Annotated in this window: 94 protein-coding genes, 1 tRNA gene and 1 pseudogene (1 of these 96 running past the window's edge); 70 read left to right on the forward strand and 26 right to left on the reverse strand. The window is 62.5% G+C overall.

Annotation, left to right across the window (positions count from 1 at the left end; genetic code table 11):
- Window positions 1-445 (reverse strand): annotated as a pseudogene (locus I6F24_RS26760) (DUF2147 domain-containing protein); the annotation flags it as partial.
- 304 nt (window positions 446-749) lie between these two features.
- On the opposite strand from I6F24_RS26760, the gene I6F24_RS26765 reads away from it, so the two are divergent.
- Entirely contained in the window at window positions 750-1,247 is a 498-nt protein-coding gene (locus tag I6F24_RS26765; RefSeq protein ID WP_225152676.1) for a DUF1993 domain-containing protein, read from the forward strand.
- A gap of 4 nt (window positions 1,248-1,251) precedes the next feature.
- Here the strand turns inward: I6F24_RS26765 and I6F24_RS26770 are convergent, their stop codons facing one another.
- The 6 genes from I6F24_RS26770 to I6F24_RS26795 all read right to left on the reverse strand — a co-directional run bounded on the left by I6F24_RS26770 (window position 1,252) and on the right by I6F24_RS26795 (window position 7,382).
- Window positions 1,252-1,743: a hypothetical protein gene (locus I6F24_RS26770; RefSeq protein WP_036012421.1), complete on the reverse strand. Its 492-nt coding sequence runs from the start codon at window positions 1,741-1,743 to the stop codon at window positions 1,252-1,254.
- Window positions 1,744-1,910: 167 nt separating this feature from the next.
- On the reverse strand, window positions 1,911-2,900 hold the full coding sequence (locus tag I6F24_RS26775; RefSeq protein WP_036028080.1) for a hydroxyacid dehydrogenase: 990 nt from the start codon (window positions 2,898-2,900) through the stop codon (window positions 1,911-1,913).
- 36 nt (window positions 2,901-2,936) lie between these two features.
- Window positions 2,937-4,037, reverse strand: coding sequence for a sn-glycerol-3-phosphate ABC transporter ATP-binding protein UgpC (gene ugpC, locus I6F24_RS26780; protein ID WP_036028079.1), 1,101 nt, complete (start codon window positions 4,035-4,037; stop codon window positions 2,937-2,939).
- A 20-nt stretch (window positions 4,038-4,057) separates the two neighbouring features.
- Window positions 4,058-4,969, reverse strand: a complete 912-nt coding sequence (locus tag I6F24_RS26785) for a carbohydrate ABC transporter permease (protein WP_225152665.1) — start codon at window positions 4,967-4,969, stop codon at window positions 4,058-4,060.
- A complete protein-coding gene (locus I6F24_RS26790; protein ID WP_225152666.1) occupies window positions 4,969-5,907 on the reverse strand; it encodes a sugar ABC transporter permease in 939 nt (312 codons plus the stop codon). Before I6F24_RS26790 ends, I6F24_RS26785 begins: the two co-directional genes overlap by 1 nt.
- Window positions 5,908-6,041: 134 nt before the next feature.
- Window positions 6,042-7,382, reverse strand: a complete 1,341-nt coding sequence (locus I6F24_RS26795) for an extracellular solute-binding protein (protein ID WP_225152678.1) — start codon at window positions 7,380-7,382, stop codon at window positions 6,042-6,044.
- A 492-nt stretch (window positions 7,383-7,874) separates the two neighbouring features.
- Between I6F24_RS26795 and I6F24_RS26800 the strand changes: the two genes are divergently transcribed.
- Both I6F24_RS26800 and I6F24_RS26805 read left to right on the forward strand, forming a co-directional pair.
- Window positions 7,875-8,678, forward strand: a complete 804-nt coding sequence (locus I6F24_RS26800; RefSeq protein WP_225152668.1) for a Spy/CpxP family protein refolding chaperone — start codon at window positions 7,875-7,877, stop codon at window positions 8,676-8,678.
- Between the two features lie 112 nt (window positions 8,679-8,790).
- Entirely contained in the window at window positions 8,791-9,168 is a 378-nt protein-coding gene (locus tag I6F24_RS26805) for a response regulator (RefSeq protein WP_036012398.1), read from the forward strand.
- Between the two features lie 33 nt (window positions 9,169-9,201).
- Here I6F24_RS26805 and I6F24_RS26810 read toward each other — a convergent pair whose 3' ends face one another.
- Window positions 9,202-9,414 carry a hypothetical protein gene (locus tag I6F24_RS26810; RefSeq protein ID WP_036012396.1) on the reverse strand — a complete coding sequence of 71 codons (213 nt, stop codon included), beginning with the start codon at window positions 9,412-9,414 and terminating at the stop codon, window positions 9,202-9,204.
- Window positions 9,415-9,553: 139 nt separating this feature from the next.
- Window positions 9,554-10,525: a glucokinase gene (gene glk / locus I6F24_RS26815; RefSeq protein ID WP_225152670.1), complete on the reverse strand. Its 972-nt coding sequence runs from the start codon at window positions 10,523-10,525 to the stop codon at window positions 9,554-9,556.
- Between the two features lie 266 nt (window positions 10,526-10,791).
- Here glk and pncA point away from each other — a divergent pair, with 266 nt between their 5' ends.
- From pncA to I6F24_RS26905, 18 genes are all read left to right on the forward strand, one after another.
- Entirely contained in the window at window positions 10,792-11,418 is a 627-nt protein-coding gene (gene pncA, locus I6F24_RS26820; RefSeq protein WP_036028076.1) for a bifunctional nicotinamidase/pyrazinamidase, read from the forward strand.
- A 16-nt stretch (window positions 11,419-11,434) separates the two neighbouring features.
- The gene (locus I6F24_RS26825; RefSeq protein WP_225152672.1) at window positions 11,435-12,550 is read left to right on the forward strand and encodes an alpha/beta fold hydrolase; all 1,116 of its coding nucleotides are present in this window, start codon (window positions 11,435-11,437) and stop codon (window positions 12,548-12,550) included.
- A gap of 142 nt (window positions 12,551-12,692) precedes the next feature.
- Window positions 12,693-14,726 (forward strand): NAD(+) synthase, encoded by a 2,034-nt coding sequence (locus I6F24_RS26830; RefSeq protein ID WP_109143718.1) that lies wholly within the window; start codon window positions 12,693-12,695, stop codon window positions 14,724-14,726.
- A gap of 30 nt (window positions 14,727-14,756) precedes the next feature.
- Window positions 14,757-15,140 (forward strand): GrlR family regulatory protein, encoded by a 384-nt coding sequence (locus I6F24_RS26835; protein WP_036012369.1) that lies wholly within the window; start codon window positions 14,757-14,759, stop codon window positions 15,138-15,140.
- Between the two features lie 104 nt (window positions 15,141-15,244).
- The gene (locus I6F24_RS26840) at window positions 15,245-16,540 is read left to right on the forward strand and encodes a DUF1236 domain-containing protein (RefSeq protein ID WP_225152674.1); all 1,296 of its coding nucleotides are present in this window, start codon (window positions 15,245-15,247) and stop codon (window positions 16,538-16,540) included.
- 455 nt (window positions 16,541-16,995) lie between these two features.
- Complete coding sequence (locus I6F24_RS26845) at window positions 16,996-17,811, forward strand: sugar phosphate isomerase/epimerase family protein (RefSeq protein WP_057029215.1); 816 nt, start codon at window positions 16,996-16,998, stop codon at window positions 17,809-17,811.
- A gap of 28 nt (window positions 17,812-17,839) precedes the next feature.
- Complete coding sequence (locus I6F24_RS26850) at window positions 17,840-19,477, forward strand: ABC transporter substrate-binding protein (RefSeq protein WP_036012375.1); 1,638 nt, start codon at window positions 17,840-17,842, stop codon at window positions 19,475-19,477.
- 2 nt (window positions 19,478-19,479) lie between these two features.
- The gene (locus I6F24_RS26855) at window positions 19,480-20,463 is read left to right on the forward strand and encodes an ABC transporter ATP-binding protein (protein WP_036028067.1); all 984 of its coding nucleotides are present in this window, start codon (window positions 19,480-19,482) and stop codon (window positions 20,461-20,463) included.
- On the forward strand, window positions 20,460-21,446 hold the full coding sequence (locus tag I6F24_RS26860) for an ABC transporter ATP-binding protein (RefSeq protein WP_074447958.1): 987 nt from the start codon (window positions 20,460-20,462) through the stop codon (window positions 21,444-21,446). Before I6F24_RS26855 ends, I6F24_RS26860 begins: the two co-directional genes overlap by 4 nt.
- Window positions 21,446-22,375 (forward strand): ABC transporter permease, encoded by a 930-nt coding sequence (locus I6F24_RS26865; RefSeq protein ID WP_225149727.1) that lies wholly within the window; start codon window positions 21,446-21,448, stop codon window positions 22,373-22,375. The genes I6F24_RS26860 and I6F24_RS26865 overlap by 1 nt, the downstream gene beginning before the upstream one ends.
- A complete protein-coding gene (locus I6F24_RS26870; protein WP_225112901.1) occupies window positions 22,372-23,229 on the forward strand; it encodes an ABC transporter permease in 858 nt (285 codons plus the stop codon). Before I6F24_RS26865 ends, I6F24_RS26870 begins: the two co-directional genes overlap by 4 nt.
- A gap of 289 nt (window positions 23,230-23,518) precedes the next feature.
- Window positions 23,519-25,369 carry a dihydroxy-acid dehydratase gene (gene ilvD, locus I6F24_RS26875; protein ID WP_109143722.1) on the forward strand — a complete coding sequence of 617 codons (1,851 nt, stop codon included), beginning with the start codon at window positions 23,519-23,521 and terminating at the stop codon, window positions 25,367-25,369.
- A 448-nt stretch (window positions 25,370-25,817) separates the two neighbouring features.
- Window positions 25,818-26,078, forward strand: a complete 261-nt coding sequence (locus tag I6F24_RS26880) for a hypothetical protein (protein WP_225137321.1) — start codon at window positions 25,818-25,820, stop codon at window positions 26,076-26,078.
- Between the two features lie 315 nt (window positions 26,079-26,393).
- Window positions 26,394-26,717 carry a hypothetical protein gene (locus tag I6F24_RS26885; RefSeq protein ID WP_036028057.1) on the forward strand — a complete coding sequence of 108 codons (324 nt, stop codon included), beginning with the start codon at window positions 26,394-26,396 and terminating at the stop codon, window positions 26,715-26,717.
- A 108-nt stretch (window positions 26,718-26,825) separates the two neighbouring features.
- On the forward strand, window positions 26,826-27,170 hold the full coding sequence (locus I6F24_RS26890; protein WP_036012306.1) for a hypothetical protein: 345 nt from the start codon (window positions 26,826-26,828) through the stop codon (window positions 27,168-27,170).
- Window positions 27,171-27,289: 119 nt separating this feature from the next.
- Window positions 27,290-27,379, forward strand: a tRNA-Ser gene (locus I6F24_RS26895).
- A gap of 161 nt (window positions 27,380-27,540) precedes the next feature.
- A complete protein-coding gene (locus tag I6F24_RS26900) occupies window positions 27,541-28,770 on the forward strand; it encodes an integrase arm-type DNA-binding domain-containing protein (RefSeq protein WP_225149726.1) in 1,230 nt (409 codons plus the stop codon).
- 180 nt (window positions 28,771-28,950) lie between these two features.
- Window positions 28,951-29,370, forward strand: a complete 420-nt coding sequence (locus tag I6F24_RS26905) for a hypothetical protein (protein WP_225149725.1) — start codon at window positions 28,951-28,953, stop codon at window positions 29,368-29,370.
- 339 nt (window positions 29,371-29,709) lie between these two features.
- Here the strand turns inward: I6F24_RS26905 and I6F24_RS26910 are convergent, their stop codons facing one another.
- Window positions 29,710-30,084 carry a hypothetical protein gene (locus I6F24_RS26910; RefSeq protein WP_225149724.1) on the reverse strand — a complete coding sequence of 125 codons (375 nt, stop codon included), beginning with the start codon at window positions 30,082-30,084 and terminating at the stop codon, window positions 29,710-29,712.
- Between the two features lie 68 nt (window positions 30,085-30,152).
- Here I6F24_RS26910 and I6F24_RS26915 point away from each other — a divergent pair, with 68 nt between their 5' ends.
- The 6 genes from I6F24_RS26915 (at window position 30,153) to I6F24_RS26945 (ending at window position 35,874) form a co-directional block, all read left to right on the forward strand.
- Window positions 30,153-31,742, forward strand: coding sequence for a recombinase family protein (locus I6F24_RS26915; RefSeq protein ID WP_225149752.1), 1,590 nt, complete (start codon window positions 30,153-30,155; stop codon window positions 31,740-31,742).
- Window positions 31,720-32,598, forward strand: coding sequence for a plasmid partitioning protein RepB C-terminal domain-containing protein (locus I6F24_RS26920; protein ID WP_225149723.1), 879 nt, complete (start codon window positions 31,720-31,722; stop codon window positions 32,596-32,598). Before I6F24_RS26915 ends, I6F24_RS26920 begins: the two co-directional genes overlap by 23 nt.
- Window positions 32,599-32,601: 3 nt before the next feature.
- Window positions 32,602-33,498 carry a plasmid partitioning protein RepB C-terminal domain-containing protein gene (locus tag I6F24_RS26925; protein WP_225149722.1) on the forward strand — a complete coding sequence of 299 codons (897 nt, stop codon included), beginning with the start codon at window positions 32,602-32,604 and terminating at the stop codon, window positions 33,496-33,498.
- 517 nt (window positions 33,499-34,015) lie between these two features.
- Complete coding sequence (locus I6F24_RS26930) at window positions 34,016-34,237, forward strand: helix-turn-helix domain-containing protein (RefSeq protein ID WP_225149721.1); 222 nt, start codon at window positions 34,016-34,018, stop codon at window positions 34,235-34,237.
- A gap of 612 nt (window positions 34,238-34,849) precedes the next feature.
- Window positions 34,850-35,338, forward strand: a complete 489-nt coding sequence (locus I6F24_RS26940) for a hypothetical protein (protein ID WP_225149719.1) — start codon at window positions 34,850-34,852, stop codon at window positions 35,336-35,338.
- A gap of 383 nt (window positions 35,339-35,721) precedes the next feature.
- Window positions 35,722-35,874: a hypothetical protein gene (locus tag I6F24_RS26945; RefSeq protein WP_225149718.1), complete on the forward strand. Its 153-nt coding sequence runs from the start codon at window positions 35,722-35,724 to the stop codon at window positions 35,872-35,874.
- Window positions 35,875-36,621: 747 nt separating this feature from the next.
- Here the strand turns inward: I6F24_RS26945 and I6F24_RS26950 are convergent.
- Window positions 36,622-37,077 carry a hypothetical protein gene (locus I6F24_RS26950; protein WP_225149717.1) on the reverse strand — a complete coding sequence of 152 codons (456 nt, stop codon included), beginning with the start codon at window positions 37,075-37,077 and terminating at the stop codon, window positions 36,622-36,624.
- 570 nt (window positions 37,078-37,647) lie between these two features.
- Here I6F24_RS26950 and I6F24_RS26955 point away from each other — a divergent pair.
- The 7 genes from I6F24_RS26955 to I6F24_RS26985 all read left to right on the forward strand — a co-directional run bounded on the left by I6F24_RS26955 (window position 37,648) and on the right by I6F24_RS26985 (window position 48,625).
- The gene (locus I6F24_RS26955) at window positions 37,648-37,827 is read left to right on the forward strand and encodes a helix-turn-helix transcriptional regulator (protein ID WP_225149716.1); all 180 of its coding nucleotides are present in this window, start codon (window positions 37,648-37,650) and stop codon (window positions 37,825-37,827) included.
- A gap of 1,033 nt (window positions 37,828-38,860) precedes the next feature.
- Window positions 38,861-40,468 carry a class I SAM-dependent DNA methyltransferase gene (locus I6F24_RS26960; protein ID WP_225149715.1) on the forward strand — a complete coding sequence of 536 codons (1,608 nt, stop codon included), beginning with the start codon at window positions 38,861-38,863 and terminating at the stop codon, window positions 40,466-40,468.
- Window positions 40,461-41,666: a restriction endonuclease subunit S gene (locus I6F24_RS26965; RefSeq protein WP_225149714.1), complete on the forward strand. Its 1,206-nt coding sequence runs from the start codon at window positions 40,461-40,463 to the stop codon at window positions 41,664-41,666. Before I6F24_RS26960 ends, I6F24_RS26965 begins: the two co-directional genes overlap by 8 nt.
- A gap of 149 nt (window positions 41,667-41,815) precedes the next feature.
- Window positions 41,816-42,517 (forward strand): abortive infection family protein, encoded by a 702-nt coding sequence (locus I6F24_RS26970; protein WP_225149713.1) that lies wholly within the window; start codon window positions 41,816-41,818, stop codon window positions 42,515-42,517.
- On the forward strand, window positions 42,501-45,641 hold the full coding sequence (locus I6F24_RS26975; protein WP_225149712.1) for a type I restriction endonuclease subunit R: 3,141 nt from the start codon (window positions 42,501-42,503) through the stop codon (window positions 45,639-45,641). Before I6F24_RS26970 ends, I6F24_RS26975 begins: the two co-directional genes overlap by 17 nt.
- A gap of 720 nt (window positions 45,642-46,361) precedes the next feature.
- A complete protein-coding gene (locus I6F24_RS26980) occupies window positions 46,362-47,744 on the forward strand; it encodes an AAA family ATPase (RefSeq protein ID WP_225149711.1) in 1,383 nt (460 codons plus the stop codon).
- Window positions 47,745-47,761: 17 nt separating this feature from the next.
- Window positions 47,762-48,625 carry a DUF4435 domain-containing protein gene (locus I6F24_RS26985; protein ID WP_225149710.1) on the forward strand — a complete coding sequence of 288 codons (864 nt, stop codon included), beginning with the start codon at window positions 47,762-47,764 and terminating at the stop codon, window positions 48,623-48,625.
- On the opposite strand, the gene I6F24_RS26990 is transcribed toward I6F24_RS26985, so the two are convergent.
- Window positions 48,626-48,925 (reverse strand): 4-fold beta flower protein, encoded by a 300-nt coding sequence (locus tag I6F24_RS26990; protein WP_225149709.1) that lies wholly within the window; start codon window positions 48,923-48,925, stop codon window positions 48,626-48,628.
- Window positions 48,926-49,965: 1,040 nt separating this feature from the next.
- Between I6F24_RS26990 and I6F24_RS26995 the strand changes: the two genes are divergently transcribed.
- Window positions 49,966-50,796, forward strand: coding sequence for a hypothetical protein (locus tag I6F24_RS26995; RefSeq protein ID WP_225149708.1), 831 nt, complete (start codon window positions 49,966-49,968; stop codon window positions 50,794-50,796).
- A 246-nt stretch (window positions 50,797-51,042) separates the two neighbouring features.
- On the forward strand, window positions 51,043-52,080 hold the full coding sequence (locus I6F24_RS27000) for a hypothetical protein (protein ID WP_225149707.1): 1,038 nt from the start codon (window positions 51,043-51,045) through the stop codon (window positions 52,078-52,080).
- A 750-nt stretch (window positions 52,081-52,830) separates the two neighbouring features.
- Here the strand turns inward: I6F24_RS27000 and I6F24_RS27005 are convergent.
- Entirely contained in the window at window positions 52,831-54,075 is a 1,245-nt protein-coding gene (locus I6F24_RS27005; RefSeq protein ID WP_225149706.1) for an endonuclease/exonuclease/phosphatase family protein, read from the reverse strand.
- A 217-nt stretch (window positions 54,076-54,292) separates the two neighbouring features.
- Between I6F24_RS27005 and I6F24_RS27010 the strand changes: the two genes are divergently transcribed.
- From I6F24_RS27010 to I6F24_RS27060, 11 genes are all read left to right on the forward strand, one after another.
- Window positions 54,293-56,116 carry a hypothetical protein gene (locus I6F24_RS27010; RefSeq protein ID WP_225149705.1) on the forward strand — a complete coding sequence of 608 codons (1,824 nt, stop codon included), beginning with the start codon at window positions 54,293-54,295 and terminating at the stop codon, window positions 56,114-56,116.
- Window positions 56,113-57,231 (forward strand): hypothetical protein, encoded by a 1,119-nt coding sequence (locus tag I6F24_RS27015; RefSeq protein WP_225149704.1) that lies wholly within the window; start codon window positions 56,113-56,115, stop codon window positions 57,229-57,231. The genes I6F24_RS27010 and I6F24_RS27015 overlap by 4 nt, the downstream gene beginning before the upstream one ends.
- Window positions 57,224-57,907: a ribose-5-phosphate isomerase RpiA gene (gene rpiA, locus I6F24_RS27020; RefSeq protein WP_225149703.1), complete on the forward strand. Its 684-nt coding sequence runs from the start codon at window positions 57,224-57,226 to the stop codon at window positions 57,905-57,907. Before I6F24_RS27015 ends, rpiA begins: the two co-directional genes overlap by 8 nt.
- A gap of 10 nt (window positions 57,908-57,917) precedes the next feature.
- Window positions 57,918-58,982, forward strand: coding sequence for a hypothetical protein (locus tag I6F24_RS27025; protein WP_225149702.1), 1,065 nt, complete (start codon window positions 57,918-57,920; stop codon window positions 58,980-58,982).
- Between the two features lie 121 nt (window positions 58,983-59,103).
- Window positions 59,104-59,997, forward strand: a complete 894-nt coding sequence (locus I6F24_RS27030) for a hypothetical protein (protein WP_225156523.1) — start codon at window positions 59,104-59,106, stop codon at window positions 59,995-59,997.
- Between the two features lie 926 nt (window positions 59,998-60,923).
- Window positions 60,924-61,220 carry a hypothetical protein gene (locus I6F24_RS27035; protein WP_035999192.1) on the forward strand — a complete coding sequence of 99 codons (297 nt, stop codon included), beginning with the start codon at window positions 60,924-60,926 and terminating at the stop codon, window positions 61,218-61,220.
- A gap of 67 nt (window positions 61,221-61,287) precedes the next feature.
- A complete protein-coding gene (locus I6F24_RS27040) occupies window positions 61,288-63,444 on the forward strand; it encodes a VTT domain-containing protein (protein WP_225149700.1) in 2,157 nt (718 codons plus the stop codon).
- Window positions 63,444-64,118: an endonuclease/exonuclease/phosphatase family protein gene (locus tag I6F24_RS27045; protein ID WP_057029206.1), complete on the forward strand. Its 675-nt coding sequence runs from the start codon at window positions 63,444-63,446 to the stop codon at window positions 64,116-64,118. The genes I6F24_RS27040 and I6F24_RS27045 overlap by 1 nt, the downstream gene beginning before the upstream one ends.
- 167 nt (window positions 64,119-64,285) lie before the next feature.
- Window positions 64,286-64,477, forward strand: a complete 192-nt coding sequence (locus tag I6F24_RS27050; protein WP_035999201.1) for a hypothetical protein — start codon at window positions 64,286-64,288, stop codon at window positions 64,475-64,477.
- Between the two features lie 212 nt (window positions 64,478-64,689).
- Window positions 64,690-65,010, forward strand: coding sequence for a DUF1476 domain-containing protein (locus I6F24_RS27055; protein ID WP_225149699.1), 321 nt, complete (start codon window positions 64,690-64,692; stop codon window positions 65,008-65,010).
- A gap of 106 nt (window positions 65,011-65,116) precedes the next feature.
- Complete coding sequence (locus tag I6F24_RS27060) at window positions 65,117-65,407, forward strand: hypothetical protein (RefSeq protein ID WP_128261651.1); 291 nt, start codon at window positions 65,117-65,119, stop codon at window positions 65,405-65,407.
- Between the two features lie 33 nt (window positions 65,408-65,440).
- On the opposite strand, the gene I6F24_RS37655 is transcribed toward I6F24_RS27060, so the two are convergent.
- Window positions 65,441-65,569, reverse strand: coding sequence for a hypothetical protein (locus I6F24_RS37655; RefSeq protein ID WP_260347296.1), 129 nt, complete (start codon window positions 65,567-65,569; stop codon window positions 65,441-65,443).
- Between the two features lie 786 nt (window positions 65,570-66,355).
- Here I6F24_RS37655 and I6F24_RS27065 point away from each other — a divergent pair.
- Window positions 66,356-67,282 (forward strand): septal ring lytic transglycosylase RlpA family protein, encoded by a 927-nt coding sequence (locus I6F24_RS27065; RefSeq protein ID WP_225149698.1) that lies wholly within the window; start codon window positions 66,356-66,358, stop codon window positions 67,280-67,282.
- Here the strand turns inward: I6F24_RS27065 and I6F24_RS27070 are convergent.
- Entirely contained in the window at window positions 67,276-68,232 is a 957-nt protein-coding gene (locus I6F24_RS27070; protein WP_225149697.1) for an alpha/beta hydrolase, read from the reverse strand. The two genes, I6F24_RS27065 and I6F24_RS27070, sit on opposite strands and share 7 nt — an antisense overlap.
- Window positions 68,233-68,386: 154 nt before the next feature.
- On the opposite strand from I6F24_RS27070, the gene I6F24_RS27075 reads away from it, so the two are divergent.
- From I6F24_RS27075 to I6F24_RS27115, 9 genes are all read left to right on the forward strand, one after another.
- Entirely contained in the window at window positions 68,387-69,649 is a 1,263-nt protein-coding gene (locus I6F24_RS27075) for a D-alanyl-D-alanine carboxypeptidase family protein (RefSeq protein ID WP_035999217.1), read from the forward strand.
- 2 nt (window positions 69,650-69,651) lie between these two features.
- Window positions 69,652-70,338, forward strand: a complete 687-nt coding sequence (gene tmk / locus I6F24_RS27080; RefSeq protein WP_225149696.1) for a dTMP kinase — start codon at window positions 69,652-69,654, stop codon at window positions 70,336-70,338.
- Window positions 70,335-71,381, forward strand: a complete 1,047-nt coding sequence (locus tag I6F24_RS27085; protein WP_225140893.1) for a DNA polymerase III subunit delta' — start codon at window positions 70,335-70,337, stop codon at window positions 71,379-71,381. The genes tmk and I6F24_RS27085 overlap by 4 nt, the downstream gene beginning before the upstream one ends.
- 108 nt (window positions 71,382-71,489) lie before the next feature.
- Window positions 71,490-73,436: a methionine--tRNA ligase gene (metG, locus tag I6F24_RS27090; protein WP_225149695.1), complete on the forward strand. Its 1,947-nt coding sequence runs from the start codon at window positions 71,490-71,492 to the stop codon at window positions 73,434-73,436.
- 13 nt (window positions 73,437-73,449) lie between these two features.
- On the forward strand, window positions 73,450-74,226 hold the full coding sequence (locus I6F24_RS27095; protein WP_225149694.1) for a TatD family hydrolase: 777 nt from the start codon (window positions 73,450-73,452) through the stop codon (window positions 74,224-74,226).
- A gap of 13 nt (window positions 74,227-74,239) precedes the next feature.
- Window positions 74,240-75,037, forward strand: a complete 798-nt coding sequence (locus I6F24_RS27100; RefSeq protein ID WP_225149693.1) for an MBL fold metallo-hydrolase — start codon at window positions 74,240-74,242, stop codon at window positions 75,035-75,037.
- Window positions 75,038-75,195: 158 nt separating this feature from the next.
- Window positions 75,196-75,789, forward strand: a complete 594-nt coding sequence (locus I6F24_RS27105; RefSeq protein ID WP_225149692.1) for a TRAP transporter small permease — start codon at window positions 75,196-75,198, stop codon at window positions 75,787-75,789.
- A 2-nt stretch (window positions 75,790-75,791) separates the two neighbouring features.
- Window positions 75,792-77,105 carry a TRAP transporter large permease subunit gene (locus I6F24_RS27110; protein WP_035999234.1) on the forward strand — a complete coding sequence of 438 codons (1,314 nt, stop codon included), beginning with the start codon at window positions 75,792-75,794 and terminating at the stop codon, window positions 77,103-77,105.
- A 39-nt stretch (window positions 77,106-77,144) separates the two neighbouring features.
- Window positions 77,145-78,122 carry a TRAP transporter substrate-binding protein gene (locus I6F24_RS27115; protein ID WP_225149691.1) on the forward strand — a complete coding sequence of 326 codons (978 nt, stop codon included), beginning with the start codon at window positions 77,145-77,147 and terminating at the stop codon, window positions 78,120-78,122.
- A 54-nt stretch (window positions 78,123-78,176) separates the two neighbouring features.
- Here I6F24_RS27115 and I6F24_RS27120 read toward each other — a convergent pair whose 3' ends face one another.
- From I6F24_RS27120 to I6F24_RS27135, 4 genes are all read right to left on the reverse strand, one after another.
- A complete protein-coding gene (locus I6F24_RS27120) occupies window positions 78,177-79,826 on the reverse strand; it encodes an acyl-CoA synthetase (RefSeq protein WP_225149690.1) in 1,650 nt (549 codons plus the stop codon).
- Window positions 79,827-79,847: 21 nt separating this feature from the next.
- Entirely contained in the window at window positions 79,848-81,737 is a 1,890-nt protein-coding gene (locus I6F24_RS27125; protein WP_225149689.1) for a TRAP transporter large permease subunit, read from the reverse strand.
- A gap of 30 nt (window positions 81,738-81,767) precedes the next feature.
- On the reverse strand, window positions 81,768-82,799 hold the full coding sequence (locus tag I6F24_RS27130) for a TRAP transporter substrate-binding protein (RefSeq protein WP_225137299.1): 1,032 nt from the start codon (window positions 82,797-82,799) through the stop codon (window positions 81,768-81,770).
- A gap of 479 nt (window positions 82,800-83,278) precedes the next feature.
- Window positions 83,279-84,157 (reverse strand): ferritin family protein, encoded by an 879-nt coding sequence (locus tag I6F24_RS27135; RefSeq protein WP_225140884.1) that lies wholly within the window; start codon window positions 84,155-84,157, stop codon window positions 83,279-83,281.
- Between the two features lie 199 nt (window positions 84,158-84,356).
- On the opposite strand from I6F24_RS27135, the gene I6F24_RS27140 reads away from it, so the two are divergent.
- From I6F24_RS27140 to I6F24_RS27175, 8 genes are all read left to right on the forward strand, one after another.
- Window positions 84,357-86,651: a NosR/NirI family protein gene (locus I6F24_RS27140; protein ID WP_225149688.1), complete on the forward strand. Its 2,295-nt coding sequence runs from the start codon at window positions 84,357-84,359 to the stop codon at window positions 86,649-86,651.
- A gap of 22 nt (window positions 86,652-86,673) precedes the next feature.
- Entirely contained in the window at window positions 86,674-88,620 is a 1,947-nt protein-coding gene (nosZ, locus tag I6F24_RS27145) for a TAT-dependent nitrous-oxide reductase (RefSeq protein WP_128261662.1), read from the forward strand.
- A 13-nt stretch (window positions 88,621-88,633) separates the two neighbouring features.
- Window positions 88,634-89,995 carry a nitrous oxide reductase family maturation protein NosD gene (locus I6F24_RS27150; RefSeq protein ID WP_225149687.1) on the forward strand — a complete coding sequence of 454 codons (1,362 nt, stop codon included), beginning with the start codon at window positions 88,634-88,636 and terminating at the stop codon, window positions 89,993-89,995.
- Complete coding sequence (locus I6F24_RS27155) at window positions 89,992-90,909, forward strand: ABC transporter ATP-binding protein (RefSeq protein WP_225140878.1); 918 nt, start codon at window positions 89,992-89,994, stop codon at window positions 90,907-90,909. The genes I6F24_RS27150 and I6F24_RS27155 overlap by 4 nt, the downstream gene beginning before the upstream one ends.
- On the forward strand, window positions 90,906-91,733 hold the full coding sequence (locus I6F24_RS27160) for an ABC transporter permease subunit (RefSeq protein ID WP_225140876.1): 828 nt from the start codon (window positions 90,906-90,908) through the stop codon (window positions 91,731-91,733). The genes I6F24_RS27155 and I6F24_RS27160 overlap by 4 nt, the downstream gene beginning before the upstream one ends.
- The gene (locus I6F24_RS27165; protein ID WP_225140874.1) at window positions 91,730-92,299 is read left to right on the forward strand and encodes a nitrous oxide reductase accessory protein NosL; all 570 of its coding nucleotides are present in this window, start codon (window positions 91,730-91,732) and stop codon (window positions 92,297-92,299) included. Before I6F24_RS27160 ends, I6F24_RS27165 begins: the two co-directional genes overlap by 4 nt.
- Window positions 92,296-93,291 carry an FAD:protein FMN transferase gene (locus tag I6F24_RS27170; RefSeq protein ID WP_225149686.1) on the forward strand — a complete coding sequence of 332 codons (996 nt, stop codon included), beginning with the start codon at window positions 92,296-92,298 and terminating at the stop codon, window positions 93,289-93,291. Before I6F24_RS27165 ends, I6F24_RS27170 begins: the two co-directional genes overlap by 4 nt.
- A 291-nt stretch (window positions 93,292-93,582) precedes the next feature.
- Complete coding sequence (locus tag I6F24_RS27175; protein WP_225149685.1) at window positions 93,583-97,401, forward strand: Dyp-type peroxidase; 3,819 nt, start codon at window positions 93,583-93,585, stop codon at window positions 97,399-97,401.
- Between the two features lie 27 nt (window positions 97,402-97,428).
- Here I6F24_RS27175 and I6F24_RS27180 read toward each other — a convergent pair whose 3' ends face one another.
- The 4 genes from I6F24_RS27180 to I6F24_RS27195 all read right to left on the reverse strand — a co-directional run bounded on the left by I6F24_RS27180 (window position 97,429) and on the right by I6F24_RS27195 (window position 104,116).
- The gene (locus tag I6F24_RS27180; RefSeq protein WP_346656938.1) at window positions 97,429-100,470 is read right to left on the reverse strand and encodes an AAA family ATPase; all 3,042 of its coding nucleotides are present in this window, start codon (window positions 100,468-100,470) and stop codon (window positions 97,429-97,431) included.
- A 350-nt stretch (window positions 100,471-100,820) separates the two neighbouring features.
- Window positions 100,821-101,648 carry a hypothetical protein gene (locus I6F24_RS27185; protein WP_036028051.1) on the reverse strand — a complete coding sequence of 276 codons (828 nt, stop codon included), beginning with the start codon at window positions 101,646-101,648 and terminating at the stop codon, window positions 100,821-100,823.
- An 87-nt stretch (window positions 101,649-101,735) separates the two neighbouring features.
- On the reverse strand, window positions 101,736-103,028 hold the full coding sequence (fsrB, locus tag I6F24_RS27190; protein ID WP_036028050.1) for a siderophore utilization protein FsrB: 1,293 nt from the start codon (window positions 103,026-103,028) through the stop codon (window positions 101,736-101,738).
- Window positions 103,029-103,240: 212 nt separating this feature from the next.
- A complete protein-coding gene (locus tag I6F24_RS27195; protein ID WP_225149684.1) occupies window positions 103,241-104,116 on the reverse strand; it encodes a helix-turn-helix domain-containing protein in 876 nt (291 codons plus the stop codon).
- A 256-nt stretch (window positions 104,117-104,372) separates the two neighbouring features.
- On the opposite strand from I6F24_RS27195, the gene I6F24_RS27200 reads away from it, so the two are divergent.
- From I6F24_RS27200 to I6F24_RS27220, 5 genes are all read left to right on the forward strand, one after another.
- Entirely contained in the window at window positions 104,373-105,593 is a 1,221-nt protein-coding gene (locus I6F24_RS27200; protein WP_225149683.1) for an amino acid ABC transporter substrate-binding protein, read from the forward strand.
- 64 nt (window positions 105,594-105,657) lie between these two features.
- A complete protein-coding gene (locus I6F24_RS27205; protein ID WP_225149682.1) occupies window positions 105,658-106,533 on the forward strand; it encodes a branched-chain amino acid ABC transporter permease in 876 nt (291 codons plus the stop codon).
- Window positions 106,530-108,200, forward strand: coding sequence for a branched-chain amino acid ABC transporter ATP-binding protein/permease (locus tag I6F24_RS27210; protein ID WP_050996039.1), 1,671 nt, complete (start codon window positions 106,530-106,532; stop codon window positions 108,198-108,200). The genes I6F24_RS27205 and I6F24_RS27210 overlap by 4 nt, the downstream gene beginning before the upstream one ends.
- Window positions 108,193-108,924, forward strand: a complete 732-nt coding sequence (locus I6F24_RS27215) for an ABC transporter ATP-binding protein (RefSeq protein ID WP_225149681.1) — start codon at window positions 108,193-108,195, stop codon at window positions 108,922-108,924. The genes I6F24_RS27210 and I6F24_RS27215 overlap by 8 nt, the downstream gene beginning before the upstream one ends.
- 35 nt (window positions 108,925-108,959) lie before the next feature.
- Entirely contained in the window at window positions 108,960-110,411 is a 1,452-nt protein-coding gene (locus tag I6F24_RS27220; RefSeq protein WP_036028045.1) for an aldehyde dehydrogenase, read from the forward strand.
- 51 nt (window positions 110,412-110,462) lie between these two features.
- Here I6F24_RS27220 and I6F24_RS27225 read toward each other — a convergent pair whose 3' ends face one another.
- The 3 genes from I6F24_RS27225 to I6F24_RS27235 all read right to left on the reverse strand — a co-directional run.
- Complete coding sequence (locus I6F24_RS27225; RefSeq protein WP_225149680.1) at window positions 110,463-112,703, reverse strand: TonB-dependent siderophore receptor; 2,241 nt, start codon at window positions 112,701-112,703, stop codon at window positions 110,463-110,465.
- Between the two features lie 326 nt (window positions 112,704-113,029).
- Window positions 113,030-115,018 (reverse strand): primary-amine oxidase, encoded by a 1,989-nt coding sequence (locus I6F24_RS27230; protein WP_225149679.1) that lies wholly within the window; start codon window positions 115,016-115,018, stop codon window positions 113,030-113,032.
- Window positions 115,019-115,033: 15 nt separating this feature from the next.
- Window positions 115,034-115,343, reverse strand: partial view of a serine hydrolase gene (locus tag I6F24_RS27235; RefSeq protein WP_225149678.1) — the 3' end only. It continues 881 nt past the right edge of the window; 310 of the gene's 1,191 nt are visible here — the last part of the coding sequence; its start codon lies off the right edge, out of view; its stop codon occupies window positions 115,034-115,036.

Below are 115,343 nucleotides of genomic sequence, written 5' to 3' on the forward strand. Positions count from 1 at the left end.
GGGCCATGGCGGGCGCGGCTTGCTGCTCGACCGGCGCAGGAGCCGGAGGTGGTGCAGGTGGCGGCGCAACCGCCGTTTGGGCCGGTGTATTGGCCGCGGTCGCGGCCGTCGGCGGAGCCGGCGGCGCAGGAGGCGGCGCGACGGCGGCCGCGGGCGCTTGTACGGCCGCGGGCGCCTGCACGGCTGCGGGCGGCGCAGCAGGAGCGGGGGCTGGGGCCGGAGCAGCCGGCGCTTGCGGGTCGACCGTAGCCTGCTGCGGCGCCGTCTCGTTCTTCTTGGCCTTCTTGGGCTTATTCTGGCCTGTGTTGTCGTAGACGCCGGGGATCTGCACCGTGCCGCGGTCCGGATCGATGCGGATGGTGCGCCCGCCATATTCAAACGTGTACTGCGCCTGCGCGGCAGTGCTCGCCAAAAGGAATGCGGCCGTGGCCAACAGCTTCCTCATTTCCGTCTCCTGAACAGGTGGTCCCCGCACCGACGCTTACGCGCCGGCTCGCTTGCAAAAAGTGATCTAGATCACTGTCGTTGGTGTGAGTCGTCTCCCGGCGGTTCCGGGTTCAATAGGCCCGGAGCCGGTCCAAAGTTTGGCGAGGCAAAGCGACGGAAGGACACGGCCTTATCGAACCAGGCCGGGTAGATCTTCTTGCAGGCGCCGTCTTCCATGGCAATGTGCAGCCACTGGTCGACCGAAAAGCGGACAACTTTTCGGAAGGCAGAAATCGAAGGGAATCCTTGAAGTGACGATCTCGATCTACGAGGCCTCGGTCGGCCTGTTCGTGCCCTATTTGCGTAACCTGTCGGCGCTGCTCGACAAGGGCGTCGCTTATGCCGAGGCCCGGAAGTTTGATCCGGCGATTCTGCTCGGCATGCGCCTTGCGCCGAACATGTATGACCTCGCCCAGCAGGTCGGCGAGGCCTGCCGCCATGCCACGGTCGCGCCGGCCCTGCTGGCGCAGTGCGAGCCGGTGACGCTGCCGGCGCTGGAGCACGACATGGCCGGGCTGCAGGCGCGCATCGCAACGTCCATCGAGTTCATCGAGAGCCTGTCGCGCGCGGAGATCGATGCGGCGGCGGAACGGAGTATCTTCTTCAGATTGAAGAACGGCACCGAGCTGCCCTTTACCGGGCGAACGCTGCTGCTGACGTTCAGCGTCCCGCAATTCTTCTTTCACGTCACCACCGCCTACGACCTGCTCCGCCACGCCGGCGTCGAGCTGGTGAAGAAGGATTATCTCGGCAGGAAGTGAGGTCTTACGCTTCGCCCTTGCGCTCGTAGTCGGCGAGCGAGCTGCGGCCGGCGATTTCGCTGCGCAGCAGCTCGAAGCGCCTGTTCGCCTCATCTTGTTGGGTGTCGACGAAGCGCACCGCGGCCTCGCTCGTCATGGGACCACTGACCACGGGGGCGGATTGCTCGCCGATGGTCTCGTGGACATAGTACTGGCCGTCATCGCCGCGATGAACCGTCCATTTCAGACGGATCGCGACCATGGGTCCCGGACCAACCTTGCTGTAGCCATCGGCATCGGTGTGCTCCGGCGCCAGCGGCTGCTCCTCGACCACGGGATGCTCGTCGATCACCGGATGCTCATCCACGATCGGCGGCTCGTCCGACGCGATGTGCTCACGCTCTCCGGCGACCACGATTTCGGTCTCGGTCTGGCGAATGACGAGAACGGGCTCGGGGTGCTCCAGGATGCTGGCGATGGTCGCCAGCGCGTGGTCGGTCGGGTCGATCTCTGACAAGGGTCCATCCTCCAGCTCGCCGCGCCGGCCAGTCTGTCCCACCGCCGCCGCGTTTCAAGCCCATTACGCGCGTTTGATTAAGGCTGAGTTGGGGCCCGATCTGCACCAAAATGGGACGCTTTCTGGCCTTCCGAAGGCGGGCGAGCGCGCCGCCGACCTTCATAATCTCAGCCCAGCACGTCCTGGTTGATGACGTTTTGCCTGATGGGATCGCCGTCCAGCACGCTCAAAATATTGCGCGCGGTCTGCTCGCTCATGCGGCTCACCGCCTCGACCGTGACGCCGGCGACGTGCGGGGCCATGATGACGTTGGGTAGCGCGAACAGCGCGTTGCTGACCGGCGGCGGCTCCACCTCGAACACGTCGATGCCAGCGCCGGCGAGCTTTCCGGACGTCAGTGCGTCATAGAGCGCCGCTTCCTTCACGATGCCGCCGCGCGCGGTATTGATGAGGTAGGATCTATCCTTCATGCGGCCGATCCTGTCGGCATCGAATAGGCCGACGGTCTCCGGCGTCTTCGGGCAGTGGATGGTGACAAAGTCGGCGTGAGGCAGCGCGGCATCGAGGTCGGTGACCGGCTCGCATCCGGCCGCCTTGATGTCGGCGGCGTCCTTGTAGGGATCGTAGACCTGCACCTTCATCTCGAACGCCAGGCAGCGCTTCGCTGTGCGGCTGCCGATGCGGCCGAAGCCGATGATCAGCACGGTCTTGCCGTAGAGGTCGAACGGCAGCATGCCGAGCCGGTCGGCCCAGGTGCCCTCCTTGACGCAGGAATGCAGCTCCTGCGCGCGCTTGGCCAGCGTCAGCATCATGAACAGCGCCGCCTCCGCAACCGAGGGCGAATTGGCGCTGCCGGCGACCATCAGCGGCACCTTGCGGCGGGAGAGGGCGGGCACGTCGACGGCGTCGTAGCCGACGCCGATGCGGGTTACCACCTTCATGTCGCGCGCGGCCTCGAGCTCGGTCTCGCCGAAAGCGGTGGCGCCGAGGGCCACGCCGTGGACGGGGGCATGGCTCTTCAACAAGGCCTCGAAATCCTTCGCCGAGATCAGGTTCGGAAACTCGACGAGCTCGATATCGTCCCGCTGGGTGAGGAGGGCGCGAGCCCCTTGCGACAAAGTTTGCGTAACGAAAATTTTCTTCTTGTTGGTCGCCATCGCTCCCCTACCTGCTCGCTTTCTTGGATCGCGGCGTCACAACACGACGCCGGTCTCCTCATTTAGCAGGTGCATGTTGTTGAGGTCCATCGCCAGGCGCATGGGTGCCCCGTCCTTGGCGCCGGCATTGGGATCGACGCGGCCGCAGACCGGCGTGCCCTCGAGTCCGAAATAGACCAGCGTCTCCATCCCCATCGGTTCGGTGACGTCGAGCACGGTGTCGAAAGTCTCGACGCCGGGCGCCAGATGCGCATGCCACTCGGTGAGATGCTCGGGACGGAGGCCGAGCAGCAGCTTGTCGGTGCGTGGCAGCGCGTTGTAGCGCGCGGCGCGGGCCGGCGGCAGCGGAAAGGCAAGACGATCGGTGAGGCGGATCTGAAGCGTGCCGCCGACGTCCTCGAGCCGGCACGGGATGAAGTTCATCGCGGGCGAGCCGATGAAGCCGGCAACGAAGCGCGTCGCCGGCTTGTGGTAGAGCTCGTTCGGCGTGCCGATCTGCTCGATCTTGCCCTTGTTCATGACAACGACGCGATCGGCCAGCGTCATCGCCTCGACCTGGTCGTGGGTGACGTAGACGGTGGTGGTGCGCACCTTCTGGTGCACCTTCTTGATCTCGATCCGCATCTGCACGCGGAGCTTCGCGTCGAGATTGGACAGCGGCTCGTCGAACAGGAAGACCTTGGGATTGCGCACGATGGCCCGGCCCATGGCGACGCGCTGGCGCTGGCCGCCGGAGAGCTGCTTCGGCTTGCGGTCGATCAGGTCGGTGATGTCGAGGAGGCGGGCGGCTTCGGTCACCCGCGCCTTGATCTCGGCCTTGGGATAGTGCTTCAGGCGCAGCCCGAACGACATGTTCTCCGCGACCGTCATATGCGGGTACAGCGCGTAGTTCTGGAACACCATGGCGATGTCGCGGTCCTTCGGAGGCACGTCGTTGACGATGTCGCCGCCGATCATGATGTCGCCGTCGCTGATGTCCTCGAGGCCTGCGATCATGCGCAGCGTGGTCGACTTGCCGCAGCCGGAGGGGCCGACCAGCACGATGAACTCATGGTCGGCGATGTCGAGGTCGATGCCGCGCACGGCTTCGACATCGTCGTAACGCTTGACCACCTTACGCAAGGAAACGTCGGCCATTTCAGTTCAACCCCTCGCTTTCAACCCTTTGTCGCACCGGCAGTCAGGCCGGCAATGTAGTAGTCCATCAGGAAGGCGTAGATGATGAGCGGCGGCGCGGCGCCGAGCAGCGCGCCGGTCATGATCTGTCCCCAGTTGAAGACGTCGCCCTTGATCAGCGTGGTGATGATGCCGACGGGCAGAACGAGCTGGTCCGTTGAGGTCGTGAACACGAGTGGATAGAGGAATTGCGCCCAGGACACGGTGAAGGCGAAGATGGTCGCGGCGATCAGCCCGGGCAGCGCGACCGGAATGAAGATCCGGGTCAGGGTCTGGAACCAGGACGCTCCATCGATGATGGCGGCCTCGTCGAGCTCCTTCGGGATCGAGGCGAAATAGCCGATCATGATCCAGGTGCAGAACGGGACCGTCAGCGTCGGATAGATGAAGAGCAGCACGTACCAGCGGTTGATGAGCTGGATGCCGGTCCAGTCCCCGAACAGGGCGAACACCTTGAACAGCGGAATGAACAACAGGCTGTCCGGAATGAGGTAGGTCAGGAACACACCGGTCGCCAGCGTCGCCGAACCCCAGAACCGCATCCGGGCAAGGGCGAACGCCGCGGGCACGCTGATCAGCATCGTGATGGTGACCACGAAAATCGAGACTAGCGCCGAATTCCAGAAGAACCGCAGGAACTGGTTCGACGTCAGCAGGCCGATATAGTTCTCGAGAGTCGGGTGAAAGACCCACCAGGGATTGGTCGCCGCCGAGATTTCGGCGCTGCTCTTGAGCGAGGTGATCAGCATGTAGATGGGCGGCAGCAGCGAGAAGATCGCAAACAGCGTCAGGAAGAAATACGACCATCTCAGCGCCCATTTGCGGTCGCGGCTCATGCTGCCATATTTGACCGTGCGTGTCGGCGCGGCCTTGTCGATCGTGACTGAGCTCATCAGGCTTCATTCCCGCGCTTGTTGACGTCCCGCAGGATGAAGATCGCTGCGATCGCCAGGATTGGCACCATGAACAGGGAGACGCTGGCACCGAGCGGAATGTCGCTTCCTTCGATGCCGATCCTGAACGCCCAGGTGGCGAAGATGTGGGTGTGGTCCAGCGGGCCGCCGGCCGTCAGGATTCGCACGATGTCGAAATTGGCGAAGGTGACGATCAGCGAAAACAGCGTCGTGATCGCGATGATGTTGCGCATCATCGGCAGCGTCACGTACCAGATCCGCTGCCACCAATTGGCGCCGTCGATTGCCGCGGCTTCATAGAGCTGGTCGGGCACCGATTTGAGGGACGCCAGATACATGATCATGAAGAACGGCGCGCCGTACCAGACATTGACCAGAATGACGGAGAAGCGCGCCCAGGCTGCGTCGCCGGTCCACGGGATCGGGCCTATCCCGAAGAACGACAGCGTATAATTGAATGCACTGTAGGAGGGATCGAACAGCCAGAGCCATGCCAGTGTGCTCATGGCGGGCGGGATCACCCATGGCACCAGCAGCATGCCGCGCCATTTGCGCTGGCCCTTGGCCGGAATGTTGTGGACGAAATGTGCGACGATGAACCCGATCAGCGCCTTGAAGACCACGGCGGTGATGGCAAAGATGCAGGATTGCTTGACGACCAGCCAGAAAGTGTCTCGCCTGAACAGGAACTCAAAGTTGCCGAGGCCGACGAATTTCTGCATCGACTTGTTGAGGGTCGCCAGATGAAGCGAATAGAACGCCGGATAAATCACCAGAAGCGCGATGAGGATGATCAGCGGTAGCGTCATCAGGAACGCTGCGGTCGATCTGCGTTTGAGCGCCTTTTGCAAACCGGAGCGTTTTCGCGCCGGTCGCGTGGCGCCAATCCTGTCCGGCCGCAATGCCACATCCGCCATGATGCATATTCCTCGCGCGGTTTAGTACAAAGAGCTCGATATCGGAACGAGAACCGAACTGCTCGCGGCTCGTGCCGAGGCGAGGGGTCGCCGCAAGACGACTTGCGGCCGCTTGCGGCGACACCTTGGCCGTCTCAGCTCCGCATGAAGCCTTCACACTCGCCTTCGGCCCAGGCAAGCGTCTTTTCCATCGCTTCACCTTGATGATAACGCAAACACATCTTGGTCAGCGTGGCCTGCGCGTAGATTTGCTGTGCAATCTTCGGCGGCGCGGGAGAGGCTGCAATCGACAGCGTCTGATGCTTGTAGGGGTTGGGATAGTGATAGAGCGTACCCTTCGGCGGCCCTTCCTCCTGCCACACCTTCAACGTCGTCAGCTTCTCGTAGGCCGGTAGATCGTAGCCGCCGCTTGCGACCACCATCTTTTCGATGGACGCCGGCTTCGAGAGTTGGACCAGGAGGCTCTTCGCCGCGTCCTTGTTCTTCGAGAAATTCCAGATGCTCCAGAAGTACGGCAGGTAGGGGGCAAAACGCCCCTTGGGTCCGGCCGGGAAGCCGTGGGTCCAGCATTGCTCCGCAACCTGGGGCGCGTCGCGTTTGGCAACGGCCCAGGCGCTCGGCGGGTTCATGATCATCGCACCCCTGCCGGAGACCAGCCATTTATTGTTGGATGCGTCATCCCAGGCTGCGGCGTCGGGCGGCAGGAAGCTGATCAGCTTCTTATAGAATTCGAGTGCCTGACGAACCGCATCGGTCTTGACGGTGAGATTGCCCTTGGCGTCAACGAGCTGGGCTCCGAACGACAGGAAGATCGCGCCCGCCGTATCGACGTTGTCGGTGGTCTCGCCGAGGCCGATGCCGAACGGGACGCCAGCCTTGTGACAGGCTTCGGCAGCCTTCAGGAATGTTTCCAGCGTCCAGTTATCAGCTTTTGGTTCAGAACCGACCGGATACATCGCCTGCACGTCGATGCCAGCATGCTTTTTCATCAGGTCGATGCGGGAGCAGGGACCCTTGATCTGGCTGCCGACGGAGGCCGGAACTCCAAGCCATTTGCTCCCGGCCGTGCCCAGATACTTGGCCGTGCCGTTCACCTCGCCATTCTCGGCGATGATTGGCCCCATGATGTCGCTGACGTTCTCCAATTGGTCGGCATTAGCGTGGGCCCACCACGTCGGCATCGCGAAAATATCGTGGCCCGACTTCGCCTGCGCTTCGGCAGCAATGGTGAGCAGGTTCTTGTTGCCCTGGCTGGGGATGTAGTCGATCGTGACTTCGACCTTTTCCTTCGCCGCCCATTCGTTGACGAGCTCGGTCGAGGCCTTGTTGGCACCCGGCACCCAATGGTCCCAGAAGCCGATCGAGAGCTTGCCGGCGGCGTAAGCGCCCCGGACATAGGGCGCTGAGATCAGCGCCGCGGAGGACATTGCAGTGGCAGCCACAAATTGACGTCGCGTCAGTTTCTTGCGTGACATCTCGTTTCCTCGCTTGGGTGTTGTTGTTGGAGTTTCCTCTGAGACTTCTTTCTTGAATTCTTGTTTCTTGAGTTGTTGTTGGTCGATTTTCTTGTTGGTGCCGTCGGCCTGCGTGGGCAAGTCACGCCTGTCGCAGCAAATTGGTAGCGCGATCAGATCATGATTGATCGCATCTGTCGAGAAAGCCAAACGGCTCAGCGTCCAAAACTCATGGTGTGCCCGGAAACGCCGCAACGTGCGGCAAGGCGATGCGGCCGCAGGCGCGGCGCACGGTGTTTTTTTGCGACGCACACTTCGCGCGAAACGGCCTCAAACGCTTCCGTGCGCATTTACGCCTCAGTTTCGCAAGAGCCTGGATAAGCGCTTCGCGTGAAAGACTTTTCGGGCGTGGACAGCAATCGGCCGCGTCTGGACCTCGAAGTGGCGGAAACGATAGAGTTGCGCCTGGCGGCTGATCCTCGCTGACAGGCCAGATCGATGATGGAGACGAGAATGATCAAACCGGCGGCACCAGCGCGGCTTCACCTGCGGCGATGCCTTGTGCTGGGGTCTGTGCTCGCGCTGTTGCTCGGGGCCGCCGCGGTGGCGAATGCCCAAGGTCTGGTCAAGGGCGTTCAGGAAGGCGCCGCGGCCGGCAACAAGGCGGCAGGTCCGGTCGGTGGTGTGCTCGGTGGTGCCATCGGCGGCGTGGTTGGCGTTTTCACCGGCGTGCTCGGTGTCGGCAACACCAACACCGGCAATCAGGCGCCGCCGCCCAGGGAGGCCGGTAAGGACGCGGCGAAGGATTCCAAGCAGCAGGGCGGGGCCAAAGACAAGGATGCCAAGAGCGCCAAGGGCAAGAGCGCCAAGGCGACCAAGGAGGCGAAGAACGCGCCGCAGGACAACAAGGGTAAAGACAACAAGGAAGTCACGGTTCTGACCCAGCCCGGTGCGCCGCAGCTCACCGCCGAGCAGATCGTCGCCAACAGCGATTCCTACATCGAGCGGATCAAGAGCGAGCTGAATCTCACGCCGGATCAGGAGAAGCACTGGTACGGATTCTCGAGCGCGATGCACTACCTCGGGCATAATGGCGCAGAGCGGCTCAACCTGCGGATTGCGCGCGCCAAGCGCGATCCGCCCGACGACATCATCGAGCAGATGCGCAACGAGGCTCAGTTCCTGATCGATCGCGCCGGCGATCAGCGCAACGTCGCCGATGCCGCCGAGCCGCTCTTTTCCAGCCTCGACGACAAGCAGAAGCAGGTGTTCATCCAGGCAATGGTGCGCCTCAGCCACGAGCGCGGACTGGATTGATCAAGTTGAATCGGTTCGGGCGCGTGTGAATTAACGGCGCCCGCCACGAATTCGTGTATCTACAGCGCAATTCGGTTATGCTTAGCTTCGCACGGCTGATTGCGGGGTTGATATGGCGGACGGACTCTCCGTTTTCCTGGTCGAAGACGAGGCGTTGATCCGGATGATGATCGCCGACATGGTGGAGGAACTCGGCCACCACGTCGTTGCCGAGGCAGACAATGTGCGCGACGCCAGCGCCTTTGCCATGACCGCGCAGTACGATCTGGCCATCCTCGACATCAATCTGATGGGCGTCTATGTCGACCCCGTCGCCGATTTGATCGAACGTCGTGGAAAACCGTTTCTGTTCGCCACAGGCTACGGTCCGGAACTGCTGCCGTCCTTGCTCCGGCGCAGGCCGATCCTGCGCAAGCCGATCGCGATGGATCAGCTCAAGGCGATGATCGATTCGATGTTTCCCGAGCCGTCAGCCACTATCCCGAGCTGACCGACCGCGCTTTTGCCGCCTGGCGGGAAGAACTCAACCGCCAGGGCTGCGGCCGTTCCTCAGCACCCTGGCAATGGTATGAGCCGTCATGGCCGCGCGGTCCGAAGCGCGCTGGGCAGCCAGCTGGTCGCGGGCCTTTTCCTCGATCAGGAGCTCGATGAGCGCCAGCCGCTTGTCTTCGCTGTCCGCTTCGCGCAACAGGCGGTGATAGCGGTGATAGTCGAAACCCGAATCCTGCTTACGCATGTCACGCCCCCGCAACTACGCCACACACGGGTAGATTGTTTCTCATCGGGAACACACAGGCAACCAGAACCTGCGTGGAACCGCAGGTGCGCCGCAAATCAGCTGTGCATGACGGGAACTCGCCGCCTGAGACCGCTACTCAGCCGGAATTGTGCTCGGCAAACGTCGTCAGGCCGAGGAAGCTCGCATCGGGCTTGATCACGAGCCTGGTCGGGATGTTGCGCAAATAATCCTGGAACCGTCCCTTGGCTTCGAAGCGTGCCCGGAACGCAGAGGCGGCGAGGAACTCGCGGAAGCGCGGCACGATTCCGCCGGCGACATAGACGCCGCCGCGGGCGCCGAAGGTCACCGCGAGATTGCCGGCGACCGAGCCGAGGATGGCGCAAAACATCTCGAGCGTCGCGCGGCTGACGAGACAGCTGTTCTCCAGGGCCGCCTTGGTGATCCCGGCGGCATCGCGATGCGGCACCTGAACGCCGTCGATCTCAGCCAACGCTTCATACAGGTTTTGCAGCCCGGAGCCCGAGAGGGCGCCGCGCTCGATCGAGACATGGCCGAGGCGCCGGCGCAAGCAGGCGATCACGCGCTCCTCGCGCTCGTTCTCCGCCGGCAGGGTCGCATGTCCAGCCTCGGTGACGACGGCCAGTCGCGAACCATGGCGGTCGACCAGGCAGGACACACCAAATCCGGTTCCAGGCCCCACGACCAGCAACGGCTCGCCGGCCAAGCCGTCGCCGCCGCCGAGTGGGACCAGGTCTGAAGGCTCCAAGGCAGGCAGGGACCAGGCCACCACCTCGAAATCGTTCAGCACATGGACGCTGTCGAAGCCGAGCGCGGACTGCAGCTCATTGCCGTCGATGACCCAAGGACTGTTGGTCATGACGCAGCGATTGTTGGTGACGGGACCCGCCACGGCCAGCACCGCGCGATGGGGCTGCTCGCCGTTGGACCGGCGCGCCAAAACGTCCGCGATGGCTTCGCGCACGGTCGGGAAGTCGGCGACCTTGACATAGTCGATCGGTCCGGTCTGACCGCTCGGGCTCAGCGCGAAGCGCGCATTGGTGCCGCCGATATCGGCGAGAAGAATTTTTCCGGTCTTGCCGATATTCATGGCCTCATCGCCGCCACGACCTTCAGGCCCTGGCAGCCCTGTCCTCCGCTGCTTCGACCCGATCCGCCTGGCGCGGGCGGTGCGAGAATCTGCCCTTGGGTGCGCCTAGTCAACACGGACGAGGTCAAACCGTTGCATCGTGGCGGCCACGGTGACCAATTCGCGCAGCTGCCGCGCGTGCCAGTGGTTGCGAAGCCGCGCGGGAAGGCCGACACTGAGGTGGTCGCCCGGCGCCGTCGCGCCCGGCAGATCGAAATGGGACGGCGATGAAGATTTCCGACCGCGACGTGTTGCTGGTGATCGACGTGCAGAACGACTTCTGCACCGGCGGGGCGCTCGCCGTTCCCGGTGGCGAGAAGGTCGTGCCCGCCATCAACAGGATCGCCCAAAAATTCGCCAATCTGGTGCTGACCCAGGACTGGCATCCGAGCGACCACGTCTCGTTCGCGCCGAACCATGCCGGCAAGCAGCCGTTCGAGACCATCGAGCTCGACTATGGCCGGCAGGTGCTGTGGCCGACGCATTGCGTGCAAGGCACGGCCGGCGCGGAATTTCATCGCGATCTCCACGTGACACGGGCAAGCCTCGTGGTGCGCAAGGGCTTTCGCCGCGGCATCGATTCCTATTCGGCGTTGTTCGAGAACGACCATCGGACACCGACCGGATTGCTTGGTTATTTGCGCGAACGCGAGCTGAAGACCGTCTTTGTCGCAGGTCTGGCGCTGGACTTCTGCGTCCGCTTCTCGGCGGAAGATGCGCGCAAGGCAGGGTTGGAGGTGGCCGTCATCGAGGATGCCTGTCGCGGCATCGATCTCGACGGCTCGGTCGCGGCGACCCATCGGAGTTTTCGGGACCTCGGCATTGCCGTCGTGAGCCTCGAGGCGTTTCTGTGAGGATGTCGAGGTAGCCATGGTGGACAAGACCTCCAAACCGCCACGCAGGTCAGCCCAGGCTCATGATGATCCACGGCTCTGGCCGTTTGCGGCAGCGCAGCTCGCCATGGATGCCTGCTTCTGGTGGCTGGAGCGGGCACCCGAGCAACAGGATGACAGCAGCCTGCCATGGACGACGCCGAGCCGCGTTGCGTTGGAGCTCCCGACGATGGACTTGCGCGATTGCTCGCAGACCCGGTCCGGCCAGCCGGCGCTGGTCTGCGCGCCCTATGCGCTGCACCGGGCCCTGATCGCCGATTTCGCCCCAGGCCACAGCGTGGTGCAGTCGCTGCAAAACGGCGGCATCGACCGGATCTATCTCACCGACTGGCGGTCAGCGACGCCGGACATGCGCTATCTCTCGATCGACAGCTATCTCGGCGATCTCAACGTCGCCATCGACGAGATCGGCGCGCCGGTCGATCTCGTCGGGCTGTGCCAGGGCGGGTGGCTGTCGCTGCTCTATGCCGCGCGCTTTCCAGGCAAGGTGCGGCGGCTGGTTCTGGTCGGTGCTCCCGTGGACCTGTCGATCGAGTCCTCGCTGGCCCGGCTCGCCCGCAACGCGCCCGAGCTGGTCTATGACCAGCTCGTCGCGCGCGGCGGCGGCAATGTCAGCGGCGAGGAGATGCTGCGCTTCTGGTCCAAAACCCCTGACAACGACGATATCAGGACGGCATTGCAGCGGGATCTCTCGGACGAGCAGGGCTCCGAGCTGCTGGCGCGGTTCGACCGCTGGAACGCCGAGACGCTCAACCTGCCGGGCACTTATTATCTCGAGATCGTCAACGCGATCTTCCGGGAGAACCGCATCGCCGAGGGCCGTTTCGTCGCGCTCGGCCGCCCGATCGACCTGAAGGACGTCAAGGCGCCGATCTTCCTGCTCGCCGGCCTCGACGACGACGTAGTGCCGGCGACGCAAGCGCTGGCCACCGCGGGGCTCGTCGGTACGCCACCTGCCTTCGTTGCAGCGGCATCCGAGCCCAGCAACCACCTCGGCCTGTTCATGGGCGCGCGCACCCATGCGCATGCCTGGCCCCGGATCGCCGGGTGGCTGCGCGGCGATCTGCCCGGCGTGCTGGCCCGCAGCGCCTGACCTCGCCGGCACTGGACCGGATGGGGCGCAAATCCGTTATGCATGACGGCGGATGGCCTGCACGGGGCCAGATCGATGGGCTAAATATGACCGGAGCTGACGGCGGTGGCCGCCGGCGAGAGATTTGAGGGTACTGCGCTCGATGACTTTCCACTCGATTTACGCCCACGGATTTGCGCGCGTGGCAGCCTGCGTGACCACCTCCCACGTCGCCGATCCCAGCGCCAACGTGAAGGCCGTGTTGGCGGCGGCCAATGCCTGCCATGAGCAGTCGGTCGCGGTCGCGGTGTTTCCCGAGCTGTGCCTGTCCGGTTATGCGATCGAGGACCTGGTAAAGCAGGATCCGCTGCTTGATGCGGTCGAGCGCGGGCTTGCAAGCGTCGTTGCGGCCTCGGCGGGGCTGATGACGGTCCTGATCGTCGGGGCGCCGCTGCGCTTCGGCAATCGCATCTACAACTGCGCCGTCGTCATTCATCGCGGGAACGTCCTCGGCGTCGTGCCGAAATCTTACTTGCCGACCTATCGCGAGTTCTACGAGGGACGGCATTTCGCCTCCGGCGCCGGCATCGCCGGTGAGACCATCGCCTTTGGCGGCCTGCATGCGCCGTTCGGCGTTGATCTCCTGTTCGCGGCCGAGGACGTTCCGGGCCTCACCATTGGCGTCGAGATCTGCGAGGACATGTGGATCCCGGTGACGCCGGCCTCGGAGCTCGCGCTTGCGGGCGCGAGCGTGCTGATCAACCTCTCGGGCAGCCCGATCACGATCGGCCGGGCGCGCTCGCGCGCGTTGCTGTGCCAATCGACCTCGGCGCGCTGCCTCGCGGCTTACGTTTATTCCGCGGCCGGGGCCGGAGAATCCACCACCGATCTTGCTTGGGATGGCCAGACCTCGATCTACGAGAACGGCGTGCTGCTGGCTGAGGGTGAGCGGTTCCGCCAGGGCGGCCAGATCACGCTGGCTGACGTCGATCTCGACCTGCTTAGGCAGGAGCGCGCGCTGATGGGAACGTTCGACGACAACCGGCGGCAGCGCGAGGCGTTTTTCCGCAAGGTGACATTTGCCCTGAAGCCGCCGGCCGCCGATATCGGCTTCCTGCGCAAGGTCGAGCGCTTTCCATTCGTGCCGAGCGATGAGAGCCTGCTCGAGCAGGACTGCTACGAGGCCTACAACATCCAGGTCGCCGGGCTGGTGCAGCGCATGCGCGCCACCGGTACCAAGCGCGTGGTGATCGGCGTGTCGGGCGGCCTCGATTCCACCCACGCCCTGATCGTCGCCGCCAAGGCGGTCGACCTGCTCGGCCTGCCGCGCGAGAACATCCTGGCCTACACCATGCCGGGCTTTGCCACCGGCAGCGAGAGCAAGACCAACGCGCTCGCGCTGATGAAGGCGTTGCAGACGAGCTGGCAGGAGCTCGACATCCGCACCACGGCGACGCAGATGCTGAAGGATATCGGCCATCCCTTCGGCAAGGGCGAGAAGGTCTACGACGTCACCTTCGAGAACGTGCAGGCCGGCCTGCGCACGGATTATTTGTTTCGGCTAGCCAACCATCACGGCGGCATCGTGATTGGAACCGGCGATCTCTCCGAGCTCGCGCTCGGCTGGTGCACCTATGGTGTCGGCGACCAGATGGCGCATTATAACGTCAACGCGGGCGTGCCGAAGACGCTGATCCAGCATCTGATCCGCTGGGTGATCTCCTCCAAGCAGTTCAGCGACGACGTCAACCGGACGCTCGGCTCGATCCTTGTGGCCGAGATCTCGCCGGAACTCGTGCCCGTCGAGGCCGGCCAGAAGCCGCAGAGCACGGAAGCGTCCGTCGGGCCTTACGAACTGCAGGACTTCAACCTGTTTTATACGCTGCGCTTCGGCATGCGGCCGTCCAAGATCGCCTTCATGGCGCTTCAGGCATGGAAGGACGTTGCCAAGGGCGAATGGCCACCGGCCTTCCCGAGCGATCGGCGCCGGGCCTATGATCTGCCGGAGATCCGCCGCTGGCTCGAAGTGTTCCTGCGCCGCTTCTTCGCCTTCAGCCAGTTCAAGCGCTCGGCCATGCCGAACGGGCCGAAGGTCTCGGCCGGCGGTTCATTGTCGCCGCGTGGCGATTGGCGCGCGCCCTCCGATTCGAGTGCAGCGGCATGGCTCGAGGATCTCGAGCGGAACGTGCCGAACTGATCGGGGCAGCGGATCGGTGGGGATGATCGGATGTCAGCTGGCGATGAAGCGGAAGCGGGTGAGGAGGCCAGGGTCGTCAACGGCCTCTACATCTTCGACATCGAGATGCGGGACGGCAAGCGTGGGCAGGCCAGGGGCGTGGTCGTGCTCAGCGACGGCCGCATCATGGGCGGCGACAGCTACTTCTACTACACCGGCAGCTACACCTTCCGGAACGGCAAGTGGCGGGGCGACATGATCGTCAATCAGCACACCGAGGCGGTCGGCAGGACGCTCGCATTCGGCGGCAGGGAGGTCACCTGCGGCTTTTCCGGCGACTATTTCCCCGGCGGTGCGGAAGTCGAAGGCATGGCGCTGGTCGGCAAGACCAGCGTGACGTTCACGGCGCGGCTGACGCTGAAGGATGCGATGTAATGGCGACTTGATTGGCTCACCTCCACGACTGCGTTCCTGCTCAGGAACCTTCGTACGAACAGAACGTTCGCGTTTATTGTTGCGAATTGTCGAGGAGAGGGACCATGCGTCAACATTTGATGTTATCGACTGCGGCCGTCGGGCTCATGCTCGCATCCGGCCTTGCCTATGCCCAGGCGCCCGGTGAGCGCAGGGACGAGCCGAAACGGACCGAGGAGCCGGCCAAGGGCGCTGCGCCGCAGCGCGGTGGTGCGGCTCAAGAACGCGTTCAAGAGCGCGCGCAAGGCGCCCAAGAGCGGCTTCAGGGCGCAGGCCGCGAGGATCGAGGCGGCGCTGCCAAGAGCGAGGCAAGTGACGACAAGCGTCAGCCGGCGACGGCCTCGGAGCGCAATCAACCGAAGGCGAGGGACCAGGCGCAAGACTCTCGCGAGCCTTCGCGCGATCGCAACCGGGAGGCCGAGAGCGCCAAGCCCGGACGCGATGCGGGCAAGAGCAGTGCGGAAACCAAGCAGGACAAGGCTGCGCAGGACAAGGCTGCGCCGCAGAAATCGACCGCCGAATCCGACAAGTCCAAGACTGGCCCGACGACTGGCCCGGCTGGCCAGCAGAACGAGCGCACGGGAGCTACGGCCAACCAGAACGAGCGCAACCAGGCCCAGCCGCCGCGCAGTGCCGCCGAGCAGCAGCCGCCGGCGCAACAGAGCAACCAGCCGGCCACTGCGACGGATACCAGCCGCCCGGCTCCGACCAACAACGCACAGACCGCGCCTGGCTCCACGGGCACGCAGACCAACCAGGCCAATCAGACCACGCAGACCAACACGCAGGTCAACCAGCAGGCCCAAGTGACCACCGAGAGGCAGGTGCGGATCTCCGAAACGGTGAGCCGCGCACGCCTGGCGCAGCCGGAGCGCAATCTGAACATCTCGATCCGGGTTGGCGAGACCATTCCATCGCGCGTGCGTCTGCATCGGCTTCCGCCCGAGATCGTCTCGATCGAGCCTGCATATCGGGGCTACGAATATTTCACGACGGAAGACGAGGTCATTATCGTGGAGCCGCGCTCGCATCGCATCGTCAGCCAGGTACCCCGCGATCCGTCGCGGGCCCGGGCCCAAATGGGTGGCAGCACCTCCTCGTCGTCAGGCATGGCGGCGGCCGGCGGAAACACCATGGTGAACTGCCAGATCATGCGACGTGATGCCTCCGGCAACGTCGCTCAGGCCGAGCCGACCACCGTGGGCTCGACTGCGCGCACCGATTCCCTGAGCGTGATCGTCCAGATGCCTGGCGGCGGCTCGTCCACGCCGATCGCTCTCGGCGCTCCCGCGGGCAACATCGTGGTCGCGACGCAAGGGCAGGGCGATTGCACGGTGACGCTGGAGCCGCAGACACGCTAAGCGCCGAAACAAAGAGGCTCTGAAACGACAACGCGCCGCCCGGATGCCCCACCGGACGGCGCGTTGCTGCGTTCAATCTAAAAAGTTTCGAGGTCCGGAGTGCCTAGGAGTCCGGACCTCGTCACCTTGCCCCAGCCTTCAATCCCCCGCCCCATGTGGTCCCCCAACCCCATGTAGCGCGATCAGAGGGTGATGCCCGTGGAAGTGGCCGCCGATCGATGTCCCGCGATGTACGCGAAGGACGGCTAGGATTCCATTCCGGATCACTACGGACACGATGGCGCTTGCCATGTGCCCATTCGGCATCGCTCGGAGCGATCGCTTTTGCTTGAACCGCAGCACGCGCGGGCAGGATGTCCACATCTCGTCCACGCTGCGGAAGGCGCATTTCACGGGCCTGTCATTGAACTGGTCTAGCGCTGCTCCCGTCATCGCTGACGACGAAGGAGCATGCCATGTCGAAGCCGGTGCTGGGCGCCGCATTGTCCATCAAATCGATCCCCGCGCATCGTGACTGGCTTCTCGAAAAGCAGCGCGATCTGGAAATCCAGGACTTCTTCCGCGCCGATCTGCTCGATAGCGACTGGCGCGCAACTGCCGGCGAGATCAAGCAGATGCTCACCGGTCACACCGGCCGGCTCGGCATCCACGGCCCGTTCTGGGGCTTCAAGATCGACAGCCACGATCCGATGATCCGCCAGGCCGTAACTAAGCGCCTGCTGCAGGGCCTTGAGGCCGCCGAGTTCCTCGGCGCGACGCAGATGGTGATCCACTCGCCCTTCACGACCTGGGACCACAACAATCTCGATCTCTATCCCGACAACCGCGCCAATATCGTCGAGCGAGTCAAGGCGACGCTCGCCGAGGTGATTGCGCGTGCCGAGACGATCGGCTGCGAGATCGTCATCGAGAACATCGAGGACAAGGATCCACGCGACCGCGTGCGCCTCGCCAAGGCGTTGGAAAGCAGCAAGGTCCGCGTCTCGCTCGACACCGGGCACGCCAATTATGCGCACATCTCCACCGGCGCGCCGCCGGTCGACTATTACGTCGAGACCGCCGGCGACATGCTGACGCATGTGCACCTGCAGGACACCGACGGCTTTGCCGACCGGCACTGGGCGCCGGGCGAGGGCAACATTCCCTGGGTCGCCGTATTCCGCGCGCTAGGACGGCTGACGTCGAATCCGCGGCTGATCCTCGAACTCCGCAACCACGACGATGTCCGCAAGGGCGCGGCGCATCTCGCCGCGCTCGGTCTCGCCGAATAACCGCAATCACAAAGGGCAGGGTCACATCATGAGCAAGCTCACCCGTCGCACCATCCTGAAATCCGGCGGCGCCGCCGCAAGCACCTTGCTGCTGCCGCGTTTTGCCATCGCGCAAGCCGACAACCGTCCGTCGGTGACGGTCGCCGTGCAGAAGGTCACGAATGCGAACGTGCTCGACGTGCTGCGTGAGCAGTCCAATGTCGGCGAGCGCGTGTTCTTCTCCTCGATCTGGGAAGGCCTGATCTCCAAGAACTGGCGCGGCAAGCTCGAAGCTGTGCCGGGCCTTGCCACCGAATGGCGCCGCATCGACGACCAGACCGTCGAGGTGAAGCTGCGCCAGGGCGTCAAGTTCCACAATGGCGACGAGCTCACGGCGGAAGACGTCGTCTTCACCTTCAGCCGCGAGCGCATGTTCGGCGAGACCGAGGCCAAAAACCGCTCCACCATCAAGGCGTTCGAGAAGATCCCGACGCCGCGCCCGGGCAAGGAGCTGCCGCCGGACGTCCCCGCGGTCGCCCGCCGCATCTGGCCGGACCTGGTGCGCGTCGATGCCGTCGACAAGTACACGGTGCGCTTCTACAACGCGACACCCGACGTCACGATCGAAGGCCGGCTGTCGCGCTACGGCTCCGACATCATGAACCGCCGCGCCTGGGAAGAGGCGGCGAGCTATCTCGACTGGGCCCGCAAGCCGGTGACGACCGGCCCCTACAGGGTCGTCGAGCTCAAGCCCGACGTCTCGCTGACGCTGGAAGCCCACGACGAATATTGGGGCGGCCGGCCGCCGCTCAAGCGCATCCGCTTCCTCGAAGTGCCTGAGGTCGCCAGCCGCATCAACGGACTGCTCTCGGGCGAATACCAGTTCGCCTGCGACATCCCGCCGGACCAGATTGCCGGCATCGAGAAGAATTCCGCGTTCGAAGTGCAGGGCGGCACGATTCAGAATCATCGCCTTACCGTGTTCGACAAGAACCACGCCGTGCTCGCCAATCCGCTGGTGCGGCGCGCCTTCACCCATGCGATCGATCGCCAGGCGATCGTCGACAGCCTGTGGGCCGGCCGCACCCGTGTGCCGAAGGGTCTGCAATGGGAATTCTACGGCGACATGTTCAACGCCGATTGGAACGTGCCGGCCTACGATCCCAAGCTTGCGCAGGATCTGCTCAAGCAGGCCAATTATAAGGGCGACCCGATCCCGTACCGCCTGCTCAACAACTACTACACCAACCAGGTCGCGACCGCGCAGATACTGGTCGAGATGTGGAAATCGGTCGGGCTCAACGTGCAGATCGAGACCAAGGAGAACTGGTCGCAGATCATGGAGCGCGGGCCGGCACGCGCCGTGCGCGACTGGTCGAACTCGGCCGCCTTCAACGATCCGGTGTCGTCGCTGGTCGCCCAGCACGGGCCGAACGGCCAGCAGCAGCAGATCGGCGAATGGACCAATGCCGAGCTGAACACGCTCTCCGAATTCCTGGAGACCTCGACCGACCGGGCCGCGCGCAAGAAGGCGTTCCGCCGCATGCTCGAGATCGCCGAGCGCGAAGATCCCGCCTACACGGTGCTGCACCAGAACGCGACCTTCACGGCCAAGCCGAAATCGATCAAGTGGAAGGCAGCGCCCGCCTTCGCGATGGATTTCCGCGCCGGTAATTTCGAGGTCTGAAGGTGAAGCCGCTGGTCAGCATCGAGGACTTGCGCGTCGGCTTCAATGGCGTGCCGGTCCTGCGCGGCATCGACATTGCCTTGCAGAAGGGCGAGGCCGTCGGCCTCGTCGGCGAGTCCGGCTCCGGCAAATCGGTGACCTGGCTCGCCGCGCTGGGGCTGTTGCCGCGCCATGCGCAAGTCTCTGGCTCGGTGCGGCTCGACGGGCGCCAGATTCTCGGCGCGCCGGCCGCCGAGCTCGATCAGGTCAGGGGCGGGCGCATCGCCATGATCTTCCAGGATCCGGCGAGCGCGCTCAACCCGGTGCTGACCATCCGCAGGCAGCTTTGCGAAGCGCTGGCGCTGCATCGCGATCTCCAAGGCAACGCCGTGAAGGCGGAGGCGCGGCGGCTGCTTGATCTCGTCGGCATTCCCGACGCTGGCCGCCGGCTCGAGGCCTATCCGCACGAATTCTCCGGCGGCCAGGTCCAGCGCATCATGATCGCGATGGCGCTGGCCGGGAATCCCGATCTCTTGATCGCGGACGAGCCGACCACTGCGCTCGATGCCACCATTCAGGCACAGATCCTGGAGCTGCTCTCCACGGTCCGCCGCGAGCTCGGCATGGCCATGGTGCTGATCAGCCACGACCTCGGCGTCGTCGCGGAGAATTGCGACCGCGTCGCGGTGATGTATGCCGGCCGCATCGTCGAGCAGGCGCCGAGCAACCAGCTGTTCGCCGATCCCGTGCATCCCTATGCACAAGGGTTGATCGGCGCGCTGCCGCCGCTCGATGGTCCGCGGCGGCGCCTCACCGCCATTCCCGGCACGGTGCCCGATCCCGCGCACATGCCCGGGGGGTGCGCCTTCGCGCCGCGCTGCGCGCTGGTCGCGGAAGCATGCGGCCTTGCGGCGCCGACGCTGGCGCCGATCGCGGATGACCGCAGCGTGGCCTGCGTCCGCGCCGAGACCTCGCGCCGCGCGCTGCTCGGGATGGCCGCCGAATGAGTCCGCCGCTGGTCGAGGTCTCCGCGATCTCGCGCACCTATGCGATGCGCTCCGGAATGTTCGGGAGAGCTGCGGCCGTGCATGCCGTCGATGGCGTGTCGCTGACGATTCCAAGGGGCCAGACGCTCGGTCTCGTCGGCGAATCCGGTTCGGGCAAATCCACCACGGGACGCATCGTGCTCGGCCTCGAGCCGCCTGATAGCGGCGAGGTACGGTTCGACGGCAAGCCGATGGCCGCGCTTGGGACAACGGCGTGGCGTGCGCAGCGCGCGCGGATGCAGATGATCTTCCAGGATCCGCTCGGTGCACTCGACCGGCGGCTGCCGGTCGCCACGCAGATTCGCGAGCCGCTCGACATTCACGGCCTCGGCACGCCTGCGATGCGCGACGAGCGCGTCCGCGAGCTCTTGCACGCCGTCGAACTGACGCCGGCGCATGGTGCGCGCTATCCCGGCGCGCTCTCCGGCGGGCAGCGTCAGCGCATCGTGCTGGCGCGGGCGCTGGCCACCAAGCCGGATTTCCTGGTCTGCGACGAGCCGGTCAGCGCGCTCGACGTTTCGATCCAGGCCCAGGTGGTGAACCTGCTCTGCGATCTGCAGGCGCAGCTGTCGCTGACGCTGCTCTTCATCAGCCACGATCTGCGCGTCGTCAGGCAGATCAGCAACGTCGTCGCCGTGATGTATCTCGGCCGCATCGTCGAGATCGGCAGCGCGGACGATCTGTTCGCGCGGCCCGAGCATCCTTACACCCAGGCGCTGGTCTCGGCCTCGCCCGCGCCGGGCCGCCGCAGTGCGGGCCGGATCGTGCTGTCGGGCGATCCGCCGAATCCGGCCGCGCGCCCCACGGGCTGCGCCTTCCATCCGCGCTGTCCGCGCGCCGTCGCGCGCTGCGCGAGCGAGGTGCCGGCGCTGTCCGCCGTCGGCGGCGACCGGCAGGTCGCCTGCCATCTCGTCACCGGCGCTGCGACACGGGACGCCGCCTGATGGGACGTTATTTCGCTTTTCGGATCGGACGCGCCGCGCTCACGATCGTGCTCGTCGTGACCTTCGCCTTCATCGTGTTGCGGCTGTCAGGCGATCCCGCACTGATGATCCTGGGACCGGAGGCGCCGCCGGAGGTGCTCGCGGCATTCCGCAAGGCTTGGGGCCTCGATGACCCGATCTGGGCTCAATATTTCGATTATTTCGGCGCCATCGCCAAGGGCGAGCTCGGCCGCTCCATGCGCGACGGCCGGCCCGCGATAGAGCTGGTGCTGGAACGCATCCCGGCAACGCTGGCGCTGACCCTGCCGGCGTTCTTCTTCAAGGTGGCGCTCGGCATTTCCGCCGGCATCTACGCCGCGCTGCATCGCGGCTCGGGAATCGACCGCGCCGTGATGATGACGGCGGTCGCCGGCTTTACCGTCCCGAGCTTCGTGCTGGCGCTGCTGCTGGTGCTGATCTTCGCCGTGCAGCTTGGCTGGCTCCCTTCGGGCGGGCAGGACAGCTGGCGCCACGCCATCCTGCCGATCGCAACGCTCAGCCTCGGCGGCGCGGCGGTGCTGGCGCGCTTCACCCGCAGCGCCATGCTGGAGGTGCTGGGCCAGCCCTATATCCGCACCGCATCCGCAAAAGGCGTGCCGTGGCGCAAGGTGGTGACCTCGCATGCGCTGCCGAACGCGGCGATCCCGACCGTGACCATCCTTGGCTTCATGGTCGGCACGCTGATCGCAGGCGCGGTCGTGGTCGAGAGCGTGTTCGCCTGGCCGGGAGTAGGGCGGCTTCTTGTCGTGGCGGTTGCCAACCGCGATCTCGCGGTCGTGCAATGCATATTGCTGCTGGTTGCGATGACCATGGTGACGTCCAATTTGATCGTCGACTTCCTCTACGGCTTCCTCGACCCGCGCCTGCGCAGCAAGGGAGCGCATGCATGACCGACGCGACGTTGAAGGACACCGCCACACGTCGCCGCATCAGCCTTCCGGCAATCCCGCTGTCGGTCGCGCTGGCGGTCACCTGGATCGTCGCGATGCTGCTGATCGCGGCCTTCGCCGAGACGATCGCCCCCTACGGCTTCACCCAGCTCGACCTGCGCAACCGGCTCGCGGCGCCCGGCAATGCCGCGCACTGGCTTGGCACCGACGAGCTTGGCCGGGACGTGCTGTCGCGGCTGCTCGTCTCGATCCGCATCTCGCTGCTGATCGCGTTCGGCGCGACTGCAATCTCGGCCGTGGTCGGGACCACCCTCGGCTTCCTCGCCGCGCATTTTCGTGGGTTCGTCGAGCAGCTCGTGCTGATGCTGACCGACTTCCAGGCCAGCATGCCCTTCCTGATCATGGCGCTGGCCGTGCTGGCCTTCTTCGGCAACTCGTTGCCGCTCTTGGTCGGGCTGATGGGCCTGTTCGGCTGGGAGCGCTACGCCCGCATCGCGCGGGGCCTTGCCATCTCCGCCAATGCGCAGGGCTACGCCGCTGCCGTCCGCCAGCTAGGGGCGACGCCGTCGCGGATCTACCTCCGGCACATCCTGCCCAACATCGCCTCGACCTTGATCGTCTCGACCACGCTCGTGTTCCCCGAGGTGATCCTGATGGAGTCAGGCCTGTCCTTCCTCGGCCTCGGCGTGCAGCCGCCGATGACCAGCCTCGGCAACATGGTCGGCTACGGCCGGGAATATCTGACCCGGGCGCCCTGGATCATGCTGGCGCCGGCGACGACCATCGTAGTGACCACGCTGGCCGTGTCGGTGATCGGCGACTGGCTGCGCGATCGGCTCGATCCGACGCTGTAATAGGGGCTCCGACGCCCTCCGCCGTCATTCCGGGGCGCGCCGAAAGGCGCGAACCCGGAATCATTGTCCCGCGGGTGCTGCCGCCCGATGGATTCCGGGTTCGATGCTGCGCATCGCCCCGGAAGGACAGAGAGTGAGCGACGAGCCCCCGCGCCGGGAGCAGGGGAGCCCTGTCCAACCCAAGTTCCCGTTGCGCCCGCCGGGTCCGTGCGCTATCCGGCCGGAAAGGCCTGAGGTGGCTCCACATTTTCCCGCCCCGGCCGACGCAAACCCGAGGACGGAAACCGCCATGCCAGCCTATCGCTCCCGCACCACCACCCACGGCCGCAACATGGCGGGCGCCCGCGGCCTCTGGCGCGCGACGGGCATGAAGGACGCCGATTTCGGCAAGCCGATCATCGCGGTGGTCAACTCCTTCACCCAGTTCGTGCCGGGCCACGTGCATCTGAAGGACCTCGGCCAGCTCGTGGCACGCGAGATCGAGCAGGCCGGCGGCGTCGCCAAGGAATTCAACACCATCGCGGTCGACGACGGCATCGCCATGGGCCATGACGGCATGCTCTACAGCCTGCCGTCGCGCGAGTTGATCGCAGACAGCGTCGAGTACATGGCCAACGCGCATTGCGCCGACGGCCTCGTCTGCATCTCCAATTGCGACAAGATCACGCCCGGCATGCTGATGGCCGCGCTCAGGCTCAACATCCCCGCCGTGTTCGTCTCGGGCGGGCCGATGGAGGCCGGCAAGGTCAAGCTGGCCGGCAAGACCAAGGCGGTCGACCTCATCGACGCCATGGTGGCCGCGGCCGATAGCAAGGTCAGCGACGAGGACGTCAAGGTGATCGAGCGGTCGGCGTGCCCGACCTGCGGCTCCTGCTCGGGCATGTTCACCGCCAATTCGATGAACTGCCTCACCGAGGCGCTCGGCCTCGCGCTGCCCGGCAACGGCTCGGTGGTCGCAACCCATGCCGACCGCAAGCGCCTGTTCGTCGAGGCCGGCCACACCATCGTCGATCTGGTCCGCCGTTATTACGAGCAGGACGATGCCTCCGTGCTGCCGCGCAACATCGCGAATTTCAAGGCGTTCGAAAACGCGATGACGCTCGATATCGCGATGGGCGGCTCGACCAACACCGTGCTGCATCTCTTGGCTGCCGCCCATGAGGGGCAGGTCGCCTTCACCATGAAGGACATCGACCGTCTGTCGCGCCGCGTGCCCGTGCTCTGCAAGGTCGCGCCTTCCGTCGCCGACGTGCATGTCGAGGACGTGCACCGTGCCGGCGGCATCATGGGCATCCTCGGCGAGCTCGACCGCGCCGGGCTGATCGACACCTCTGTTACGACCGTGCACGCGCCGACCATGAACGAGGCGCTGGAGCGCTGGGACATCAAGCGCACCAAGAGTGAGACGGTCCGGACCTTCTATCGCGCTTCGCCCGGCGGCATCCCCACGCAAGTCGCCTTCAGCCAGGAGCGCCGCTACGACGAGCTCGACGCCGACCGCGAGAAGGGCGTCGTGCGCGATCTCGCGCACGCCTTCAGCAAGGACGGCGGTCTCGCCGTGCTCTACGGCAATCTCGCGCAGGACGGCTGCATCGTGAAGACCGCCGGCGTCGATGCCTCGATCCTGAAATTCTCCGGCCCAGCGCGCGTGTTCGAAAGCCAGGACGCGGCGGTCGAAGGCATCCTGGGCGGCAAGGTCGTCGCCGGCGAGGTCGTGGTCATCATCTATGAAGGCCCTCGCGGCGGCCCCGGCATGCAGGAGATGCTGTATCCGACCAGCTATCTGAAATCGATGGGCCTCGGCAAAGCCTGTGCGCTCGTCACCGACGGCCGCTTCTCCGGCGGCTCCTCCGGCCTGTCGATCGGCCATCTGTCGCCGGAGGCCGCCGAAGGCGGCAATATCGGTCTGGTGCGGACGGGCGACATCATCGCCATCGACATCCCGAACCGCAGCATCAGCCTCGAGGTCTCCGACGAGGAGCTCGCCAAGCGCCGCGCCGCGGAGGAGGCGAAGGGCGATGCCGCCTGGCAGGCGCAAGGCCGCAAGCGCAACGTCTCGACCGCGCTGCAGGCTTACGCCGCGCTCACCACCAGTGCCGCGCGCGGTGCGGTGCGCGAGGTCAAGCGGCGTCCGAAGTAGGCGGCATCGGCGCCACTGGCCTGGATCGGCGATCTTCGGAACGCCTCGCGGCTCCGTGCGACCACCCGGATGCGCCGTTGCAGGAAGTAGCCGGAACGGGGATCGGGAAAGAACGGCCCCCGCCTCCCTAGGGCGTGGGGCTGGTTGGGGTGGGAGCGGGAGCCGTTTGCTCAGTGGGCACCCGACGTGCGGGCTCGCCCGCCAGGCATCATCAACTTAGTGCATTGTCCACATTTTGCTATTTAATTTTTATTAATTTTGTTTTTATTTTTATTTAATCGTGCCATCCTAAGAAAAATCGTCGAAATCCATTTTTTCCGAATCCAGCCGAGGCGGTCGCCGTATCGAGGTTCGTCCGCAAAGGTTCGGATTGCCAGTAGCGGAGTTAGCCATGAGTCATTCTCCATCACTCGTGCCGCAAATCACGACAGACCGGGACGTCTATCTTGTGCTCGATGATTTCGGCCGCCGCCTGGGCCGGGCTTGGTGCGAGACGGCCGAGGAGGACGCCAATCGCGCGACCCTGCTCAGACATCTCGCCGAAGGGCAATATCTCCATCCCGCACGTATCGTGGCCTTCAATACCGCGGAGGGATGGTCGCGCGATGCCACCGCTGAAATCGCCGATGAGCTGCGCCGTCGCTTCGTCGAACTGGAGGAGACCGATCCCTCGCTGTTGGAGTTTCTGGAAAGAGCAGCGAGGCGTTGAAAGCTCGAACATGGAACGAGGATGAACTGCAAATTATGCTCGAACGAGTGCCGCGGCGATCTCCGATCGCGGACTCGCTATCATGCGCACCCCCGCGCAAACATCCCGCGCGTTAATGCGCGTGGTCAATGAGTTCTTACCGCTCCGCCGCGATCGATCGTTCGCATTAAGGATGCCTCGACGAAGTTCGGCAAGGCAAGGTTTTGCGCCGTATACTCCCGCGACCTTCGCAGATCCGTTTCGGGCAACTGGGGCACCACCGCAATGTCTCGTACTCTCGCTGTCGTTTTCTCAACGGCCGTCGCCGGCATTTCCATGACGGGCGCGGCCTCCGCCGGCTGCTACAATTGCTACACGCCGCCGCCGTGCACGACCTGCTACCAGCAACAATATGTGCCGCCGCAATACCGCACCGTCGACGAGACCGTGATGGTCTCGCCCGGCTCCGTGGTCGCGCACCGCACGCCGGCGCAGTACCGCACCGTGATGGTGCCGCAGACCGTGATGGTCGCGCCGCCCAGCGTCCAGTACGAGCGCATCCCGCCGCAATACGCCACCCGGCAGCGCGTCGAGATGGTCTCGCCGGGTTATTCCTATTACGCCCCGGTGCAGATGAACTGCGCGTCCTGCGGCTACTGAGCTAGACGCAAACAACAAAGAATTTCAGGACGGCGCTCTTCCTTTCTGTTGCGCGCGCAAAGGTGAGGGAGCCTTTGAACCGCAAGGCCCGGAACGACACGAAACGGCATGAGCTCGTTTCTGGACTCCGTCGAGCGACCGCAACTCGGGCTGGTCGCTGCTTTCGCCGTTTCACTGATGTGCGCAGTTGCGGTGGTCTGGTCGGTCGGCTCGACCGATCGCGTTACCTATCTCGGCCCGGACCACGGCCAGGAGCAGACCATCACACAGGTCCGCCTCAAGACGCTCCCACAAGGGAGTTACGTGATCGAACGGGGCGCGATCTACAAGGCAATGCAGGCAGGGTGCCGCTACGACTTGAACTACAGCCCTCAATTCGGGCGCAACGTCAGCGACCGGCAGAGGACCAAGTACATCCGGAGTGCCGTCCTGGTTGATTGCCCGAAGAGCTAGACAGGTTGTGCAGGAAAAGGAACGCGCCGCGCTCCGGCCGGCAAAGGTTTGAGCACTTGCGCCAACTTGGCGTTGCCTTGCGCGGTCGACTACGTTAAGCGACACCCATTCCCGGGACTGGAAGGGTGGCCGAGTGGTTTAAGGCACCGGTCTTGAAAACCGGCGTGCCCGCAAGGGTACCGTGGGTTCGAATCCCACCCCTTCCGCCAGTATATTGTTCTCCACTGTTCGCAGTCGTTCGAACTCCACAGCAAAATCAGTATCTTGCGCCGAAGATCTGTACTTCCCAGTTCGTCGGTGTTCTCCCTAATCGGGATGCTGACCGTAGCTTTAGACCGTGGGTTCGGAGGACGGTTTTCCCGGAGGAACAATGGCTGGAAGGCTGAAACCACTTGACGTAGAGCGCCAAAACAAGCCCGGCAAATATGCCGACGGCGGGGGTCTCTACTTGATCGTCAACGGACCGACATCGAAGAGCTGGTCCTACCGATATTGGAAAGACGGCAAGGAGCGATGGCACGGCCTCGGCTCCTTCAAGGATGTGTCGCTAAAGGATGCGCGGCTCGCGAGGGATGCAGCCCGGATCCGCGTGAAAGGCGATCGAAGCACCGCTGGCGTGGACATCGTTCAGGAGAGGCGAAAGGAACGCGAAAAGACAAAGGCCGTCGAAGCCAAGGTGGTGTTGTCGACGTTCGAAGAATGTGCGGAAGCGTACATCCGGACGAACTGGTCGACCTGGAGCGAGAAGCATCGCAATCAGTGGCCATCCTCTCTCAAGCGCTACGCCTATCCGATCATCGGCAAGCTGACGATTCCGGAGATCAAGCCGAGTCACATCCATGATCTTTTGCAGCCGATCTGGGTGGAGAAGCGCGAGACTGCGAACCGCGTCCGCGGCCGGATTGAAACTATCATTGCGAAGAACGTCGATATCGACGATCCAGACTTTCGCAACCCGGCCGAACTGACGAGGCAAATGCGTGAGAAGCTGCCAAAGCGCCCCAAACGGGTGGTTCGCCATCATCCAGCCTTGCCATATAGCGAGGCTCCGGCGTTCATGAAGGTCCTTGCGGGCGCCTCTGGAACGGCCGCCGCCATGCTGCGCTTCCTGATCTTCACGGCCTGCCGCACGAACGAGGCCGTAGAAGGGCGTTGGTGTGAAATCGATAGTCCGGCCGCGATCTGGAAAATCCCTGGCGAGCGGATGAAGATGGATCAGGACCATCACGTTCCCTTAACGGGTCCCGCCCTTGCGGTGCTCGACGAGATGCGCAATGGCAGCCAAGGTGAGCTGATCTTTAGCAATCCCGATGGCGGAGCATTCTCTGAAAATGCGATGCTGGCGGTACTTGATCGTCTCGGCTACGGACACGTTACGGTGCATGGCTTCCGATCTACCTTCGCCACCTGGGCTGAGGAATGCACCGACTATCCTGATGGAGTTCGCGAGGCTGCGCTTGCCCATAAGTACAAGAGCGAGACTACTGCGGCCTATCAACGTGGCCAGAAGCTGGAAAAGCGACGAGCTCTGATGAACGATTGGGCTGCATTCCTATCCGGTAGCAATGTGATTCAATTGGCTGATCGGAGGGCAGGGTAGGGTGCGCCCCGTTCTGGCCGCAGATGAAGAGACTCTTGGTGACCGAGGAAGTCCAACCGAAGTCTGTGCTCCCCCTAAGACGTCCCTAAGACGGGGTGACGGCCCGCGTTCGGCGCACGGATAGCGGAAGTCTCAATGGCTTCCGCCTTGTTCGCCTGACAGCAATGCGGGAGTTATGAGATGGAGAGACCGAGGACGACCAAGAAGAAACAAGAACGCAAGCGCAGACCGCCGCCGGACCCAGAGCACACGCTACTCGCGACTGTGAGATCGGTGACGGTAAGTTACTACGTGGGAAACTTCGGCGATGGTCTCTCCGACGAAGCCATCACCGATGTGCTTTGCGAAATCGTTGCGCTGACGCCTGACATGCCCGAGTATCTCGGCAAGGAAGTGACCTGCTCGCTCATGTGCTCGCGCCAGTATGGTCGCGTCGATGATCCTGACGAAAAGGGATGGCCGCGCATCGGTAAGGGGAGGACTGTCCCGGAAAGGCCCTTCTTACTCAACATGCGGCTAGGCAGCGATGGAGGCTTGTTTTCCGCCTACCTGCCGGAGGCTGCATACTGTTGCAAGCCGACCTTAAGATCGGCAGGTTGAAGTTCATCGAGGTGAAATTCATCAGGTCGCGGCACGGGCATGGTGATTTGACCAGTATCTACTTATCGGAAACACTGCCGGAGAAACCGTGAAAAGTATCCGCAATCATGGTCCGTGCATCTGGTGCGCCGAGTGCCAGCCCTTCGCCGTTTGCTGTGGGTCCAAAGCGGCGATCCAGCCAATCGACCCGGCGTCCGGTCTGCGGCCTTCGCAGATTTTGAACTGAGGTTCGCTCTCCTGTAACGCGACGGTCCGGAGACCTGCGATTCCACCTCTAGCTGGTTTCAAGGAGTGTTGCATTTCAAGCCACCTCGCTCGGCCTGCTGGCTGGCTAGACTGCTATTTCGGTGAGCCTTGTCCGTCCTGGATCTCGATTACTTTCGAGAGCAGATCGGCCGTCACTTGTAAGCTATTCCGCACCTCCGCGAGCCGTTGATTGGATAGCAGTGGCGGTCGATGCGACAGTTCTAGGATGAACTCGAAGACCCGATCCGAATTGCGCATGAGTTGCAACAAATGCTCTCCGCTAGGGCCGTTCGTCCCAGAGAGCCAATTCTTAGCGGTTCTTTCATTCGCCCCCGTCCATCGCATCAAGGTCTTCTGAGCTTGATGGCTGTTGCCAAGCTCGGCCTTGAGAACATCTGCGATCAGGCTTGCGTAAGTCGGCGGCGCCTTTCCGCCATTCGGAAACGTCCTGCCCGTTTTCGGAAACATGTTTCCCCCCGAGCTACGTTATAGTTTCAAATACTCGATCATTCATTTTTGACGCTAGTAGGGCGATGATGTTGGAGGAAACGTCTCATTCACGCGCTGAACCGGAGAGCCAGGCTGCTCAACCCGCCGCTGAGTACGTGCGTATGTCTACCGACCACCAGCAATACTCAACGGCGAACCAGTCACAGGCCATTCGCGAGTACGCTGCTCGTCACGGCTTTCGGATTGAGAAAACGTACGAAGATAGTGGCAAGAGCGGCCTCAATCTCGATGACCGACAGGCGCTAAAACAGCTCATAGAGGATGTTCAGAACGGGGCGGCCGATTTCTCAACCATCCTAGTCTACGACGTCAGTCGCTGGGGGCGCTTTCAGGATGCCGACGAAAGCGCCTATTACGAGTACATCTGCAAGCGTGCAGGCATATCGGTTCGCTACTGCGCCGAGCAATTCGAGAATGACGGCAGCCCCGTCTCAACCATCGTCAAGGGCGTCAAGCGCGCGATGGCTGGGGAGTATAGCCGAGAACTGTCAGTCAAGGTTTTCGCCGGGCAGCGGCGTTTGATCGAACTCGGCTACCGCCAAGGCGGCCCCGCTGGATATGGATTGAGGCGGCAGTTGATCGATCAGGACGGTACCGCCAAAGCGAAGCTGGCTCGCGGCGAGCATAAGAGCATCCAAACAGACCGGATCGTTCTGATTCCTGGTCCGGAGCAAGAAATCGAGACTATTCGGTTCATTTACGACGCCTTTGTCGCTCAAGGCAAAAGCGAGCGAGAAATTGCAGACGGCCTCAATGCCAGGGGGATCACGACCGATCTGGGGCGCTCCTGGACCAGGGCGACGGTGCATCAAATCCTCATCAACGAGAAGTACATCGGCAACAATGTTTGGAATAGATGCTCATGCAAGCTCAAGGGGCGACGAATTCACAATCCTCCTGAACGCTGGATTCGTCGCGACCAAGCCTTTGAACCGGTTGTCGATGAAGATACTTTTAGATCTGCCCAAGCAATCATCTCCGAACGTTGCAGGCGCTACTCCGATGAAGAGCTCCTAGATGTGCTCCGCGGCCTGTTGGAGCAGCACGGTTATCTCTCTGGCATCATCATCGACGAACTTGAGGTCGGTCCGTCCAGTAGCATCTATCGCACGCGCTTTGGTAGTTTGATCCGCGCCTATCAGCTCATCGGCTTCAGTCCAGAACGCGACTATCGTTATATCGAGATCAATCGCGCGTTGCGCCGAATGTATCCCGACTTTATTGCCGCGACGGTGCACGGAATTGAAGAGATCGGAGGAGCGGTCCGCGCGAACCCGGAAACGGACCTTCTCACAGTCAACGACGAATTCACCGCTTCGCTCTGCTTGGTCCGATCGCAGGAGACCATAACTGGTTCTCACCGATGGAAGATCCGCTTTGACGCGGGCCTGCGACCGGACATTACGGTGGCGATTCGAATGAACCAGATGAACAGCGCCGTGCTCGACTACTATCTGCTGCCCCGCTTCGAGATGGAGGCTGAGCAGGTCGCCTTGGCCGAATATAACGGGCTGGCGCTCGATGCCTATCGCTTTGACACCCTTGACATGCTGTTCGAACTGGCTGCTCGCTCGCAGTTGATGGAGGTCAGCTATGGGATCGGCCCAATGCATTGAGATCATTCCGGTCGGAGCTATCGACGTGGTCAACCCGCGCGCACGAAACCGACGGATTTTTAAGGAGATCGTCACGAGCGTCGCGGAGCTCGGACTGAAACGGCCGATCACGGTCAAACGGAAAGCTTGCGAGGGCGAGCCGCGCTACGATCTTGTGTGCGGTCAGGGCCGGTTGGAAGCGTACCAGGCACTTGGGCAGCGCGAAATTCCCGCTGTCGTCGTGGACGCCACGAACGAAGACAGCGCCATTATGAGCTTGGTCGAGAATTGCGCCCGCCGGCAGCACCGCGCAATCGACCTTTTACATGATATCGAGGGGCTGCGAGGGCGTGGCTATGAGTTCGATGACATCGCCCGCAAGACCGGATTGAGCATCGAGTATGTCAAGGGCGTGAGTAGCCTGTTGGAGAACGGGGAGCACCGGCTGCTCCGTGCCGTTGAGGCCGGACAGATGCCGGTCAGTATTGCCGTCATGATTTCCCAAGCTCAGGACGCCGACATCCAGTCCGTGCTGCAGCAAGCTTACGAAGAGAAGCTCCTGAGGGGCCAACGGCTCCTCGCAGCCAAGAAGCTGATTGAGCAGCGGCGGCGTCGGGGCAAGGGGTATAAGACCGGTCCAAGACGGACGGATGGGGCGCCGATGAGCTCCAATGCGCTTTTGCGAGCCTACCGGCAGGACGTCGACCGCAAGCGGGTGCTGATCCGCAAGTCGAATAGCACCAAGGCCCGGCTGATCTTCATCCTTGAAGCCTTGCGAAAGCTTCTGGTCGAGCCAGAATTTCTGGCCATTCTGGAGGACGAAAGGCTCGATACCTTGCCTAAAAACCTTGCATTACGGCTGCACGGGCAGGGATAGACTATGGCACGTCGGCCTCACATTTCGGTTCGCATGGGCTTCGAAGAACGCACGGCGGTGGTGAGGTTGGCCGACATCCAGCCGTTAAAGCTGGTGTCCGAGGAGGTGAAGCGCTCGCCGAAATATCGCCAAATCGCGGCATCGGTTGCCGAGATCGGGCTGGTCGAGCCGCCCGTAGTGGCGCGAAGCCGCGACGGCCAGAGTAAGTTCCTTCTACTCGACGGCCATTTGCGCTTCGAGGTTTTGCGAGACCGCGGCCTCTTGGAAGTGGAGTGCCTGATCTCAACCGAGGACGAGGCGTTCACTTACAACAAACGCGTCAACCGCATTGCCATCATTCAAGAGCACCGCATGATCTTGAAGGCGATTGAGAACGGCGTGTCGGAAGCCAGGATCGCCAAGGCGTTGAATGTCGACGTTGCGAGCATTCGCAGGCGACGCAAGTTGCTGGATGGCATCTGCGTCGAGGCGGTTGACTTGCTCAAAGAGAAGCACCTGACCCTCAACTCGTTCTCGGAGCTGCGTAAACTTGCGCCGCTGCGCCAAATCGAGGCGGCGGAGCTGATGATCGCGATGAACAATTTTTCTAACAGCTACGTGCGCTCGCTGGTGGCGGCGACGCCGCGCAGCCAGTTAGCTGCCGGCTACACGCCTCGGGCGCCTAAGGGATTGTCGGACGAGCAGCTCGCGTTGATGGAGCGGGAGTCAGCTTCCCTGGCCCGCGAATTCAAGGTGGCCGAACAGACATATGGAACCGATCATCTCGATTTGGTGCTGGCGGTCGGCTACCTGTCAAAATTGCTCCGCAACGGCAAAGTGGTTGGTTATCTCGCCAAGCACTTTCAAGAATTGCTGTTTGAATTCCAACGGATCACCGAGTCCGAAGCCACCGCCGCTTAGGTGCTCGACGACAACTCAATCGGTTTGGCCACATCAGCGCGTGCGTTGTTATGAAAGAAACGCCGGATGCTTTGTAGGCCGCGCAAATGAACGCATTGGCTCAATAGTTGGCCGGGGCCGCCTAGTCGCGCATTCAAGTGCGGTGTCTTGGGACCCATATCGTGGATAGCGGCCGTGGCTTTGGACGAACGCGCCGAATAACGCTGATCTACCAAGGGAATGTGGAGGAGGGAGTATCCTCCGGGAGCGCGAAAAGCGTGGAGTTACCCGCGTAACGACGGTTGGAAATGTTCAAACAAGCTCAAAGGTTTGCAACGACAGTAAAAATTCTATTTTCTCGAAATGCCAAATAGCGAGTATTTTCAGCAGCTTGTTGCGCGAAGATTTCGCTCTTAAGTCGCGCTCTGATAGAGGGCCTGTTACCAAGCCGAATAACGTTGAGTTCGCTAGAAAGGAGCTGCGCCCAGCATCCTCAGAATGTTCACTCGCGAGAAGCTGAACATCTAGGAACAGGGCGATGATTTCTACGAAAGGTGAGGGCGAGCGCGGCGTTGTCGCGACCGTGAACGAGACGATGTTTGCGCTGAAAGTCGGTCGCGCGAAGCTCTATGAACTGCTGCGTTCGAAAGCGTTGGACAGTTACCGCGAAGGTGCTTCTCGAAAGATTACCTGGAGCAGCATCGACGCTTATGTCCAACGTCGTCTGGCAGAGGAATCTAAGCGGCGGGGCAGCGAGTAGGCCATGCAGCCCGCAACCGAAGTTCCAGCAGCAATAGTGTCCTCGAAGGATCGTAAAAGCGGTGCGAGGAGGCAGGTGCCATTCGCTAGCGAAGTGCGCGTTTCATTTCTAATCAAAGACTTGGAGGCTTGTTTGGGAAAGAGTTGTCCCATTGAATTGCAAGGCTTTTCAGGATTCATACCCAAACTCCCAATCTCGGCAACTGACCAACCGCTTAGCCTGCTCAGTCTCGATGGACGAGGTGCGTTCGTTCGGCTCGGCTTAGGGGAAGCCCTTGCGATGGCCGCACCGTGCAGCCAGTGCACCAGCCGTAACCGGTCTGCCGCGGATAGGAATAGCCATGGTTGAGCGGAAGCCATGCGACGGGTTCTCGCTCGGGCGGCTGGTCATTTTTCCATCAGTTCACCGGCGAGGAATGATCCAGCGTACAGCTTCGGCTGCCGCGGGCGCAAAAAATCCTGAGAAGATCATCCGAGCGACTGTTGACCGGGCCCGAGCCTCTCTTTCTCGAAAGGGATTCCCGTACTCGGAAATCGAGCGGGATTTGCGGGATCTTGAGACAGCCATCCGATCGCGGGTGAACTTCATTCTCGCGCACCAGGGAGCAGCCCAATGAGCGGGACAAATCGGCGCAAGTACCACCAGAATGGAGAGAACCGGGGCCGCTATGTGATGGTCACCGAGTTCATGATGTCGTCCGCCGCATGGCAGTCGCTGGATGGAAATTGCAGGGCCCTCTACATCGAAGTGGCTAGGCGATACAGGGGGCCGAACTCGAACAACGGCAAAATCCCCTACAGCGTGCGCGAAGCCGCCGCAGCGCTTCATATTGGTCGCACAACAGCGCAACGCTGCTTCGAAAAACTGCTCGACCGCGGCTTCCTGAAGATCGGAAAGCGGTCAGGGTTCAACATGAAAGGTCGGGTAGCTACCGAATGGTTGCTCACCGAATACCCTGATCAGCGAACAGCCGGCACGTTTGTCGCAAGCAAGGAATTTATGAGTTGGAAGCCGGGAATTTCATTTCACAGTCCTGTTTTAAACATTCAAAGTCCCACGTCAGAGCCACCACTGGTGCTGAGGCGGGACCGTGTTGCGTGAATACAACATTTATGGCTCTCACGTGGGACTGTGGGGGCTTGTTTCTCACCTCATCAGTCCCGTCAGAAGGACACTACTTACTTTACCAAGTGGGTGATCTAGGCGCTGGACGCCACGGCGCCACCGGACTGGCTGGACCAGCGATGGCGCGTCCGCGAAGTGTGACGCTCTGCGGGCGTCGGGAGCTCCTTAGCGGGACCATTCTGATCGGCGCCCGCTGGCAGCTCAGCGCCCATGGCGGTCGTGGCCGCGGCGCGCGAGACATCGCCGCCCTGATTCACGAGATGAGACAGGGCACGGTGAGACACCCGAGCGGTGGGACTGCGGCGACATCTGATACGACGCGCATGCGAAACGGATACGAACCGCAACGGGAGGAGACAATGGTTCACACGAGAGGCGGCGGCATCGGCAACATGGCCGGCAGCTACGACCACGCCCGTGCCGAGGTGATCGAGGAGTTGGCCAGCGCATCATCCAGGGAGGCGGCTATGGCGATATCACCCGAGGACGGGCTTGGACCGGCGGATTGGTAAGACCAACTTCCCGTGTGGGAGCGGGACGCTCGGTCATCATGGGGGTGGCTGGAGTGGTTAGCCAAGGCGAAGCCGGGCGATGACTGGGCGCCGGAGATGGGGAGCGCGACGCTGAGTAGCGGCTGGGGCTGCCCGTGTCCGAAGCTGCCCATGTCCGAAATGGCTCAGGCCGCGCTCGACCTGATCGCCGCCGGAACATCAGCTTCAACGTGCCCTGCGAACCCGGGATGCGTGCCGTCAAGCACTGGCTGGAAGTCCGGGTTGCGAACGCGGGCCGAAGTGGCCCAAGCCAGACCGCCTCTGCCTTTGCGGAGCTTAGGGGGTATTCCCTACGTGCAAGCCGCTCGTCGAAGTTCGCGAGCGCCATGGAGGAACCATGGCTGGTAGGCTCAATGGCGCCTTCAGGCAGGCGAGGAACACTTGAACGCGGTGAGACAGTTTGTGAGACACTTACGTGGTATCTCATGCTGGGGATCGTGGAAGCGTGGAAAAACGTGCGCGCTTTTAGCCCTGACGAGGCAATGATGGACTTAGACACGCAAAAAGGGGTGTTTTGCACTGAATTCGGCTGGTGAGACACCCCGAGTCAGCGCGCACGGTGAGATGAGACAGGTGCCTCAGGCGCCGCCCGGGTGGAAACGCAATTTTGAGAAACACTTAGCGTGAGACACCCCGCGGCCTGGCAGGTGAGACACCCGGGGCAATGATGCAATCCAATACGCAGCTCAGCCACTGGGCAGCCCCAGCTCAACCCATCCACGTTCCGGGCGGGTGCCGCTCGTCACGCGCTCTCCTTGCCTCAACCATCGCATCATAAGTACGCCTTAGCTCGGATCCTGGGGGCGCCTCCGCCCCCTGCTGATCCAGTTCGGGTAAAAAGGCGAAACCGAACGCCCGATTAAGCTCGCGCTCGTATGCTTGAACGGCCAAATTGTAATCAGCGAAATAGTCGCGGCCCCCCCTGCGATCAGTCAAGCGGCTTCCCTCATTCGCATGCGCGGCCACTTTGTCATTCTGCTGTATCGAGACATCCTGAGTAGGAGCGATATCAGCGACTGATCGTTTGCCGGCTCTCTCCGCCAGCCGCCGGAAAACGTTCGCCATACGCGCCTGCTTCTCGGCCTTCTTTGGGTCGAGTTCAGTTTCGCATCGCGCCTGAAGGCGCCTGGCCATTTCTAGATGTTGTTCGGGCGTGAATCGCATCGCCAGATTACTCCCGGTTCCCGCGTGTTAGATATTGTTCATCTACTCGGTGGGGGGGCTTCTCTGATCGAGAGCGGTTGCTCATGTTTTGCGGTTCGCGCGTACTCACGCCGTGTTCTGAGATCGGTCGTAACAACACATGTCGCTATCGGCACGTCGTAACGCTATCGCCGTCACCCAAACCGATTGTGGTGCACATAATTCCTCCGTTTCCTACGGAAGCTTTCTCGGAATCAGCCGGCACTGCGAATGGCGAAAAGTCCAGCGCGCGTTCCTCTTTCTCTCGGCGGATTTGGCGGGCTCGTTGCCGATGGTAATCCTCCGTCACCGATCTCGCTAAATTTGACGTAGCTGCTCGGGGATCAAAATCGAAGCCTTGGGCATCCACTGAAGAAGCGGCACAAAGCACGACCGCTACCGACAAGGCCAAACTTTCAAAGCGCATGAATTATCTCCCCGCAGCTATCGAATGTAACTTAAAAGCGGTCGCCTTAAAAGCGGTATTCCGCCGAAATTGCAGGGGTGAAACGAACCCACAAAGGCCCACTTCGGGACGTCTTGGCGAAGAACATGCGTCGCCTTCGCGCAAAGCGAGGGCTCAGCCAAGAAGCTTTGGCCTATGAATGCGGTATCAATCGGACTTACCTGAGTGGCGTTGAACGATCTGAGCGGAACGTCTCAATTGACAACATCGCTCGCATAGCCCGCGGCCTGAAGATCGAGCCGTATATCCTCTTGAAGGATGATTGATCTAATTTCAGACTCCGGCTTGGCGGAACGGGGCTCCTCCAGACTGGTTTGACAAGACGTTGAACTCGCACGGATTCGGATCGCCCATCGAGAACCGCGCTAAGTTTCTACGGATGCTATCTACAAACGCCATGGGCTACATCCGTCGCAACAAATGGAGTGCCAAGTCGCTGTCATCTGAGCACAATAGCTGAGCCTTCGCATTTCCAATGTGAGGCGAGGGCGGGCGTCTAGCCCAGATAAGGTGTCACATCGGGGATCACGCTCCCAAGCGGTCATTGGCAAAGCGGAACAAACCATCCTACCAGGTACCGTGCCACCGCTGTAAGGACCATTTCCATTTGAAGCACATCAACCTGACGCGCACCCCTCTTCGAGACAGCCGGGAAGTAATCACGTCGGTCGAAGATTCCGTGCGCACTTCTTCGCGGTTGGACCGGGAGCCCTCGACATCGCGGCGGACTACATCGCTGCACTCAAAGCCGTGAGCTTCGGCCGCACCTATCCGATCCTCCAGCGACACGATTGGGCGACCCGCCGACCTGAATTTTTCCGCTGCCGGCTTGACGCGCAGCCGGTGGAGGACGACCGACCTATCGGCCAAGTGTCCGAGACGCCATGAAGATCGCCGGGCCGGCTATGTCGAGCCCCACGCTTCCGAAACCTTCTACGGCTCGGGAGACACCTTTGCCGGCCCACTGAGTCATGACAAGGTGTCGAGTCAAAATCTCGGACGCTAGAGAGGACGACCTTTGTCGGATATCGCGAGGTCGCCCGGGGCGCCAGTCCGTGATTTTGTTGCAATGCGCAGCCCGAAGTCGCAACCGAGTACGACCAAATTCTTGGTGCAATCGAAACCGTTGATTGCTAAGTGGCGCTACGATCTCGTAAAAATTGAGGTCGAGCGCGATTCGAGATAAACATTGGCGTTGGCACAACCTGCGGTGCTGGCATTATGCCAACGCTTCGCGGTCTCAACCGGCTTAATGTCCGATACTCGAACCGCTACCATTGAACCACTTGAGCAAACGGAATGGCAGATCAGGATTCGAACGCGGCGCCCAACAAGAGCAAGCGGTCCAATGGCAAGAGCGGTGATCTTGGCTTCGAGGCGGAACTGTTTAAGGCCGCCGACAAGCTGCGCGGCAACATGGAGCCATCCGATTACAAGCATGTCGCCCTGGGCCTGATTTTCCTCAAGCACATTTCCGACTCATTCGAGGCCAAGCGCGCCGAGCTTCTGGCCGACTACCCCGATGGTGCAGAAGATCGCGACGAATACGCGGCCGAAAACGTCTTCTGGGTGCCGCCCACGGCACGCTGGTCCCATCTTCGGGCGAATGCGAAACAGCCCTCGATCGGTAAGATGATCGACGAGGCGATGATCGCCATCGAAAAGGAGAACGAGAACCTCAAGGGCGTGCTGCCCAAGGACTACGCCCGTCCCGCGCTCAACGCGGTGATGCTTGGCGAACTGGTCGACCTCATCTCGGGCATTGCGCTCGGCCAGAATAAAGGCGAAGCGCGCGACGTGCTTGGCCGCGTCTATGAATATTTCCTCGGCCAATTCGCGGGGTCGGAAGGCAAGCGCGGCGGCGAGTTCTATACGCCGCGCTCGGTAGTACGTGTGATGGTCGAGATGATCGAGCCCTACAAAGGCCGCGTCTATGACCCGTGCTGCGGCTCGGGCGGCATGTTCGTGCAATCAGAAAAATTTGTCGAACTCCACGGCGGCCGCATCGGCGATATCGCCGTCTATGGGCAGGAGTCGAACTACACCACTTGGCGGCTGTGCAAGATGAACCTGGCCGTACGCGGCATCGACGCGGACATCAAATGGAACAGCGAGGGCAGCTTCCACAAAGACGAGCTGCGGGACCTGAAGGCGGCTTTCATCCTCGCCAATCCGCCCTTTAACATTTCCGATTGGGGCGGCGAGCGACTGCGCGAGGATGTGCGCTGGCGCTACGGCGTGCCGCCCGCCGGAAACGCCAACTTTGCTTGGGTGCAGCATATCGTGCACCATTTGTCTCCATCAGGAGTGGCTGGCGTGGTGCTGGCCAACGGTTCGATGTCGTCGACGCAGAACGGGGAAGACGCCATCCGCCGCGCGCTGATCGAGGGTGTGGGCGATGCCCCGGGGGTCGTCGATTGCATGGTCGCGCTGCCGGGCCAGCTTTTCTATTCGACGCAGATCCCGGTCTGTCTTTGGTTTCTGGCCCGCGACAAATCTAACGGCATCGCGCGTACCGCCAAGCTGCGGGATCGGCGCGGTGAAATCCTGTTCATCGACGCCCGCAAGCTCGGCCACATGGTGGATCGGACACGCAAGGAATTCTCCGACGCTGACATCGCGAAGGTCACGCGCGCCTATCATGCTTGGCGCGGCGAAGGCGAAGCCGGCGCCTATGAAGACATGCCCGGCTTCTGCAAGTCGGCCACGCTGCAGGAGATCAAAGCGCACGGCTACGTTCTGACGCCCGGGCGTTATGTGGGCGCGGCAGATGTTGAAGATGACGACACATCCTTTTCAGAACGGTTCAGCGCGTTGCAGTCCAAGCTAGAGGGAGATTTCGAAGCTAGCAGTAAGCTGACGGCCACCATTCGGCAGAAACTTTCGGGACTCGCGCCCAATGGGTGAATGGCACACCAAGACCATTGGTGATCTTGTCCTTCTACAGCGTGGCATCGATCTTCCGGATGCCGAACGAAAGAAAGGCCAAGTGCCTATAATGGGCTCGTTCGGTATTACCGGATGGCACAATGAGGCGGCTTGCAAAGGTCCAGGAGTCACGGTTGGTCGAAGCGGAGCCTCTGCCGGCGTCGTATGCTATATTGACCAGGACTACTGGCCACTCAACACTTGCCTTTACGTAAGAGATTTCAAGGGTAACCACCCGAGGTTTGCATATTACCTGTTGAAGACGTTTGATCTGGCAAGCCTCAATTCTGGAAGCGCGCAGCCGTCACTCAATCGCAATTTTGTTCACCCTGTCCCAGCGACTTTTCCAGATCCACCGGAACAAGAGGCGATCGCCTCCGTCCTCGGCGCTCTCGACGACAAGATCGAGCTGAACCGGCAGATGAACGCGACGCTTGAGGCGATCGCGCGGGTGATCTTCAAGGATTGGTTCGTCGATTTCGGCCCGACCAGGGCGAAGATGGAAGGCCGCGCGCACTACCTTGCGCCGGACATCTGGTCCCTCTTCCCCGAGCGCCTCGACGATGAAGGCAATCCGGAGGGATGGAGAGCAGGAATTTTGGGCGATTTAGCATGCCAAGTGGGCGAATCGGTCAGTCCTGAGACTCTTGATCCGAAAACACCCTATATCGGCCTCGAACACATGCCGCGCCGATCAATCGCTCTGGCGGAATGGGAAGGAGCCGGGAAGGTAACGAGTGGCAAGTTGGCTTTTCGAAAGGGTGACTTCCTCTTCGGAAAGTTAAGGCCATACTTTCACAAGGTCGGCATAGCTCCCGTCGACGGCATATGCTCAACCGATATCGTAGTCCTAAATGCCCGCGAAAAAGCTTCGAGTGCATTCGTGCTGACTTGCATTTCACAGGATGAATTCGTCGCGTTCACCGACCGAACCTCCGATGGCACAAAGATGCCAAGAACAAGCTGGAGCCGGATGGAACGATACGAGCTTTGCCGGCCAAGCGGAGGCGTACTCGAAGCCTTCAACGTATGCGTAAAGCCAATGCTTGAGCGCATTGTTTCAAACATTCACGAATCCCGCTCTCTTGCGGCCACCCGCGATCTATTGCTCCCGAAGCTGATGTCAGGGGAGGTTCGCGTCAAAGATGCCGAAAAAAACGTCGGGGAGGTCACATGACGTTCTGGCTCACCCAGTCAGAAGCCGCCGCGCTCTTTACGATAAAGCAGCACCGCCAGCGGCTCGCGACGTAGGGAGAGGTGGTCGCGATGTCAGCAGATTGGTATCCCGGCATTCGCTCCTTCTGTGGGCATTGGAGTCACGCGCCAATGCTTCAACATACGTTCAAATCTTTAGAGCGGGAGTTCTCTGAGAACAGCGACGGCTGCATAGATGCCGCAAAGGCTATCGTTGAATGTGCATGTCGCGTGATAGTAGATAATCTCGACAATCCGACCAGTCCGGTAAAGCCCGCCGAAGAAAATCCGGCATTCGGCGCATGGGTAAGCGCAGCGGTCAGGGTACTTGAGCTAAGCGAAGTCCGCGACGAAGCATTCAAGAAGCTCATATCCCAACACCACAAACTCACGACCACGTTAGGCGATCTGCGGAACAAGGCCGGGACGATGAGCCACGGCAAAGATGGTTTTATAGCGAAGCTATCGACCCATCATCGGCGTGCTGCGCTCTTGGCTGCCGACGCGATCGTCACGTTTCTTCACGAAGCCTATCTGGAACGGGAATTGGACGCGGTTTCGAGCAAGGAACCATACGAACGCTTCAAGACCACAAACGAGATCATCGATTCGTTAGCAGGGCTTCGAGGCGAGATGGATGAAGACGGCGTACCGCATCTCTACATTGTCTTGCCCGGGCCGCATCCGCGTGAAGAAATAGAACTTGCCGCGCCAGTCTCGCAGTTGCTTTTCGAGTTGGATCGCGAGGCTTACAAATTGGTGTTGAACGCTTGCCAAGAAGCGAAGGCCGCTGCGCCTCAAGACGCGGAGGTCGAAAATGGCTTATCTTTCTGAAGCCGCCCTGGAGCAGGTGCTGCTCGATCAACTAGCCGGCCTCGGCTACGCGATCGCCGCGGACGGCGAAATCGGCCCCGACGGAAAGGCGCCTGAACGGGAAGCCTACGCCGACGTGGTTCTTATCAAGCGCCTGAACGCCGCTATCGAAAGACTCAACCCAGCGATTCCGCCAGAGGCGCGCGGAGATGCCTTACGGAAGGTCCTGGCGACAGAGAGGCCGTCGCTCGTCGAAGAGAACCGCCGCCTACACAAGCTGATGGTCGAGGGGGTCGATGTCGAGTTCTACAGCGAGGACGGCACGATCCGGGGGGACAAGGTCCGTCTGATCGATTTCGATGATCTCGCCGCAAATAACTGGCTGGCTACCGGTCAGTTCACAGTGGTTGAAGGCAACGTCAACCGCCGGCCGGATATCGTCGTCTTCATCAACGGCCTGCCGCTAGGCGTAATAGAGCTTAAGGCGCCTGGCGGCGGGGACGCCGCGCTTAGCGGCGCATACAACCAGCTTCAGACCTACAAGGCGCAAATTCCTTCGCTTTTTAGAACGAACGCCGTTCTTGTCACTTCGGATGGCGTCACGGCGCGAGTGGGCTCGCTGACTGCCGATCAGGAGCGGTTTATGCCCTGGCGCACCACCGACGGCAAACTCAGCGCCACGAAGGGCCAGCCCGAACTCAACATCCTGATTGAAGGCGTGTTTGACCGTCGCCGCCTGCTCGATCTGCTGCACGATTTCACGGTGTTCGGCGAAACGGGATCTGGCCTCGCGAAGATCATCGCGGGCTATCACCAGTTCCACGCCGTGCGGCACGCCGTGGATAAGACAGTCGAAGCTTCGGCGCCGCAGGGTGATCGAAAGGTCGGCGTGATCTGGCACACGCAAGGTTCGGGCAAGAGCCTTTTGATGGCGTTCTATGCCGGGCAGCTCGTGCGCCGTCCCGAGCTTGAAAATCCGACAATCGTGGTCATCACCGACCGCAACGATCTCGACGATCAACTATTCGGCACGTTTTCAATGTGCCGCGATCTGATCCGGCAAACACCTATCCAAGCCGACAGCCGCGATGATTTGCAATCAGCGCTAAGCCGCGCCTCAGGCGGCGTGATTTTCACGACGATTCAGAAGTTTTCGCCCGCAACCGGCGAGTCGGTCTATCCGATCTTGTCTGAGCGACGAAACATCGTCGTGATTGCCGACGAAGCGCATCGGAGCCAATATGGCTTTCGAGCCCGGATCGAGCAGAAGACGGGCGAAATCGCCTATGGTTTCGCAAAATATTTGCGCGACGGGCTTCCCAATGCATCCTTCATCGGGTTCACCGGAACGCCCATCGAGAAGGACGATGTGAACACGCCTGCAGTGTTCGGCGAATACATCGACGTTTACGACATCAGCCGGGCGGTGGAAGACGGCGCCACCGTTCCAATCTACTACGAGAGTCGCCTTGCGCGTATTGAGATTCCAGACGAGGAGAAGCCAAAGATCGATGCTGAAATCGAGGAGCTGACCGAAGACGAAGCTATAGCCGAACAAGAGCGAATCAAGCGCAGGTGGGCGACGGTTGAAGCGCTGGTAGGCTCGGAGAAACGGCTTGCCATGGTCGCGGCCGATCTAGTGCGACACTTTGAAGATCGCGTCGCCGCTATGGACGGCAAGGCCATGGTGGTTTGCATGAGCCGCCGCATTTGTGTCGCGCTCTACAGCCAAATTATCGCGCTTCGGCCCGATTGGCACAGCGATGACGATCCTGCGGGTGCGGTCAAAGTCGTGATGACCGGGTCAGCGGCCGACCCGCAAAGCTGGCAACCGCATATCGGAACCAAAGCGCGGCGCGATCTCTTGGCGAAGCGAGCGAAAGACCCGAAGGACACGCTCAAGCTCGTGATCGTCCGCGACATGTGGCTGACCGGCTTCGATTCGCCGTCGATGCACACGATGTATATCGACAAGCCAATGAAGGGCCACGGGCTTATGCAGGCGATCGCCCGTGTGAACCGCGTGTTCCGCGACAAGCCGGCCGGCCTAGTCGTCGACTACATTGGGATCGCCCAGAATCTCAAAAACGCTCTTGGCCAGTATTCCGGTTCAGACCAGCGTCAGGCCGGGATCGACGAAGCCGAGGCAGTTGCCATGCTGCTTGAGAAGTTCGAAGTCGTGAAGTCGATATATCACGGCTTCGACTACGCGCGCGGCTTGGCGGGCACACCTCACGAGCGGCTTATTGTGCTTGCCGAGGCAATTGAGTGGATACTTACCCGCCAGCACGAAGCCGCAGCCAAGGAAGCCACTGTAGAAGGCAAGCGGCGCGAGGGGCGTCGGTATCAAGATGCCGTGCTCGCGCTCTCCAAGGCTTTCGCGTTGGCGTCTGCCAGCGATGAGGCCCGAGCCATCCGTGATGACGTCGGCTTCTTCCAAACCGTTCGCGCCGCGCTTGTGAAATCGGCAGACGGGGTCGGGAAGAGCACAGCCGATCGAGAGTTTGCGATTCAACAGATATTGGATCGCGCGGTTGCCTCAACGGAGATCGTCGATATTCTCACTGCCGCCGGCATCAAGACGCCCGACATTTCGATCCTGTCCGATGAGTTCCTTGCCGAGGTTCAACAACTCGAAAAGAAGAACCTCGCCCTTGAGGCGCTGCGTAAGCTGCTGAATGATGAAATCCGCTCGCGCAGCAAAACGAATGTCGTCGAAACCAAGCGCTTTTCAGAACGCCTAGAATCTGCCATCGCCCGCTACCACATGAACGCGATCAGCACCGTCGAGGTATTGCAAGAACTGATCGATCTTGCGAAGGAGGTTCGCGCCGCCCGCAGGCGCGGTGAAGAAGAAGGTTTATCGCAAGATGAAATAGCATTCTATGATGCCCTGGCTGAAAGCGAAAGCGCCGTCGAACTCATGGGGAACGATTCGCTCAAACTAATCGCCCACGAACTTCTCATCAGCCTCAAGGGCAGCGTTTCGGTGGACTGGTCACGCCGTGAAAGTGCGCGAGCCCGGATGCGCCTCTTAGTAAAACGAATACTGCGCAAACACGGCTACCCACCCGATCTTCAGGACGGAGCTGTACAGACTGTACTTCGGCAGGCGGAAGCTTTGTCTGCGAGCTGGGCGATTTAGACGAGCAGGGACGACCTACCCTCGGGGGCGGATCACCGCTCCGTCACACCGGGAGAGCAAGCTCTTGTAAAGACGTCATATTCGGGCAGGCCGATGAAGGCGGGGGAAGAATCTACGGTGACAAGCTACTAATTGTAGAGCGGGCAACATTCGCGCATAGATGATAGAACTTTCTGCCGTAGTGCTGCAGCTGACTGCGCACGCTAGTGTGCTTCTTAGTCGTAGGCAGGGCCGGAAGAGAATCGGGCGCTCTGTTGCGGGAGGCTAACGCCGCGGCTGATCATTGCTCGCCGGAGTGGACTGACGCAACTCCTGCCGCAGCCATGCAAGACGGCGCTGTAGCCAGGAGCGATGGCTGTAAAGTTGAGCAATGACCCGAGCGCGTTGTCTGGATAGGCAAGGCATTAGCCTCCCGTATAATTCTCTCGAGCTGCCTTCTGCCTCCCTAGCATTAGGCATGTACCTATGCCCTGATCGGACGGCCCAAATCGGTGCATAAGCTGGCGATAAACACTGCTTTCCGTCGAAGGTTTCAATGCAGGCCGCTCTGAGCCGAGGCAACGTGCCTCGGCCGACCATTTGTGGGTCGCAAACGTTGCTGGTGACATCTCTTGGACCGGAAGCTCTGGCCAGCATCAAGTCAGGCAGCCTAAAGCGAAGGTAATTTCAGGTTGACTCTCTTTGCTTCGTTTCGTCAACTAGTGGTTGGGGGAGGACAGCATGGCTCAGCCAACGGTTAGCACGTCAAGGTCGGCCGCGCACGATAGATTGGCCTATTTCGAGGTCCGCGGTCTTTTCAGCGCGTTCACATATCGCATCCCGCTCAACCTCAACCAGCGCGTCACAGCAATCATTGCGCCAAATGGCAGCGGAAAGACAATCTGCCTTCGCCTCATCAATTCGCTTTTCACGCAGCAGTGGTCGTTCTTTTCCGACCTAGATTTCGAATCGGTGCACTATCGTTTCGAGTCTGGTTTTCGGGTCACTATCTCTCATGAACCTAGGTCGGAAGAGGGGGAAGAAGCCGCAACTTCCCTCGGCATCGTCTTCAAGGTGGAGCATCCAACAGGCGAGGCATTTGACTGGCGCCCGGGGCCGACAGATCCAAAGATCATCCGAACTCTGCCGTTGGAGCGTTACATCAATTATTTGACGCGGCGCAGCCTGAATCAGTATGTGCACGACTATACGGGTGCGTCTTACACCTATCTTGAGGCCGTCGAAGCCTTCTCGTCTGCTCTCCCGCAAGGGTTCCGGCACGCTATTTATGGAGAAATGCCACCCGTCCTGGGAAGATTGGTCGGCAACATTGATTGCCATTTGATTGAGACACAGCGACTGCTGATCCTCAGGGACGAGGTCGATGACGCGCCCTATCGCTCCAGTCGCACGCAGCGGTCGAGCTTAGCTATCGCCCGGAAAGCGCAATTACTGAAGACGATTATTGCGAAGGACCTAACCGCCTATGCTGCTCTGTCGCAATCCCTAGATCGATCATTTCCGAAACGGGTCATCAACCTGCAATCGATTCTGGACCCCGAGAATCTAAAGGCCCGGCTCGCGATGCAGGACGAGAAGCGCGCCAGCCTGATGTTGGCGGGCATATTGGACTCGGAGATCGATGATCCTGTTACCTTGCCTGAAGGAAATCTTCCGGACGCCATTTCGCGTGTGCTTAGCGTTTTCGCTCAAGACACAGAGCAGAAACTCGACGTTCTCACAAAACTGCAAACCCGCATCGAATTGTTTTCCGAGCTCATCAGAGAGCGTTTTTCTTCCAAAGATGTAGTGGTTAGTAAAGAGAGTGGCTTTGAGATCACATTTCGAAATCAGCGTATTCCTCTAGACGCTCTTTCGTCCGGTGAGCAGCACCAACTGGTTCTTTTCTTTGAGCTGCTGTTTGAGTTGCGTGAGAATGCATTAATTCTGATCGATGAACCCGAACTGTCCCTTCACGTTGCCTGGCAAAAAAAATTCATTCTGGATCTGCAACGGATCATTGCGCTCAATCAGTTTGACGTGATTTTGGCTACTCATTCGCCTCAACTGATCAGCCGGTGGAATGATCTTGTAGTCGAGCTCGGTAAGGTAGACGAAGAATGATTTCTATCGCGGAGTTCATGGATGAATACGATATTGCCCAGGAAATCAGACTAGAGCGGCAGGTGCATAAAGGATCGTTCTTGCTGCTTGAGGGCGACAGAGACATCAAGCGATTTTTGCGATTCTTGGATCCGGCCCGGTGTTCTGTTGTGAATTGCTTCGGTCGAGGCAATCTACTTGGGGCAATCGCTATTCTGTACGATGAGGGATTCCCTGGCGTGCTTGGTCTGGCAGATGCAGATTTCGACAGGCTGAATTCTACCCTCGTGGAACATGAAGGCGTAATCTACTCAGATGGTCATGACTTCGACATGGATTGGGCCTGCAAGGGAGTTCTCCAGAGATATTTGGCCGAGGTGGCCCATGCAGATAAATGCGAAGCAATGGGAGGGATTGAGGCCATCTGCGATTTCATCCATCAATGCGCGAAACCACTATCTGTCCTTCGCTACATCAGCGTCACCCAAAATGTTAAGCTGCCTATGAAGCGGGTGAAGCATCATGAAATATCGAAAGACGCTGCCGTAGACATCGATCTCTTGATCGACAGCGTAGCGATTGGCCCGCATGCGGCCAAGGCTGCATCCTTGAAAACGCTTGTGCTGAACCATGTGAAGAAGGAGTTCGACAAGCTTCAACTGACCAACGGTCATGATTTTCTAGCTATGCTTGGCCTTGCGCTGCAGTCGCGGCTTGGAGACCGAAAAATCCAACAGACTTGGGGGAGCGAGGTCGAGATTCACATCCGCTTAGCTTATTCTGACGAGGATTTCTTGGCGTCCTCGATTTTTGTTGCGATCCTCGCCTGGCAAGACGAAAATCTTCCATACGTTATTCTGAAGTCGTCTTTGAGCGATAGACGGACTGAGCGGCCGGTGTAACTACCGCCCAAACAGCCGTTCGGTTACGACCGGAGCGCCAAAGCTGCGGACACCACGATTCCCGGGATTGCCGGGGCTCCCAGGATTGCCTGGATTTCCAGGATTGCCAATGTTGCCGGGATTGTAGCTGCCCCGCCGTATGATCGTGTTCTCGTGCAATTCACCGACGTAAGAGCCAGACAATTCGTGCACGTGTGTTCCGTTCAATTGACCAACCGGTCGACCATAAAGGTCGTGAATAAAACGGCCGCGGACGAAACCCACCGCGTTTCCCTGTGCGTTGTAGACGTAAGTCGTCATGATCCTGTTGCCTGTGCTCCTTGATCTTAAAAACTGATGCTCTAGATGCAAGCTTCTATTGCTGTTTGACCGCCGTCCGTTGATCTTCGACCAGGCCGGAGAGCATTGGTTCCTGTGGGCGCTAATTGGCTTTCCGAAAGAATGATCAAGACCGCCTGGGAACTTGAGAGCCTATGATCCAAGCTTCTCTAGACGGGTAAAGAGATAATCCTTTGTTTGCAATCATATAGTGGGTTGCATAGGACTCTCTCATCCTACACGCCGGATCTCTCTGATGCAGTGATGTTCGCGGTTTTGTGACCTGAAGGGGGAGGGGCTGCGCGAACTAATGTTTGGGTCCAAAACTGCAGATAGGGCGCACAACCGCTCGCGTACGGGGTGCGCGAGGAGCGCTGAAAACCGCACAGAAATCAAGCGGTTGATCGGCGAGCCCTCCTGCGTGTGGCTCTCGATCATCTCGCAGCAGGGGAGAGTACAATGGTGCTGATCGGGAATAGCGTATGGCGCCTCCGTCCCAGACACCTTGGGCATCAAGATGGCCGGTGCGCGGTCGGTCGCGATAGCTCCTCCCCTTCAGGTCTAAAAGTGATTGACCAATGGCGCGTATGAAGGTGCCGACTTCCCAATGTTCGGGAAGTGCGAAGAAACATCGCATACTGCTCGTTCGCGGACGATGCTGAATGCCCAAAAGGCGCGGGCCTAGGAGCTTTCCGCGGCCCCCCTACCTCATGCTCCCTGTGCTCAGGGCGGCGTCTAAGATTCCGGTTGGACGTCGCCGGTGGTGTCGTGGAGGTGGGCAGCTTGGTTAAGGTCAATCAAGGTCGAGGAACGGGTCTACGTGAATACCCGCACATCCTGCGGGTTATGCCACGCCTGCCGCTGCGGGCGCCTCATCAATTGCGATGCCTGCACGTTCCTCGCTCTTTCGGTTTCACTCCTTGGTTGCCGAACCGGATGCATCGTTTATATCGATAGCGGCAAACGCCATATCGCGGGGGCCGGGCCCGAGCCGATCTCCGGGACATTGAGGAGACGCGGGATTGTCAACCGTCGGACGCGAAGAACAACTGCTTGCCAGTAGATTGGCCGACATTCTCGATTCAGCCGCTAAAGCCGAGCGCAACTACATTGGAATCGTTGAAACAAGCACGGCTGAACAGCTCGACGATCTCGACAACGACGAACTCCATGAAGCCGAAGAACGACTGACACATCTCATCGACACCGCATTTCACGAATGCCAGATGCTGGCCGAGCGATTGCGGATGCCCGACACTGCAAGGAGTATACAGAAGAAACGAGAAGCCTTTGACGGTACTACAAAGCTCATCTCGCTTAGGTACAGTACCGCCGCGGGGGAGCAGTATTGCCCGGCGCTGGCCGAGGTGTGGAATCTGTATGAGCCTCTAGGTGCTCTCGCGCTCAGTGGTGCCGTAACAGGACTGAGCGTCCTTCGTACGCTGTTGGGCAACACGGCAAAGGTGATTGAGAGAGCCGCCGAAAAACCGGATCGCGAAGCCGCGGTGAGAAACGCAATACTTGAAATCCTCAAGCTCGCGTTCAGCGACGCACGCAAGGAAACTACTATTGCGAAGAGCTTTAAAACCTACCAGCCCGACATAGGAATTCCGTCACTACTTGCCGCAGTCGAGTACAAGTATCTGAGATCGAGAGAAGACATGAAGTCTTACATCGATGAGGTCTGCGCGGACGTCCTCGGATACGGCGGGCACCTCGACTGGAGGAACTTCTATGCGGTCTTTTACCAGAAAGGACCGTTCTACACGCAGGACGAAGTCGAAGCCATTTTTCGCGAAATGCAGATACCTAGCAACTGGATTCCGATCGTCTTGAATGGACCAGGGAGTTGAGCTCACTGCAATCGGCAATGAACGAACCGCTCTCGTCTAGTCTCGCCTGACCTTCTTAATCTGCTGTACCATTTCTCGCTACGGGGCGCGCAGCCTGCGCGACAGTGTTGCATCGAGCAGCGTGGCTGGCGTGTAAGATTTATGGCGGTCATGGCAGCCGCGCTGCGAGCACGCAAGACAAGGCGCGCGTTCGGTGGTCCCGATCTGGGCTGAAGATTTGCTGAACGTGCTATTGGAGACAGTCTAATGTTGGAAGACAAGAAGTTCAACGTTGAACTTGCGTTGAGCCTTTACGCTGACAGCTATTCGCTTTTTCCCGCTCGCACTATCTATGACAAGGAGGCACTCAAGCCCCTCATGCCGGTGATTGAGCGGTGCCACATCTATCTTATCGGCAAAGTGCCGAAGATGACTCTTGAAGACGCCCGGCTATCAGAACAGACCCTGTTCATCTCGACGAAGGTGCTTGGCAAGACCTACGAGGTCAGTTGGCCCCTTCCCGAAGACATGAAGCTCAAGGAAGAGAATGGAGCTTGGTGTCTCTTCGATGACCGGGGACCGCGTGGGTGGGTGTCCGATGATGATATATTCCAGAACATGTCGCGTACCCACGACTGCCTTCATTTTGACATTCAATACATCGGTCAAGCATATGGTGAGGACGGCTCCCGTAGTGCTCTGGACCGGCTCCTCAAGCACGAGACGCTGCAGAGGATCGCGGTCAGCGGTGTGCCAGAGGGTTACCGTCTCGAACTTCTCCTGCTCGAAGTCGTGCCGGGGACACGTGTGATCACCGTGTTCGATCCGAAGGCCCAGGACAAAGCGCAGGGTGCGGTACGGATAAAGGCCGGACTAGACAAGCTGTTTGGTACTGATGAGAAGGAGCGGGTGAGCCTCTTCGAGGCGGCGCTCATTCGCTACTTCAGGCCGCCCTTCAATACGAAATTCAAGGACAGCTTTCCTTCGACGAATATGAAAGTGCTCAAGGACTGCTACGACAAGGGCTTCTCAGCTGTTATAGCTGAGGTCGGCTTTGACGGTAAACTCGCTTACAAGCTGTTTTCCGCGGATGTCGCGGCCTCGGATCACCATATGGCCCGCTTCAACCTGACCAAGGAAGAGGATCGGGCGATCTTCTTCTCAACGGCTGGCAAATCTGAAAGCAATTTGCTTAGGCTAGCGAATGCGATGTCAAATCTGACGGTCGTCGAATCCGCCAATCTTTCGGAACTGCTGAACCAGAGGTGGAAGATTTCTTCCCCCGATGGAGGGAGACGTTCCTAGACTTTAAGCGTACGGACCTCTAAGGACACCACAAGGGCCTTCGAAGTCTAGAGAACGCTTTGGAATGCGAACAGTGCCAACTTCGGATTGGCATCTCTCAAACATTCGAGACGACAACCGCCGTGAGCGCCTTTTGCACCACACTTGCCAAAAGAACTAATTAATGGTGCAACTGACAAGAGCGGGAATGCATGCTCTTCAAGCCCTCAGTTAGAAGAGAATGTCGGACAACTCGGGAGCTAAGGTTGACCGTTGCTACACCATAGCAATTTGTCCGAGGCGCAGAGTTGCCTCAAAGAGGTCGCCCTTGATCTCAACCTAACGCCACCGCTCTCGCGGATAGAGGCGGACTCCTCGGCCCTTGGTCCGCTTCGGCGAGGATATCCAATCTTCCACACTCTGCAGGCCAATCGATTGAGATCACACAAACTTTCGTATGAGCGTCTGAAGGGCGGGCGGAATTTCTACGGCGGCTTCTACAAGTGACCTCTTCTAACTCAGTTCACGCGCTCAGTGCTCGTTGGCTGGCCGCCAGAAGCTGATTGGTTTCGCGATGAAAGCGTCGTCAGCCGCGATTCCTAAAGACCAGTTTCAAGTGCTCAAGACTTTATTGCACCGCGGATCGCGAACCGCGCGTGAGAGAGTGATCAAGATCCTAGATGCTTCCTCTTCTAGCCGCAATGCGCGATCCACCATTCCGCGGCTGAGATGATGCTTCGGATTCGCAACGCCAAAGTGCGGGACCAGCAATCAAAAAGTGATTGTGGCCATCAGAGGACAATGATCTGAAATCGCAAGCAGGGGATCGGGCCTATTCTGATTGGCGGGACGTGTTCCTCCGAAACGACCGATCGATACCTTAGATGCAGCCCCTTTCGCAGAGATCTGCGTGCTGATCATGATTTGATCTAGGCCAATGGGATTGCGGCAACCAAGGCTATCCGCGCGAGTTAGCGGCTTCAAGGCATTTTGGTTGAGGAACTCGCTCTTTGACCGAGAACAGATTTCCTGTGCAGCTTGGTTCACGGGACAATCAGGCTCTAACAGCACTAGAGAGCTGTCCGCAGGTGAATGGTCGTTTACCTCACCATATAAACTGCGGACCCTCGTCTGTTCAGTTAATGGTGTTTTTGGGTCGCTGCCGTCCGTTCGGACAGCCGACTGAACGATCTTGTTCTTCTCGTGTGATAGATTGCGATTGAAATCCCCCATGACCACAACTGGAACGCCTGACGATTTGGCCTCGATCCAGGCTTCTAGGGGACGCACCTGCTGTTGGAGAATTTTACATGCTTCAGAGTTGCCATCGAGCTTGCCGCGATCTTCAAGAGGACTAACACAGGACGACTTGAGATGTACCGTTATGATCCTGAGCGGCTTCCCGTCGATGTGTAGCATCAATGACAAGCCGGGCCGCACTTGATCGCTCTGCTCCAACTGCGGAAGTGACATGGTGCCTTCAATCGCACAATTGGAAGCAGAGCCGAGCGTCCGCTTCCAGGCGATCGCCATGCGTTGCACTTTGAAGCTTTGAAAAGAGCAGATTTCGAAATCGGCGCCACCGTTGGGAAGGACGTCCCGAACGGCGTCTTCGCCGCTTACCTCCTGGAAAGCAAGCACATCGATGTTCAGACTTGCCGAGATAAAATTTTTGATCTGCTCCGCTCGCTTTCTATAGGCGGTCTCCGTAACTGGGATCGTCTGAAAGTTCGACTTGTAGACATCGCACGGCGGCTTCGCCGCAATATCCCATTTGATCTTCGCGTCACGTCCCCACGTCAACTCCCATCCAGTCTTCGTTGCCCCCGTAGTGGACGGCTCCCACAGGCCGCTTGTTGCATTCAGAGCGAAGAGCTGCCCGCAGTCCTTAATCCAATCTTTGGCTTCGGTCTGATTCATGTGCCAGCCGAGATTCCAAGTGGCGATTGTTAGGTCGCGCGCGCTGGCTACACTGTTTATCAATGTGGCAATCGCAATAGCGAGCATTATGCGCATCCGGGCTCTCCGAGTACTTGATCAATGGAAGGTCGGCTTTCAGCTTGTCAAAACGGGAATTGCTAAGGTAGAATGCAAGGCGATATACTATTTTCCAGAGAATTTAGAACGAACGGTTGAATGTTGGCAATTCATATAATGAGTCGATCCATTGATTGGCGGCCTTCTAGGTTTGAGCGCCGGTTTACAGGATCGGAAGGGCGGGGGAGATTTCTGAATGAACCACGCTGCTGCCGAAAGGCCGATCTCAGCTGGCGAATTTCGCAGACTGGCTCTTGAAGAAGCAAAAAGGCGTATCAAGCAGGCGCACGACATCGAAGAAAGTAGAGCGGCGGGCGGCTTCGTGAAGCGCGTGCCGCCCCCTCTAATCAAGCTGATGACGCTCGAGGAGCTTGCGGATGAGGTGCATATGCTCAGTCTTGAGTCTGGTACCAAGTTTCCGCAGATTCGCGAGCAGGTGGAGAGAACTGCGGCACTAGCCTTCGCGATCCTTGATCAGGATAAGACGCCTGAACTGGTTACGAATTATCGCGAGATTCTAAAGCTTTACGGAGTGTCGGACGATAGTGCGGAGCCGGACGCATTCTCGCTCCGGAGTATGGGTGAAACAATTTTTATCTGTGCCGGTCATGTGCCCGAGCAATCTGACGGCGTACCAGAGGAGGCGCTGCAATCGGATATTGCCGACCAGACCTTCGTGGCGAGCGTCTCTAACATGATTGCGCTCAACCGTCGCAAAGGAAGATCGCTGACCCAGGACGAGCATTCTGCAGTCCTCGCCGCGTACCGTTTGCTCGATCGTGGCGTCCAGATCCCATCCGCGTTCCGGCCGATCGGAGTCTATGGCTTTCGCACTCATCAGACAAACTTGTCCGTCGCCAACCCGGGCGATGGGCATGTAAACGTGACCTGCGCTTCCACTCAACTCTTGGATGGCACCGTCGTGCATATCGAGCACATCGATCGCGACGGAGAGAGGGATCGCGAAAAGCTCGAGCCCTATCGTCTTCCTGCTACGGTGAATGCCGCGCGGGTCCGACTGCATGCCGGCATGGCGGTCCCTTGCACGGCCTACATCGGACGGCCCGTGTTCGAGAGCGGCGACGTCAAGCGCGACCTGCTCAAGAGCGTCCATATGACAGCGAGCGCCTGCAGCGCGATGTTTGCTAATGGTATCGCGGACTGCAAGATCGGTATCGAGCGGATGACCGCGACGCAGGCGATTGACTTCATGCGAGCTGTCGCTGGCAACGCCGTGCGGGACCCTACGAAGCAGTATCTGTCCGCCGCGTTCAACATCAATCTCGGACTCATCGATGATCGCGATGGAACGCCGATTGAGGTGACCGACAAGGGGGCTGTCGCGCGTCTCGCGATAGAGCTTGCTGAAGCGGGTCGCTTCGAAAAGGTCACTTGGGACGGATCATCGAACTTGGAGCCGAGCGTGCCGATTATTGACCAGCTCCCATTTGCAACGTTTGTGGAACTGATTCACTTCGCCCATGAACGCGGCCTTGAGACTTATGTCTCCGCGGGACTGCAGCCGCCTCACATGCAAACTTGCACATTTATCGGCGTGGACGGCGTCGGCATCGGTACAAGTCTGCATGATTATAACCCTGATTCGGGCCTCCGCGGTCAGCTCAAGGCGGAGCGGATTCGCGAGGTTCTGAACGTTCGCGACGCGGCTGCAGTCACACCGTTTGGCCGCGGTGCCGCCCTGCTGGCACAGCTCGATCGCATGTATTTCGAGGGCACCTTGCCGTCGCGACTCAACAACAAACGAATCCGACTGTTCGAGCTTATGCGCGACCGACAAGAAGAGGGGGTTCTTGCTCTTGTAGAAGAGATCGGCAAATTGCCGGTTGCTCCTGTCGCGACAGGCCACCCGGTGCTCGATCAGGCTAGGCGGGTTGTGGCTACGTCTGGCGACGCCCCAGTCGGAGCCGCGCGCGCGGACGATTGGAAAGAATTCGTCGTTAGAGTCAGGGGACTTCTGGACAAGAATGACATCACCCAACTCTACGAGATCATGCCATGAGCGTGCCTCCGGGAGTTCGCGGTTACTATGAAGGTACCGACCCGGCGGGGAGAACTTATCAAATTCCGCGGCACGCGGATCCCAAAATGGATGGGACCAGGCTGGCGGCAAGGCACCCCTGTATCTTCGATGTCACCGGGCCGGACGATAGCATCTCGAGCGCGGACTTCGATGCGCGCATTGAGAAGCAGGTCCCCCAAGAGGTATTGGGTCGAATCGAGAGGACGATAGAGGCTGGAAAGTTCCTGGCCGCGAGAGGTTTGGCCGACGCGCCTCCGATCGACCAGAGGGAGTGGCGTCGTGGCATGATCCTATCATGGTCCCACGCGCGTGACCTGGTCGTGGTGCATGACGCGCTTGGCCAGCCGCGCAACGTAGCAAATCACGATATGGATGAGCTTGTTCTCGCCAAGCACTTGCAGGAGAAGCTCGCAAGCACGCCGAACGCCCACCAATGGTATCGCGACTATATCGGATCGCTCGACGAGGGTAGTTGGGTAAATGTCGGCTTCTTTAATCCGAACATTTCGGCATCAATGTATAAATGGGGCGATGCCAAGGACGGCGTGCAGAACGCGATGGATGCTCATCGATTTTCCGCGCATCACCAGGGTAGCCCCGAGCACCCCATCGACTGGGTGGAGCGTGCGGTGAACTTTGTGGTGCATCACATTCCGCGCGAGCATCGCGGCATTCGCCATGAGCCGCGCGGAGACTGGTCCTACCTTGAGGAGCGCCTGGCGGAGGATCCAGCCATCAAGAACGCTTCGATCGGAAAGGTCATCGCGCGCGATGCCGCCAGTATGTTCCAGCTCCTTGAACGCGAGGGAAAGGTCATCCCCTGGCAGTTGCTAAGAGTATCACCAGACGAGATTACGCCAGGTATGGTCGAGCATGCTCGCCTCGTAGTTCTCGCGGCTCATAGAATATCTTTGCTGGGGGTTAATCTAGGGCCCGAGGCCACGAACGACGAGAACGAGGCTTTGAACCCACAACGGGTCGCGCGCGCTGAAGCGCTTCTGAAGAGACTGCCAGCGGAGATCGCGGCGGCGCGAGCTGCAGGTCAGGACGACCTCGCGGCGACTTACCATGAATGGTTCACGGAAAATGGCTGACCTTGAGGCCGAGAAGGCGCTCGCCGCGCTGCGTGCGGTCGACGAAGTTGAGAGCGGTATGTTGGTGGGGCTGGGCACTGGTAGCACTGCGGTCTATGCGATACGCGAACTCGGACGGCGGGTGGCCAGAGGTCTAACGATCACCGCTGTTGCAACGTCGAACGCCTCGGATGCTCTGGCCCGCCAGGTCGGCATGAATGTCCTTTCGTTTGAAGATGTAGCAGAAGTGGATGTGACGATTGACGGCGCCGACGAAATCACGCCTGGCCTGACGGCGATCAAGGGTGGCGGTGGTGCTCTGTTGCGCGAGAAGGTCGTGGCAGCAGCATCGCGGCGTGTGATCATCATTGTCGATTCCAGCAAGCCGGTCGCCACGCTAGGGAAATTTAAGCTGCCGCTCGAGGTTATTCCCTTCGCAATCTCCTGGGTCAAGAGCGCCGTTGCCTGCCTGGGGGTCACTCCAGAGGTACGTGTTCGCAACGGTGTCCCCTTTCGGACCGACCAGGCAAATTTTATCCTTGACCTACCTTTCGAAAGCATCGCGGACCCGCAGCGCCTCGCGCTTGCTCTCGACGCCATCCCAGGCGTTGTCGAGCACGGACTCTTTCTTAATGAGATCGACGCGGCTGTGATCGCTCGCGGCAGCGAAGTGGAAGTCATAAATCGACAAACGTAGGAGAGACGTCGTGGCGAGAGAGCAGCTTCCCTTTCAGCCCATCCGAACGGACCTATACACCTCAGGCGAAATCTCTCAGGGCTTCGTTCTGGGTGATCCTGAAAGCATGCTCGAAATGGCGGATTTCAAGACATTTCAGTACTTCGTGAAACATGGCCGTGCGACGCCGGAGGATCCACACGCTGGCATGATGGAGGCACTCCACGACAACTCCATCTTGCAAGCAATGGGTGCGTTTCTGAAAGGCCGCAAGCGCGTTGCGGCAATCATGGGTGGCCATCGCGAGGACCGCTGCTCTTCGGCTTATCGAAGTGTGGTCGAACTCTCAAAGACGTTGAGCGAGAATGGATTTCTATTGGCTAGCGGGGGCGGGCCGGGAGCCATGGAAGCGACCCATCTCGGCGCGCTGATGGCGGGCCGAGAACAAAAAGACGTGGATGATGCGATAGCGCTCCTCGCAAAAGAGCCGAAGCTGCCGCACGATGCCGGCGACGTGATCAGGAAGGACGGCACAGTCAATAGGGACGGGGACATAGTTGAGCGGCTGCACAAATGGTCCGCTCCGGCGCACCAACTGATGCGCGAGTTAAGACGAACCGGAGGAACCCTCGGCGAGAGTTTGGCGGTGCCAACATGGCATTATGGCCACGAGCCGGTCACGCCGTTGGCCAGCCACATCGCCAAATACTTCCTCAACAGTATCCGCGAAGACGTGCTTCTCTATCTCGCGACTCAGGGCATCATTTATGCGCCCGGGCGCGCCGGGACGCTTCAAGAGGTGTTCCAAGACGCGGCACAAAATTACTACGCATCATCGTCTGGCGGCGTGTTTAGTCCGATGGTGTTTTTTGATGCCGACAGGTTCTGGTCGGAAAGGCTGCCGGTTAAGGTTGTTCTCGACAGCCTGTTCAATCTTGCTGGCGGGGCGCTGAAAGCCGAGTACGAAGCAAAGGTGCGGACCTATGCCAACATCAAAGACATCGTTGACTTCCTAAATAGCAACGCGCCGTCTGCCGCCGCGCAGACGCTTCGAGCTGAAGCCTTGGGTATCCAGGTCGTCCTCCGACAGACTTAGAAGATTCGATTAGGAGGTATTCAGCATCTAGGTGGGTTGAAGGCGATATCACCGCAAGCTTCACACCTGCGCTAGAATTTTGCGCAATGTCAGGGATTGAACCGTCGAAAAAAGACGGCTCGTGCACTCGAAATTTCACGAACAGTTTCTTGAGGCGGCGATGAATGATGGAAGTGATGGCTCCCACCTAGCGAGACACTTAGTATCCGAAATGATTGGCGGTCACGGGACCGCTGTAAAATCACCCAAACCGCCAAATGAGAGATTCCGAAATCGCGTCCGCCTACTTGCTGCGGCCGCTATGGTGCTAGCAGCAGCATATGCCCTAGCAACTCACACTACTGGCGATGCTGTATTCTCTTTCATTGGCGCCATCTTGCTGTTTCTATCCCTAGTTCCTGACGAAGCTACATCTATTCCAAAACGAATTGCGGGCGTCGTGATTGGTACGTCTCTGTTGGATGCATATTACTCGACGGTTTGCGCAACCCGCGGTCTGTTTCAAAAGGGCGATGGCTTCGTTCGCGGGGTCATAATGTTTCTTGCAGTGGGCGGCATGGCATTTGTTTGCAAGTACGGCATTCAAAATTTTAACATGTTACCAGAACTGCTAGATGTTGCGCTCAAGCGAATGGGTCCAGCGATCGCAATCGCTTCGGTGGTTGTCTATCCAGCAAGCCTAATAAGCAAGCGCATATTTGCGCTCTCAATGCATACTCGCGATCCAATAATTCGAAAATACGAATTTCGATTCTACGTGGCTGTTATCCTCTTCTCGGTCACTATCTTGGCACTCGGCGCGGGCTTGCCGATCGAAGGCAAGCTGCCCCTTCGGTTGGGCCAAACCCTTATTGAGCTACCGCATTGGTCAGAAGGCAACGCCTGGCTTCTTTTGTACGTTGCCGGAATTTGGCTCATTTGGACTATAGGGACTGGTGCGTGCATTTTATCGCGCTTTTGCGAATGGAACTGGCGCGACCGAATCAATTCCTATCTCGGCGCACCTGCTCCTTAGGAACGTGTTGTGGGCTAATCGCACTCTACGGTCTTTGTGTGCAAGCACGACACCGGGGTGTGAACCGTAGCAAGGAGCAGGGTCCGTCTCAAAAAAGCGTGGCAAATCAACGCGGTTGACAAGACACCCCTTCCGCCAGAAATCGCCATAAGTTCCCCTCGTGGGCTGGCACGCTCCTTGCCAATTGGACGTGCCCGACCATGGAGGCGTGCACCGATGGCACAGCGAGTTCGTATCTTAAAGCAATCCAAGTCCGGTTTGACACATATTGCCCGCGAGCTGGTGAGATTGCTGGACGCGATCGAGGAGCTCGAGGAGCTGAGAGAAAGGGTCCGGCTCGCCGAAGCCGCTCGCGTGTTGCACTAGCCTGCGCTGGAAAGACTGGGGCGCCTCGGCGCGTCACTCCCAAGGTCTGGATTGGCGGCGCCCCGGTGCCGCTCGGGTCATTTGGCCGAGACCCATTCCTAACACCGCAGCCCGACGGATCTGTTCAATCTTCCTCGCTCAAGTCCGGCCCGCGATGTTGGAGAGACGGATTGCGGCGGTGCCGTAGACCCATGTTGCGTTTGGATCTCCAGTCTTCAAGAGGAGGATCGGGACTGGTTGAAATGCAGTGGAAGGAAGCGTTGCGTGCTAGAGCCACGGACACGCGAAACTGCGCAGGAACGCTACTGACTTAGAGAGATTAGCCCGCACCAGGCTTCACAGCGGGCAAGGCATGTTCTTCTTTTTCTCGAACCGGCTGGGATGTCTCGGCTCGCTGCTGATCTCCGGCCTGGTCACGGTGGCGCTGCTCTTCCTGTTTGGACTCATTCGGTTCTGATCATCAGCGCCTGGGATCCGACCGTCATCCTCTTGCGTGCTCCCTCAGGAACTTGGCCTCGGCTCGCCTGTTGTTCGCAGTCTCGAGCACACGGAGAGCAGTCTTGGAAAGCACCATCATTGGAGAATTCGACACGCGCCGCGGAGCCGAGCTTGCGGTTGAGCATGTCGTGCAGGAATGCGGCGTGCCGCGAGGCGACGTCTTCGTCCAGCCCGCCGGCGCCGCGAACACCGTGGGAACACGCGCGGCAGGTCCTGACGTCAAGACAGCGCCCACACCGGAGGGACGGCAGAAGCTGGAAGGCCTGATCGAGGTTTCCGTCGATTTTCACGGCGATGCCCCTGAGAAAATTGTCGATGTGTTGAGGAGCGCCGGCGCGAAGTTTGTCCGCACCAAATGACGACTTGTGCGACGGGCCCAGAGGGCCGGACATTCGGCATTCGCATCGAACCGCAGCCGTTGACCGCGTGGAACCCCTTGAGCCTCCAGCGCGTTTAGACGCAAACGCGAATTGCGAGGTCCACCTGCTTCAGAGCGCATCGACACTCACTCCCGGCGACACCGTCTGGCGACGGTGCAGGGCGCGGCGCGTGGCGGTACTGAATGATGCCGCTGCCTATTTCGCCGCCCTGCGGGAGGCACTGCTGGAGGCGCAGGATCTCGTCTACATCGTCGGATGGGACATCCATAGCAGGACGCGTCTGGTCGGAGATTCCGGACGTGCCGATGATGGCCTGCCTGAGGAGCTTGGTCCGTTCCTGCGCGCCCTAGTGCAGCGCCGGCCCGCCTTGCGCATCAACATTCTCGTCTGGGACTTCGTCTCGTTTTACGCTTCCGAGAGGGAGTGGAATTCCGCGGCGAAATTCACTGCCGATACCGATGGCCGTGTCCGGTTTCATCTGGACGCCACGCTTCCGTTCGGTTCGGCGCAACACCAGAAGATCGTCTGTGTCGACGGATCACTGGCGTTCGTCGGCGGCCTCGATCTGACGATCCGGCGCTGGGACACGAGTGACCACCGCGCCGACAATGCCATGCGCTGCGACCCTCAGCGCAAGCCATATCCACCGTTTCACGACGTTCAGTGCCTGGTCGACGGGGATGCTGCGGAGCAGCTGTTCGCCCTCGCGGAGCAACGCTGGCGTGCGGCAGGCCAACAGTCCGATGAACGGCGCGCACCGAGGAACGGTCGCTGGCCGGCGAACGTGCCTGTCGAGGCCGAGCACTTGCCGGTCGGAATCGCCCGGACCGAGGTGGTCTGTCCCGCAGGATCGACCATCAAGGAGGTCGAACGCTCCTTCATTGCGGCGATCCGGTCGGCAACGAGCTTCGTGTACATCGAAAATCAATTCACCAGCGCGACCAGGATGGCGCACGAACTCGCGGAGCAGATGTGTCGCGTGCCGTCGCTTCGGGTTCTGGTCGTCGCTCCGAAACTGCATTCCTCGTGGCTTGAGTCCCAGGCCATGCAGAACGGCCGTGGCGCCTTCATCGACTGCTTCAGCGCGGCTGGCGTGGCCGATCGCATCCGCTTCGTCTATCCGATCTCCCGCAGCGGCAATAAGGAAGCCGCGGTGATGGTGCACAGCAAGCTCATGATCGTCGATGACAGGATCTTGCGGATCGGCTCGGCCAATCTGAACAATCGTTCCATGGGGGCCGACAGCGAATGCGACCTCATCTTTGAAGCTGAATCCGAGCAGCATCGGGATTTCATCGCCTCGGTCCGCCGTCGGCTCATCGCTCATTTCTGCGGTCTCGACGAGCAGGCCGTCACGCAAAACGAGCATCGGCTGTTCGCCCTGCTGGACCAGGTGTCGAAAAAGGGTGGGGCGAAGACGCTGCGAAAAGTGGAGTCCTCGGTTCTGACCAGCACGCTGGCCACCCTGGTTCAGCCGGTGGCGGACCCTGAGCTGCCTCTTCATCTCGAGCGGGCGGCATCGCGCATGTGGAGCACGAAGACGATCATCGGGATCGCCTCGATCGCGCTGGCACTTCTTGGACTGACGCTGGCCTGGTCGTACACGTCCCTCAGCGATTACGCCGATACGGGCCGGATCTCGTCGTTCCTGTCTGCCTATTCGCAGTCCGTTTGGGGACCGCCATTCGCAATTGCGGCCTTTGTCGTCGGCGGGCTGGTCATCTTTCCGGTTCTCGTGCTCATTGCTGCGACCGCCGCCGCCCTGGGGCCCTGGCTGGGCTTCGTCACCGCAATGGCGGGCGTCTTGCTCAGCGCGCTCCTCCTTTTTGCGATCGGACGGTTCCTGGGCCGAGAGCGCCTTCAGCGCTTGTTGGGACGCCGTGCCGCGCGCATCCAGGAGCGCGTTGTCGGCAAGGGAATCCTGGCCGTCGTCGTCATCCGGATGATTCCGATCGCACCATTCTCGCTGGTGAACGTCGCGGCTGGCGCGAGCACGCTGCCGCTCCGTGATTTCCTGGTTGGAACGCTGCTGGGCATGATGCCCGGCATTCTCGCCATGGCCGTTCTGGGAGCGCAGATCGCCGATCTGGCCAGGAATGCGTCCTGGAGCAGCGTATTGCTGCTCACGCTGGCATTTCTGGGCTGGCTCGGCGTCTGTGCGGGCGCTCAATTCCTCGCGACGTGGCTCGCCGGGAGGCGCTGATGGCGCCGATGCGCTTCATGACGTGGAACGTGCACGGCACGTTCAATCTCAATCCGACGTTCGATCTGGAAGGTGTTTGCTCCATCATTCGCAAATGGTCGCCGGATGTCGTCGCGCTCCAGGAGGTGGATTCCCGATCGCGGTCGGACGATCCGTTCGCGAAGCTGGCGCGCGTCGTCGGCGATCATCGCGTTCATGCCAAGTCGATCGTCACGGAGGACGGTGACTACGGCCAGATGCTCATGAGCCGCTTTCCGTTCTCCAGCGTGCCCGAGATCGTAGACGTGTCGTATCGAGAGCGGGAGCCGCGCAGGGCGATCGCGACGGGATTGCTGACGCCTTTCGGCGACGTCCGCGTGGTCGCCACTCATCTCGGCCTCAGCATCCACGAGCGTTATGCGCAGGCTCAGGCCGTGGTGAGCCTGGTGAAGCCGGAAAGGACCGTCGTCCTCGGCGATTTCAACGATTGGTTTTGGGTGAAATCGGTGCGGCGCGTGCTCGCGCAGGCCTGCCCGAACCGGACGCGGTTGCGGACTTTCCCATCGCGCTTGCCCCTCATGCGGCTCGACCGGATCTACGCAACGCGTGACAGCCGGATCGAGAAAGTCTGGACCGATCATGCGGCGCGCGCCTATTCCGACCATTTGCCCGTGATCGCGGACATCGCGATCTGACGGTTCCGGCGACGGAGCGCGGATCTCTGGCCCTCATTGAGAAAAGCGTTGTGGTAGAGAAACTTAGCTACTGTGCATGGGGTTGTTTTCGGACAACTTATGCCCCCGGCCGACGGTCTCGAACGGGACCATGCGGAACTTTTTCCTCACGGCCACGTTCATTTGGCATGACTGAAGACCTTTCCTTCCGACGCAAACCCCTGACTCCCGAACAGCGCCACGCTCGCGATGCGGCTCGGCGGATCGAGGCGGAGAAGGCCATGCGCGATCACGAAGCGGCGCAGAAGGCGTTCTATGCCAACAAGGAACGGCTGAAGGCCGAGCGGCTGGCGCGCGAAGCGGCGGCGGCGAAGGGCTGAGCGAACGCGCTTAGCCGCGCAATTACCAAAAAATCGTATCTGCTGGCGGCCTGCATTTGATTGTCGGCCGCCAATGCCGCTTCCCATCGGCAGGCTTGACGGCGCTTCGCTTCCGGGAGGAAGCTTCTGATGATCCAAAACTGACCTGAACCATGGAGACGTTCGCTCCCAGCAAGTCCGATCCTCATCAGCGACGCAGAATGGAGCTGACCATGACCACGTTCGACAAGCGCGAGCGGGGCTTTGAAGCCAAATTCGCCCACGACGAGGAATTGATGTTCAAGGCCACGGCGCGGTCCAACAAGCTGCTCGGGCTGTGGGCCGCAGGCCAGCTCGGGCTCAGTGGCGATGCCGCTGCAGGCTACGCGGCTGCGCTGGTGACGGACCATCTGGAGAGCCGGACGATGGACCACGTGGTCGGCAAGGTGGCGGGCGATCTCGCAGGCAAGGGGATCGCGCGCGAGCAGGTCGCGCAGAGGCTTCAGGACTGTCTGCACCAGGCGCTGGCGCAGCTCGAAGCGGACCGGCAATGACACCCGCTGCCGCGTTCATTCGGCGTGCTTGCCGCCTTCCACGGGCTGTGCCGTTTCGTGCTACCGTGCCGGCCGCCGGAGACGGCGGCGAGCGGGAGGTGGGGGCATGTCACGGGGCAGCTTTGGCAAATGGTCCGGCGCAATCGCATGCGCCGGCGCCATGCTGGTCGCTGCAGGTGGCGCCGAGGTCTCGGCGACACCGCTGACGCCGTTTCGCTACGAGGCGCAGGCCCAGCGTCATTGCCCGCGCGACAAGGTGGTTTGGCTCGACTTCGGCAAGGGCGTTTATTACCGCAAGGGTCAGAAGCGCTATGGCCAGGGCTTCGACGGCAGCTTCGTCTGCCAGAACGAAGCCCGTGGCAGCTTCTACCGACGCTCGCTGTTGGGCCTGCGCTGAGCGGCGGGTTTCGGCGGCCGGCGGACGTGCCGGCTATTTCGCTGACGGCAGCCTGACCGGCACATGCGGGGAGGTGCTGATGACCCGGGGACTTCCATCCGGATAGGTGCGGTTGCCGCGGATCAGGGATTCCAAGACCAGGAAGAACTTCTCGGCAAGCATTTGCGTCACCCTCGTTGGTGATGGCCTCTTGCAATTGGTCGAGGCGCCGAACGCAATAATTCAATCAACTGAATGGGAGCGGGGACGGCCGCGCCTGCTGCGCCGCAATGGAGAGAACCCCGTGTTGGACAGGAGGACGTGCGGTTCAGGCAAACGCCAGCGCGACGAGGCTCGAGCAGAGCAGCACCAAGCCGCCGGCGGTCAAGGCCAGGAAGCCATCGGATACGAGGTCATGATTACGCATGGGACACCTGCCGCTCTCGTGTTCGATGCGCGAGTGGATCGACCGTCCGAACGCGCCGCTTTGAAAGAGGTGATGCTTGCCGCCCGCGCGAGTGCCTTCAGGCCCTCGTGCGGTAACCCTCGAACGCATGGGCCAGGAAGATCCCCGCGCTTACCAGACCCATCAGTGCCGAAACCGTCTCGATCATCGTTAAATTCCAAATCCTGCCCTCGCATCCGAGAGAACGCGGGCGGCCTTGCACAGTCAAAAGAATTTCGGTGAGCGCCGCGACAATGGGGGTGGAGTGAGGATTTGGCGCAACAGACTGTCCGGCACTGGCACAGTGCGGGGGCCATCGCCCCGTAGAACAACGGAAAAATGCGAACGTCTCGTTTACCATCCCGGCGTGATCGCCGTGGGCTCCCCATTTCCGCCGCGTTCGGGTTGCGTTATCGTTACCGCTTCCGAGACGGTGGTGGGCCGCCTCGGATGAGATGACCGGACAGCGCTCCCGTAGCCAAAGCGGGTTGGGTACGCCTCCGGCAAAGTGGTATTTGGGGCGCATGGGGATCCATCGGTCAGATTCGGTTTTGCGAGCCGCGCGCGGTGTTGCGGCGGTCGCGACCTGCCTTGCGCTCGCCAACTGCGCTTCCTCGAACAAGTTTGCCAGCCGCGTCGACCCGAAATACGGCGTGTCCTCGAGCCCGCGGGTGGTGGCCTTCGGCGATCCGGTCCCGAAGGGTGGCGGCACCTACCGCGTCGGCAAGCCCTATGTCGTGGCGGGCCGGACTTACGTGCCGGAGGAGGACGCCAACTACCGAGCTGAGGGCATGGCCTCCTGGTACGGCGACAGTTTCCACGGCCGCCTGACCGCCAATGGCGAAGTGTTCGACATGACCTCGCTGACCGCGGCGCATCCGACCCTGCCGATGCCGTCTTATGCGCGGGTGACCAACGTCTCGAACGGCAAGTCGCTGATCGTCCGCGTCAATGACCGCGGGCCCTATCACGGCAACCGCCTCATCGATGTCTCGAACAAGGCCGCCGAACTCCTTGAATTCAAAGGGAACGGCGTTGCCAAGGTCCGGGTCGAATATGTCGGCCGCGCGCCGCTCGAAGGCTCCGACGACCGTCAGCTTCTGGCGACCCTGCGGACCGGCGTTCCGGCGCCGTCGCCCTCGATGGTCCGGGTCGCCTCGGCCAAGCCGTTTGTGCCGGAGCTGCCGTCCTCGGCCCGCGGTGCCATTCGCGGCGAGGTCCCGATGCCGGAGGGGCGGCCATACAATCTCGGCAGTACCTCGGCCGATATGGCTTCGCTCAATGCTACCTCGGAGATGTCGGCTTCGAGCCGCAGCCGGGGCCGGGCGCTCCAGAACGCCCGCGCGGTGTCCTATGGCGAGGACGGTCGCTACGCCGCCGACAGCGCGGCCGCATCGACCGATGGCGCCGCCGAGGCCCGCAGCATCCTGAGCGGCCGCGGCCTCTACTGAGCCGCGCTCTCCTTCAAGAACGTGACGAGCGCCGCATTCACCTCTTCGGGCCGCTCCTGCTGCACCCAATGGCCGGCGCCCTCGATGATCAGCTTCCGCTTCAGATTGGGCAGCACGCGCTCGAGCTCGTTGACCCGCTTGGCCCCGATCAGGCCGGTGATGACGGCGTCCTTCGAGCCTGCGATGAAGAGGGAAGGCTGGTGAATCTGCGCGTCCTGCCAGGGCGCGGTCAGCTCCCAATTGCGGTCGATGTTGCGATACCAGTTGAGCCCGCCGCGGAAGCCGGACTTGCGGAAGGCCTCGGTGAAATAGGCCAGGTCTGCCTCGCTGAGCCAGCCAGGCAGCGGCTCGTCGGCGCCCGCGTGGCCGAGAAAGCCCTTGCCCTCCTGCACGAACATGGCCGCGGTGGGATCGGCGAGGCCCCGCCCGCCGAGGACGATGCGCATGGTGCGTGCGACGTCACGCTCGAGCTCGGCCTCGGCGACGCCGGGCGTCTGGAAATACTGCCAGTAGAAGTTGGTGACGCCGCCCTGGCGCAGCAGGTCGAGCGGCTTGCCGCGGCCCCGGAACGGCGGCGGCACGCTCAGGCCCGCGACCGCCGTGAAGATGTCCGGCCGGAACAGCGCCGCGTGCCAGGCGACCGGTGCACCCCAATCATGGCCGACCACCATCGCCTTGGTCTCGCCGAGGGCCTGGACCAGGCCGACCACGTCGCCGACCGTGTCGAAGATCGAGTAGGCGTTCGCGTCGAGCGGCGCCGCGCTCTGGCCATAGCCGCGCATGTCGGGGGCGACGACGTGAAACCCGGCTTCGGCGAGCGGCAGGATCTGGCGGCGCCAGGAATAGGACAGCTCCGGCCAGCCATGGCACAGCACGACCAGCGGTCCCTGGCCGGCTTCGCGGACGAAAAGCTCGATCCCGTTGGCCTTGATCATGCGGGTTGAGGGCATTCGCTTTTCCGCCTTGTTTCAGGGGTTTGGTCGAAAAACATGAGGCGTCACGATAGGGGCGCAGCGAGAATCGTGCAATCTCGGCGACAAGCGTCCAACCGCGTGTTGTTCGCATCTGTTCCAGCTGTTAGAACGCCTCTCTCAGGGCTTCGCCATGGCACTTCGTCTTCCTTTGCTTCGTCGCAACCGGCTCACCGCCGGAACGCTGGCGCGCGGGCTGATCGCGACGGTTTTGGCAGCGGCCATCGGCTGGGGCGGGGCGCTCCTTGCGGCCAACCAGAGCGTCCAGGGCGGCAAGAAAGCGGAAGATGCCGGCTTCGACGGCGATGCCCCGACCGCGATCCTGATCGAAGCCTCCTCGGGCAGCGTGCTGTTCGAGAAGAACGCCGACGAGCTGCGCGCGCCCTCGAGCATGATGAAGCTGATGACCGCCGAGGTCGTCTTCAACGCCATCAAGAAGGGCGACATCAAGCTGAACGACGAGTATCGGATCAGCGAGAATGCCTGGCGCAGAGGCGGGGCCCCCTCGGGCGGCTCGACCATGTTCGCCGCCATCAACAGCAAGGTCTCGGTCGACGATCTCCTGCGCGGCGCGATCATCCAGAGCGGCAACGACGCCTGCATCGCGCTGGCCGAAGCCATGGCGGGCAATGAGCGGATCTTTGCCGCCGACTTCATGACCAAGCGCGCCCGCGAGCTTGGCATGACCAGGTCGACCTTCGCCAATTCCAGCGGTCTGCCCGATCCCGGCAACAAGATGACGGTGCGCGAGCTCGGCATGCTTGCCCGGCACATCATCCTGGACTTCCCCGAATTCTACAAACTGTTCGGCGAGAAGGAGTTCACCTGGAACAAGATCCGCCAGCAAAACCGCAATCCGCTGCTCAATTCGATGGAAGGCGCTGACGGCCTGAAGACCGGCTACACCAAGGAAGGCGGCTACGGCATGGTGGGCTCCGCCGTGCAGAACGGCACGCGGCTGATCGTCGTCGTCAACGGACTTGACGATCCCGAGGACCGCGCCACGGAAGCCAAGAAGATGCTGGAATGGGGTTTTCGCAATTTCGAGACCCGCACCCTGATCGCAGCCGAGCAGCCGGTCGGCTACGCCAAGGTGTTCGGCGGCGAGAGCCGGTCGGTCAAGCTCATCGCCAAGACCCCTGTGAAGGTGATGGTGCACAAGAACGGCAGCGACAAGCTGATTGCGCGCATCGTCTATAGTGGCCCGGTGCGCGCGCCGATCGAGGCCGGCCAGCGGGTCGGCGTGGTCAGGGTCTGGCGCAGCGGCAACATCGCGGTCGAGACGCCGGTCTACGCCGCGGAGGCGATCGGCACCGGCTCGACCATGCGCCGCGCGATCGACGGCGCCAGCGAGCTCGTGATCGGCATGTTCCGCGCAGGCGCCGAGAAGCTCTGATCATGAGTGAGAGCGCTGCACAGCGGCCGTCCGGACGGGGACGCTTCATCACCTTTGAAGGCGGCGAGGGCACGGGCAAGTCGACCCAGATCAAGAAGCTCGCCGACCGCCTGAAGGCGGCAAAGCTGCGCATCCGCGTGACGCGGGAGCCGGGCGGCTCGCCGGGCGCTGAAATCATGCGTCATCTGGTGCTGTCGGGCATGGGCAAGCTGCTCGGCCCCGAGGCCGAGACGCTGCTGTTTGCCGCCGCGCGCGATGACCATGTCCGCACCGTGATCCAGCCGGCGCTGAGCCAGGGCGTCTGGGTGCTGTGCGACCGCTTCGCGGATTCGACGCGGGCGTATCAGGGCAGCCTCGGCCAGGTGCCCGATGGCCTGATCAACGCGATGCAAAGGGTGACGATCGGCGACCTCAAGCCGGACCTCACCATCATCCTCGATTTGCCGGTCGAGATCGGCCTGCAACGTGCCGCCGCGCGCCGCGGCAGCGGCACGCCCGACAGGTTTGAGGCTGAGAAGCTCAGCTTCCACCAGGGCCTCCGCGAAGCCTATCGCAAGATCGCGGCGGAGGATTCCTCGCGCTGCGTTCTGATCGACGCCAATTCCGATCCGGACACGGTCGCCGCGCGCGTCTGGACGGCGCTGCGCGAGCGCCTGCTGCCAACGCCTGCGTCAGTGGTGTCGGTATGAGCCCGCGTCAGGCCGAGCGCGAAACCGCCATACCGCATCCGCGCGAGACGTCGCAGCTGTTCGGCCATCGCGAGGCGGAGGCCGCGCTGCTTGATGCCTATCGCAGCGGACGCATTCCGCATGCCTGGCTGATCGGCGGGCCACAGGGGATCGGCAAGGCGACGCTGGCCTATCGCATGGCGCGCTTCGTGCTCACCCATGCGCAGCCGCTGGCGCCGGCCGTGCAGCGCGCCGAAAGCCTTGCGATCGATCACGACGACGCCGTGGCGCGGCAGGTGGCGGCCGGCTCGCATGGCGGCCTGCTGACGCTCGAGCGCACCGCCAACGAGCGCGGCGTGATGCGCACCGTGATCACCGTGGACGAGACGCGCGAGACGATCGGTTTCTTCGGCTCGACCGCCGCGGCCGAAGGCTGGCGCGTCTGCATCGTCGACACCGTCGACGAGCTCAATCCGAACGCGGCCAACGCGCTTCTGAAGATCTTGGAGGAGCCGCCGCAGCAATCGCTGTTCCTGCTGGTGAGCCACGCGCCCGCGCGGGTGCTCGCCACGATCCAGTCGCGCTGCCGCAAGCTGCGCCTGCGGCCGCTCACCACGAACGATGTGATCGGCGCCGCCGCTTCGGCGGCTGAGCTCGATCCGAACGATGCCGCGCTGCGCGAGGCGGCCGAGGCCTCCGAGGGCAGCGTCGCACGGACGCTGACGTTGCTCGGTGGCGAGGCCCTGAAGCTTCAGCAGCGCACGGCGGCGCTGCTCGCGCGCCTGCCGCAGGTCGATCCGCGCGAATTGCACACGCTCGGCGATTCGCTCGGCACCAGCGACCGCGTGGCGCTTGCGGCCTTCATCGACGGCATCGACCGCTGGATTGCGGAGCGCCTGCATGCGGATGAGGCCAATGCCAACCAGAACCTGCCGCGCCTTGCGCGGCTAGCTGAGGTATGGGAAAAGATCGTCCGCGCCGCGCGCGACACCGAAACCTACAATCTGGAGCGAAAGCCCTTGGTTTTCTCGGTGTTCGGCTGGCTCGCGGACGCAACGCGCTAAAGCATGATCCGGAAAAGTGCGCAGCGATTTTCCGAAAGATCATGCGCAAAACAATAACGGAACGCCGAGCCGTTTCCAAAATTCGAGAAGCCGGTAAAGGAATTCGTGGTGGCAACGCGAGCTAAGAAATCCGTCAAACGCAAGAGCGGCAAGAAGGCTGCGAAGAAGGCCGTCAAGAAAGCCGCGAAAAAGGTCAAGGCGCGCGCGGCCAAAGCTGCCAAGAAGGTCAAGAAGACCAAGAAGGCTGCCGTCAAGAAGAGCGTGACGAAGGGCGCCGCAAAGAAGGCCGCGAAGAAGCAGGTCCTCGCCAAGAAGGCGGTGAAGAAAGCTGCCAAAAAGCCGGCTAAGGCTCCGGCGAAGAAGGTCGCCAAAAAGGTAGCTTCGCCTGCCGTGACCGCCGCACCGGCTCCCGTCGTGACGCCTATGAAGCCAAAGGCGCGGAAGCCAAAGGCTCCTCGTTCGCCGAAGCCCGTCGCTTCTGCGCAGGTTGCCGCGCCTGCGGTTGCCGCCGCGCGCGACAACGTCTTCTACATCACCACCGCGATCGCCTATCCCAACGGTAGCCCGCATATCGGTCATGCCTATGAGGCGATCGCGACCGACGCGCTGGCGCGCTTTGCGCGGCTCGATGGCAAGGATGTGTTCTTTTTGACCGGCACCGACGAGCACGGTCAGAAGATGATTCAGACGGCGGCGAGCGAAGGCATGTCCACCGCCGCGCTCGCGACGCGCAATGCCGGCCGCTTCAGAGAGATGGACGAGCGCCTGGACGTGTCGTTCGACCGCTTCATCCGCACCACCGAGGAGCAGCATCACCGCTCTAGCCAGGAGATCTGGCGCCGCATGGAAGCGAACGGCGACATCTACGCCGACACCTATTCGGGCTGGTACTCGGTCCGTGACGAGGCCTATTACGCCGAGGACGAGACGCGTGTGAACGACGATGGTGTGCGCTTGGGGCCGCAGGGCACGCCGGTGGAATGGGTGGAGGAGAAGAGCTATTTCTTCCGCTTGTCGGAGTACCAGGACAAGCTGCTCAAGCTCTATGCGGATCAGCCTGACTTCATCGGGCCGGACTCGCGCAAGAACGAGGTGGTGAGCTTCGTCAAGGGCGGCCTGCGCGATCTTTCGATCTCGCGCACCACGTTCGATTGGGGCGTGAAGGTGCCCGGCGACGAAGAGCACGTCATGTATGTCTGGGTCGATGCGTTGACCAACTACATTACCGGCGTCGGTTTCCCCGATGAGAGCGACAGGAATTGGCGCTATTGGCCGGCCGACGTGCACGTCATCGGCAAGGACATCATCCGCTTCCATGCGGTGTATTGGCCGGCCTTCCTTTTGTCGGCGGGCATCCCGCTGCCGAAACGGGTCTATGCCCACGGCTTCCTGTTCAATAGGGGCGAGAAGATGTCGAAGTCGGTCGGCAACACTGTCGATCCCTTCAACCTCGCCGACCAGTACGGCGTCGACCAGTTGCGCTACTTCTTCCTGCGTGAGGTGCCGTTCGGCCAGGACGGCAACTACAATCACGAGGCGATTGTCGCGCGCATCAACGCCGATCTCGCCAACGATCTCGGCAATCTCGCGCAGCGCTCGCTGTCGATGATCGCAAAACAGCTCGGCGGCGTGCTGCCCGAGCCCGGCGAGTTCAGCGACAACGACAAGGCGATCCTGGCGATGGCCGACGGCATGATCGCGGCCTCGCGTGAAGCCATGGCGACGCAGCAGATTCATCAATGGCTCAACGCCGTCTGGGCCGTGGTCGCGGAGGCCAACCGCTATTTTGCGGGTGAAGCGCCGTGGGCGCTCGCCAAGACGGATCCGACCAGGCAGAAGACGGTGCTCTACATCACCGCCGAAGTCGTGCGTCAGATTGCGATCCTGGCTCAGCCCGCGATGCCGACCGCCTCCGGCAAGCTGCTCGACAGCCTCGGCATCCCCGAAACCGAGCGCAATTTTGACATGCTCGGCGGCGCCAAGCGCATCGCGCCCGGTTCGACGCTGCCGGCGCCGATGCCGGCGTTCCCGCGCTACGTCGAGCCGGCGGCCTGAAGGCGTTCGCACGATGCTGGTCGACAGTCATTGCCATCTGGATTTTCCGGACTTTGCGGAAGATCTCGACGGTATCGTGTCGCGGGCGCGAGCCGCCGGGATCGCCCGCATGGTCACGATCTCGACGCGGGTCCGGCGGCTGCAGGACCTGCTCGCCATCGCGGAGCGCTATGACGACGTCTATTGCTCGGTCGGCACCCATCCGCATCATGCGGACGAGGAGGACGGCATCGCGCCGGATGAGCTGATTGCGCTGACCAAGCATCCCAAGGTCGTCGCGCTCGGCGAGGCCGGGCTCGATTATTTCTACGACAACGGCTCGCCGGAGGCGCAGGCGAGGGGCTTTCGCGCCCACATCGCCGCCGCCCGCACCACCGGCCTGCCGCTGGTGATCCATACCCGCGAGGCCGACGAGGACTGCGCGCGCATCCTGGAAGAGGAGGCCGCAAAGGGATCGTTTCGCGCCGTCCTGCATTGTTACACGGGCGGGCGCGAGCTGGCACTGAAGGCGGTGTCGCTCGGGCTCTATATCGGCTTCACGGGAATCCTGACCTTCAAGAAATCGGAGACCTTACGCGCGATCGCAGCCGAACTGCCGCCCGATCGTATCCTGGTCGAAACAGACTCGCCCTATCTTGCGCCCGGCAAATTTCGGGGCAAGCGCAACGAGCCGGCCTACGTGGTCGAGGTCGCAAAGGTGCTCGCCGAGACGCGCGGCGTGTCGCTCGACGAGATCTCGCGCCAGACCAGCGAAAACTTCTTCCGCCTGTTCTCGAAGGTGAAAGCTTGAGACTGGGAGCCACATGACGCTGACGCTGACGATCCTGGGCTGCGGCTCCTCCGCCGGCGTGCCGCGCCCGGCGCTCGGCTGGGGCGCCTGTGATCCCAACAATCCCAAGAACCGCCGTCGCCGCTGCTCGCTGCTGGTCGAACGGACGTCCGAGCATGGCACGACACGCATCGTGATCGACACCTCGCCGGACCTGCGCGAACAATTGCTCTCGACCAATGTCGACCACATCGACGCGGTGTTCCTGACGCACGAACATGCCGACCAGACCCACGGCATGGATGATCTGCGCTCGGTCGTCATGCACATGCGCCGGCGCATTCCAACCTATTTCAACCAGTCGACCGCCAAGGACATCCTGTCGCGGTTCTCCTATTGCTTCATCTCGCCCGAGGGCAGCGATTATCCGCCGATCCTGACGCGGCATTCGATCGAGGCGGGAGAAAGCCAGACCATTCTGGGGAAGGGCGGCGCGGTGACGATGACCGCCTTTCTGGTGCAGCACGGCAACATCCCCGCGCTCGGCTACCGCATCGGGGATGCGGCCTACACGCCTGATCTCAATGATATCCCGCGCGAGAGCTGGGAGGCGCTGGAAAATCTCGATCTCTGGATCGTCGACGGCCTGCGCTACACCGGCCATGTCAGCCATTTCAGCATCAACGACGCGCTGTCCTGGATCGAGCGCTTCAAGCCGAAGCGCGCGGTCATCACCAACATGACCGCCGACGTCGATTATGAGGTTATCCGGCAGTCGCTGCCCCCTGGCGTGGTGCCGGCCTATGACGGGCTGCGGCTCGAGACGCGCTAAACCCGCGGTGGAAATTCTCCTGCCAGCCGGCATAGACCTTGCTTGCACCGGCCCCATCATGTTGATCTAACGTCTGAAAGACAGGCGTTGGGCAGGGCGATATTCAAACAGGACCGGCAGTCGGATGCTATCGGTCCGTCGAGTCGCATCGTGTGAGGATGGGGATCGCGTTGGCAGAGGACGATGTAGCGACTCAGGGACCGGTACGACGCGCGCTGGACCTCCTCTATCTCGGCGCGGGCTATGCCGCGGGCGTCTTCCTGGTCGCGATCTTCGCAATCATGATGGTGATGTCGGTCGGGCGCCAGTTTGCGCTCAACATTCCCGCCGGCGATGATTTTGCGTCCTGGTGCATGGCGGCGATGGCGTTCCTCGGCCTCGCTCACACGTTCAAGCGCGGAGAGATGATCCGCGTCGGCCTGTTGCTGGAGCGCGTGCACGGGCGGACCAAGCAGATCGCGGAGGTCGTGGCGCTCGGCATTGCCGCTGCCTTCATTCTCTACTTCACCCGTCATGCTGTGCAGATGACCTACGATTCCTGGCGCTTCAACGACGTGGCGCAGGGCGTGGTCGCGCTTCCGCTCTGGATTCCCCAGCTCGGCTTCGCCGGCGGCCTCGTGATCCTCTCGATCGCGCTGATCGACGAGATGGTCAACGTCATCGGCGGCAACCGTCCGAGCTACGAGAAGGGCTCGCCCGACGAAACTCCGGAAGAGTTCGTCGAACGCATCTCGCAGGGCGGTGGGGGCTGACCATGGCCAGTCTCGGCATGATCGAGCTGTCGTTCGTCCTGCTCGGCGTCATGATCCTGCTGCTGGGAAGCGGCGTCTGGATCGCGGTCTCGCTCGGGCTGGTCGGCTTCGTGGCGATGGCGCTCACCACGAGCCTGCCGCTCGGCACCGTGCTTGCGACCACCACCTGGAGCGCGAGCTCATCCTGGACGCTGGCGGCCCTGCCGTTGTTCATCTGGATGGGAGAGATTCTCTTCCGCACCAAATTGTCGGAGGAAATGTTCCGCGGCCTGTCGCCCTGGGTGCAGTGGCTGCCGGGACGGCTGACACATGTGAACGTGATCGGCTGCGGCATCTTCGCGGCGGTGTCGGGTTCGTCGGCGGCGACCTGCGCGACGATCGGCAAGATCGCGCTGCCGGAGCTCGACAAGCGCGGCTATGACAAGGGCCTGAGCCTCGGATCGCTGGCGGGCTCGGGCACGCTCGGCCTGCTGATCCCGCCGTCGATTCCGATGGTGGTCTATGCCGTCACGGCGAACGTCTCCGTGCTTCAAGTGTTTCTCGGCGGCTTCCTGCCGGGATTGCTCGTGATCGCGCTCTATTCCGGCTACATCATCATCTGGTCGCTGCTCAACCCGACAAAGGTTCCGCCGCGCGATCCGCCAATGCCGCTCCGGCAGAAGCTGCGCGAGTCCGCCAAGCTCGCGCCCTGCCTGCTGCTGATCCTGGCGGTGTTCCTGTCGCTCGTTCTCGGCTTTGCGACGGCGACGGAATGCGCGGCCTGGGGCGTTTCCGGCGCGCTGCTGCTGGCTTGGTGGAGCGGCACGCTCACGCGCAAGAACTTCCTCGAGAGTATCATGAGCGCGACGCGCCTGACCTGCATGATCATGCTGATCCTGGCAGGCGCGGCCTACACCACGGCGGCGATGGCCTATACGGGGATTCCGGCCGCGCTCGCCACCTGGGTCCAGGGCCAGCAGCTCACGCCGAGCATGCTGGCGCTGTATCTGAGCATCATGTACATCATCCTGGGTTGCCTGATCGACGGCATCTCGATGATCGTTCTGACCGCTGTCATCGTCCTGCCCATGGTCAGGCAAGCCGGCCTCGACCTGGTCTGGTTCGGCGTCTATCTGATCATCCACGTCGAAATGGCGCAGATCACGCCGCCGGTGGGGTTCAACCTGTTCGTGCTCCAGAACATGAGCGGCCGCGATACGTTCACGGTCGCGCGGGCGGCCTTCCCGTTCTTCGTGCTGTTGCTCGCTGCGGTCTTCATCATCACGGAGTATCCGCAGATCGTGACGTTCCTGCCGAAGCTCGCTTTCCCAGACTGAGCGTACCCGTTCTCTAGATCGACTGTGAGGAGAAGTCCGATGATGTCTCGTTTATTCCACGCATCCTTGATTGCCGGCGTTGTGCTGGCCGCGACACCTGCCTCGGCTCAGAGCAAATGGAACCTGCCGGCAGCGTATCCTGCGGACAATCCGCACTCCGAAAACCTGGTCGCGTTCGCCAAGGACGTCGAAGCCGCCACCTCGGGCAAGCTCCAGATCACGGTTCATCCGGGCGCCTCGCTGTTCAAGGCGCCCGACATCAAGCGCGCCGTGGTGACCGGGCAGGCGCAGATGGGTGAGGTGCTGCTGTCGATCCACGAGAACGAAGACCCGATCTTCGGCGTCGACGTCGTGCCGTTCCTCGCGACCAGCTTCCCCGAGGCGACGAAGCTGTATCAGGCCTCCAAGCCTGCGATCGCCAAGAAGCTCGACGCGCAAGGTCTCAAGCTGCTGTTCGTGGTGCCGTGGGCACCGCAGGGCGTCTACGTCAACAAGCCGCTGGCCACGATCGAGGACATGAAGGGTCTGAAGTGGCGCGCCTACAATGTCGGGACCGCGCGGATCGGCGAACTGGTCGGCGCGCAATCGGTCACGATCCAGGCTGCGGAACTGCCACAGGCGTTGGCGACCGGCGTGGTGAACTCCTTCATGTCGTCGGGCGGCACCGGCTACGATTCGAAGGCGTGGGAGTCGCTCAAATACTTCTATGACGTGCAGGCCTGGATTCCGAAGAACTACACTTTCGTCAACAAGGCTGCGTTCGAGGCGCTCGACAAGCCGACCCAGGAGGCCATCCTGAAGGCCGCCGCCACCGCGGAGACGCGCGGCTGGAAGGCTTGGGAAGAGAAGGCCAATTGGTACCTCGGTCAGCTCAAGGCCAAAGGCATGACTGTCGAGCCGCCGAGCCCGGCACTGAAGGCCGGCTTCCAGAAGATCGGCGACCAGCTCACGGCCGACTGGCTTAAGAAGGCAGGGGCCGACGGTCAGGCGGTGCTCGACGCCTACAAGAAGATGTGAGGATGAGAGAGCTTCCGCCCGCCGCAGGCGGGCGGAAGCTTCTTTGGCCGCTGGTCAGGCCGAGATCGCCTTCACCGAGCCGACTTCGTTGCGCAGCAGGAACTTTTGGATCTTGCCCGTGGACGTCTTCGGGATCGGCCCGAACACGACCGCCTTCGGCGTCTTGAAGCCGGACATCTGGCTGCGGCAGAAGGCGATGATATCCGCCTCGCTGGCACTGGCGCCCTCTTTCAGTTCGACGAAGGCGCAGGGCACTTCACCCCATTTCGGATCGGGCTTTGCCACCACGGCCGCGAACAGCACGGCCGGGTGCTTGTAGAGGATGTCCTCGACCTCGACCGAGGAAATGTTCTCGCCGCCGGAGATGATGATGTCCTTGGAGCGATCCTTGATGATGACGTAGCCGTGCTCGTCGAGCACGCCGAGATCGCCGGTGTGGAACCAGCCGCCTTCGAAAGCTTCCCTGGTCGCCTTCTCGTTCTTCAGGTAGCCCTTCATCACGATGTTGCCGCGGAACATGACCTCGCCGATGGTCTCGCCGTCGCGCGGCACCTGCTGCATCGTTTGCGGGTTGATCACGGTGACGCTTTCCTGCAGCGGGTAGGGCACGCCCTGCCGGCGCTTCATGCGCGCGCGCTCGGCGGCGGGCAGGTCATCCCAGCCCGGCTGCTCGGCGCAGACGGAGGCGGGGCCGTAGACCTCGGTCAGGCCGTAAACATGCGTCAGCTTGATGCCGATGCTTTCGGCGCCTTCCAGCACCGCGACCGGCGGCGCTGCGCCCGCGATCAGGCCGACGACGCGGCGGGCCGCATCGCCCTTTGGTGCATCGGGCGCGTTGATCAGCGTGTTGTAGACGATCGGCGCGCCGCACATATGGGTGACGCCGTGTTGCTTGATCAGCTCGAAGATCCTGGTCGGCTCGACCTTGCGCAGGCAGACATTGATGCCGGCGGCCGCCGCAATGGTCCAGGGAAAGCACCAGCCGTTGCAGTGGAACATCGGCAGCGTCCAGAGATAGACCGGATGCTGGCCGAGATTGCCGGCGAGGATGTTGCTGACGGCGTTCAGATAGGCGCCGCGATGATGGGTGACGACGCCCTTGGGATTGCCCGTCGTGCCCGAGGTGTAGCTGAGCGCAATCCCGTCCCATTCATCGCTCGGCGTGATCGGCGCGAAGCTTGGATCGCCTTCGGCGACGGCTGCCTCGTATTCGATCTCGCCGATGCGGGTGCCGCCCTTGAACGATGCATCGTCGACGTCGACCACCAGCGGCTTGGGGCCGGTCATCTGCGCCAGGGCCGCAGTGATGACGCCTGAAAACTCTGGATCGACCAGGATGATTTTCGCGCCGCCATGATCGAGCTGGAACGCGATCGAAGGCGCATCGAGGCGGATGTTGAGCGCGTTGAGCACGGCGCCGGTCATGGGCACCGCGAAGTGCGCCTCGTTCATCGCGGGAATGTTCGGCAGCATCGCCGCGACGGTGTCGCCGACGCCGATGCCCTTGCTCGAAAGCCACGAGGCGAACCGCCGGCAGCGCTCATAGGTCTGAGCCCAGGTGAAGCTGCGGCCTTCATAGACCGTGCTGACGTGATCGGGATAGACCGCGGCGCTGCGCGCGAGGAAGCTCAGCGGGCTCAGCGGCACATAGTTGGCTTGCGTCTTGTCGAGGCCGATATTGTACGGATTCTGTCGCTCGCTCATCGACACCCTCCTTAAACCGCATCAAAGAAATCCGATCGAGATCCAGGGGAAGATCGCGACGATGATCAATCCCACCAGCAGCGCCAGCAGATAGCCCCAGATCGGCCTGATGCCTTCGGCCGGATCGACGCGCCCGATGGCGCAGGCGGCATAATAGCCGACGCCGAAGGGCGGGGCGAATAGCCCGATACCCATGGCGAGAATGATCACCATGGCGTAGTGCACCTCGTGCACGCCGACGGCGCGGGCGATCGGAAACAGCAGCGGTCCGAACAGCACGATCGCCGGGATACCCTCCAGCACGCTGCCGAGGATGGTGAAGGCCAGGATCGACACGGCGATGAAGGTCGCAGCCCCGCCCGGCAATCCCGTCATGGCCGCAGCCAGCGAGCGCGAGAAGCCGGATTGGGTCAGGCCCCAGGCCATGCCGGTTGCGGTGCCGATGATCAGGAGGATCGCACCCGACAGCGCGGCGGTCTCGACGAGCATCGGAAACAGCCGTCGCCAGTCGAAGCGGCGGTAGATCAGAAGGCCGACGAGGGCGCCATAGACGATGCCGATGGTGGAGACTTCGGTCGCGGTCGCGATGCCCTCGACCACGGCATAGCGGATCACGAAAGGCAGCGCGAGCGCGGGCAGGGCGACGACGAAGGTCTTGCCGATCTCGGATGCCGTCGCGCGGCGGACGTGGCTCATGTCCTCGTGGCGGTAGCGCCACCACACCAGCATGCAGAGCGTGACGGCGAGCACGACGCCGGGCAGGAGGCCGCCGGTGAAGAGGGCGGCGATCGAGACGCCCGTGACTGAGCCGATCGTGATCAGCACGAGGCTGGGCGGGATGGTCTCGGTCTGGGCGCCGGTGGCCGCCAGCAGCGCGACGAGATCGCCGGGCTTGGCGCCGCGCTCTTTCATCTCCGGGAACAGCACGGGCGCGACTGCCGCCATGTCGGCCGCCTTGGCGCCAGAGATGCCGGAGACGAGGTACATCGCGCCGACCAGCACGTAATGCAGGCCGCCCCTGATATGGCCGAGCAGGCTTGCCAGGAACGCCACCATGGCCCGCGCCATGCCGGTCATCTCGATCAGCAACCCTAAGAACACGAACAGCGGCACGGAAAGCAGGATGAGGTGGCTCATGCCCTCGTCCATCCGCCCGACCAGCACCATGACCGGCGTGCGCGTGGTCAGCGCGAGATAGCCGTAGATCGCAAGACCAAAGCCGAACGCAATGGGAACCCCGGCAAAGACGCAGAAGCCGGCGACGCCGACGAAGAAGATGACGAGGTTGAGATTGCCGAGCGGCCGCAGCAATGGCTCGGCCAGCCAGAACAGGCCGATCACGACCGCAACCGACAGCACGGCGGCCGCAACCATGCGGTAGTCGGCCGCGCGCACGAGCCGCAGCAAGGCGAAGGCCGCCATCAGGCCGATGCCGGCCGGCAGCGCAGCGGCGCGCCACATGTTGGAGATCTGCAGCGCCGGCGTCGTGATGTAGCTTTCTTCATAGGCGTAGTCGCAGGCCGGCCACACAATCAGGATCAGGAACGCCAGGGCCGCGGAGGTCGCGACCAGATCGAGATAGGCCCGCATCGCCGGCCTGGCGCTGGCGACGACCGCCGTCATGCGCATGTGCTCGGAGCGGCGGAACGCGACCGCCGCTCCCAGCATGGCGAGCCACAGGAACAGGATCGAGGCGAGCTCGTCCGACCAGATCAGCGGCCGGTGCAGGCCATAGCGTGCGACCACCCCGGCAAACAGGATCACGATCTCGGCGACCACCAGGATCGCCGTGGGGATTTCGACGACGAGGCCGAGCACGCGCTCGACTGAGGCCAGCAGCGAAGGTCGGCGAGGGGACTGCAACGTCACCTCGCCCACAGCTTCGGTCATCTCGATCTCGACATGAGCCATCCTGATACCGACCTCGACGGCCCCAACGTGCTACGACAGCTTGCCGACGGCCTTCTCCAGAAGCTCCCAGGCCTGATCGCCATATTTGCCCTTCCATTCGGCATAGAAGCCGGCGGAGCGCAGCTTGTCGCGGAACGGCGCGATAGGCGGTTGGTTGAAGGTCAGGCCCTTGCCCGCGAGCTCCTGCTGCAGGTTGGCGTTCAGCTTGGCGGTATCCTCACGCTCCCTAACGGCGGCGGCATTGATGTTCCTGGCGACGATGGTGCGCACGTCCTGCGGCAGCTTTTCCCAGGCTCTGCGGTTGGCCAGGAACCAGAAGCCGTCCCACATGTGGTTGGTCAGCGAGCAGTACTTCTGCACCTCGTAGAGCTTGCCGGTCGAGATGATGGCCAGCGGGTTCTCCTGGCCCTCGACGATCTTGGTCTGGAGTGCGGAATAAACCTCGCTGAAATTGATCGAGGCGGGCGCGGCATCGAACGCCTTGAACATCGAGGTCCACAGCGGCGACACCGGCACGCGGATCTTGAAGCCCTTGAGATCGTCAGGCCCGGCGATCGGCCTGGTCGACGACGTGGTCTGGCGGAAGCCGTTGTCCCAGATCTTGTCCATGACCTCGAGGCCGGCCTTCTTGATCTCGCCGCGGACATGGGCGCCGAGATCGCCGTCCATGGCCTTCCAGACCGTGTCGTAGTCCGGGAACGCGAAGCCGATGCCGTTGATGGACGCCGCCGGCACCAGGGTCGACAGGATCAGGCCGGACAGCGTGAAGAACTCGACGCCGCCGGAGCGGATCTGGCTCAGCATGTCGGTGTCGGAGCCGAGCTGATTGTTCGGGAAGATTTGCAGGTCGAACTTGCCGCCTGTCTCGGTCTTGATCGCCGCCGCCATCTCCTTGGCACGGACGTTGAGCGGATGGGTGTCGGGCAGGTTATTGGCGTACTTGTAGGTGAACTCGGCGCTCTGGGCGCGGGCCACATGGGGCGCACCGAGGCCGCCCAGGACCGCGGTCGCGGCGGAAGCCTTGAGAAGCGTGCGTCGGGAATAGCGCGTGGAAAGGACCATGGGTCTGCTTCCTCGGAAGGTTTGTTGTTGTTCTGAGATGCAAACCTATACGGGCGGTCGGCCTTAGGGTCATCTGCGATCTCGCGGATGCCTCGCTTATTGCAGCCGGACAAGGTCACGGCAATATCGGCTTTCGCAGACCTCGACCCGTTTCAAAATCTGAAAAACAACCCCATGCACAGTAGACGTCAAGAGCTAAGACGACGGCCGACGCGCAGACGGAGATACGGGCTTTGGCGAAGGTCGGATGTCAGCAATTCCGCCCAAATGATTGATTTCATTGTACATAAATATATTCCATAATATACCTTATGCGAATTGTGGATTTTGCTCTGGCGACGGCATCCGACCGCTCGCATCGCATCGAGGCCCACCCTGAGATTCCGTCTGGGACGCTTTCGACGGCCTGCCGGCCACTGTCCTTCGGACAAGCCGCCATGCGATCGAGGGCACCCATAGCCACGATTGCCGCAAGCGCGTTACGCCGCCGACAGCGATCGGAGCCAAGCCAATCTCGAGATCGCTTGCTCTGCCAGTCGCTGCAGGCGTTCGAGGTGGGCCGCATCGGTCGCCCGTTCGGCGCCTTCGAGGTAGCCGTCGACGAGCGCTTCGGCGACCTCCAATGGGCCTTTGCGCTCCAAGGGCGCCGGAAAGCTTCCCGCACCCACGGCGGCGTCGGCCATCTCGATTGCCTGTTGGCGAATGCCCCTTATCCGGACCGCCGCTGGCCCGCCCAGGCGTGGTTCCATCTCGGCAAGTTGCGCGGCCAGGCGGAGCTCGAGCCGCTGCGCGTCGATATGCGGCGGTCGAGGCTCCGCCGACGTCTCGGCACGGCTCCGTTCGTGTTCGTGGCGATATGCGCGCCGCCTCTCCTTCCGCAGCGCGGCGACATGGCCGAGTTCCTCCCTTGCCATGGCCTCGGACGCCTTCTTGACTTCAGGATCCCGGGAATAGGCCGCCAGGTAGGACCAGAACGCGAAGGCCCGTTCCTCATTGCGCACTGCCATCGCTAACGCGCGGTACGGCGTCAAAAGCCGGGAGGTGTTCACCTCAGCGGCGGTCTCTGCATCGAAGGTCTCGGGCGCTTCCCAGCGCACCAGCGCAGGATCCGGATCCTTGCCGCAGCGCGATTGCGACCATCGTGCGACGCTGTCGACGTGCTCGCGTTCCGCGGCTGCGAGTTGGGTGAATACCGCCGCCAAGTCGTTCTTGGTCTGCCGACGCATCTCATCGGCAAATCCGCTGTACCTGTTCGCGGCCTCCTGTTCCATGGCATGCGCGAGCGCGAACAGCTCATCAAGCGACTGCAAGGTACCGGTCGGCTCGGCTCCCAGGAGAGCCTTTCGAAGCAGAGGCATTGCCGAATTCCTTCGCTGTTTGATCCAGCGCAATGAGGCATCGTGTCCGGATACTAACAAGGCTGTATTGACGCGAGTCAATTCGGCTCAGGCAATGAGCCTGCCAACCCGGCGTCAGCGGCGATCCCGGGACATCAAACTTTCGAAATCGAATGAAAAGCTGTCCTCGTTTGGGGCGGCTGTTCCACCTGTGGTGCTCATGGCCCGGAGTTGTTCCGCAACCGCAAACGATTGGCTCGGCGGCCCGTTGCTCGCCGTCCTCTTTGCGATCTGTGCAACGCTGTGGCTCGAACCCGCATGCGCCGCAGGAAATCTTGCGGGTTATCTTTCCAAAACATCGCCTGCTGACTTCTTCCCAAGCGCCGAGCGCTTCGGACCTCCGCAGGGCGATCCGCCCATCGTGCCCGTCTATCGTGGTGACCAGCTCCAAGGTTTCGTGTTCCTGAACTCCGACTTCGCCAACACCGTCGGCTACTCCGGCAAACCGATTCACTTGCTGGCTGGAATCGACCCCAACGGCGTCATCACCGGCATCAAGCTCCTCGATCACAAGGAGCCGATCGTGCTGGTCGGCATTCCCGAGGCGCGCATCATCGCTGCCGTGAACGCGCTGATCGGCAAGGACATGAAGCCGGTCGCAAGTGGTGCCGAGAGGCCACCGCAGGTCGACATCGTCAGCGGCGCAACCGTCACCGTGCTGGTGATGGGCGACAGCATCGTTCGTGCGGCGTCCAAGCTGATCCGAAGCGGCCGTGTTGGCGGCGGCAACGGCGCGGCGGTTTCAGCTGCCCTGCCCCCCGCCATCAAGACGCTGGATCTCGAACACAGCGAACTCCGCGACTGGGAGAGCCTCGTCGGCGACGGTTCGATCCGCCGGCTTCATCTCGGGATCGGCGACATCAACGACGCCTTTGCAAAATCCGGCAGCGCGGCGGCGACTCAATATCCCGAACCGGGTGACGCGAACGACACCTTCATCGATCTTTACGTCGCCCTCGCGAGTGCGCCCACGATCGGCCGCAGCCTCCTTGGCGAGGATGGCTATCGACGCTTGAAGGAGGGCCTTAAGCCCGGACAGCAGGCGATCATCGTCGCCGGCAACGGCCCCTACTCCTTCAAGGGCTCGGCCTATGTGCGCGGTGGTATCTTCGATCGGATCGAAATCCTGCAGGAAGGCAACAGCACCCGCTTCCGCGACCGGAACCATACCCGCCTTGGTGCGCTGGACGCGGTCGGCGCGCCGGAGTTCAGGGAAGTCGCGCTGTTCGTCACGCCTCCCGAGTTCACGCTGGATCCAACGCAGCCGTGGCAGCTTCAGCTCCTGGTGCAGCGCAGCCTCGGCGGCCGCGACAAGGCGTTGCTGACCTTCGACGTCAACTACATCCTGCCCGATAGCTACATACGCCGCGAGCAGCGGGCCGTGACCGTGCCAGAGAGCGCAGCGCCTCCGCCCTCGCAGGCAGCCGTCGCGGCCGCCCCGCCGGCGGAGGCGGACGAGCCACTCTGGATGCGGATCTGGCGATCGAGCACGGTCTCGATCGCCATCACCGCCTTCATGCTGGCCGCCCTCACCGGCGTCTTCTTCTTCCAAAACCTCTTGGTGCGCCGCCCGGTGCTCTACACCTGGGTGCGGCGGGGCTATCTCGCCTTCGTTCTGGTCTGGCTCGGCTGGTACGCCAACGCGCAGCTCTCCGTCGTCAACGTCGTCACCTTCACCAACGCGCTGGTGACCGGCTTCCACTGGGAATTCTTCCTCGCCGCGCCGCTGATCTTCATTCTATGGGCGGCGACGGCCGGCGGGCTCCTGTTCTGGGGGCGCGGACCGTTCTGCGGTTGGCTGTGTCCCTTTGGCGCACTGCAGGAGCTCACCAACACGGCTGCGAAATGGCTGAAGGTGCCGCAAATAACGGTGCCGTGGGGACTGCATGAACGGCTATGGCCGATCAAGTACATCATCTTTCTCGGACTGTTCGGGCTGTCGCTCTACTCCGTCGAGATGGCCGAGCGATTTGCCGAGGTCGAGCCGTTCAAGACCGCGATCATCCTGAAATTCTCACGAAGCTGGCCGTTCGTGGCCTATGCAGTCGCCCTGCTCGTCATCGGCCTCTTCATCGAGCGCTTCTTCTGTCGCTACCTCTGTCCGCTCGGCGCGGCGCTCGCGATTCCCGGGCGCATGCGGACGTTCGAATGGCTGCGCCGCTGGGAAGAATGCGGCTCGCCGTGTCAGCGCTGCGCCAAGGAATGCCCGGTGCAGTCGATCCATCCCGAGGGGCACATCAACGTCAACGAATGCATCTACTGCATGCATTGTCAGGAACTCTATTACGACGACCACCGCTGCCCGCACATGATCCAGGTGCGGCTCAAGCGCGAGAAGTTCGCGGCGATGTCGTCGCCCTCGATGCGCTCCGGCGGCAAGGGTCCCGCGACCGTCATTACCGCCGGTGGCAAGCCCGTTGCCGCATCGGCAGTCCTCTCTCCACCCCCAAACTGAACCCGAAGCCGAGGAGGCAATCATGAGTGAAAACGAAAAAACCAAGGGCGTCAGCCGACGAACCGTGCTCGGAACGACGGCGGCCGCAGCGGGCGTGGGCCTTGCCGGCGGAGTGATGCTGAAGGACGGCGGATTCGTCGCGCCTGCGGACGCGCAGACCAAGAATGCCGCGCCGAAAGCACCGGCAGCCCGGCCGGCCGTTCACAAGACCGAGGTCGCGCCCGGCGAGCTCGACGAATATTACGTGTTCTTCTCCAGCGGCCAGTCCGGAGAGATGCGGGTCGTCGGCCTTCCCTCGATGCGCGAATTGATGCGCGTTCCGGTTTTCAATCGCTGCAGCGCGACCGGCTGGGGGCAGACCAACGAAAGCATCAAGGTTCTGACCGAGGGGATGCAACCTGCGACCCGCGAGTTCCTGAAGAACCGCGGCGGCACCTACCTGAACGGCGACCTCCACCACCCGCACATTTCGTTCACGGACGGCACCTATGACGGTCGCTATGCCTTCATGAACGACAAGGCCAATAGCCGCGTCGCGCGGGTGCGGCTCGACATCATGAAGTGCGACAAGATCATCGAACTGCCGAACCAGCACACCGTTCACGGCCTCCGCCTGCAGAAATATCCGCGCACGGGCTATGTCTTCGCCAACGGCGAGGATGGCGTGCCGCTGCCCAATGACGGCAAGATCCTGGACGATCCCAAGCAGTATCGCTCGATCTTCAGTGCGATCGACGGCGACACGATGAAGGTAGCCTGGCAGGTGATCGTCAGCGGCAACCTCGACAATGTCGATGCCGATTACCAGGGCAAGTACTGCTTTGCGACCTGCTACAACGGTGAGGAAGGCGTCACTCTCGCGGAAATGACCGCCAGCGAACAGGACTGGGTCGTCATCTTCAACATCAAGCGGATCGAAGAGGCCGTGAAGAAGGGCGACTTCAAGGAGATGAACGGCGTGCCCGTGATCGACGGCCGCAAGGGTTCGGCCTACACCCGCTACGTTCCGGTCTCGAACAATCCGCATGGCATGAACACCGCTCCGGACGGCATCCACATCGTGGCGGCCGGAAAGCTCTCGCCCACCGTGACTGTGATGGACGTCCGCAAATTCGACGACCTGTTCGATGACAAGATCAAGCCGCGCGACGTTGTCGTTGCAGAACCGGAGCTTGGCCTCGGCCCGCTGCACACGGCCTATGACGGCAAGGGCAACGCCTACACCACCCTTTTCCTCGACAGCCAGGTCTGCAAGTGGAACATCGACCTCGCCAAGCGCGCCTTCAAGGGCGAGAAGGTCAATCCCATCCTCCAGAAGCTCGACGTGCACTATCAGCCGGGCCACAACCACACCTCGATGGGCCAGACCAAGGAGGCGGATGGAAAATGGCTCATCTCGCTGAACAAGTTCTCGAAGGACCGCTTCCTGAACGTCGGCCCGCTCAAGCCGGAGAACGATCAGCTGATCGACATCTCGGGCGATCAGATGAAGCTCGTGCATGACGGCCCGAGCTTCGCCGAGCCGCATGACGCGACCATCGTCCACCGCTCCAAGATCAACCCCGTCTCGATCTATGACCGCGCGGATCCGATCTTTGCGGATGCGGTCAAGCAGGCCAAGGCCGACGGCATCAACCTCGAGGCGGATTCCAAGGTGATCCGCGACGGCAACAAGGTGCGGGTCTATATGACTTCGACCGCGCCGGCCTACGGACTCGATCAGTTCCAGGTCAAGCAAGGTGACGAAGTGACCGTCTTCGTCACCAACATCGACGCGGTCGAAGACCTGACGCACGGGTTCTGCATCGTCAACTACGGCATCAACATGGAGATCGGGCCGATGGCCACCGCGTCGGTGACCTTCACGGCCGACAAGCCAGGCGTCTACTGGTATTATTGCTCCTGGTTCTGCCACGCCATGCATATGGAGATGAAGGGCAGGATGTTCGTCGAACCGAAATCGGTCTGATCGGAGTGACTTCGTGCGACTTCTGTTACGCATGTTTCCGGCGGCGCTGGCCGCCGCCGGATTATCCGGCTTCGCCGAAGCGGAGACCTTGACGGCTGCACCCGGCCAGCCGCTGCAAGCCGTGCTGGATCATGCGCGCGCCGGCGACGTCGTCGAGCTTGCGCCGGGCGAATATCATGGTCCGATCCGGATCGACCGCCCCTTGCAGCTGGTCGGGAGTCGGGACGCTGTGCTCGATGGCGATGGTTCCGGCAACGTCATTACCGTCAGCGCGGCCGATGTGACCATTCGCGGCTTGACCATTCGCGGGTCCGGCCGCGACTTGCAGGCGATGAATTCCGGGATCTTCCTGCAGAAGACGGCCGAGCGCGCGAGGATCGAGGACAACCGGCTGGTGGAAAACCTGTTCGGTGTCTATGTGCATGGCGCCAGGGGCTCGCGGGTGGCGCGCAACGAGATCGAGGGACTGCGCGGCGGGCGTCTCAGCGAGGCCGGCAATGGAGTCTCGCTGTGGAACGCGCCCGATGTCACCATCGCCAACAATACGTTCCGCTATGGCCGCGACGGCATCTTCTCGATCTCCAGCAGCAAGGACCGCTTCATCGACAACCGCTTCGAGCAGGTTCGCTTCGCGGTCCACTACATGTACACCAACGACAGCGAAATCAGCGGCAACGTGTCGATCGGCAACCACGTCGGTTACGCCATCATGTACTCGAACCGTCTGGTGATCCGCGGCAACAGCTCCGATCGCGATCGCGACTATGGACTTCTCTTCAACTACGCAAACTACGCCGTGATCGAAGGCAACCGGGTCACCGGCGGCCAGCTGAACCCGACGATGCAGAAGCCGGAGGACGGGCCGGCCGAGGAGCGAGGCATGCTCCCGCAGCAGAAGCGGGAGAGCTCTCTCAAGACCGGCCCGGAAAAGTGCGTGTTCATCTACAACACCAACCACAACAAGTTCCGCAACAACTGGTTCGAGCGCTGCGCGATCGGCGTGCACTTCACGGCCGGCTCCGAAGGCAACGAGATCACGGGCAACTCCTTCGTCAGCAACGCCAACCAGGTGAAATATGTCGGCACCCGGCATCTCGACTGGTCGATCGGCGGGCGCGGCAATTACTGGAGCGACAATCCGGCTTTCGACCTGAACGGAGATGGTATCGCCGATACGGCGTATCGGCCGAACGACCTCGTCGATCGCGTGCTGTGGACCGCGCCGGCCGCGAAGGTCCTGATCAACAGCCCCGCAGTGCAGGTGATCCGCTGGGCGCAGGCGCAATTTCCCGCGCTGCTGCCTGGCGGCGTCGTCGACAGTCATCCCCTGATATCTCCGCCCGGGCGTCGCGTCGCCGAGGAGGCGCGACGATGAAGACGGTGCGGCTCTGCGACGTCACCAAAGACTACGGCAGCGTCAAAGCCGTCCGCGGCGCCTCATTCGAGCTCGGCGACGGCGAGCTCGTGGCGCTGATCGGCCACAACGGCGCCGGCAAGACCACGCTCATGAAGCTCATGCTCGGGCTGATCCGGCCGACCAGCGGCTCCATCGAGGTTCTCGGGGACAATCCCGCGGCTGGCGAGTTCGCCGGACGTCAGCAGCTCGGCTATCTGCCTGAAAATGTCTCCTTCGACGCCGCCCTCACCGGCCGCGAGATGCAGGCTTTCTACGCACGGCTGAAGCGGGCGCCGGTCGCAAGGGCTATGGAGCTGCTCGATGTCGTCGGCCTGGGCGCCGCCAGCTGCCGGCGGGTCGGCACCTATTCGAAGGGCATGCGCCAGCGGCTCGGGCTCGCGCAGGCGCTGCTGGGTCGACCGCGCGTGCTGCTGCTGGACGAGCCGACCACCGGCCTTGATCCGGAACTGCGCCAGACCTTCTACGATGTCATCGCGCGGCTCGCAGCCGAGGGCGCGACCGTGCTGCTGTCGTCACACGCGCTCACCGAGCTCGAGGAGCGCGCCGGGCGGGTCATCATCATGAACCGCGGTCTCAAGGTCGCGGACGGCACCATCGACGAGCTGCGCCGCCTCGCCCGGCTGCCGACCCGGATCCGTCTCAAGGTTTCCGGGCTGGCCCCGCACGAGATGCCGGCCTGGGCGCCGACCGACACGACCTGCCGCCGCTTGAACGGCCACCTCGTCGAGATCGACGCCGCACCGGAGCGGAAGATCGAGCTGCTGCATCGCGCCACCGCCTCCGGCAATTCGGTCGAGGACGTCGACGTGGTCCCGCCGAGCCTCGACGAGCTCTATGCTCACTTTCTCCGACGATCGGAGCAGGCCTCATGAATATCCTGATCATCGCAGCCAAGGAGATCCATCAGGCGATCCGCAATCGCTGGGTGCTTGCGGCAACGCTGCTGCTGGCCGGGCTTGCCCTGTCGCTGACGTTTCTCGGCAGCGCGCCGACCGGCAATGTCGGCGTGCGCACGCTCGACGTTGTCATCGTTAGCCTGTCGAGCCTGACCATCTTTCTCGTTCCGCTGATCGCGCTGCTGATGTCCCACGACGCCATCGTCGGCGAGATGGAGCGGGGGACGATGCTGTTGTTGCTCAGCTACCCGGTGGCGAGGTCGCAGGTGCTGTTCGGCAAGTTCCTGGGCCATCTCGCCGTTCTCGCCTTCGCGACCTGCCTTGGCTACGGACTTGCCGTGGCGGCGCTGGCGGCGACGGGCGGCCGTATCGATGGCGACAGTCTCGTGGCCTTCGTGGCCATGATCGGCTCCTCGGTGCTGCTCGGAGCTGCGTTTGTGGCGATCGGCTATCTGGTCAGCGCGCTCGTGCGTGATCGCGGAACGGCTGCCGGCATTTGCATCGGATTGTGGCTGCTGCTGGTGCTCATCTACGACATGGCGCTGCTGGGCGTACTTGCGCTCGACCAGGGTCGCAGCATCTCTGCGGCCGCGCTCAACGTCATGTTGCTGGCGAACCCGACCGACGCCTACCGGCTGATCAATCTGACCGGCTTCGCCAATGTCAGCACGTTCGCCGGCATGGCCGGCCTCGCCCAAACCACGTCGCTGACGGTGCCGGTCCTGCTGACCTCCCTGCTCGGCTGGACGCTGCTGCCGCTGGGCCTGGCCGCGCTCGCCTTCTCGCGGAGGGAGCTATGAGGCGCCGAACGCTGCTGCTCGCCCTGCTGCTGCCGCTCGCGCTCGCGGGCTGCAACGACAAGCAGGCTGCCAATATCCCGCCGCCGCATCGGATGACCGCGGAGGACATCGGCCACTACTGCGGCATGAACGTGCTCGAGCATCCCGGACCCAAGGGTCACATCTTCGCCGCGAGCTTGATCCAGCCCGTCTGGTTCTCGTCGGTGCGCGATGCGATCGCCTTCACCATGCTGCCGGACGAGCCCAAAGACATTTTGGCGATCTACGTGTCCGACATGGGCAAAGCGCGCGAGTGGGACAAGCCTAGCGCCGACAATTGGATCGAGGCGCGCAAGGCGCTGTTCGTGATCGAGAGCCGAGTCAAGAGCGGCATGGGCGGCGACGAGGCCGTGCCGTTCTCGGACCGGGCCGCCGCCGAGAGATTCGCAAGTGAGAACGGCGGCAGGATCGTCGGCTTCGACGAGGTGCCGCGGGACTACGTCCTCGCTTCCGCGAATGCCGGCGGCGCGGCGCCGGACGAAGCGTCCGAAGGGGCGCCGGGTGACGGAGCGAGGAGGACGCCATGACGCCAATGCTGTCCCGCCGACGCTTCATCCGGATCAGCGCCGCTGCCGCGGGGCTCGGCGCGCTGTCCGTCGGACGTCCCGTTTGTGCAGAGGCCGCGCCGGTCACCTGGCGCGGCACGATGCTGGGCGCGGTCGCAGCGCTAGAGATTCACGACGAAGACCGCCGCCGGGCCGAGCGGCTGATCGCGCTGGCCTGCGCCGAGGCGCGCCGGCTCGAACGGCTGTTCAGCCTCTATCTCGACGATTCCGCCCTGGTCGCGCTGAACCGGACGGGTGTCCTGGTTGATCCGGCCGCCGAAATGGTCGATCTGCTTTCAACCTCGCAGCGCTACGCCACGCTGACGGGCGGTTTGTTCGACGTCACGGTGCAGCCGCTGTGGGAGCTCTATGCCCGCCATTTCGCGCGAGCTGACGCCGATCCGGCCGGCCCTCGCCTAGCCGAGATCGAGGCTGCGCTGGCGCGCGTCGACAGCAGCCGGCTGTCGGTCAGCCGCGACCGGATCGTGATGCCCAAGGGCATGGCCGTCACCCTGAACGGGATCGCGCAGGGCTACGTTACGGACAAGGTGGTCGACCTGCTGCGGGCGCACGGCATCTCGCACAGCCTGGTCGACATGGGCGAGGCCCGGGCGGTCGGCTCGCGTCCGGACGGACGCCCCTTTGACGTCGGTATCGCCGATCCGGACAGCGCGGGCCACACCAAAACGGTGCTGCCGATCGTCGACCGCGCCGTCTCCACCTCAGGCGGTTACGGTTGCCAGTTCGATTCCGGGGCGCGCTTCAACCATTTGTTCGATCCCCGATCGGGCGGCTGCGCCCACCGCTATCGCAGCGTGACCACTGTTTCCCGCAGCGCGACTGCAGCGGACGCCTTATCGACGGCGTTCAGCCTGATGCCGGACGACCAGATTCGATCGCTGTTGCGGCGTGTCGATATCGACCGCGTGCACTTGATCGACGCGGCCGGCAAGTCGGTCGAATTATTGGCATAATACCCAACGACGACGCTCGTTTCCTTCCGGCGACTTCCCGGTTTGCGACCGCGAAGAAAGTTCGGAATTGTGGGCCAGTTCATAAAAGCTGGAGAGCCGCAGCCGCAGAGTTGATCCGCTCTGGCTCGAGCTGCCGCAACGACCAACTTCGCGACCGAAAGGCCTGCATTAAGTCCATGAGCGCATTGGAAACATTGCGAGCCAGATTGCACGTTTGAGGAAGTGAAGCCGTAATTTTCACATTTTGGGAGCGCGCAGCGAAGAGACGCTCGCAGCAGGGGAGCCAAAAACATGCGTCGTGATTTGACCATCAAGACCGGCAGCATGGCCGGCACGTCCGATTTCAGGGTGATGGCTCCGATCAAGAAGGGGTTCGTGCCGTCCCTGGATGCGACCACGTACAAGACCCGCGTCAAATACGTGCTACGGGCGCTGAATGGCGGACGCGCCAACGCGTATGAATACGAGCTCGCCCGCGTGCTGACCGATTCCGTTGACCGCGTCGGGCGAATCCACTCGGTGGGCATCGCCGTGCTCGAACCCGAGGACGAATCCGTGGACGGCGTGGACTATTTGCTGCTGACCGCCACGTTCGACGGCTCCTGGGAAGCCTATGTCCGCGTCATCTGGCAGAAGGCCGCCCGGCTGCTCGACCTCATCTTCTGCAATACCGATGGTTATGTGCTCGGATACGAGAACACGTACGAAAACTGGGGTATCTGGCTCAAGAGCAAGCAGACCGAAGCCTATTTCCTCTATGCCACCCCCGACCTGACCGTGGATGACACGCGCTTCCTGCGGATGGAGGAGCGGGTCTATCGGCGCGCCTCTGGCGCCGGCGCCGACAAGATCGTCACGCGGATCAGGATTCCCTCGCCGGAAGACATCGCGCGACACTCGATATTCGAAGTCGACGGCGAGGTCGGCGTCGATCCGACCAATGCCGGCTTCAGCAAACCGCTCAGCATCGAAGCCGCCGCCCGGCCTCCGTTTCGCCACGGCATCCGCGCACTGGCGGGACTCTACCGTCTGGCCGACTTCTATCCGCCGGGGACGCATGACGGGGTGCTTCTGCATCGGGCCGGTCACGAGCTGCTGCCCGAATTCGTCACCATGATCAACGACCCCACCTACGCGGAAGGGGTCAAGCGCGCCCGCCGGCGCTATGAAGAGGCCCTGCGCTGGTTGATGACCCCGCCCGATGTGGCGCCGGTACGGCGCAACCTGCCCCTCGCCCCGCCGGCAAAACTGCCGTTGCAGGATCCCGGCAACGTGCAGGGCGGAATTCTGACCGCCTACAATTCAGATCACGGCTGCCTGCTGCTGCTGCAGTTCGCCAACCCGGCCGCACTGGCCGCGTTTCTCGGCGTCCTCCAGGTGACTTCCGAAGCCGACGTTCTGACGCCGGGACAAATCGTCACCAACATCGCATTCACGGTCGAGGGACTGCGTCAGGCCGGCCTGTCCGACGAAGAGGTGCGCACTCTGCCGGAAGAGTTCGTGCAGGGCATGGAAAGACGCGCCGGCCTGCTCGGCGATGTGCGTTGGAATCATCCCCAACGATGGCGCCTTCCCGCCAGCAATTGGTCGCTCGGGACCGACGCGCCGGACCTGCCCGAAGGCGACCCGGCGCCGCGCATCAGCATGAGCTCGGTCCATGCCGTCCTTCAACTCCGCCTGTTGCTGTCCAAGGACGCGCAGACGACGGCGGATGCGAGACACGCGTTGATGGCCGAAATGAACCGCCTGGTCGGGGTCGATGCGGGTATCAGGCCCCTTTCGATCCAATGGATGCAGCGGCAGCGCGATAAGAGATCCCGCGACATGCAGGACCATTTCGGGTTCGCCGACGGCAGTTCGAACCCGGTGCTGCGTGAGTGCGAGGCCGGCACGTACTATTCCAATCGGGTGCATCTCGGCGAAATTCTGTGCGGCTATCCGAACATCGCCGACGAGACGGCGCCGTTCGGCAACGCGACCAATCGTGCTCACGCGATGCTCCGCGACGGCAGCTTCATGGCGCTGCGCAAGCTGCGACAGGACGTCGAGCAGCTCGAGGATGTGCTTGCCCGCGCGACGCGACAGGCAGCCGAGATGGCCGGACCGGACGCACCTGCCCTGACGCGCGAGACGCTGATGGCCAAGATGATGGGACGCTGGCCGACCGGCCATCCCCAGGCCGGGCAACCCCTGACCCCTACTCCGCCCCCTGACAAAGGCCACAACGACTTCAACTACGACGCCGACCCGCAGGCCCAATCGTGTCCGTTTCACGCGCACATACGGCGCGCCAATCCGCGCGTGTCGATCACCAAGGCGGATGCCGGCGCCCGGCCCCCACGGATCGTCAGGCGCGGCATGTCCTACGGGCCGCCCGTCGACCCGCAAGCCGCCAAATCCGGCCAGCAAGCAGAGCGGGGCCTGGTTTTCATGGCCTACAATGCCAGCCTCGGCGAGCAGTTCGAGGTGGTGCAGAGCTGGCTCTCTGGCGGCAACAGCGCGGGTTCGTCCTCGGGGGTAAGCGATCCTTTCCTCGGCCTCGCCGAGCCTGGCCGGCTCCGGCATTTCCGTTTCGAGCATGAAGGCCAAACCATTCGCGTCGCGCTCGACGGCTCGGACCGGCTCCACGACGAACCTCGTCCGTTCGTTCGTCTGGAATGGGGAGCATATTTCTTTGCGCCATCGAAGAAGGCGCTTGCCGATCTAAAGCAATGGGCGGCGAGCCAGGGGTACAAACCGGCCGTGACGTGGTGCGCGGATCAGGGGGAAAAGGAGATCGCGCGTCTGCGCCTGATCGAGCGCCAGCAGGGCGAAGCCGCGGCGATGGCCGCGTGGAAGACAGCGCTCGAAGATCCGGATTCAGCCTCGCATTTCGTCAACGCCTCGATGTGGGCTGCGATCCGCGAGCGCCACGGCGGCGCGCTTCGCACGCCCTTCGGGGTCTTGGTGGCCGACCGCGACATGGTCTACAAGGTGTTCGCCGATTCCGACACCAAGCTGACCATCACCGGCTATCTTCCCCGCATGCTGCGGTCGTTCGGCATCCTCTATCTTGGCCGCGACGCCGGGCAGCCGGACCAGGTCTACGAGCAGGAATCCGAGGCCTGCAATGCCGCGATCATGGCCCTCGACCAACCCGCCGCATTCGAGCTGGCGCGTGCGGTCACACAGAAGGTGCTGGGCTTCATGGTCAAGCAGACGATCGACTATGCCGCCAGCGACGGCGAAGCGAGCTGGGAATTGACCGTCGACGTGCACGAATTGGTGGATCCGCTGCTCGCCGCCTTCTGCGAAACGTGGTTCGGATTGAGCGAAGACGGGGGCCATTTCCGCCGCGTCGGCTATCGCTGGGATTGGAAGCCGGGCGAGCCGCCCGGTTATCCTGGCCATTTCCTCTCCCCGTCGCGCTACATCTTCCAGCCGCATCCGAACGCGACAGTGGAGGCGATCGGCGCGGCGCATGGCGACGCTGCGCGCCGTGCGATGGAAGGTTTCCTGACGCAGTTCGGGCCGACAAACGGGCCAGTGACCAAGGCGGTTTACAACTCGCCGCGGGGCACCGGCGACATTCCGTTCGTGGCGCGCACGGTCGCCGGTGCCATGATGGGATTCATTCCGACCGTCGACGGCAACCTGCGGCGGATACTGAACGAATGGCTGCGCGAAGGAACGCTATGGGCGTTGCGCGCTCGCTATGCCGGCACGAAGGCAAAGAACTACATGGACGCCCTCAACCGGCTAAGAGACGACTTCATCCCCGCGATGCAACTTCGCGCGGTGCCCGAATTGATCTGGCGGACAGCCGTCGTTTCGCAAAGCATCGGAGGGGTCGAGGTGAGGCCTGGCGACGTCATCGTCGCCGGCGCAGTCTCCGCCACCCAGCAAAGTCTCGCCGAAGGTCGCCAGGACATCTACCACGCCTTCGGCGGCAACCGCAGGGTCCCGGGGCATCCCACGCATTCATGTCCCGGAGCAGACCCGGCACTGGCGGTGATGCTGGGTTTCTTCAGCGCACTGGTGGAGACGGAGCTACCCTTGCGGACCGGCCCCATTCCAATGAGCCTGACGATGGACGGAAGAGTTCCCGCACCGAGCCCACCTCCACCCTAGAGCCGTGTAAGGAAAGGTGCGCAGGGGTTAGACGGCACAATGCCGAGCGAGCTGATCGTTGGCGTTGCCGACGGGTATGCCAATGACGAGCCTGATCGTCTCCTCCGCATGCCAGTGCATGCCGAGCGCGCGCAGCTTCTCGGCGGCTTCCATCATGGTCTGGCGGGCCGCCTCGCCCCGGCCCTGCCCTGCGAGAAGCTCGCCGCGCAGGGAGAGGTTCAGAGCCGCATCGCGCAGCGAACCGCGCCAGCCTGCGGAGGTTTCAGCCCGTCGCAACCAGCGCTCGCTCAGGCCGCGATCCTGGCGCAGCGCTGCGAGCTTCGCCAGCGAGCGGCATGCCGCCGCCTCGCCCAGTCGCTCGCCTTCGCGCGCACGGCGCAGGACATGGGCGGCATACCGCCGCGCCGTCTCGACATCGCCTTCGGCGGTCGCCGCCTCGACGAGCCAGCTGTACTGAACCGACGTGTAGAAGTGAAAATTGCGCCGCTCCATCCATTCCGCGGCATTCCGCAACTGCAGCAAGCCGTCGGCGTCGCCGGTCGCCGACCAGCGGGCAAATCCGGAGGCGGCGCGGCAATCGGCCAGAAGCAGCAGGCTGCGCGTGTTCTCGGCGATGCGCGCCCCTTCCACGGCGAGCTGCTCCGCCTCCTGCCAGCGGCCCTGCCAGATCAGCGCGACGGCAATCCAGTTGCGGACGGAATTGACGACCGGGTGGGTCGAGCCTTCGACCAGAGCCATGCCTTCACTGAAACAGGCGTGGGCGCCCTCGAAATCGCCGCGATCCGCCAGGACACCGCCCTTGCACGACAGCGCATAGGCCGCCCCGAAGGATATCGCACCATGACGCCGGCTGCGTTGCTGCTTGGTCGAAATGGCAGCGTCGATCAAGGCGATCGCTTCGTCGTACTGACAGCTTGCAGCCAGAATCTGCCCGAGCGTCGCTTCGATCTGCGCGATCAGGCGGCGGTCTTCGAGCTTGCGCGCCAATTCCAGCGCCGTCCGCGTGTGGGTCACGGCCTCCCGGAAGCGGCCAAACCCGTAACACATGTAGCCGAGCCATTCATAGGCGCTGGCCATCGCAGCGGTCTCGCCGAGGGAGGACGCGATCGCAACCGCGCGTTCGAACACGGAGGTGTCGTCGGTCAGCGACAGCGGGTCGAAGATGTTGGCCATACCCAGCTTGTTGGCCAGCAAGCACCAGCGCAGCGATTGCTCGCGCGAGCGATTGGGCACGCGATCCAGCGCCTGCATCGCAACCTGGTACTGCGCGCTGGCACGATCGAGCGCAAATGCAGCCATGGCCTTGTCGCCGGCACGTTCAGCATAATGGGCTGCGCTTTTCCAATGACCTGCGCCTTGCGAATGGTAGGCCAGAGCTTCCATCGCATCCTCGCCATCAGCCTGCTCGGACCGCGCCAGCAGGGTGTCTTCGATCCGCTTGTGCAATGCCTGACGCTCGTGCAGGCCAATGGTGTCGTAGACCGCATCGCGCGTGATGCCGTGCTTGAAGCGAAGGACGCCGCCCGCTGGATCCGCAAAGAGAAAGTCCGCATCCGCCAATGCCCGCACGATGGCCGGGTCGGGTTCGCTGCCGCACGCCGAAACCAGCAACCCGTGCGGCACGGTGTTGCCGATAACGGCCGCGGCGCGCACCACCTTCGCCTCATCGGGCGGCAGGCGTGCCAGGCGCGAAGCGACCAGGGTTGCGATCCAGCCCTGTTTGCTGCGCGCTTCGAACGAGGCAGGATCGTTGGCGGCGATGGAATGGCAGAGCTCTTCGATGAACAACGGCACCCCGCCCGCATAGGCATGGATGCGGGCTACGAGGAAGGGATCGGCCTGCGGGACCCAACGTCGTACGGCAAAGTCGGTTTCCGGCCCCTGAAACGGTTCGAGAAACAGGTGCGGCGCGCCGGAAATCCATTCGGTGCCGTCCTCGCGCGGCCGGCTGGCGAGGATGACGTGAGGTCCGTTGGGCAATTCCAGCAAAGCCTGCAGCAATTGGCGGCTCGCGTCGTCGGACCATTGCCAGTCGTCGATCACCAGCACCAGCGGGCCATGTGCCGACAGTCCGGTGAAGAACCCGAGCAGATCGCCGACGACGCCGTCGACGGTGATGCGGCCGCCACGCGCATCGGCGCCGGCCGACGCCAGTGCCAGGATCGATTCTGCATTCGGACCGAGCTGGGCCGCCCATGGCTCCAGAGCCGCGCGCGCCGTCTCCTTTGCCTCGACGAGGGAGGCGTCCGCTCGAATTCCCAGCGCAGCGCGCAGCATTTGCAGGAATGGTTGCAGAACCTCGGCACCGACGTAACTCTCGCAACTGCCTCGCAGCAGCCTGATGCGCTCGGTGCCGACGTGCCCCAGCACCTCTTCCAGAAGGCGCGTCTTGCCGAGTCCGGGCCCGCCGACGACCACCGCGCAGCGTTGCGCCTGCGCAGGTGCTTCGCTCAGAAAGCGTGTCAGGAAGCCGAATATCTCGTTGCGGCCGATGAAGGGTGTCAGGCCGCGGCGCGAGGTTGCCTCGAAGCGTCGGGTCGCCGTGCTACGACCCAACACCAGCCTCGCCTGCGGCATTCCCGAAGCCGCTGGGAGGTGGGCGGCGAGCTCGAAGAAGTTGGCATGCGGCCCAAGGGCATCGAGGCTGGCCAGGATCTGATCCGGACCGGCGTGGCGCGACAGGTGCGCTGCCGTGTTCACGACATCGCCGATCAGGTCATACCGGCCGGACTCGATGTCGCCTTGGGTCAAGAGCACGGTGCCGGCGTGGATACCCGAATGCATTCGAAGCGGCATCAGCGCCGGCGATACGCCATCGTGGCGCAGCTCTCCGACCCATTCGTGAATATCGAGTGCTGCTTCCGCAGCACGACGACCGTCATCTTCGCCGGATTGGGGATAGCCGAAAATGGCGAGCGCACCGTCTCCCTGCGTTCGGATGATGCGACCACCGTGCTTCGCCACCGCGCGATGCCAGATCTGCCGCAACTGGCTGAGGAGTTCGGAAAGGTGCTCGGACTCGACATCCCGGCCCAGGGCGGTTGATCCGACAAGGTCGGAGAACAGCACCGTCAATCGATGACGTTCGCCTCTGGGGTCGCGGGTCTGCGTAATCATCGTCAATCGCAGCCAACTCGTTGACGAACCGCAAGAACGGTCTCCAGCGGGTGCCAGACCGGATGCAGCAAGTATCGCAAAAGGCCATAGTAACTCGCCCAACCCGCAAGTGGAAGCTCGCGGGGATTGCATCCGCCGAATATGACGATCAGGACGACCGCATTGGCCTAACCTATTCAAAAACCTCATGTCTTCCGTTTGCCGACGGCGCGGCGCCGCCTCGCCTGCGCAGGCCAAGGCGTGGTTCAAAGCCGGTGGTTCACAGCCGGAGGATCACGGCGGAGAATATCGAGCTGGCATTCCTAGGGAAGCGGCAGCCGGTCCAGCTGGCTCTGCGCCTTCTTGACGGCGGCCGCATACCAGCTCTGGCTCGGGGCTTCCTTGGCGAAGCACGCCGTGAAGGCGGTCATTGCCTTGTCCTCGCGGGCCATCTCGCCGCGCGGGTCTTTCTTGTCGATGGGCTTGGCCATCATCTGCTTCCAGACCTTCTCGCAGGTCGCGATCGGGGCGGTCTTCACGGCCTCCCTTGCCGCGAGGAAATAGACCTTGTCGCCATGGATCGCGACGACGTCGATTTCGTCCGGCGGGCCCTTGAGGCCGCCATTGCCGCGCACGCCGAGCACAGCGGCTGCGACGCTCGCCCTTGCCGGCTTGGTGATCGGCAGCTCCGCGTAGATCGCGAAGGCGGCGTCCTGGATGGCGTAATAATAGAAGCGGTCGGATTTCAACGCGGCGCCACTGTCCTGAGGCATGCCGTCGGCGCGATGCTCGCCAAGCCAGTGCTTGAGCAGCCCGGTCGTGGTCACCACAGCCTGCATCTTGTCGCCTTCGGATGCGAAGCTCAGCCCGTCGAGATGGCCGAAGCCGATGTCGTCCTTGAACAGCGTATCGACGTTCGACTTGCCCTCGGCCGGGACTCCCTTGATCGCGACCGGACCGATCAGACCGCGCAGCACGCCGGCCAGCTCCTTCAGGGCCGCATCGTGCTGCTTGTAGATCTCGTCGCTCTCCTTGGCATTCGAGAATTTTGCGATGTAGCGGTCACGCAGGTCGAGATAATGCTGCTCGGGCGCGGCCGCCCCGGCGGGCGCGGCCAGGACGAGCAGGCAGAGCAAGGCAAGCAATCTCATTGCAATTCCGGGAAGACTGGAGAGCGATCTCCATCTTTGTGCCGAGGCCGCGTGCCAAGGTTCATCCATTGGCGGAACGCGGGTGCCCTACTCTGCCGGCGTCAGTTGCTCCCGGTTCAGCCGCACGGCCGCCGTCTCCCGCACGCGAACGCGGGCGCGGCGCTTGCGCCACCAGATCACGACGCCGGTGACAGAGAGCGCGGCGACCACGAGGCCCATCACCGAGATCAGGATACGCCCGAACAGTCCGACGATGCGGCCCGAATGCAGCGGAAACTGCGCCTGCACGAAGATGTCGGCGGCGGTGCCGACCCAGGGCAGCCGCTCGCCAATGGGGCGGCCGTCCTCGCTGTCGTAATAGAGCTGCGCCGGGCCGACGCCGCCGGCACCGTGATCGTCGCCGGGATGGAAGAACGCGGCGGCGTAGACGCCATGGGCCGGGCCGTAGCTGAGCGCGCCGACCGGGGTGGTCCAGCCTCGCGCCTTGCCGTCGGCGGCCGCGCGGGCAGCAATCTCGGCGAACGTCATCTTGGGCTCGATCGGATTATCGAGATCGCGATAGGGCCGCTGCTCATAGGGTGTCGGGGTGTAATTCGACACCATCTTCATCAGCGGCGAGAACACCTCGAAGTAGAGGTTCAGCGAAAACGCGGTGAAGGCGATGATGAACAGTACGCCCCACGTCCACAGGCTGAATGCGCGGTGGATGTCGAAATTGATCCGGTAGGCGCTGCCCGAGGTCTTGATGGTCCAGGCCGGCGCCCAGCGCGCCCAGAAGCCGCGCTCGAGCTGGCGCGCGACCTCAGGCGCCCGCGCGGCCTTGGCGCGCCGGCGCGAGGGCAGCGTCAGATAGAACCCGACGAAGCAATCGATGGTCCAGATGATGGCGATGATGCCGAGCACGCGCATGCCCCAGCGGTCGCTGCCCCAGAATTCCGGGATGTGCATCGTGTAGTGCAGCTTGTAGAGAAACGAGACGAAGTTTTCGCGCGTGACGGGCCAGACCGCGCCCCAATAGCGCCGGCCGAGCTCCGCACCCGTGTTGGGATCGAGGAAGACCTGATTGTAGTCGAGCGGGTAACGCTTGCCGGTCGCGGGGTCGATTCGCGGCATGACGAAGAACCACAGCGAGTGGCCCTGCTCCGGCGTCATGAAGAGGTAGACGACGCGCGCGCGGGGATCGCGCTGCTCGATCATCTTGGCAAGCTCGAGCGAGGGAATGGCCGGGCCCTTCGTCGAGACATCGAACAGATGGCTGTTCAGGACGTCGTCGAGCTCGTGATCCCAGGAGATGATCGCGCCGGTGATGCCGGAGAAGAACAGGAAGGCGGCCGTCAGCAGTCCCGCCCAGCGATGCAGTTTGCCGAATATCGCTCTCATCGCTCAGATCTCATTCCCACTGGGCCCGGCCCCTCATTTGCCGGACCGCTTTTCGATTGGACTCGCCGCCGGCAGTTCAGCCGGTGGGCCTTCGGCCTAACGCAGGGACAGTTGCAGTGCGAGAGGTCCGACATTAGAATTTATCGAGACTGGCCAATAAGCTGCGCGACAAAGCGTCCATGCGTGATCGGGTGTTCGCGCAGCCGCGTGCGTTACGGCCAATCGGCAAAATTCAGCGTCGGTCTCGATCGCCCCGCTCTCGCGCGTGCCGCAACGCGCCGACGCCATACGCCCGGTGCCTCGCCGGTGTGCTTGCGGAAAAAGCGGCTGAAATAGGCGGTGTCCGTGAAGCCCAGCGCAAATGCGATCTGCTTGACGGCGATGGTTCCAGCCTCCAGCCGCGTCGCCGCTTCCCTGACGAGGCGCTGCTGAATCAGCTCGCTCGGCGAGCGCTTCAGCTCGCGGCTGCACAGCGCGTGCAGGCGATCCGGCGTGGTGCCGAGTAGACTGGCGTAATCGCTGACGCGCAAGTGCTGTTGATAGCGCTCCTCGAGCAGCCTGCGGAACCGGCTCAGGATCTCGGTGCTGCTGCTCTCCTCGTTGCGGTTCCCGTCGCCAGCGAACAGGCGCCAGAATCGCAGCACGCACAGCGTCAGCTCCGCCGACATGATCGACGCTGCACCGCTGCGTGCGGGCGTGGCGACCTCGGCGGCGATCGCCGCGATGGAACGCGCGATCGTGGCCGCGAGATCGGCCTCGACCTGCAACGCCAAGGTGCCGCCCGCCCCCTCGAGCGCGAGATAGGCCGCCTCTGCCGATGGCGGGAGATAGCGATGCCAGATACCGGCGCGCAATTGCAGCAGCTGCGCAGTCGTGCCTGCCGACACCTCCAGATAGTCGGCGGATCCTGCCGGGAGCCAGACCAGCGCGGGTCCGACCGTCCGCATGGTCCTGCCGGCCTGACCGATCTCAGCGGTCCCGCCGCCGGGAAGGCAGAGCAGATGAATGAACGGACGGGCCGCTTTCGAGGTCAGCGTCCATCGCCGCGCGACGTAATGCGCCGCGATCAGCTCGGCGCCCACAGGCACAGCCCCACTCGGGGCGGGTGCCGGTGCCGGATCTGAGCCCGCGACGCCTCGACGCACTTGGCCATCGAGGCCAGAACCGTCCAATCTTTCACCGGATTTGTCCATTGTGCGAGCAAAGCTCGGGATGCTTGCTAGGTCAAGTCTCGGTGGCGGCCGGCTCAATGATGCCGCCCTGGAGAAAGTCGGGACCAAAGAGGAAACGACCACTCACGTCGATGCCAACAGTCGCTTGAGTGCAACAGGAGGGAGACACGATATGTTTTCGGCGAACCGTCGAACGTTGCTGCGCGTCGCTGGCCTTGCGGCTCTGGCCGGAACGCTCTGGACCTTTCCGTCCACGGCCGATGCGCAGGAGAAGATCCGGATCGGCTACGCCATTTCCAAGACCGGTCCCTATGCCGGCGGCGCCGGCATCACCACCCTGCCCAATTATGAGCTGTGGGTGAAGGACGTGAATGCCGCCGGCGGCATCAAGCTCGGCGACAAGAAGCTACCGATCGAGGTGGTCGAATATGACGACCGCAGCAGCTCGGAAGAAGCCGTCAAGGCGATCGAGCGCCTCGCCAACCAGGACAAGGTCGATTTCATTCTTTCGCCGTGGGGCACGGGTCTCAATCTCGCGGTCGGCCCGACTCTGAACCGTCTGGGCTACCCTCACCTCGCGGTCACGTCGGTGACCGACAAGGCGCCGGAGCTTGCCAAGCGCTGGTCGAACGCGACGTTCTGGCTCGGGACGTCGGCCCAGATATCCGAGGGGCTCGCCGATCTGCTCGGCAAGCTGAAGAGCGAAGGCAAGATCGGGGCGAACATCGCGATGGTCAGCATCGCCGACCAGTTCGGCATCGAGCTGTCCGCCGCGGGCCGCGAGGCCTTCAAGAAGCACGGCTTCAAGCTCGGCTATGACAAGACCTATCCGATGGGCACGCAGGATCTCCAGCCTCTGTTGAAGGATGCGATCGCCTCGAACCCGGATGCGTTCGTCGCCTTCAGCTATCCGCCGGATACGATCGCGCTGACCGAGCAGGCGCAGCTGTTGAAGTTCAACCCGAAGGTTTTCTATGTTGGCGTCGGCACCGCGTTCCCGCTCTACAAGGGCAAGTTTGCCGCCAACAGCGACGGCGTGATGGGCATCGGCGGTTGGAATGCCGAGTCTCCGCAGCTGAAGGAGTATCTGGCGCGCCACAAGGCCAGGACCGGCAAGGAGCCCGATCGCTGGGCGAGCTCGATCACCTATGCGAGCCTGCAGGTGCTACAGCAGGCGATCGAAAAGGTCGGCAAGCTCGATCGCACCGCTGTCGCGGCGGAAATCCGTGCGGGCACGTTCGAGACCATCATCGGCAAGGTCAAGCTGAAGGACGGGCTGCTTCAGGAGGTCTGGAGCGTCGGACAGTGGCAGAACGGCGAGTTCTACGCCCTCGCACCGACCTCGCTGCCGGGCGCGCGTGCCGCGGTCGTGCCCAAGCCGCAGTGGCAGTAAGGCTGGTTGGCAGGCCTTGCGTCGGCGAGGCCTGCCTGCCGTCCGCTCAAGGGGACGCCGCTTCATGTTGCTTGTCGACATCATCCTGCCGGGCCTCGTGCTCGGCGGCATGTACGCGCTGATCGCGCTCGGGCTGACGCTGCAATATGGCGTGGCGCGGATCATGAACCTCTCCTATGGAGAGTCGCTGGTCGCGGCCGCCTTCGGCGCGTTCTCGCTCTACGGCGGCCTTGGGCTGAGCCCGCTCGCGGCGCTGCTGCTGGCGGTCCCGGTCGCGATGGTGCTGAACTGGCTGCTGTATCGCTTGCTGCTGGAACGGCTGATGCGGCGCGGCAAGGACCGGGGCGCGCAGGAGATCGACAGCATCCTCGTCACCTTCGGCGTGCTGTTCGTGATCCAGGGCGCCATGCTGGTCGCCTTTGGCGGCCAGTACTACAGCTATAGCTATCTCTCCATTCCGCTGACGATCATGGGCTCGACGCTTGCTGTCAATCGGCTCGTCGCGCTGCTGTTCGCGGCGCTGGTCGGCGGCGCCGTGTATCTCGCCCTCACCCGCACCCGGATCGGCACTGCCGTACGCGCCATCGCAGTCGATGCCAACGCCGCGCGTCTCGTCGGCATCGACGTCGCGGCCCTGTCGGGGCTGGCGTTTGCCTTTGGCGGCGGCCTCGTCGCCGTCGGCGGCGTGCTGATCAGCATGTTCCTCACCTTCAATGCCGCGATGGGGGTGGTCTTCACCATGAAGGCACTGGTCGTCATCATCATGGGCGGTGTCGGCAAAGTCATCGGTGCGCTGGTCGCCGGACTGCTGCTTGGTGTGGTCGAGACCGCGGTGGCGCGGCTGGTCGATCCCGGTCTGACGCTGGCTGCGACCTACGCACTGTTTCTCGGCGTGCTCGTGATCAAGCCCACCGGCCTGTTCGGCAGGGCGGCGTCATGACGGGGCCCGTCCGCATTCTGCTGTGGTGCGCCGGCCTCGCCCTCGCCGCATGCCTCGTCACCTATCCGCTCTATGCCAACGGCTATTATCTCGCGCTCGGCATCAGCGTGCTCTATTTCACGATCCTGGCGACCGCGTGGGCGATGTTCTCGGGCCCGACGCGCTACATCTCGCTTGCAACGGTCGCGTTCTTCGGGCTCGGCGCTTACACGGCTGCGGTGCTCGGCGAGACCATGCCCTGGCCGGTCGTGCTGCTGGCCGCAGCCGGCGTGGGCGCACTCACCGCCGCAATCACCGGGCTTTCGACGCTGCGGCTGTCCGGAATCTATTTCGTGATCTTCTCCTTCGGCCTGGCCGAGCTGATCCGGCAGCTCGTGATCTGGTACGAGGTCAACATCCACAAATCGGTCGGCCGCTATCTCTTCAGTGCGGTGACGCAGGACGTTCTCTACTGGCAGCTGCTGGGCTTGACCGCGGTCGTCTTCCTGGTGGGCTGGATGCTCGGGCGCTCGCGCTATGGGCTGGCCCTGCGCGCCATCGGCGCCGACGAGACCGCGGCGAGCCATTCCGGCATCGATGCCACGCGGATCAAGCTCGGCGTCTTCATTCTGAGCGCGACCTTCATGGCGGTGACCGGCGCGGTCATGGCGCCACGCTGGACCTATATCGATCCGGCCATTGCGTTCAATCCGACCATCTCGTTCCAGGTCGTGATCATGGCCCTGCTGGGCGGCGCGGGCTCGCTGTTCGGGCCCGTGCTGGGCGTCATTCCCCTGGTCCTGCTCTTCGAGGTGCTGACGGCGACGCTGCCCAACCATTTCAGCATCGTGCTCGGCGTCATCTTCGTGTTCATCGTGATGGTGTTGCCGAACGGCGTGATCGGCCTGTTCGGGGCGGGCCGCTGGCGTGTTCCGGCCGGCGGTCCCGCCGCCGCGCCCGCCCGCGCGGGCGATGCACCGCTGCTCGCGGTCGACGGTGTCAGCAAATCGTTCAGCGGACTACGCGCCGTCGACGGTGTCAGCTTCACAGTCACGCCAGGCGAGATCATCGGCATCATCGGCCCGAACGGATCCGGCAAGACGACGCTGCTGAATACGCTGTCCGGGGCGCTGCGGCCCTCCTCGGGCACGATCCGGCTGGGCGGCATCGTCCTCAACGGTATGCGCGCGCACCAGATTGCGCGCCTTGGCCTTGCGCGCACGTTCCAGCTGGTGCGCGTGATGCCGGACCTGACGGTGGCCGAAAACGTTGCGGCGGCGCAGCTGTTCTCGACGACGAACGGCTCGGGCGCAACGGCAAGCGAGCTGCTGGACCTCGTCGGGCTCGGCAAGCTGCAGGAAACGCCCGCGAGCGACCTGACCTATATCGACCAGAAGCGGCTCGAGCTTGCCCGCGCGCTGGCGCTGCAGCCGCGCCTCGTGCTGCTCGACGAATGGCTGGCGGGCCTCAACCCGAGCGAGCTCGAGACCGGCATCGCGCTGATCGCGAAATTGCGCGATCGCGGCCTCACCATCATCATGGTCGAGCATGTCATGGATGCGATTCGAGCGCTGTGCAGCCATTGCATCGTCATGAATGCCGGCAGCGTGATCGCGCGCGGCGCGCCGGAGGCCGTGTTGTCCGATCCAAAAGTCGTTGCAGCCTATCTCGGAGGCGACGATGCTTGAGGTCGCCGCCCTCTCCCATTTCTATGGCAAGCACCAGGCTCTCGCCGACATTGCGCTCGCTATTGGGCAAGGCGAGATCGTCGCGATCCTCGGCGCCAACGGCGCCGGCAAGTCCACCCTGCTCAAGAGCATCGCCGGGCTGGTCAAACCTGCCCCCGGCGCAACGATCCGGTTCGAGGGACATCACATTGGCGAGCTGCCCGCCCACCTGATCGTGGAGCGCGGCATCGCGCTGGTGCCCGAAGGCCGCGGCGTATTCGGCGATTTGACGGTTGCCGAGAATCTGCAGCTCGGCGCCTACCCCGCCCGCGCCCGCGCAGGCGAGGCAGACCGGCTCGCGAGGATCCTGCGACTGTTCCCGCGCCTTGCCGAGCGTATAGCCCAGGCCGTTCGCACCATGAGCGGCGGCGAGCAGCAGATGGTGGCGATCGGCCGGGCGCTGATGTCGAACCCGCTGCTGCTCCTGCTCGATGAGCCTTCGCTCGGCCTGTCGCCCCTGCTCAGCCGCGAAGTGTTCCGTGCACTGGCGGAGATCCGTAGCAGCGGCCTCAGCGTGTTGCTGGTCGAGCAGAATGCGCGGGCGAGCCTCGACATCGCCGACCGTGTCTACCTGATCGAGTCCGGCCGCAACGCCGGCAGCGGGCCGGCCAGTGCGATGAAGAACGATCCGGAGGTCCAGCGCGCCTATCTCGGCAAGGCCCGCGCGGCCCCGTCCCCACCATAATCGCTCAATCCCGCCTGCAACCTTTGGAGTGCATCATGAACGCGATCGACCTTCTCATCGGCGGCAAGGACCAGTCGGCCAGCCATCAGCGTACCTTCCAGCGCCACAACCCGATCTCCGGCGACGTCGCGACGATCGTGGCGGCGGCCTCGATCGACGACGCGATGCGGGCCGCGGACGCTGCGGCCGCCGCGTTCCCGGCTTGGTCACAGCTCGGCCCGTCGGAGCGCCGCAAGCGGCTCAATGCGGCCGCCGACATCCTCGCGCGCCGTGCCGCGGAGTTCACCGCGCTGATGGTCGCTGAAACCGGCGCCACCGCGGGCTGGGCCGGATTCAACGTGCACCTGGCCGAAGGCATGCTGCGCGAAGCCGCGGCCATGACGACGCAGATATCCGGCGAAGTCATACCGACCGACAAGCCCGACAACCTCGCCATGGCGTTTCGCCAGCCGGTCGGCGTGGTGCTCGGCATCGCGCCCTGGAACGCTCCCGTGATCCTCGGCGTGCGATCGGTCGCGATGCCGCTCGCCTGCGGCAATACCGTGGTGCTGAAGGCGTCCGAGATGAGCCCGGGCGTGCATCGGCTGATCGGAAGCTGCCTGGCGGAGGCCGGCCTCGGTGACGGCGTCGTCAATGTCGTCACCAACGCGCCGGAGGATGCGCAGGCGGTGGTCGAGGCGCTGATCGCCCATCCTGCGATCCGCCGCGTCAACTTCACCGGCTCGACCCGCGTCGGCCGCCTCATCGCACTCGCATGCGCCAAGCACCTGAAGCGCGCGCTGCTGGAGCTCGGCGGCAAGGCCCCGCTCGTGATCCTCGACGATGCCGATCTGGACGCCGCCGTGAATGCGGCAGCGTTCGGCGCCTTCATGAACCAGGGGCAGATCTGCATGTCGACCGAGCGGATCGTGGTCGACGACAAGGTGGCGGACGCCTTCATCGCCAAGTTCGCCGCCAAGGCCAGGAGCCTTCCCTTGGGCGATCCCCGCAAGGGCAATGTCGTGCTGGGCTCGCTGGTCAGTGACGCCGCCTGCGAGCGCGTCCGGGGCCTGATCGACGATGCCGTCGCCAAGGGCGCCGTGCTCGCTGCCGGCGGCCACGGCAGCGGCACCATTATGCCCGCCACCATCGTCGACCATGTCACGCCGGCGATGCGGATCTATGGCGAGGAGAGCTTTGGTCCGGTCGTGACCGTGGTGCGCGTGAGCGGGATCGACGAGGCCGTGCGCGTGGCCAACGACACCGAATACGGCCTCTCCTCGGCCGTGTTCGGCCGCGACATCGCCCGTGCGCTCGGCGTTGCCAGGCGGATCGAGGCGGGCATCTGCCACGTCAACGCTCCGACCGTGCATGACGAGCCTCAGATGCCGTTTGGCGGGACCAAGGCGTCAGGCTATGGCCGCTTCGGCGGCAAGGCCGCAATCGACGAGTTCACCGAACTGCGCTGGATCACCGTGCAGACCGGGCCCCGGCACTATCCGTTCTGATCGGCGGGATGCAGGTCCGGTCTCCAAGGCCGGACCGTCCTCGCATTGTGCTCACCAGCGGTAGGTCAGCCTGGCGATGGCTTTCCGCCCTTCCGCGTAGAAGCAGCCCGACATGCTGTAACATGAGGCGACATAGCGGGTGTCGGCGAGATTGGTGACGTTCAGCGCCAGGCGCCAATTGTCCCTGTTGTAGGCCAGCAGCGCGTCGAGAACGGTCGACGATCCCACCTTGAACGTGTTGGCCTCGTCGCCCCAGGTCGCGCCGACATAGCGGATGCCGCCGCCGAACTGCAGGCCGGCGAGCGGCCCGTTCTGCAGCGTATAGTCGCTCCACAGCGAGGCGCGGTTAAGCGGCACAGTAGTTGGCGCCTTGCCGACATTCACCGGATCCTGCGTGACCATGGCGTCGACATAGGCATAGGCGGCGCGCAGGTTCCAGCCATCGGCGAGCGACATCGTGCCTTCGAGCTCGATGCCGCGCGACTTCACCTGCCCGATCTGTTCGTAAAAGGTGGCCGCGGGCACGTACACAGCGACGTTATCGCGCGTCAGGTCGAAGGCGGCGAAGGTGAACAGCGCGTTCCAGCCGATCGGCTGATACTTGACGCCGACCTCGTATTGGACGCCGGTCTCGGGATTGAGCATTTGTCCGCCAAACCCGGTCGCGAGCAGCGGCAGGAACGATTCCGAGTAGCTGAAATAGGGCGCGATGCCGCTATCGAAATTGTACATCACGGCGGCTCGGCCGGTGAAGGCCGAGGCGTCCTTCGCGGCCGTGGTATTGGCGATACCGTTATCGACCTGCGTGGTCACGAAATCCTGACGGCCGCCGAGCTGGAACGAGAGCCGGCCGAGCTTGATCTGATCCTGCGCATAGACGCCGACCTGGGACTGCTTGACGCCGGTGTTGTCGTACATGGCGCCGATGGCGTAGTCGTAGCTGTAGTTCGGGTTGAAGACGTTGATCTCGGGGGACGAGGTCGTGACGCCGAAGGCGGTGTCGCGGAAGGAGGTGTTGCGATAGTCGACGCCAACCAGCGTGGTGTGGCTGAGAATGCCGGTGGTGAACTTGCCCTGGAGCTGGTTGTCCACGGCGAATGAGTTGATGTAGGAGTTGCTGTAGCTGCCATAGCGCGCGAGCTGCCCTGCGGCTTCGTTGGTATAGCCGCCGCCGTAAAACACCTTCTCCTCGTTGTGCTGATAGGCGTAACGCAGATTTTGCCGGAACGTGACGTTGTCGGTGAAATTGTGCGCGAGCTGGTAGCCGACGGTTGCGATCTCGGTGTTGAATGCGTCGAAGCCCGGCACGCCCGCGAAGAACGAGACCGGGATGGTGCGGCCGTTGTTCGGCCAAACCGTGCCCGAGGCCGGCAGGAACTGAAGGCCCCACCCTGCCCGGTCCTGCTGATAGTTGGCGAGCAGGGTGATGGTGGTGTCCTCGTTCGGCTTGAAGGTGACGGCGGGCGCGATGAAGACGCGATTGTCCTTGCTGAAATCGACCTGGGTCTCGCCGTCGCGCACGACGCCGGTCAGGCGCCACAGCACCGTGCCTTCCTTGTTGGCGGCGCCGCCCATGTCGAACTGGCCCTGATAGCGGTTGAAGCTGCCACCCGAGATCGAGACCTCGCCGAACTGCTGCGCCGTCGGCAGCTTGGTCACGTAGTTGAGAACGCCGCCTGTGCCGCTGCCGCCATACATCGCGGAGGACGGACCCTTGAGCACCTCGATACGCTCGGCCCCATAGGGCTCGAGGCCATTGAAGTGCACGTAGTTGCTGGAGGGAATCCGCAAGCCGTCGACGAAGAGGCCCGGCATCGTCATGTCGAAGCCGCGGATCTGGAGGCCGCCGAAGCGGGTGTCCGAGCCGCCATTGACGTCGCCGCTGACGCCGGCGGTGTAGCGCAAGGCCTCGCCGATCGAGACCGCGCCCTGGTTTCTGATCTGGTCGGTGGTGATGACCGACACCGACTGCGGCGTTTCGATCAAGGGCGTATCGGTCTTGGTGGCGGTGCCGCTGCGCGTCGCGACGAAACCGCGTACCGGTCCGTTGGCGCGTTCGCTCGTGGCACCGTTCGATGCTGCCGACTGAGTGGGCGCGGCCTGCTGCGCCGGGCCCCGACGATTGGCGCGTGCGGTTCGCGCCGCCGCAGCCCGTCGCGACGACGCAATCGCCGCTGGACGGGTGCGCTGCGTCGGCGCTTCGACGGTGACAGAGGGAATCTGCGTCTGGGCTTGGGCAGAGCCGAAGGGCACGGCGAGAGCGAGTGTGCTGGCCGCACCGAGGAAGAGCATCTGGATTTGTCGGCGGCGCGTGTTCTTACGCGAAGAAGGTTGGAAATCGGTCACGTCTGTTGAGCCCCACGCACTGCCGGCTTTGCCGGTATCGATCTTGATGGCCCGCCCTAACTCAGGCGGTTTCGGAGTGCGATAGGAACGGCGTTAGAATTTCTCCAGACGTGTGCACAGCACGTGCGACGCATGCGCTCATGCGCGCTGCTTCTTTGGAATTGGAATGCTTCTAGAATGTTTCTGTCAGTGTGTCAGGACCCGACCGCGTGCGACGGCCGCGTCGCGCAATCAGTGTTGCGACCAAAGCCAGGGGTGGGAGCGGATGAAGGTCACGTCCGGTCCGCGTGACAACAGGTCGTGCTCTTCTCGCCAGCCAGCGCGCTGCGGCTGTTGCGGTCCGGCGGAATGTCGCCAGCCGCATTCGCCGCAAAGAATCCGGTTGGCTTCAACACGAAGCCGGCATATTCCACCGGCATGATCGGAAAGTCTTCGGGCTTGCAGACATGGGTGTGGCCGAAGGAGTGCCACACCACGATGTCGGCATTCTCGATATTGCGATTCTGCGCGGCATAGCGCGGCAGGCCGTCACCGCCGGCGTGAACGTTGGGATAGTCGCCGCTGGCATATTTCTCGGCCGGATCGAATGCAGTTACCCAGACATGCTTGGTGGCGAAGCCGCCACGCTTGCGCACGTAACTACCCTCCTGGGCCAGCATCAGCGGGCTGGGATTGACGACGAGCTTGTAGGCCGGTGCACCGCCGACCGAGTTGATCTCGTTCGGATTACTGATCTTCCAGAATCGGCCGGTCTCGCCATTGGCGACCGCTGCGGCGTCGCGCTCGCGCGACAGCACGCGCGTGGTGGTGTCGAACACGTTGCCGTGCGGATTGTCGTCGCCCCAGGGCCGCGGCACGAACTCGTGCTCCGTCACTGTGTTACCGCCGCCGTCGAGATCCATATGCAGGCGGACGTTGAAGAAGTGCTGGTGCGTGGGGCCGCCGAGATTATCGTCGACCATGCCGCCCCATCGGTACTTTTCGCCCGGCCGCACCGCGGCGGTCTGGATGATGCCGGTGAGTTTCGTCTCCAGCTGAATCGTGCCGTCCTGATAGAGATACCAGTAGAAGCCGTAATCGTAATTGCCGACGGTGGCGAAGAACGAGATCACGAGCCGCCGGGATCTCCGCACCTCGAACAGGCCGTTGCGAAACTCGTAGTGCTTCCAGGCAATCCCGTAGTCCTCCTCATGCATGCAGATCGCGTTCTGCATGACGAAGGGCTCGCCCTTGTTGTCGGCGGCAGGCACGTCGAAATAGTGGATGTTGCCGAGGCAGTCGCAGCCCAGCTCCAGCGCGTTGGCGAGCATGCCGAGCCCGTATTCGCCGGCATCGAAGGCCGACTTCCAGAAGTGGCTAGCGGTCGGATCGGCATAAGGCACCACCATCTCGGTGACGCTGGCGCGGTGGATCAGCGACCGCTTACGCGCGCCGTCCTGGTAGGCGAGCTGATGCAGCACGAGACCCTCGCGCGGCGTGAATCCGACGCGGAAGCTCCATTTCTGCCAGTCGACTTTCCAGCCGTCGACCTTGAAGCTCGGCCCTTCCGGCTGCTCGATATGCAGCGGCTTGATGTCGGTGCGCGGGTTTGGCACCTCATGCGCGCCGTAGTTCCGTTTCTTGCGCGGAATCGGCACGATCGGATCTTCATCCGTGAGCTCGATGATCTTGCCCCCGATGAGGTCGACCACAGCGACAACGCCCTCGATCGGATGGGCGTAGCCGTTGTCCTGAAGGTGCTCGCGAAAATAGCTGACGGCCCGCACGATGCGGGCGCCGCGCTCGAACGCTTTGTCGAAGAATCCGGAGGAGAACGGGTCGACCTGAACCAGCTCGATGTCCTTGTCGGTCAGCCCGCGCCGAACCATCGCCGCCCGCCAAGCGGGATCGGCCTTCACCACGGCATCGCACTTGAACAACTCTTCCAGCATCACCGGCGGCTGCCCATAGGGCGCCTCGCGATTCGGCACGACCTTGCGGCCGACGATCTCGCCGCGGCCGAGGTCGACGATATGCTCGATCGCCTCGCCCGTGGCGACGTCGAGCGTCAACGCGAAGGCACGGCGTCCCACCTCGCCTGAAGCCAGCTCCTGCTTGGTCGGCTCCTCCAGCCGCACCGTCGGGAAACGGCAGTTCGCCGCTGAGGCGGCCGCCGCCCGCACCAAAGCGCAAGCCGCGGTGATCTCGTCGGCCGTCAGCGGATCGAGCGGATGCGGTGTCGCGGTCTGCGCTTGCGGTTGGGCTTTGGCGGTTTCAAGCATGAGGACGTCCAAATATCAGGCGAGATGTGCGGTGATGGCGCGGAAGGCAGCAAACCAGCGCTGGTCGATCGACACGTCCATCGCCTTGGGCTGTGTTGCGAGCTTGACGATGACGGTGTCGGAGTCGAGGTCGACATAGAGGTGCTGGCCGTGAATGCCGATCGCGGTGAGCGCGTTGCGCGAAGGATCGATGGTGAACCATTTGCTGCGGTAGCGCGCGCCCGGGAAGAACTCGGCGAGGTCGCCATCGGCCCACGCCTTGGGATCACCGTTCTCGCGGATATCGTCGATCCACCAGCCCGGCACCACCTGCCGGCCCTCGACG

The sequence above is a fragment of the Bradyrhizobium sp. BRP23 genome (genome assembly GCF_020194135.1).
Classification (GTDB): domain Bacteria; phylum Pseudomonadota; class Alphaproteobacteria; order Rhizobiales; family Xanthobacteraceae; genus Bradyrhizobium; species Bradyrhizobium yuanmingense.

Bases quoted from the DNA above. Each gene is read 5' to 3' on its own strand.
- I6F24_RS27160 (WP_225140876.1), top strand. From the start codon at position 90,906: ATGAATATCCTGATCATCGCAGCCAAGGAGATCCATCAGGCGATCCGC.
- I6F24_RS27045 (WP_057029206.1), top strand. From the start codon at position 63,444: ATGGCGCCGATGCGCTTCATGACGTGGAACGTGCACGGCACGTTCAAT.
- I6F24_RS27130 (WP_225137299.1), bottom strand. From the start codon at position 82,799: ATGGTCCTTTCCACGCGCTATTCCCGACGCACGCTTCTCAAGGCTTCC.
- I6F24_RS27110 (WP_035999234.1), top strand. From the start codon at position 75,792: ATGGCCAGTCTCGGCATGATCGAGCTGTCGTTCGTCCTGCTCGGCGTC.
- I6F24_RS26940 (WP_225149719.1), top strand. From the start codon at position 34,850: ATGAGCGGGACAAATCGGCGCAAGTACCACCAGAATGGAGAGAACCGG.
- I6F24_RS26810 (WP_036012396.1), bottom strand. From the start codon at position 9,414: ATGCGTAAGCAGGATTCGGGTTTCGACTATCACCGCTATCACCGCCTG.
- I6F24_RS27215 (WP_225149681.1), top strand. From the start codon at position 108,193: ATGCTTGAGGTCGCCGCCCTCTCCCATTTCTATGGCAAGCACCAGGCT.
- I6F24_RS26860 (WP_074447958.1), top strand. From the start codon at position 20,460: ATGAGTCCGCCGCTGGTCGAGGTCTCCGCGATCTCGCGCACCTATGCG.
- I6F24_RS26965 (WP_225149714.1), top strand. From the start codon at position 40,461: ATGGGTGAATGGCACACCAAGACCATTGGTGATCTTGTCCTTCTACAG.
- I6F24_RS26900 (WP_225149726.1), top strand. From the start codon at position 27,541: ATGGCTGGAAGGCTGAAACCACTTGACGTAGAGCGCCAAAACAAGCCC.
- rpiA (WP_225149703.1), top strand. From the start codon at position 57,224: ATGGCTGACCTTGAGGCCGAGAAGGCGCTCGCCGCGCTGCGTGCGGTC.
- I6F24_RS27095 (WP_225149694.1), top strand. From the start codon at position 73,450: ATGCTGGTCGACAGTCATTGCCATCTGGATTTTCCGGACTTTGCGGAA.
- I6F24_RS26775 (WP_036028080.1), bottom strand. From the start codon at position 2,900: ATGGCGACCAACAAGAAGAAAATTTTCGTTACGCAAACTTTGTCGCAA.
- I6F24_RS27210 (WP_050996039.1), top strand. From the start codon at position 106,530: ATGACGGGGCCCGTCCGCATTCTGCTGTGGTGCGCCGGCCTCGCCCTC.
- ilvD (WP_109143722.1), top strand. From the start codon at position 23,519: ATGCCAGCCTATCGCTCCCGCACCACCACCCACGGCCGCAACATGGCG.
- I6F24_RS27165 (WP_225140874.1), top strand. From the start codon at position 91,730: ATGAGGCGCCGAACGCTGCTGCTCGCCCTGCTGCTGCCGCTCGCGCTC.
- I6F24_RS26905 (WP_225149725.1), top strand. From the start codon at position 28,951: ATGGAGAGACCGAGGACGACCAAGAAGAAACAAGAACGCAAGCGCAGA.
- I6F24_RS27070 (WP_225149697.1), bottom strand. From the start codon at position 68,232: ATGCCCTCAACCCGCATGATCAAGGCCAACGGGATCGAGCTTTTCGTC.
- I6F24_RS37655 (WP_260347296.1), bottom strand. From the start codon at position 65,569: ATGCTTGCCGAGAAGTTCTTCCTGGTCTTGGAATCCCTGATCCGCGGC.
- I6F24_RS27060 (WP_128261651.1), top strand. From the start codon at position 65,117: ATGTCACGGGGCAGCTTTGGCAAATGGTCCGGCGCAATCGCATGCGCC.
- I6F24_RS26975 (WP_225149712.1), top strand. From the start codon at position 42,501: ATGGCTTATCTTTCTGAAGCCGCCCTGGAGCAGGTGCTGCTCGATCAA.
- I6F24_RS26930 (WP_225149721.1), top strand. From the start codon at position 34,016: ATGATTTCTACGAAAGGTGAGGGCGAGCGCGGCGTTGTCGCGACCGTG.
- I6F24_RS27175 (WP_225149685.1), top strand. From the start codon at position 93,583: ATGCGTCGTGATTTGACCATCAAGACCGGCAGCATGGCCGGCACGTCC.
- I6F24_RS26985 (WP_225149710.1), top strand. From the start codon at position 47,762: ATGGATGAATACGATATTGCCCAGGAAATCAGACTAGAGCGGCAGGTG.
- I6F24_RS27085 (WP_225140893.1), top strand. From the start codon at position 70,335: ATGAGCCCGCGTCAGGCCGAGCGCGAAACCGCCATACCGCATCCGCGC.
- pncA (WP_036028076.1), top strand. From the start codon at position 10,792: ATGAAGATTTCCGACCGCGACGTGTTGCTGGTGATCGACGTGCAGAAC.
- I6F24_RS27200 (WP_225149683.1), top strand. From the start codon at position 104,373: ATGTTTTCGGCGAACCGTCGAACGTTGCTGCGCGTCGCTGGCCTTGCG.
- I6F24_RS26830 (WP_109143718.1), top strand. From the start codon at position 12,693: ATGACTTTCCACTCGATTTACGCCCACGGATTTGCGCGCGTGGCAGCC.
- I6F24_RS26825 (WP_225152672.1), top strand. From the start codon at position 11,435: ATGGTGGACAAGACCTCCAAACCGCCACGCAGGTCAGCCCAGGCTCAT.
- I6F24_RS26795 (WP_225152678.1), bottom strand. From the start codon at position 7,382: ATGTCACGCAAGAAACTGACGCGACGTCAATTTGTGGCTGCCACTGCA.
- I6F24_RS27125 (WP_225149689.1), bottom strand. From the start codon at position 81,737: ATGGCTCATGTCGAGATCGAGATGACCGAAGCTGTGGGCGAGGTGACG.
- I6F24_RS27055 (WP_225149699.1), top strand. From the start codon at position 64,690: ATGACCACGTTCGACAAGCGCGAGCGGGGCTTTGAAGCCAAATTCGCC.
- I6F24_RS27115 (WP_225149691.1), top strand. From the start codon at position 77,145: ATGATGTCTCGTTTATTCCACGCATCCTTGATTGCCGGCGTTGTGCTG.
- I6F24_RS26870 (WP_225112901.1), top strand. From the start codon at position 22,372: ATGACCGACGCGACGTTGAAGGACACCGCCACACGTCGCCGCATCAGC.
- I6F24_RS27135 (WP_225140884.1), bottom strand. From the start codon at position 84,157: ATGCCTCTGCTTCGAAAGGCTCTCCTGGGAGCCGAGCCGACCGGTACC.
- I6F24_RS27075 (WP_035999217.1), top strand. From the start codon at position 68,387: ATGGCACTTCGTCTTCCTTTGCTTCGTCGCAACCGGCTCACCGCCGGA.
- I6F24_RS26865 (WP_225149727.1), top strand. From the start codon at position 21,446: ATGGGACGTTATTTCGCTTTTCGGATCGGACGCGCCGCGCTCACGATC.
- I6F24_RS26945 (WP_225149718.1), top strand. From the start codon at position 35,722: ATGGTTCACACGAGAGGCGGCGGCATCGGCAACATGGCCGGCAGCTAC.
- nosZ (WP_128261662.1), top strand. From the start codon at position 86,674: ATGAGTGAAAACGAAAAAACCAAGGGCGTCAGCCGACGAACCGTGCTC.
- tmk (WP_225149696.1), top strand. From the start codon at position 69,652: ATGAGTGAGAGCGCTGCACAGCGGCCGTCCGGACGGGGACGCTTCATC.
- I6F24_RS27185 (WP_036028051.1), bottom strand. From the start codon at position 101,648: ATGAGATTGCTTGCCTTGCTCTGCCTGCTCGTCCTGGCCGCGCCCGCC.
- I6F24_RS26845 (WP_057029215.1), top strand. From the start codon at position 16,996: ATGTCGAAGCCGGTGCTGGGCGCCGCATTGTCCATCAAATCGATCCCC.
- I6F24_RS27220 (WP_036028045.1), top strand. From the start codon at position 108,960: ATGAACGCGATCGACCTTCTCATCGGCGGCAAGGACCAGTCGGCCAGC.
- I6F24_RS27105 (WP_225149692.1), top strand. From the start codon at position 75,196: ATGGGGATCGCGTTGGCAGAGGACGATGTAGCGACTCAGGGACCGGTA.
- I6F24_RS26915 (WP_225149752.1), top strand. From the start codon at position 30,153: ATGTTGGAGGAAACGTCTCATTCACGCGCTGAACCGGAGAGCCAGGCT.
- I6F24_RS27140 (WP_225149688.1), top strand. From the start codon at position 84,357: ATGGCCCGGAGTTGTTCCGCAACCGCAAACGATTGGCTCGGCGGCCCG.
- I6F24_RS26835 (WP_036012369.1), top strand. From the start codon at position 14,757: ATGTCAGCTGGCGATGAAGCGGAAGCGGGTGAGGAGGCCAGGGTCGTC.
- I6F24_RS26955 (WP_225149716.1), top strand. From the start codon at position 37,648: ATGCGTCGCCTTCGCGCAAAGCGAGGGCTCAGCCAAGAAGCTTTGGCC.
- I6F24_RS27170 (WP_225149686.1), top strand. From the start codon at position 92,296: ATGACGCCAATGCTGTCCCGCCGACGCTTCATCCGGATCAGCGCCGCT.
- I6F24_RS27050 (WP_035999201.1), top strand. From the start codon at position 64,286: ATGACTGAAGACCTTTCCTTCCGACGCAAACCCCTGACTCCCGAACAG.
- I6F24_RS26980 (WP_225149711.1), top strand. From the start codon at position 46,362: ATGGCTCAGCCAACGGTTAGCACGTCAAGGTCGGCCGCGCACGATAGA.
- I6F24_RS27065 (WP_225149698.1), top strand. From the start codon at position 66,356: ATGGGGATCCATCGGTCAGATTCGGTTTTGCGAGCCGCGCGCGGTGTT.
- I6F24_RS27225 (WP_225149680.1), bottom strand. From the start codon at position 112,703: ATGCTCTTCCTCGGTGCGGCCAGCACACTCGCTCTCGCCGTGCCCTTC.
- I6F24_RS27100 (WP_225149693.1), top strand. From the start codon at position 74,240: ATGACGCTGACGCTGACGATCCTGGGCTGCGGCTCCTCCGCCGGCGTG.
- I6F24_RS26890 (WP_036012306.1), top strand. From the start codon at position 26,826: ATGAGCTCGTTTCTGGACTCCGTCGAGCGACCGCAACTCGGGCTGGTC.
- ugpC (WP_036028079.1), bottom strand. From the start codon at position 4,037: ATGGCCGACGTTTCCTTGCGTAAGGTGGTCAAGCGTTACGACGATGTC.
- I6F24_RS26790 (WP_225152666.1), bottom strand. From the start codon at position 5,907: ATGGCGGATGTGGCATTGCGGCCGGACAGGATTGGCGCCACGCGACCG.
- I6F24_RS26910 (WP_225149724.1), bottom strand. From the start codon at position 30,084: ATGTTTCCGAAAACGGGCAGGACGTTTCCGAATGGCGGAAAGGCGCCG.
- fsrB (WP_036028050.1), bottom strand. From the start codon at position 103,028: ATGAGAGCGATATTCGGCAAACTGCATCGCTGGGCGGGACTGCTGACG.
- I6F24_RS26970 (WP_225149713.1), top strand. From the start codon at position 41,816: ATGCTTCAACATACGTTCAAATCTTTAGAGCGGGAGTTCTCTGAGAAC.
- I6F24_RS27155 (WP_225140878.1), top strand. From the start codon at position 89,992: ATGAAGACGGTGCGGCTCTGCGACGTCACCAAAGACTACGGCAGCGTC.
- I6F24_RS27010 (WP_225149705.1), top strand. From the start codon at position 54,293: ATGAACCACGCTGCTGCCGAAAGGCCGATCTCAGCTGGCGAATTTCGC.
- I6F24_RS26800 (WP_225152668.1), top strand. From the start codon at position 7,875: ATGATCAAACCGGCGGCACCAGCGCGGCTTCACCTGCGGCGATGCCTT.
- I6F24_RS27015 (WP_225149704.1), top strand. From the start codon at position 56,113: ATGAGCGTGCCTCCGGGAGTTCGCGGTTACTATGAAGGTACCGACCCG.
- I6F24_RS26785 (WP_225152665.1), bottom strand. From the start codon at position 4,969: ATGAGCTCAGTCACGATCGACAAGGCCGCGCCGACACGCACGGTCAAA.
- I6F24_RS26885 (WP_036028057.1), top strand. From the start codon at position 26,394: ATGACGGGCGCGGCCTCCGCCGGCTGCTACAATTGCTACACGCCGCCG.
- I6F24_RS27000 (WP_225149707.1), top strand. From the start codon at position 51,043: ATGTTGGAAGACAAGAAGTTCAACGTTGAACTTGCGTTGAGCCTTTAC.
- I6F24_RS27205 (WP_225149682.1), top strand. From the start codon at position 105,658: ATGTTGCTTGTCGACATCATCCTGCCGGGCCTCGTGCTCGGCGGCATG.
- I6F24_RS27120 (WP_225149690.1), bottom strand. From the start codon at position 79,826: ATGAGCGAGCGACAGAATCCGTACAATATCGGCCTCGACAAGACGCAA.
- I6F24_RS26950 (WP_225149717.1), bottom strand. From the start codon at position 37,077: ATGCGATTCACGCCCGAACAACATCTAGAAATGGCCAGGCGCCTTCAG.
- I6F24_RS26850 (WP_036012375.1), top strand. From the start codon at position 17,840: ATGAGCAAGCTCACCCGTCGCACCATCCTGAAATCCGGCGGCGCCGCC.
- I6F24_RS26960 (WP_225149715.1), top strand. From the start codon at position 38,861: ATGGCAGATCAGGATTCGAACGCGGCGCCCAACAAGAGCAAGCGGTCC.
- I6F24_RS26990 (WP_225149709.1), bottom strand. From the start codon at position 48,925: ATGACGACTTACGTCTACAACGCACAGGGAAACGCGGTGGGTTTCGTC.
- I6F24_RS27230 (WP_225149679.1), bottom strand. From the start codon at position 115,018: ATGCTTGAAACCGCCAAAGCCCAACCGCAAGCGCAGACCGCGACACCG.
- I6F24_RS27005 (WP_225149706.1), bottom strand. From the start codon at position 54,075: ATGCGCATAATGCTCGCTATTGCGATTGCCACATTGATAAACAGTGTA.
- I6F24_RS26920 (WP_225149723.1), top strand. From the start codon at position 31,720: ATGGGATCGGCCCAATGCATTGAGATCATTCCGGTCGGAGCTATCGAC.
- glk (WP_225152670.1), bottom strand. From the start codon at position 10,525: ATGAATATCGGCAAGACCGGAAAAATTCTTCTCGCCGATATCGGCGGC.
- I6F24_RS26840 (WP_225152674.1), top strand. From the start codon at position 15,245: ATGCGTCAACATTTGATGTTATCGACTGCGGCCGTCGGGCTCATGCTC.
- I6F24_RS26805 (WP_036012398.1), top strand. From the start codon at position 8,791: ATGGCGGACGGACTCTCCGTTTTCCTGGTCGAAGACGAGGCGTTGATC.
- I6F24_RS26925 (WP_225149722.1), top strand. From the start codon at position 32,602: ATGGCACGTCGGCCTCACATTTCGGTTCGCATGGGCTTCGAAGAACGC.